The 114,090-nt window shown below is 70.0% G+C and carries 105 protein-coding genes, 2 tRNA genes, 1 pseudogene and 2 riboswitches (1 of these 110 only partly in view); of the genes and pseudogenes, 37 read left to right on the top strand and 71 right to left on the bottom strand.

All coding sequences use genetic code 11. The features are described 5' to 3' along the window. The 7 genes from R2N01_RS00005 to R2N01_RS00035 all read left to right on the top strand — a co-directional run. Positions 1-488, top strand: a 488-nt coding sequence (locus R2N01_RS00005) for a Gfo/Idh/MocA family oxidoreductase (RefSeq protein ID WP_316667187.1), incomplete at its 5' end; no start/stop codon positions are given. Between the two features lie 290 nt (positions 489-778). After that, positions 779-2,422: an MFS transporter gene (locus R2N01_RS00010; RefSeq protein ID WP_316667189.1), complete on the top strand. Its 1,644-nt coding sequence runs from the start codon at positions 779-781 to the stop codon at positions 2,420-2,422. A 98-nt stretch (positions 2,423-2,520) separates the two neighbouring features. After that, positions 2,521-3,555, top strand: a complete 1,035-nt coding sequence (locus tag R2N01_RS00015; protein WP_316667191.1) for a LacI family DNA-binding transcriptional regulator — start codon at positions 2,521-2,523, stop codon at positions 3,553-3,555. Between the two features lie 148 nt (positions 3,556-3,703). After that, positions 3,704-4,903 carry a Gfo/Idh/MocA family oxidoreductase gene (locus R2N01_RS00020; RefSeq protein ID WP_316667193.1) on the top strand — a complete coding sequence of 400 codons (1,200 nt, stop codon included), beginning with the start codon at positions 3,704-3,706 and terminating at the stop codon, positions 4,901-4,903. A gap of 150 nt (positions 4,904-5,053) precedes the next feature. After that, positions 5,054-6,052 (top strand): sugar phosphate isomerase/epimerase, encoded by a 999-nt coding sequence (locus R2N01_RS00025; protein ID WP_316667195.1) that lies wholly within the window; start codon positions 5,054-5,056, stop codon positions 6,050-6,052. An 82-nt stretch (positions 6,053-6,134) separates the two neighbouring features. Continuing rightward, complete coding sequence (locus tag R2N01_RS00030; RefSeq protein ID WP_316667198.1) at positions 6,135-6,905, top strand: sulfite exporter TauE/SafE family protein; 771 nt, start codon at positions 6,135-6,137, stop codon at positions 6,903-6,905. A 174-nt stretch (positions 6,906-7,079) separates the two neighbouring features. Next, on the top strand, positions 7,080-8,387 hold the full coding sequence (locus R2N01_RS00035; protein ID WP_316667200.1) for a dicarboxylate/amino acid:cation symporter: 1,308 nt from the start codon (positions 7,080-7,082) through the stop codon (positions 8,385-8,387). Between the two features lie 281 nt (positions 8,388-8,668). Here the strand turns inward: R2N01_RS00035 and R2N01_RS00040 are convergent, their stop codons facing one another. Then, entirely contained in the window at positions 8,669-9,700 is a 1,032-nt protein-coding gene (locus tag R2N01_RS00040; protein WP_316667201.1) for an IS110 family transposase, read from the bottom strand. A gap of 178 nt (positions 9,701-9,878) precedes the next feature. Here R2N01_RS00040 and R2N01_RS00045 point away from each other — a divergent pair, with 178 nt between their 5' ends. Continuing rightward, positions 9,879-10,925 (top strand): D-cysteine desulfhydrase, encoded by a 1,047-nt coding sequence (locus R2N01_RS00045; RefSeq protein ID WP_316667203.1) that lies wholly within the window; start codon positions 9,879-9,881, stop codon positions 10,923-10,925. On the opposite strand, the gene R2N01_RS00050 is transcribed toward R2N01_RS00045, so the two are convergent. Both R2N01_RS00050 and R2N01_RS00055 read right to left on the bottom strand, forming a co-directional pair. Further along, the gene (locus R2N01_RS00050; protein WP_316667205.1) at positions 10,922-12,634 is read right to left on the bottom strand and encodes a glutamine--tRNA ligase/YqeY domain fusion protein; all 1,713 of its coding nucleotides are present in this window, start codon (positions 12,632-12,634) and stop codon (positions 10,922-10,924) included. The two genes, R2N01_RS00045 and R2N01_RS00050, sit on opposite strands and share 4 nt — an antisense overlap. Before the next feature lie 20 nt (positions 12,635-12,654). Beyond that, a complete protein-coding gene (locus R2N01_RS00055; protein WP_316667206.1) occupies positions 12,655-13,275 on the bottom strand; it encodes a histidine phosphatase family protein in 621 nt (206 codons plus the stop codon). A gap of 238 nt (positions 13,276-13,513) precedes the next feature. On the opposite strand from R2N01_RS00055, the gene R2N01_RS00060 reads away from it, so the two are divergent. Both R2N01_RS00060 and R2N01_RS00065 read left to right on the top strand, forming a co-directional pair. After that, positions 13,514-14,485 (top strand): ABC transporter substrate-binding protein, encoded by a 972-nt coding sequence (locus R2N01_RS00060; RefSeq protein WP_316667208.1) that lies wholly within the window; start codon positions 13,514-13,516, stop codon positions 14,483-14,485. A 347-nt stretch (positions 14,486-14,832) separates the two neighbouring features. Next, positions 14,833-15,876 carry a PAC2 family protein gene (locus tag R2N01_RS00065; RefSeq protein WP_316667210.1) on the top strand — a complete coding sequence of 348 codons (1,044 nt, stop codon included), beginning with the start codon at positions 14,833-14,835 and terminating at the stop codon, positions 15,874-15,876. Positions 15,877-15,953: 77 nt separating this feature from the next. On the opposite strand, the gene R2N01_RS00070 is transcribed toward R2N01_RS00065, so the two are convergent. Then, positions 15,954-16,754 carry a PIG-L family deacetylase gene (locus R2N01_RS00070; RefSeq protein ID WP_316667212.1) on the bottom strand — a complete coding sequence of 267 codons (801 nt, stop codon included), beginning with the start codon at positions 16,752-16,754 and terminating at the stop codon, positions 15,954-15,956. A gap of 166 nt (positions 16,755-16,920) precedes the next feature. Here R2N01_RS00070 and R2N01_RS00075 point away from each other — a divergent pair, with 166 nt between their 5' ends. Then, positions 16,921-17,868 carry a rhomboid family intramembrane serine protease gene (locus tag R2N01_RS00075; RefSeq protein WP_316667214.1) on the top strand — a complete coding sequence of 316 codons (948 nt, stop codon included), beginning with the start codon at positions 16,921-16,923 and terminating at the stop codon, positions 17,866-17,868. Positions 17,869-17,892: 24 nt separating this feature from the next. On the opposite strand, the gene R2N01_RS00080 is transcribed toward R2N01_RS00075, so the two are convergent. Next, on the bottom strand, positions 17,893-18,513 hold the full coding sequence (locus R2N01_RS00080; RefSeq protein ID WP_316667216.1) for an L-threonylcarbamoyladenylate synthase: 621 nt from the start codon (positions 18,511-18,513) through the stop codon (positions 17,893-17,895). Positions 18,514-18,536: 23 nt separating this feature from the next. Continuing rightward, complete coding sequence (locus R2N01_RS00085) at positions 18,537-18,908, bottom strand: hypothetical protein (RefSeq protein ID WP_316667218.1); 372 nt, start codon at positions 18,906-18,908, stop codon at positions 18,537-18,539. Between the two features lie 260 nt (positions 18,909-19,168). Here R2N01_RS00085 and R2N01_RS00090 point away from each other — a divergent pair, with 260 nt between their 5' ends. From R2N01_RS00090 to R2N01_RS00105, 4 genes are all read left to right on the top strand, one after another. Further along, positions 19,169-20,383: a pyrophosphate--fructose-6-phosphate 1-phosphotransferase gene (locus R2N01_RS00090; protein WP_316667220.1), complete on the top strand. Its 1,215-nt coding sequence runs from the start codon at positions 19,169-19,171 to the stop codon at positions 20,381-20,383. Positions 20,384-20,451: 68 nt separating this feature from the next. Continuing rightward, a complete protein-coding gene (locus tag R2N01_RS00095) occupies positions 20,452-21,477 on the top strand; it encodes a DUF2891 family protein (RefSeq protein ID WP_316667221.1) in 1,026 nt (341 codons plus the stop codon). Then, entirely contained in the window at positions 21,374-22,453 is a 1,080-nt protein-coding gene (locus tag R2N01_RS00100) for a mandelate racemase/muconate lactonizing enzyme family protein (RefSeq protein ID WP_316667511.1), read from the top strand. The genes R2N01_RS00095 and R2N01_RS00100 overlap by 104 nt, the downstream gene beginning before the upstream one ends. 60 nt (positions 22,454-22,513) lie before the next feature. Then, a complete protein-coding gene (locus tag R2N01_RS00105) occupies positions 22,514-23,314 on the top strand; it encodes a FadR/GntR family transcriptional regulator (protein WP_316667223.1) in 801 nt (266 codons plus the stop codon). Here R2N01_RS00105 and R2N01_RS00110 read toward each other — a convergent pair. The 5 genes and pseudogenes from R2N01_RS00110 to R2N01_RS00130 form a co-directional block, all read right to left on the bottom strand. After that, positions 23,264-24,397 (bottom strand): glycerate kinase, encoded by a 1,134-nt coding sequence (locus tag R2N01_RS00110; protein WP_316667226.1) that lies wholly within the window; start codon positions 24,395-24,397, stop codon positions 23,264-23,266. The two genes, R2N01_RS00105 and R2N01_RS00110, sit on opposite strands and share 51 nt — an antisense overlap. 53 nt (positions 24,398-24,450) lie before the next feature. Further along, the gene (locus R2N01_RS00115) at positions 24,451-24,927 is read right to left on the bottom strand and encodes an NAD-binding protein (RefSeq protein ID WP_316667228.1); all 477 of its coding nucleotides are present in this window, start codon (positions 24,925-24,927) and stop codon (positions 24,451-24,453) included. Between the two features lie 61 nt (positions 24,928-24,988). Then, a pseudogene (locus R2N01_RS11360) lies at positions 24,989-25,393 on the bottom strand (NAD(P)-binding domain-containing protein); the annotation flags it as partial. 95 nt (positions 25,394-25,488) lie between these two features. Next, positions 25,489-26,817: an enolase C-terminal domain-like protein gene (locus R2N01_RS00125; protein ID WP_316667230.1), complete on the bottom strand. Its 1,329-nt coding sequence runs from the start codon at positions 26,815-26,817 to the stop codon at positions 25,489-25,491. Positions 26,818-26,854: 37 nt separating this feature from the next. Further along, positions 26,855-27,553 (bottom strand): Na+/H+ antiporter NhaC family protein, encoded by a 699-nt coding sequence (locus R2N01_RS00130; protein WP_316667231.1) that lies wholly within the window; start codon positions 27,551-27,553, stop codon positions 26,855-26,857. A 53-nt stretch (positions 27,554-27,606) separates the two neighbouring features. Here R2N01_RS00130 and R2N01_RS00135 point away from each other — a divergent pair, with 53 nt between their 5' ends. Then, entirely contained in the window at positions 27,607-28,374 is a 768-nt protein-coding gene (locus R2N01_RS00135) for an IclR family transcriptional regulator (RefSeq protein ID WP_316667232.1), read from the top strand. 83 nt (positions 28,375-28,457) lie between these two features. On the opposite strand, the gene R2N01_RS00140 is transcribed toward R2N01_RS00135, so the two are convergent. The 8 genes from R2N01_RS00140 to ribD all read right to left on the bottom strand — a co-directional run bounded on the left by R2N01_RS00140 (position 28,458) and on the right by ribD (position 34,784). After that, positions 28,458-28,530 (bottom strand) — tRNA-Asn (locus tag R2N01_RS00140). Positions 28,531-28,632: 102 nt separating this feature from the next. Next, complete coding sequence (locus tag R2N01_RS00145) at positions 28,633-29,142, bottom strand: hypothetical protein (protein WP_316667233.1); 510 nt, start codon at positions 29,140-29,142, stop codon at positions 28,633-28,635. Between the two features lie 23 nt (positions 29,143-29,165). Continuing rightward, a complete protein-coding gene (locus R2N01_RS00150) occupies positions 29,166-29,906 on the bottom strand; it encodes a sigma factor-like helix-turn-helix DNA-binding protein (RefSeq protein WP_316667235.1) in 741 nt (246 codons plus the stop codon). A gap of 112 nt (positions 29,907-30,018) precedes the next feature. Continuing rightward, positions 30,019-31,893: a DNA primase gene (gene dnaG, locus R2N01_RS00155; RefSeq protein WP_316667236.1), complete on the bottom strand. Its 1,875-nt coding sequence runs from the start codon at positions 31,891-31,893 to the stop codon at positions 30,019-30,021. A 68-nt stretch (positions 31,894-31,961) separates the two neighbouring features. Continuing rightward, the gene (gene ribH, locus R2N01_RS00160; RefSeq protein ID WP_316667238.1) at positions 31,962-32,468 is read right to left on the bottom strand and encodes a 6,7-dimethyl-8-ribityllumazine synthase; all 507 of its coding nucleotides are present in this window, start codon (positions 32,466-32,468) and stop codon (positions 31,962-31,964) included. An 11-nt stretch (positions 32,469-32,479) separates the two neighbouring features. Then, positions 32,480-33,121: a GTP cyclohydrolase II gene (locus tag R2N01_RS00165; protein ID WP_316667240.1), complete on the bottom strand. Its 642-nt coding sequence runs from the start codon at positions 33,119-33,121 to the stop codon at positions 32,480-32,482. After that, a complete protein-coding gene (locus tag R2N01_RS00170) occupies positions 33,118-33,753 on the bottom strand; it encodes a riboflavin synthase (protein WP_316667241.1) in 636 nt (211 codons plus the stop codon). The genes R2N01_RS00165 and R2N01_RS00170 overlap by 4 nt, the downstream gene beginning before the upstream one ends. Beyond that, on the bottom strand, positions 33,735-34,784 hold the full coding sequence (gene ribD, locus R2N01_RS00175) for a bifunctional diaminohydroxyphosphoribosylaminopyrimidine deaminase/5-amino-6-(5-phosphoribosylamino)uracil reductase RibD (protein WP_399553205.1): 1,050 nt from the start codon (positions 34,782-34,784) through the stop codon (positions 33,735-33,737). Before ribD ends, R2N01_RS00170 begins: the two co-directional genes overlap by 19 nt. A 155-nt stretch (positions 34,785-34,939) precedes the next feature. Next, a riboswitch (FMN riboswitch) is annotated at positions 34,940-35,062 on the bottom strand. A gap of 121 nt (positions 35,063-35,183) precedes the next feature. On the opposite strand from ribD, the gene R2N01_RS00180 reads away from it, so the two are divergent. Continuing rightward, the gene (locus R2N01_RS00180; protein WP_316667245.1) at positions 35,184-35,759 is read left to right on the top strand and encodes a GNAT family protein; all 576 of its coding nucleotides are present in this window, start codon (positions 35,184-35,186) and stop codon (positions 35,757-35,759) included. Between the two features lie 62 nt (positions 35,760-35,821). Here R2N01_RS00180 and R2N01_RS00185 read toward each other — a convergent pair whose 3' ends face one another. Continuing rightward, positions 35,822-36,574, bottom strand: a complete 753-nt coding sequence (locus R2N01_RS00185) for a Rossmann-like domain-containing protein (RefSeq protein WP_316667247.1) — start codon at positions 36,572-36,574, stop codon at positions 35,822-35,824. Between the two features lie 68 nt (positions 36,575-36,642). On the opposite strand from R2N01_RS00185, the gene R2N01_RS00190 reads away from it, so the two are divergent. Continuing rightward, positions 36,643-37,401, top strand: coding sequence for an ABC transporter permease (locus R2N01_RS00190; RefSeq protein WP_316667248.1), 759 nt, complete (start codon positions 36,643-36,645; stop codon positions 37,399-37,401). Positions 37,402-37,444: 43 nt separating this feature from the next. On the opposite strand, the gene R2N01_RS00195 is transcribed toward R2N01_RS00190, so the two are convergent. The 8 genes from R2N01_RS00195 to R2N01_RS00230 all read right to left on the bottom strand — a co-directional run bounded on the left by R2N01_RS00195 (position 37,445) and on the right by R2N01_RS00230 (position 47,537). Next, positions 37,445-38,527 (bottom strand): HD domain-containing protein, encoded by a 1,083-nt coding sequence (locus R2N01_RS00195; protein ID WP_399553206.1) that lies wholly within the window; start codon positions 38,525-38,527, stop codon positions 37,445-37,447. 128 nt (positions 38,528-38,655) lie between these two features. Then, positions 38,656-39,825 (bottom strand): tRNA dihydrouridine synthase DusB, encoded by a 1,170-nt coding sequence (gene dusB, locus R2N01_RS00200; RefSeq protein WP_316667250.1) that lies wholly within the window; start codon positions 39,823-39,825, stop codon positions 38,656-38,658. Positions 39,826-39,921: 96 nt separating this feature from the next. Further along, the gene (locus R2N01_RS00205) at positions 39,922-40,977 is read right to left on the bottom strand and encodes an NAD(P)-dependent alcohol dehydrogenase (protein ID WP_316667253.1); all 1,056 of its coding nucleotides are present in this window, start codon (positions 40,975-40,977) and stop codon (positions 39,922-39,924) included. A gap of 239 nt (positions 40,978-41,216) precedes the next feature. Further along, positions 41,217-42,971: a sodium:proton antiporter gene (locus tag R2N01_RS00210; protein ID WP_316667513.1), complete on the bottom strand. Its 1,755-nt coding sequence runs from the start codon at positions 42,969-42,971 to the stop codon at positions 41,217-41,219. 117 nt (positions 42,972-43,088) lie between these two features. Continuing rightward, complete coding sequence (locus R2N01_RS00215) at positions 43,089-43,847, bottom strand: succinate dehydrogenase/fumarate reductase iron-sulfur subunit (RefSeq protein WP_316667255.1); 759 nt, start codon at positions 43,845-43,847, stop codon at positions 43,089-43,091. Then, positions 43,844-45,952 carry a fumarate reductase/succinate dehydrogenase flavoprotein subunit gene (locus tag R2N01_RS00220; RefSeq protein WP_316667257.1) on the bottom strand — a complete coding sequence of 703 codons (2,109 nt, stop codon included), beginning with the start codon at positions 45,950-45,952 and terminating at the stop codon, positions 43,844-43,846. The genes R2N01_RS00215 and R2N01_RS00220 overlap by 4 nt, the downstream gene beginning before the upstream one ends. Then, positions 45,949-46,710, bottom strand: a complete 762-nt coding sequence (locus tag R2N01_RS00225) for a succinate dehydrogenase cytochrome b subunit (RefSeq protein WP_316667259.1) — start codon at positions 46,708-46,710, stop codon at positions 45,949-45,951. The genes R2N01_RS00220 and R2N01_RS00225 overlap by 4 nt, the downstream gene beginning before the upstream one ends. Positions 46,711-46,805: 95 nt before the next feature. Then, positions 46,806-47,537: an NrtR DNA-binding winged helix domain-containing protein gene (locus tag R2N01_RS00230; RefSeq protein WP_316667261.1), complete on the bottom strand. Its 732-nt coding sequence runs from the start codon at positions 47,535-47,537 to the stop codon at positions 46,806-46,808. Between the two features lie 113 nt (positions 47,538-47,650). On the opposite strand from R2N01_RS00230, the gene nadA reads away from it, so the two are divergent. From nadA to nadC, 3 genes are read left to right on the top strand one after another with little or no spacing between them, the layout of a single operon-like run. Next, a complete protein-coding gene (gene nadA, locus R2N01_RS00235) occupies positions 47,651-48,631 on the top strand; it encodes a quinolinate synthase NadA (RefSeq protein ID WP_316667262.1) in 981 nt (326 codons plus the stop codon). Further along, complete coding sequence (locus tag R2N01_RS00240) at positions 48,628-50,283, top strand: FAD-binding protein (protein ID WP_316667264.1); 1,656 nt, start codon at positions 48,628-48,630, stop codon at positions 50,281-50,283. The genes nadA and R2N01_RS00240 overlap by 4 nt, the downstream gene beginning before the upstream one ends. After that, on the top strand, positions 50,280-51,191 hold the full coding sequence (nadC, locus tag R2N01_RS00245; protein WP_316667266.1) for a carboxylating nicotinate-nucleotide diphosphorylase: 912 nt from the start codon (positions 50,280-50,282) through the stop codon (positions 51,189-51,191). Before R2N01_RS00240 ends, nadC begins: the two co-directional genes overlap by 4 nt. Positions 51,192-51,233: 42 nt before the next feature. Here nadC and R2N01_RS00250 read toward each other — a convergent pair whose 3' ends face one another. Continuing rightward, a complete protein-coding gene (locus R2N01_RS00250; protein WP_399553200.1) occupies positions 51,234-52,622 on the bottom strand; it encodes a glycine--tRNA ligase in 1,389 nt (462 codons plus the stop codon). A 206-nt stretch (positions 52,623-52,828) separates the two neighbouring features. On the opposite strand from R2N01_RS00250, the gene R2N01_RS00255 reads away from it, so the two are divergent. The 7 genes from R2N01_RS00255 (at position 52,829) to R2N01_RS00285 (ending at position 61,119) form a co-directional block, all read left to right on the top strand. After that, a complete protein-coding gene (locus R2N01_RS00255; protein WP_316667269.1) occupies positions 52,829-53,800 on the top strand; it encodes a metal ABC transporter substrate-binding protein in 972 nt (323 codons plus the stop codon). Positions 53,801-53,994: 194 nt separating this feature from the next. Beyond that, positions 53,995-54,783: an ATP-binding cassette domain-containing protein gene (locus tag R2N01_RS00260; RefSeq protein WP_316667270.1), complete on the top strand. Its 789-nt coding sequence runs from the start codon at positions 53,995-53,997 to the stop codon at positions 54,781-54,783. 1 nt (position 54,784) lies between these two features. After that, the gene (locus R2N01_RS00265; RefSeq protein WP_316667272.1) at positions 54,785-55,765 is read left to right on the top strand and encodes a metal ABC transporter permease; all 981 of its coding nucleotides are present in this window, start codon (positions 54,785-54,787) and stop codon (positions 55,763-55,765) included. A 26-nt stretch (positions 55,766-55,791) separates the two neighbouring features. Continuing rightward, positions 55,792-56,229: a Fur family transcriptional regulator gene (locus R2N01_RS00270; protein WP_316667273.1), complete on the top strand. Its 438-nt coding sequence runs from the start codon at positions 55,792-55,794 to the stop codon at positions 56,227-56,229. Between the two features lie 50 nt (positions 56,230-56,279). Continuing rightward, positions 56,280-56,404, top strand: a riboswitch (cobalamin riboswitch). A 64-nt stretch (positions 56,405-56,468) separates the two neighbouring features. After that, on the top strand, positions 56,469-57,365 hold the full coding sequence (locus tag R2N01_RS00275) for a site-specific integrase (RefSeq protein WP_316667275.1): 897 nt from the start codon (positions 56,469-56,471) through the stop codon (positions 57,363-57,365). Between the two features lie 272 nt (positions 57,366-57,637). Then, positions 57,638-58,555 carry an ABC transporter ATP-binding protein gene (locus R2N01_RS00280; protein WP_316667276.1) on the top strand — a complete coding sequence of 306 codons (918 nt, stop codon included), beginning with the start codon at positions 57,638-57,640 and terminating at the stop codon, positions 58,553-58,555. Beyond that, on the top strand, positions 58,552-61,119 hold the full coding sequence (locus R2N01_RS00285; RefSeq protein ID WP_316667277.1) for an FtsX-like permease family protein: 2,568 nt from the start codon (positions 58,552-58,554) through the stop codon (positions 61,117-61,119). The genes R2N01_RS00280 and R2N01_RS00285 overlap by 4 nt, the downstream gene beginning before the upstream one ends. A 47-nt stretch (positions 61,120-61,166) precedes the next feature. On the opposite strand, the gene R2N01_RS00290 is transcribed toward R2N01_RS00285, so the two are convergent. From R2N01_RS00290 to pduA, 14 genes are read right to left on the bottom strand one after another with little or no spacing between them, the layout of a single operon-like run. Further along, the gene (locus tag R2N01_RS00290) at positions 61,167-62,570 is read right to left on the bottom strand and encodes an aldehyde dehydrogenase family protein (RefSeq protein WP_316667278.1); all 1,404 of its coding nucleotides are present in this window, start codon (positions 62,568-62,570) and stop codon (positions 61,167-61,169) included. Further along, positions 62,567-63,625 (bottom strand): cob(I)yrinic acid a,c-diamide adenosyltransferase, encoded by a 1,059-nt coding sequence (locus tag R2N01_RS00295; protein ID WP_316667279.1) that lies wholly within the window; start codon positions 63,623-63,625, stop codon positions 62,567-62,569. Before R2N01_RS00295 ends, R2N01_RS00290 begins: the two co-directional genes overlap by 4 nt. 2 nt (positions 63,626-63,627) lie before the next feature. Further along, positions 63,628-63,900 (bottom strand): EutN/CcmL family microcompartment protein, encoded by a 273-nt coding sequence (locus R2N01_RS00300; protein ID WP_316667281.1) that lies wholly within the window; start codon positions 63,898-63,900, stop codon positions 63,628-63,630. Positions 63,901-63,903: 3 nt separating this feature from the next. After that, a complete protein-coding gene (locus R2N01_RS00305; protein ID WP_316667283.1) occupies positions 63,904-64,749 on the bottom strand; it encodes a flavoprotein in 846 nt (281 codons plus the stop codon). Beyond that, complete coding sequence (gene eutJ, locus R2N01_RS00310; protein ID WP_316667284.1) at positions 64,746-65,591, bottom strand: ethanolamine utilization protein EutJ; 846 nt, start codon at positions 65,589-65,591, stop codon at positions 64,746-64,748. The genes R2N01_RS00305 and eutJ overlap by 4 nt, the downstream gene beginning before the upstream one ends. Positions 65,592-65,610: 19 nt before the next feature. Beyond that, the gene (locus R2N01_RS00315) at positions 65,611-65,889 is read right to left on the bottom strand and encodes a BMC domain-containing protein (protein ID WP_316667286.1); all 279 of its coding nucleotides are present in this window, start codon (positions 65,887-65,889) and stop codon (positions 65,611-65,613) included. Between the two features lie 21 nt (positions 65,890-65,910). Beyond that, on the bottom strand, positions 65,911-66,453 hold the full coding sequence (locus R2N01_RS00320; protein WP_316667287.1) for a BMC domain-containing protein: 543 nt from the start codon (positions 66,451-66,453) through the stop codon (positions 65,911-65,913). A 10-nt stretch (positions 66,454-66,463) separates the two neighbouring features. Beyond that, positions 66,464-66,823, bottom strand: a complete 360-nt coding sequence (locus R2N01_RS00325) for a glycerol dehydratase reactivase beta/small subunit family protein (RefSeq protein ID WP_316667289.1) — start codon at positions 66,821-66,823, stop codon at positions 66,464-66,466. Continuing rightward, a complete protein-coding gene (locus R2N01_RS00330) occupies positions 66,820-68,637 on the bottom strand; it encodes a diol dehydratase reactivase subunit alpha (protein ID WP_316667291.1) in 1,818 nt (605 codons plus the stop codon). The genes R2N01_RS00325 and R2N01_RS00330 overlap by 4 nt, the downstream gene beginning before the upstream one ends. Positions 68,638-68,686: 49 nt before the next feature. Further along, complete coding sequence (locus R2N01_RS00335) at positions 68,687-69,223, bottom strand: diol dehydratase small subunit (RefSeq protein WP_316667293.1); 537 nt, start codon at positions 69,221-69,223, stop codon at positions 68,687-68,689. An 8-nt stretch (positions 69,224-69,231) separates the two neighbouring features. After that, a complete protein-coding gene (locus R2N01_RS00340) occupies positions 69,232-69,918 on the bottom strand; it encodes a propanediol/glycerol family dehydratase medium subunit (protein WP_316667294.1) in 687 nt (228 codons plus the stop codon). A 10-nt stretch (positions 69,919-69,928) separates the two neighbouring features. Further along, complete coding sequence (locus tag R2N01_RS00345) at positions 69,929-71,590, bottom strand: propanediol/glycerol family dehydratase large subunit (RefSeq protein WP_316667296.1); 1,662 nt, start codon at positions 71,588-71,590, stop codon at positions 69,929-69,931. A gap of 16 nt (positions 71,591-71,606) precedes the next feature. Then, complete coding sequence (gene pduB, locus R2N01_RS00350; protein WP_316667298.1) at positions 71,607-72,407, bottom strand: propanediol utilization microcompartment protein PduB; 801 nt, start codon at positions 72,405-72,407, stop codon at positions 71,607-71,609. Between the two features lie 14 nt (positions 72,408-72,421). Beyond that, on the bottom strand, positions 72,422-72,703 hold the full coding sequence (gene pduA / locus R2N01_RS00355; protein ID WP_316667300.1) for a propanediol utilization microcompartment protein PduA: 282 nt from the start codon (positions 72,701-72,703) through the stop codon (positions 72,422-72,424). A 429-nt stretch (positions 72,704-73,132) separates the two neighbouring features. Between pduA and R2N01_RS00360 the strand changes: the two genes are divergently transcribed. Continuing rightward, positions 73,133-73,477: a BMC domain-containing protein gene (locus R2N01_RS00360; protein WP_316667302.1), complete on the top strand. Its 345-nt coding sequence runs from the start codon at positions 73,133-73,135 to the stop codon at positions 73,475-73,477. Then, the gene (locus tag R2N01_RS00365) at positions 73,474-73,899 is read left to right on the top strand and encodes a EutP/PduV family microcompartment system protein (protein WP_316667304.1); all 426 of its coding nucleotides are present in this window, start codon (positions 73,474-73,476) and stop codon (positions 73,897-73,899) included. The genes R2N01_RS00360 and R2N01_RS00365 overlap by 4 nt, the downstream gene beginning before the upstream one ends. Before the next feature lie 64 nt (positions 73,900-73,963). Here the strand turns inward: R2N01_RS00365 and R2N01_RS00370 are convergent, their stop codons facing one another. The 3 genes from R2N01_RS00370 to recO form a co-directional block, all read right to left on the bottom strand. Next, positions 73,964-75,097 (bottom strand): 1-propanol dehydrogenase PduQ, encoded by a 1,134-nt coding sequence (locus R2N01_RS00370; RefSeq protein ID WP_316667306.1) that lies wholly within the window; start codon positions 75,095-75,097, stop codon positions 73,964-73,966. Beyond that, entirely contained in the window at positions 75,048-76,364 is a 1,317-nt protein-coding gene (locus tag R2N01_RS00375; RefSeq protein ID WP_316667307.1) for a PocR ligand-binding domain-containing protein, read from the bottom strand. Before R2N01_RS00375 ends, R2N01_RS00370 begins: the two co-directional genes overlap by 50 nt. Before the next feature lie 531 nt (positions 76,365-76,895). Next, on the bottom strand, positions 76,896-77,639 hold the full coding sequence (recO, locus tag R2N01_RS00380) for a DNA repair protein RecO (RefSeq protein ID WP_316667309.1): 744 nt from the start codon (positions 77,637-77,639) through the stop codon (positions 76,896-76,898). A gap of 126 nt (positions 77,640-77,765) precedes the next feature. Here recO and R2N01_RS00385 point away from each other — a divergent pair, with 126 nt between their 5' ends. Together R2N01_RS00385 and R2N01_RS00390 are read left to right on the top strand one after the other, a co-directional pair. Beyond that, positions 77,766-78,548: an isoprenyl transferase gene (locus R2N01_RS00385; RefSeq protein ID WP_316667312.1), complete on the top strand. Its 783-nt coding sequence runs from the start codon at positions 77,766-77,768 to the stop codon at positions 78,546-78,548. Positions 78,549-78,610: 62 nt separating this feature from the next. Further along, positions 78,611-78,973: a DUF488 family protein gene (locus R2N01_RS00390; RefSeq protein ID WP_316667313.1), complete on the top strand. Its 363-nt coding sequence runs from the start codon at positions 78,611-78,613 to the stop codon at positions 78,971-78,973. A gap of 43 nt (positions 78,974-79,016) precedes the next feature. Here R2N01_RS00390 and leuA read toward each other — a convergent pair whose 3' ends face one another. Next, complete coding sequence (leuA, locus tag R2N01_RS00395; protein WP_316667315.1) at positions 79,017-80,765, bottom strand: 2-isopropylmalate synthase; 1,749 nt, start codon at positions 80,763-80,765, stop codon at positions 79,017-79,019. Positions 80,766-81,014: 249 nt separating this feature from the next. Here leuA and R2N01_RS00400 point away from each other — a divergent pair, with 249 nt between their 5' ends. Continuing rightward, a complete protein-coding gene (locus tag R2N01_RS00400; RefSeq protein ID WP_316667316.1) occupies positions 81,015-82,508 on the top strand; it encodes an amidohydrolase family protein in 1,494 nt (497 codons plus the stop codon). A gap of 52 nt (positions 82,509-82,560) precedes the next feature. Here the strand turns inward: R2N01_RS00400 and R2N01_RS00405 are convergent, their stop codons facing one another. The 8 genes from R2N01_RS00405 to tgt all read right to left on the bottom strand — a co-directional run bounded on the left by R2N01_RS00405 (position 82,561) and on the right by tgt (position 89,656). Next, positions 82,561-82,770, bottom strand: coding sequence for a hypothetical protein (locus tag R2N01_RS00405; RefSeq protein WP_316667319.1), 210 nt, complete (start codon positions 82,768-82,770; stop codon positions 82,561-82,563). 81 nt (positions 82,771-82,851) lie between these two features. Next, positions 82,852-83,457, bottom strand: a complete 606-nt coding sequence (locus tag R2N01_RS00410; RefSeq protein WP_316667321.1) for a hypothetical protein — start codon at positions 83,455-83,457, stop codon at positions 82,852-82,854. Between the two features lie 10 nt (positions 83,458-83,467). Further along, on the bottom strand, positions 83,468-84,388 hold the full coding sequence (gene era / locus R2N01_RS00415) for a GTPase Era (protein WP_316667515.1): 921 nt from the start codon (positions 84,386-84,388) through the stop codon (positions 83,468-83,470). Positions 84,389-84,392: 4 nt separating this feature from the next. Further along, complete coding sequence (locus R2N01_RS00420; protein ID WP_316667323.1) at positions 84,393-85,694, bottom strand: hemolysin family protein; 1,302 nt, start codon at positions 85,692-85,694, stop codon at positions 84,393-84,395. Next, positions 85,691-86,140, bottom strand: a complete 450-nt coding sequence (ybeY, locus tag R2N01_RS00425; RefSeq protein WP_316667326.1) for an rRNA maturation RNase YbeY — start codon at positions 86,138-86,140, stop codon at positions 85,691-85,693. Before ybeY ends, R2N01_RS00420 begins: the two co-directional genes overlap by 4 nt. Continuing rightward, positions 86,137-87,150, bottom strand: a complete 1,014-nt coding sequence (locus R2N01_RS00430; protein WP_316667517.1) for a PhoH family protein — start codon at positions 87,148-87,150, stop codon at positions 86,137-86,139. The genes ybeY and R2N01_RS00430 overlap by 4 nt, the downstream gene beginning before the upstream one ends. Positions 87,151-87,829: 679 nt before the next feature. Continuing rightward, positions 87,830-88,309 carry a DUF5709 domain-containing protein gene (locus R2N01_RS00435; protein WP_316667328.1) on the bottom strand — a complete coding sequence of 160 codons (480 nt, stop codon included), beginning with the start codon at positions 88,307-88,309 and terminating at the stop codon, positions 87,830-87,832. A 69-nt stretch (positions 88,310-88,378) separates the two neighbouring features. Then, complete coding sequence (gene tgt / locus R2N01_RS00440) at positions 88,379-89,656, bottom strand: tRNA guanosine(34) transglycosylase Tgt (RefSeq protein ID WP_316667330.1); 1,278 nt, start codon at positions 89,654-89,656, stop codon at positions 88,379-88,381. Between the two features lie 340 nt (positions 89,657-89,996). Here tgt and R2N01_RS00445 point away from each other — a divergent pair, with 340 nt between their 5' ends. Beyond that, positions 89,997-91,304, top strand: coding sequence for a metallophosphoesterase family protein (locus tag R2N01_RS00445; protein WP_316667332.1), 1,308 nt, complete (start codon positions 89,997-89,999; stop codon positions 91,302-91,304). A 21-nt stretch (positions 91,305-91,325) separates the two neighbouring features. Here the strand turns inward: R2N01_RS00445 and R2N01_RS00450 are convergent, their stop codons facing one another. The 7 genes from R2N01_RS00450 to lepA all read right to left on the bottom strand — a co-directional run bounded on the left by R2N01_RS00450 (position 91,326) and on the right by lepA (position 99,262). Continuing rightward, entirely contained in the window at positions 91,326-92,060 is a 735-nt protein-coding gene (locus tag R2N01_RS00450; RefSeq protein ID WP_316667334.1) for a 16S rRNA (uracil(1498)-N(3))-methyltransferase, read from the bottom strand. After that, positions 92,057-93,271 carry a molecular chaperone DnaJ gene (gene dnaJ, locus R2N01_RS00455; RefSeq protein ID WP_316667336.1) on the bottom strand — a complete coding sequence of 405 codons (1,215 nt, stop codon included), beginning with the start codon at positions 93,269-93,271 and terminating at the stop codon, positions 92,057-92,059. The genes R2N01_RS00450 and dnaJ overlap by 4 nt, the downstream gene beginning before the upstream one ends. Positions 93,272-93,283: 12 nt before the next feature. After that, on the bottom strand, positions 93,284-94,294 hold the full coding sequence (gene hrcA / locus R2N01_RS00460) for a heat-inducible transcriptional repressor HrcA (protein WP_316667338.1): 1,011 nt from the start codon (positions 94,292-94,294) through the stop codon (positions 93,284-93,286). Between the two features lie 178 nt (positions 94,295-94,472). Further along, positions 94,473-95,258 (bottom strand): inositol monophosphatase, encoded by a 786-nt coding sequence (locus R2N01_RS00465; protein ID WP_316667340.1) that lies wholly within the window; start codon positions 95,256-95,258, stop codon positions 94,473-94,475. 17 nt (positions 95,259-95,275) lie between these two features. Then, positions 95,276-96,163, bottom strand: a complete 888-nt coding sequence (locus R2N01_RS00470) for a DUF3097 family protein (RefSeq protein ID WP_316667341.1) — start codon at positions 96,161-96,163, stop codon at positions 95,276-95,278. 67 nt (positions 96,164-96,230) lie between these two features. Then, on the bottom strand, positions 96,231-97,388 hold the full coding sequence (gene hemW / locus R2N01_RS00475; protein ID WP_316667519.1) for a radical SAM family heme chaperone HemW: 1,158 nt from the start codon (positions 97,386-97,388) through the stop codon (positions 96,231-96,233). Between the two features lie 41 nt (positions 97,389-97,429). After that, positions 97,430-99,262, bottom strand: a complete 1,833-nt coding sequence (gene lepA / locus R2N01_RS00480; RefSeq protein WP_316667343.1) for a translation elongation factor 4 — start codon at positions 99,260-99,262, stop codon at positions 97,430-97,432. 271 nt (positions 99,263-99,533) lie between these two features. On the opposite strand from lepA, the gene rpsT reads away from it, so the two are divergent. After that, positions 99,534-99,794 carry a 30S ribosomal protein S20 gene (gene rpsT, locus R2N01_RS00485; RefSeq protein WP_316667345.1) on the top strand — a complete coding sequence of 87 codons (261 nt, stop codon included), beginning with the start codon at positions 99,534-99,536 and terminating at the stop codon, positions 99,792-99,794. 245 nt (positions 99,795-100,039) lie between these two features. Here the strand turns inward: rpsT and holA are convergent, their stop codons facing one another. From holA to R2N01_RS00520, 7 genes are all read right to left on the bottom strand, one after another. Then, entirely contained in the window at positions 100,040-101,017 is a 978-nt protein-coding gene (gene holA, locus R2N01_RS00490; RefSeq protein ID WP_316667347.1) for a DNA polymerase III subunit delta, read from the bottom strand. A 70-nt stretch (positions 101,018-101,087) separates the two neighbouring features. Then, positions 101,088-103,523, bottom strand: a complete 2,436-nt coding sequence (locus R2N01_RS00495; protein WP_316667349.1) for a DNA internalization-related competence protein ComEC/Rec2 — start codon at positions 103,521-103,523, stop codon at positions 101,088-101,090. Beyond that, complete coding sequence (locus R2N01_RS00500) at positions 103,510-104,490, bottom strand: helix-hairpin-helix domain-containing protein (protein ID WP_316667351.1); 981 nt, start codon at positions 104,488-104,490, stop codon at positions 103,510-103,512. Before R2N01_RS00500 ends, R2N01_RS00495 begins: the two co-directional genes overlap by 14 nt. Positions 104,491-104,575: 85 nt before the next feature. Continuing rightward, positions 104,576-106,288 carry an NAD-dependent malic enzyme gene (locus tag R2N01_RS00505; RefSeq protein WP_316667353.1) on the bottom strand — a complete coding sequence of 571 codons (1,713 nt, stop codon included), beginning with the start codon at positions 106,286-106,288 and terminating at the stop codon, positions 104,576-104,578. Positions 106,289-106,332: 44 nt separating this feature from the next. Beyond that, on the bottom strand, positions 106,333-107,616 hold the full coding sequence (locus R2N01_RS00510) for a dihydroorotase (RefSeq protein ID WP_316667356.1): 1,284 nt from the start codon (positions 107,614-107,616) through the stop codon (positions 106,333-106,335). A gap of 122 nt (positions 107,617-107,738) precedes the next feature. Continuing rightward, positions 107,739-110,225 (bottom strand): leucine--tRNA ligase, encoded by a 2,487-nt coding sequence (leuS, locus tag R2N01_RS00515; protein WP_316667521.1) that lies wholly within the window; start codon positions 110,223-110,225, stop codon positions 107,739-107,741. 346 nt (positions 110,226-110,571) lie between these two features. Beyond that, the gene (locus R2N01_RS00520; RefSeq protein WP_316667358.1) at positions 110,572-111,528 is read right to left on the bottom strand and encodes a DUF4192 domain-containing protein; all 957 of its coding nucleotides are present in this window, start codon (positions 111,526-111,528) and stop codon (positions 110,572-110,574) included. Between the two features lie 136 nt (positions 111,529-111,664). On the opposite strand from R2N01_RS00520, the gene R2N01_RS00525 reads away from it, so the two are divergent. Together R2N01_RS00525 and R2N01_RS00530 are read left to right on the top strand one after the other, a co-directional pair. Continuing rightward, positions 111,665-112,423: a hypothetical protein gene (locus R2N01_RS00525; RefSeq protein ID WP_316667360.1), complete on the top strand. Its 759-nt coding sequence runs from the start codon at positions 111,665-111,667 to the stop codon at positions 112,421-112,423. Positions 112,424-112,542: 119 nt separating this feature from the next. Next, positions 112,543-112,615: transfer RNA gene (locus R2N01_RS00530), tRNA-Ala, on the top strand. Positions 112,616-113,413: 798 nt separating this feature from the next. On the opposite strand, the gene R2N01_RS00535 is transcribed toward R2N01_RS00530, so the two are convergent. Beyond that, positions 113,414-113,971 carry an NAD(P)H-dependent oxidoreductase gene (locus tag R2N01_RS00535; protein ID WP_316667362.1) on the bottom strand — a complete coding sequence of 186 codons (558 nt, stop codon included), beginning with the start codon at positions 113,969-113,971 and terminating at the stop codon, positions 113,414-113,416. 52 nt (positions 113,972-114,023) lie between these two features. Then, on the bottom strand, positions 114,024-114,090 hold the 3' portion of the coding sequence (locus R2N01_RS11365; protein WP_399553201.1) for a LysR family transcriptional regulator. Its footprint extends 593 nt past the window's final position; the window shows 67 of its 660 coding nt (coding positions 594-660); its start codon lies off the right edge, out of view; it ends in the stop codon at positions 114,024-114,026.

Consider the following 114,090-nt stretch of genomic DNA (forward strand, 5'->3'; position numbering starts at 1 on the left):
TCTTCCGCGACATGACCATCCACGACTTCGACACCGCCCGCTTCTTCCTGGGCGACATCGCCGAGGTCCACGCGGTCGGCCAGAACCTCGACCCGGCCATCGAGGAGGCCGACGACTTCGACGCCGCCGTCATCATCCTGCGGGCCGCCTCCGGCGCCGTGGCCACGATCGTCAACAACCGCCACTGCGCCTCCGGGTACGACCAGCGGCTCGAGGCCTCCGGCCGCGACGGCGCCCTCTTCGCCGAGAACATCCGGGCCAGCACGGTCCGGCTGTCCAATTCCGAGGTCACCGACGCCCAGGAGCCGTACCTCGACTTCTTCCTCGAACGGTACGCGGACGCCTACCGCTTGGAGCTGTCCGCCTTCATCGGGGCCGTCGAGGCCGGAACCGCACCGCCCACGGGCATCGACGACGCCATCGAGGCCCTGCGCCTGGCCGAGGCGGCCACGATCTCCGCCCGCACGGGCGAGGTCGTCCGGCTCTGATCCCGAGCCGGTCCCCGGATCCCCGCCGACGGCCCACGGCGATGATCGTGCCGTGGGCCGCCGGCGGGGTGTCCTCGGTCCACGACCGGGCGACGGCCCGACGGGAATACCGGGCGATGCCCCGCCAATCCCCCTGACCAAAAGTCCTGACAAAGATTCCGCAGAGTCTTGACAAGTTGTTTTGACGCGCGTGAACTGGATAGTGGCACGTACCCCGTCGGCGCACCGGCGATCCGGGTACGTCGGGATCCGCTCGTCACCGCAGACGGGCGCGAGCAGAAGGACCACTCATGACTCACCCACTGCAGGAATCCGAGCTGACGCGAGCACAGATCGACGAGCTCGTCGAGAAGGCCCCTCTTGCGGGGAAGCGGCGCTCGGTCGGCTTCGTCGCCGTCGTCGCGACCCTGGGCTCCCTCCTCTTCGGCTACGACACCGGCGTCATCTCCGGCGCCCTGCCCTACATGTACATGCCCCACGCCGCCGGCGGACTCGACCTCAACTCCTTCGAAGAGGGCCTGGTCGGCGGCATCCTGCTTCTGGGATGCGCCTTCGGGGCCTTCTTCGGCGGACGCCTGTCCGACCGCTACGGACGCCGGCACAACATCCTCATGCTCGCCGTCATCTTCTTCATCGGCGCGATGGCCTGCACCTTCTCCCCCAACCTCTGGGTGCTCTACCCCGCCCGCCTCGTTCTCGGCTTCGCAGTCGGCGGCGCCAGCGCCACCGTGCCCGTCTACCTGGCCGAGACCGCGCCCAAGCGCATCCGGGGCACCCTGGTCGGCGTCGACCAGCTCATGATCGTCACCGGCCAATTCCTGGCCTTCGCGATGAATGCGATCATCGCGCGGGGTATCACCGGCGGCCCCGAGGCCAGGGTCGTCGCCGTGGATCCCGGCACCACGGTGACCATCGACGGCGTCCGGACAGCGGTCGAGGCGGGGCGCACCTACACCTGGGACGTTCTCAAGCAGGTCTCGGACGCCGTCACCATCGACGGGGGCAATGGCGACACGTGGCGCTACATGCTCGTCATCTGCTCCATTCCGGCCATCGCCCTGTGGATCGGCATGCGCATGATGCCGGAGTCCTCCCGCTGGTACGCCGTCAACCGGCGCATTCCAGAGGCCATCGGCGTCCTCAAGCGCGTGCGCGACGACTCCAAGGGCGACGACGTCGCCGACGAGGTCAACGAGATGATCGAGATCAACCGCCGCGAGTCCGCCATCGCCAAGTGGAGTCTCGGACAGATCTTCCGCATCCCGTGGACCAGGCGCGTCCTCATCATCGGATGCCTCATCGGGATCTTCAACCAGACCACCGGCGTCAACACGATGATGTACTACGCCCCCAAGGTCCTCCAGGCGGCCGGTTTCGCCACCGAGGACGCCATCGCCCTCGACGTTCTCACCGGTCTCGCCTCCGTCATCGGATCGGCCCTCGGCCTGTGGCTCCTGGCGCGCTTCAACCGCCGCCAGGTCATCATCGGCGGCACTGTCGGGCTGACCGTCATGCTGTGGGCCATGACCGCCGTCTTCCTCTTCGGCATCAGCCCGCACCTCGACGCCGACGGCAACGTCCTGTCCGGCATGCCCGTCCCGGTGCCCTATCTCGTGGTGGCCGTCATCGTCATCTACATGCTCTTCATGCAGGCCGGCAACGCCCCCGGCACGTGGGTCATCATGTCGGAGCTCTTCCCGGCGCGCATGCGCGGCGCCGCCATGGGCTTCGCCGTCCTGTGCATCTGGGTGTCCAATGCGATCATCACCTTCGCGTTCCCATCGATGATGAGCCGCCTCGGCCCGGTGCCCACCTACCTCATCTTCGCGATCGTCAACGTCATCGCGGTGATCTACATGTACCGCAGGATCCCCGAGACGAAGCACTTCTCGTTGGAGGAGCTCGAGGAGGAATTCCAGCGCCGCTACGCATGACGGACCGACCTCGCCGCGACGAGGAGGGCCCGCCCCCGAGCCCCACCGTGTAATCTGCGCATGGGCCGCGCCAGCCGGTCCGACCGGAGGAGGGGCCCGTGGTGGTGAGCGGACAGGACGTCACTCAGAGCGATGTGGCACGCGCCGCCGGGGTCTCCCGCAGCCTGGTCTCCCTCGCGCTGAACGGCTCCCCCAAGGTCGCCGAGGCGACACGGCACCGCATCGCGGAGACCGCCGCCAGTCTCGGCTACCGGGTCAATGCGACTGCGGCGTCCCTGGCCCGCCAGCGCTCCAGCATCATCGGTCTGGTTCTGCCGAATCTGCGCAACGCCTTCCTGGAGCAGATCGCGCACACCCTGGGCGAGGCGACGAGCGCCCGTGGCCTCGCCCTCTTCGTGACGGTCGGGTCCGACCGGCCCGAGATGCTCCACCGGGCCATCGAGAGCCTCCTGGGCGTGCGCGTCACAGGACTCATACTCGTCTCGCCCTGGCTGCCCGACGAGGACATCACCGCCATCGGCGAAGAGGCGCCCGTCTGCCTCATCGGGCGGCGCAGCCCCGGGGGGCGGGTCGACTCGGTGCGCGTGGACGAGGACGCGGCGGCCCGTCTGCTCATCGGGCATCTCGCAGAACTCGGCACGCACTCGATCGGGTACGTCGGACCGCATGTCGTGAACGACACCTCCCCCTTCGAGCGGGAGACGTCGCTGCGGCGCGCGGCCCTGGCCGCCGGTCTGCCCGTGGATGCGCGCGAGTGCGGGGAGGACGCCGGACCGGCCGTGCGCGAGATGCTGCAGGCCCATCCCGAGCCCCTCGGCCTGGTCATTCACAGCGACACCCTCGCCATCGATGCCGTTCCCGTGCTGCGCGAGACCCCCCGGAGGCCGGGTGCGGAAGTCGCCCTCGTCTCCTACGACAACACCTATCTGGCCAGACGCGGAGAGTTCTCCCTCACCAGCATCGACCAGCCGGAGGACGTCCTGGGGACGACGGCCGTACGCCTGCTGTGCGAGCGCGCCGGCGGCGACGCCGTTCCGCCCGAGGAGCCCCGCGACGTCGTGCTCGAACCCGCACTCGTCATCCGCGACTCCTCCCGCCTCGCGACGATGCGCGAGGCGGCACCGCACCGCTGAGGGACCCGCAGGACAGGGAGCGGAATGGGGGCGGCGGGGCCTTGACACTCGCTGATCACGCTGCCCATACTTGACCCACACACGTTATTAACGCGCGTCAAATCCCTTGGACCAGCCCGTCAACGAGGACAACAGAGGTTATGAACCCATGAGCACCGAATCTCTCTCCGTCGCCGTCATCGGTGCCGGCATGGCAGGCACCACTCACGCCAACGCCTGGCGCCAGGTCGGCACCGTCTACGATCTCGGCCTGCCGAAGGTCCGTCTGGCCGTCATCGCCGACGCCTACGAGCCCTTCGCCGCGGACACCGCGGAGCGCTACGGCTACGAGAAGGCCGTCACCGACTGGCGCCGCGTCGCCGACGACCCCGGCATCGACATCGTCTCGATCGTCGTCGGCAACGCGCTGCACCGCGAGATCGCCGAGACCCTCATCAAGGCCGGAAAGCACGTCCTGTGCGAGAAGCCGTTGGCCGACACCCTCGAGAACGCCAAGGCCATGGCCGAGGCGGAGAGGACCGCCGGTGTCGTCACCGCCACCGGTTTCACCTTCCGCCGCAACGCCGCCGTCGCCCAGCTCGCCGAACTCGTGCACAGCGGTCACCTGGGCGAGATCAACCACTTCGACGCCCGCTACTGGTGCGACTACGGCGCCGACCCGTCCACCCCGATGGCCTGGCGCTACAAGGGCCCGATGGGCTCCGGTGCCCTGGGGGATGTCGGCAGTCACCTCATCGACACGGCCGAGACCATCTGCGGCCCGCTCGTCTCCGTCTCCGGCGCGGCGATGACCACGGCCATCGAGGAGCGCCCGGTCGCCAAGGGCCACGTCACCCGCGGCACCGCTCTCGACACCGCCGACGCCAGCTACGAGCCGGTGGAGAACGACGACGTCGCCACCTTCACCGCTCGCTTCGCCAATGGCGCCGTCGGCACCTTCTCCTGCTCCCGTGTCGCCTGGGGCCTGCCCAACTCCCTCATGGTGGACGTGCTCGGTTCCAGGGGCCGCGCATCCTGGGATCTCTCCCGCTGCGGCGAGATCAAGATCGACGACACCGACTCGCCCGCCGGACTGGGTGGCGCCCGCCGGGTCCTCGTCAACCCCGGCTTCCCCTACTACGGCCGCGGTTCCTCCATGGCGGTCGCCGGCGTCGGGCTCACCCAGATCGAGCAGTTCACCTACCAGGCCCACGCCTTCCTCCAGCAGGTGGCCGGCGTCACCGACGGCGCGCTGCCGCCCTGCGCCACCTTCGCCGACGGCTACCGCGAGATGCTCATCGCCGACGCCGTCGCCCGGTCCGCCGCGAACGGCGGCACCGCGATCGACGTCTCCAGCATCACCGAGTAGGGCCCGCTGGTGGGCCCGTCGAGCGCACGGGCCCACCGATCCCATCGATCGGATCCTCAACGACAACCCACCACAAGCCCGGCGGCGATCGCCGGGAACCGACGACACCGGCACCGGGCGGCCCCGGTGCCGGCACGAAGGAGCACCATCATGGCACTCACCTACGGCGCCTACACCGCCTGCCTCCAGGACCGCCCGCTCGGTGCGGCCCTCGACATCCTCAAGGACGCCGGCCTGACCGGCGCGGAGGTCAACGTCGGCGGCTTCATCCCCTCCCCGCACTGCCCCGTCGATGCCCTGCTCGCCTCGGAGGCGGCGCGCGATGACTACCTGGGCATCTTCGCGGACAGGGGCATGACCCTGTCGGGCCTCAACACCTCCGGCAACCCGGTCTCGCCCCTGCCCAACGAGGGCCTCAAGCATGCCGAGGACATCCGCAACGCCATCAGGCTGGCCGGGCTGCTCGGCGTCAAGGAGATCGTGACGATGTCCGGCACCCCCGGCACCGATCCGACCGCCAAGTACGCATCCTGGGTCGTCAACCCGTGGAACGGCATCGACCTGGAGATCCTCGACTACCAGTGGTCCGTCGTCGTGCCCTTCTTCAAGGAGGTCGACGCCCTGGCCCGGGACAACGACGTCAAGGTCTGTCTGGAGCTGCATCCGCGCAACCTGGTTTTCAACATCCCGACCTTCGAGCGCCTCGTCGAGGAGACCGGCGCCACGAACCTGCGCGTGAACATGGACCCATCCCACCTCTTCTGGCAGCAGATGGACCCGATCGCCGCCACCAAGCGCCTGGGGGGCCTCGTCGGCCACGTCCACGCCAAGGACACGAAGATCCTCCCGGGCGTCGCCTACCGCGGCGTCCTGGACACCGACTTCGGCCACGTCCCGGTGGACTCCGCGGGCAAGGTCCCGGTGGCCTACGGCTACTGGTGCTCCGCCTGGCCCCAGGACCCGGCCTGGCGCTTCGTCGCCTTCGGCCTGGGCCATGACACCGACTACTGGGCCGAGTTCCTGCGCGCGATCCAGGCCGCGGATCCCGACACGAACGTCAACATCGAGCACGAGGACGCCGAGTACGGCAATGTCGAGGGCCTGCGGGTCTCCGCCGCCAATCTGCTGGCCGCCGTCGCCAAGGTGTGAGACGGCACCGGTCCCACCCGCGGAGGGCCCCGGGCGCCCGGGGCCCTCCGCCTTTCCCCGACTGGCCCAAGGATCACGCCCCGTGCCCGCTCCACTCGACCTGACGACGGCGCAATGGACCGTCCTCGCGGTGTCCGCGTTCCTCGTCGGCATCGCCAAGACCGCCCTGCCGGGCCTCGCCACCCTGTCCGTCGCCCTGTTCGCGGCCGTCCTGCCGGCCCGGGAGTCCACCGCGGCAATGGTCCCCCTCCTGCTCGCGGGCGATCTGTACGCGATATGGAAATACCGTCACGACGTCGACTGGCCGGCGCTGCGCCGGCTCGCGCCGGCGATCCTGGTCGGACTCGGTGCTGGAACGCTCGTCCTGCGGCAGATCGACGACGCGGGCATGAAGCGGATGATCGGCGTCATCCTCCTCCTGCTCACCGCGGTGACGCTGTGGATGATGTGGAACCGCACCCGCCCCGGCCACCGCGGCGGGACGGCCCGCACGTTCTCCACGAACCCGGTCGCACGCTGGGCCTACGGCTCCATGGGCGGGTTCACCACCATGGTCGCCAACGCCGGCGGCCCGCCGATGACGATGTACTTCGTGGCCTCCGGTTTCGACGTACTGCGCTTCATGGGAACGCAGGCCTACTTCTTCTTCTTCGTCAATTTGGCGAAGGTCCCCTTCCAGGCGGGTCTCGGGCTGTTCTCGGCGCGCTCGCTGAGCGCCGATGCCGCCCTGCTGGTACCGCTGGCCCTGGGCGCCCTCTTCGGGGGATTCGTCATCGAACGGATCAACGCCGCCGTCTTCGACGCCCTCGTCATCGCCCTGACGATCGGCTCCTCGATCTTCCTCCTCATCTGATCCGTCCGAGAAGGCGGCAGCACGCCCGTCCCGCTCCCCGGTCGGCGCCAGCCCCCGAGACCGCTCCGCTGCTCCCCGACGGTCTGTGGCATGGTGTGGCGGTGCCCCGCCGGGGCGCATCCGCAGGACGAGAACAGAGAGGGCCGCATCGCAATGCGGCGGTCGGGGTATGTCATGACAACGAGCACACCGCGGGGAGCCTCCCGCCCCGCAGTACCCACCGCGCTCAGGGGCGGCTGGCGGAACTACCGCTTCCCGCTGCTGATCATCGCCGGCGTCCTCACCGGCGCCGTCGCCGGACTGGTCCTGGGCGAGAGGGCCGCCGTCCTCAGGCCCTTCGGCACGGTCTTCATCAACATGATGTTCACGCTCGTGGTCCCGCTGGTCTTCTTCTCGATCTCCTCCGCCGTCGCGGCGATGGACTCGGCCAAACGGCTGGGCCGGATCATGGTCGCGATGATGTGCGTCTTCATCGTCACCGGCATCGTCGCCTCCGTCCTGATGATCGCCGCACTCGGCGTCTTCAGCCCGCTGCAGAGCCTCACCATCGAGCTCACCGATCCCGGCAGCACCGATTCGACCGGCTCCATCGGCGACCAGATCATCCGGGCCATCACGGTCGACGACTTCTCCGGCCTGCTCAGCGCCAAGTCGATGCTGCCACTGATCATCTTCGCCGTCCTGGTCGGCTTCGCCGCGACCGGCGCCGGCGAGAGGGGGAGGCCCTTCAGGGACCTCCTGGCCTCGGCCAGCGAGGTCTTCATGAGACTGACGTCGATCGTCATGTATTACGCGCCGATCGGCCTGGGCGCCTACTTCGCGGCCCTCATCGGCCAGCTCGGCGCCCAGCTCGTCGGCGGCTACGCGAGGGCCTTCGTCGTCTACTTCCCCGTCGCCACCGTCTACTTCCTGGGGGCGTTCACCCTGTACGGTTTCATCTCCGGCGGCCGCGAAGGCGTCAGACGCTTCTGGCGCAACATCCTGGAACCGACTGCCGTGGCCTTCGGCACGGGCTCCTCGGTGGCGTCCATACCGGCGAACCTGCGCGCGGCCAACAGGACCGGCGTTCCGGCCGACATCTCCGAGACGATCATTCCGATCGGCGCAACGATCCACATGGAGGGCTCCTGCCTGAGCGCCATCTTGAAGATCGCCTTCCTCTTCGCCCTCTTCGACCAGAACCTGTTCACGCCGAGGAATGTGCTCATCGCCGTGGGCGTCGCACTGCTGTCGGGCATGGTCATGTCCGGCATCCCCTCCGGCGGTTTCATCGGCGAGATGATGATCGTGACGCTCTACGGCTTCCCGGCCTCGTCCCTGCCCGTCATCTCCCTGATAGGCACGGTCATCGACGCCCCGGCGACCACCATCAACGCCGTGGGCGACAACTCATCGAGCATGCTGGTGGCGCGCATCCTGGATGGCAGGGACTGGATGGCCAGGGGACGCGCCGCCAACGAGGCCGCGGGCCTCCTCGACTGATATGTGACCCTTTGTTGTCAAGGGGGCGCGGCGAAGTGGTGTCCCCGGTTTTTGGGGACACCACTTCGCGTTCGTGCACGTTGCCGGCGGCGTTCGGCGTGGTCGTCGACGCGATGGTCAGACTGACATGCGCGGGCTGGTTACCGCTTGACGGGTTGTTCGGCAGAGGCGGAGCCGCTGGTCTGAGGACGAACCCGCGGCGGGGTTCGCAGTCGAAACACGGGTCACCCCGATACGCGTGCCAACCGGCGCCGTGAACGTTCCGTGTGGCCTGCGGGAGTTCACATGGTGGCCAGCGTCCAGCACCAGCCGGCGAGCTCGCGGGCGATCACGGGCCGCTTGTGGCGGGCGTCGAAATCGGGCCAGTGTTCGTGGAGGCGTTCGTTGCCCTGGCGAGCCTTCGCGACGACGGGTCCCGACGCCTTGCTCCACCTCGCGAACATCGTGTTCCCGGACCGGTAGGCGGGCTTGCGGTGCCATGCTGCCTCCACCGGGAGCCGGCGGGCGTGGGTGTTGCCGGCCTTCGTGATCGACGTCACCGCCCGCTTGTCCCCGGTGGATGCCTCGCCCGGTGTCAGACCGAGGAACGCGCCGATCCCGTTGCCGTCGAACCGGGTCCAGTCACCGACCTCGACCGCCAGCCCGAACCCGGTCAACGTGGCGATCCCTCTCAGGCAACGGAGTCGGTTCACGATCGGGGTGAACAGGCTGTCAGCTGCCATGGCTTCGATCTGCCGGTCCAGCTGCGCGCGGCGGGCGGCGGTGAAGATCACGTCCTCATAAGAGCTGTCGAACGCGGCCCGAGCGCCGGACTGGTCGAATCGGATGCCACGCAGCCACCGCTCGTGGTCAGGGGTCCACGCGCGGCCGCCGCTGTATATGTGCCCGTGCCGCAGCAACAGCTTCGACAACCGATGCCGAGACGCCATCAGATCGATGCGGGCGTCCTCGCGGGCCCGGACCACGCCGCGAGCCGTGTCCTCGACGATGCTGGGAACCCGCACCGCGGTGACCTCATCCATCCGCAGCAACCGCGCCAACGGCATCGCGTCCTTGGCGTCGGTCTTCACCCGATCCCCAACCGGACGCACGGTCTTCGACGGCGCCGCCACAACACACCTCGTTCCCGCGCTGGTGAAAGCTCGCGCCAACCCGTAGCCAGTGGGCCCGGCCTCATGGGTGACCGCGACCGGACCCGGCAAAGCGTGGACCCACTCCAGACGACGGCGCCAGCCGGGCCGTCCTCGTAGCACCAGTCTTCGTGTCAATCGCCGCCGCAACCACGCTGCGCGCGTGCACGTCCGGCCCAACACTCGTACGCTCTGTAAACACCGGGGCCTCTACGACTGTGGACAGACCGACCAGGACCCGCTCCCGCTCGGTAACCCACGAACATGCGCAGCGCGAGGCCCCGGCCCGTCAACCCCCAACCCATCAGGGGCCACTCATACCGTCTGAGCGGGCTCCCCGCGGACAGAACGAAGGAAGAACATGGATCTGGCACGTTTCCCCCGCCGCCACTACACGGACGGCCCCACGCCGTTCGAGCCGCTGCGCGCCCTGAGCCGGGTGCTCGGCGGACCGCGGGTCTGGATCAAGCGCGACGACCAGCTCGGTCTGACCGCCGGCGGCAACAAGACCCGCAAGCTCGAATTCCTCGTGGCCGACGCCCTGGCCAAGGGCGCGGACACGCTCATCACGGCCGGCGGCGTCCAATCGAACCACGCCCGTCTGACACTGGCCGCCGCTGTGCGCGAGCACTTGGCCTGCCGGCTCGTCCTCGAAGAGGACCTGGCCCCGGGCGGCAGTCCGGCGCCCGGGGGCAATCCCCCGGCATACGACGGCAACTACCTGCTGTTCGACCTGCTGGGCGCCGAGAGGGTCGAGACGCATCCCAACGGGGCGGATCTCGACGGCCTCATGGAGGAGATGGCTCAGGGCGCCAGAGCCGAGGGCCGCACGCCGTATCTCATCCCGGTCGGCGGTTCCAGCCCGAGGGGTGCGCTCGGGTACGTCGCAGCGGCCCAGGAGATCATCGCCCAGAGCTCTCAGCTGGACGCCCCCCTGTCGGCCATCGTCGTCCCCAGCGGTTCGGCCGGCATGCACGTCGGTCTGGTGGTCGGTCTGCACGCGGCCAACACGAACGTCCCGGTCATCGGCATCAACGTGAGCCGCACCGCGACCGACCAGGAGCCGCGGATCGCCGGACTCGCCGATGAGACGACCGGATTCCTCGACCTGCCCGCCGTGCCGCACGAGACCATCATCAGCCTGGGCGAGTACTTCGCCCCCGGATACGCGCTCCCGAACGATGCCATGGTCGAGGCCGTGCGCCTGTTCGCCCGCACCGAGGGCATCCTGCTCGACCCGGTGTACACCGGAAAGGCGGCTGCGGGCCTCATCGACCTGATCCGCAGGGGAACCTGGGGTCCGGACGAGAACGTGCTGCTCGTCCACTCCGGCGGTGTGCCGGGCCTGTGGCCGCGCGCGGGATTCTTCGCAGCCACGAGCTCGCTGGGCCGATCGGACCAGTCCTAGGTCCTGCGACCGGCCCTGGCGGCCTTGCGCTGCAGAGCCGCCCACTCGTCGCGCAGGCCCACCGTGCGATGGAACAGGCCCTTCGTGTACGGGTCCGCGGCGAAGTAGCCCAGACGCTCGAACTGGATGACCTGACCGGGCTCGACATCGGCGATCGCGGCCTCGCCCTTGGCGTCGGGCAGCAGTTCGCGGGAATCGGGGTTGAGGTCGTCGAGCGGCTCACCGGTGGCCTCGCCGGGATTCGGCGCGGCGAACAGGCGGCCGTAGAGGGCCACCTCGACGTCGACGGCGTGTGAGGCGCTGACCCAGTGCATCGTCGACTTCACCTTGCGGCCATCGGGGGCGTCGCCGCCGCGCGTGGCCGGATCGTAGGCGGCGTGCACCTCGACCAGATCGCCGTTCTCGTCCTTGACCACGCCGGTGGCGGTGATGAAGTAGGCGCCGCGCAGCCGGACCTCGCGGCCGGGCGCCAAGCGGAAGAACTTCGGCGGGGGCACCTCGGCGAAGTCCTCCTGCTCGATGTACAGGTCCCCGGTGAAGGCCACCTCGCGCGCGCCGTCGTCCGGGTTCTCCGGGTTGTTCGTCAGCCTGAAGTGCTCGACAACGGGCGCGCCGTTCTCGTCCGCCGGCCAGTTGTCGATGATCAGGTGCAGCGGACGCGTGACGACCATGCGGCGCTGACTCGCCGTGTTGAGCTCGCGGCGGACGAAGGACTCGAGCTCCTCGATGTTGTGACGCGAGTTGGTGCGCGTCGTGCCGATGTAGGTGCAGAAGTCGCGCACCGCCCGGGCCGGGTAGCCGCGACGGCGCAGACCGCGCAGCGTGGGCATGCGCGGGTCGTCCCAGCCGTCGACGACGCCGTCGGCGACGAGCCCGGCCAGGCGCCGCTTGGAGGTGATCGTGTGGGTGAGTTCCAGGCGGGCGAACTCGATCTGGCGCGGCTGGCCGGCCGGCAGCGGGAGGTGGCTGAGATACCAGTCGTACAGCGGGCGGTGAGTGTCGAACTCCAGGGTGCACAGCGAGTGGGTGACCCCTTCGATGGCGTCGGACTGACCGTGCGCCCAGTCGTAGGTCGGGTAGATGGGCCATTGCGTACCGGTCTGGTGGTGCTCGGCGTGGCGGATGCGGTACATCACCGGATCGCGCAGGAGCATCGTGTCGGAGGCCATGTCTATCCTGGCGCGCAGTACGCGGGAGCCGTCGGGGAACTCACCGGCGCGCATGCGGGCGAACAGGCCGAGGTTCTCCTCGACCGAGCGGTCCCGATAGGGGCTCTCGACGCCGGGCCTGCCGAATCCGCCGCGCTGGGCGGAGATCGTCTCGTTGTCCTGGTCGTCGACGTAGGCCAGACCGCGCCTGATCAGATGACACGCCCACTGGTAGAGCTGCTCGAAGTAGCCGGAGGCGTGCCGGACAGCGGCCGGCTCGTACCCGAGCCAGGCGATGTCGTCGAGGATCGACTGGACGAACTCGGGGTCCTCCGCCACCGGGTTGGTGTCGTCGAGGCGCACATTGCACACGCCTCCGAATCTCTCGGCGGTGCCGAAGTCGACGGTGATGGCCTTGGCATGGCCGATGTGCAGATACCCGTTCGGTTCAGGCGGGAAGCGCGTCTGGACGCGCCCTCCGTACCTGCCGTCCTCGATGTCGTGCTCGATCGCGTCGCCGATGAAATCGCCGGCGCCGCCGCTCGTCCCCGCGTTCGCCATGGCGGTCAAGTTAGCACGCGTCACGCACCCTGCCCCCACTGCGGCGAGGCGTTGAAGTGGTCCAGGCGCCACCCCGCGCTCGTGGGCGTCAGGCCGGTCGAGCAGCAGTTGTCCATGGAGTCGAGACGCCACACGGCCTCGATGCCCCAGCCGAACATGGCCGCGGTGCCCATCCGGATGGCGGTGCCGTGCGAGAAGACGAGCACGGCACCGGCGGGCGAGGACTCGTGGATCTGCGCGAGCACCCGGCTCATGCGCCGCTGGACGAGAACGCCGGACTCGCCGCCGGGCCATAGGAAATCCTGTCCGACGCGCCAGCCGGCTATCTCCGGGTCCAGGGCCAGCGCCTCCTCCCAGACGTGTCCTTCGGCTCTGCCGAAGTCCATCTCCTTGAGGCGGTCGTCGGTGCGGATGTCGAGCCCGGTCACGGCGGCCACCTCGGCCGCCGTGTCGTGGGCCCGGCTCAGCGGGGAGCTCCAGATCGCAACCGGATCGAGCGATGCGTAGTGGCCGGCGGCGGCCCGGGCCTGCCGCCGCCCTGTCTCGTCCAGGGGGATGTCCGTGGCACCCTGCCAGCGCCGCTGAGCGTTCCATTCGGTCTGACCATGACGAACCAGGATCAGACGGGGTCTGACCGGCATCGTTCCCCCTCTCTGCGGACCGGCTCACCCCGGTCGGCCGTACAAGCCTATTAGTGCTCATCAACGCGGACGGATTCCCCTCGGGAGCCGTCGGTGCCGCACGATCTTCCGTCCGGGGCCGCCGGCCGCGACCGGAAACGAGAAAATGTTCAGCGAACGGCTACGAGAGGACAACACTTCCGGCGGGCACTAGCGTAGGCCCTCCGAAGAATCTTCTCCCACTGGCGAAGGATAAACCATGAATCGTCGCGCTCTGCTCTCCGCCGCAGGCCTCGCCGCGCTGGCCGGTCCCCTGGCCGCCTGTTCCTCCGACTCCGGCGACTCGGGTTCCTCCCCCAGCTATTCGATCGGCATCATGCAGGTCCTCACCCACGGTTCGCTGGACGCCGCACGCGAGGGCTTCGAGGCCGCCTTCGCCGATGCCGGCATCGCCTGCCGGTTCGACGAGAAGAACGCCCAGGGAGACCAGGGCACTGCGACGAGCATCGCCTCGGAGTTCTCCTCCCAGGGCCTCGATCTGGTTCTGGCCATCGGCACCCCGGCGGCCCAGGCGGCCGCCCAGGCCATCACCCAGGTGCCCGTCCTGTTCACCGCCGTCACCGACCCGGTCAGCGCTCAGCTCGTCGCCTCCTCGGAGGCCCCCGGCGGCAATGTCACCGGCACGAGCGACATGAACCCGGTCGCCGAGCAGATCGGCCTCATCAAGCAGATCAAGCCCGAGGCCTCCTCTGTCGGCCTCCTCCACTCCGCCGGCGAGGTCAACTCGCAGGTCCAGATCGACCTGGCCCGTACCGCCGCCGAGGACCAGGACCTGTCGGTCCGGGAGAGAACGATCACCAACGCCGCCGAGCTTCAGCAGGCCGCCGAGGCCCTCGACGTCGACGCCATCTACGTGCCGACCGACAACAACGTGGTCTCCGGCCTGGCCACGATCGTGGCGCTCTGCGAGAACCGCAGGATCCCGCTCGTCGTCGCCGAGGGCGACTCGGTGCGCAACGGCGGCGTCATCACCTATGGCATCGACTACACCAGGCTCGGCCGGCAGACCGGCGAGATGGCCATCAGGATCCTGCGCGACGGCGCCGATCCGGCTACCGTGCCCGTCCAGACCCAGTCCGACCTGACCGTCTACGTCAACGAGACCGCCGCGGCCGCCATGGGCGTCACGATCCCCGCAGACCTGCTCGACGGCGCGGAGAGGGTCGGCTGATCGGGCGCCCGGAGCCATCGAACCGGGCCTGCTCGCGGGCTCACGGCCCTGTGGTTCCGCCTCATTCTCCGGGTCCTCGACTTCACGGACCCGATGGTCGACGGCGGCTCCACCGCGGACGCGCGGGTCTGCGCTCCGATCATCACCCGCGGCGGCAATCCATCCGGACGCCGCGCGTCTGGGATCCGGCCGCCCCCGGAGCGAACGCGCCCGGAATTCCTGCCCAACCCACCGGGTAAAGTTGAGTCAGGTTCGCTGAAGTTTCGGGAATGAATCGTGCCCCCTAAGCGTTGCACCGGTATGCGTCGAGCGCAGGAATGCACGCGATGCGAGTGCAGGAGGAAAACATGTTCGAGCCCACACCGCTGTTCCACTACGAGAGCTCCATCGATCAGCGCACGGTCCACGACCGCGTCCTGGTGATCACCCTGGGCAGCTACGGAGACGCAGGTTCGGCCCAGGCCCAGCTCGACAGGCACCTGTTCAATACTCTCGTCCATCGCAAGCTCGGCTCCTTCGACGTCGATCAGATCATGGACTACCGCGAGCACCGTCCCATGATCGACCTGGACCTCGACCACTACGCCAACTACGAGGCGCCCGCGATGGAGTTGCATGAGCTCATCGACAAGTCCGGAGCGCCCTTCCTGCTGCTGACCGGTCCCGAGCCGTCGTTGCAGTGGGAACGCATCGCGAGCTCGATCGAGCGCATCGTCGACGAGCTCGACGTGCAGCTCGTGGTGACCGCCCAGGGCATTCCCATGCCGGTGCCGCACACCCGCCCGGTCACACTGACCAGGCTGGCCACGCGCCGAGAGCTGCTGCCCGGGAACCAGGGCATCGGCTCGTTCCGCATGAGCGCATCCTTCTCCTCGATGATGACCCAGCGGCTCGGCGAGAAGGAACTGGACGTCATCAACCTGGCCGCCCACGTGCCGCAGTACCTGGCGGAGAACGAGTACCCGCAGGCGGTGATCGCCCTGGTGCACGGATTGAACCTCAACGCCGGCCTCGAGGTGCCGATGGGAGACCTGGAGCAGTCGGCCCGGCTGGTGCGCGGCCAGATCGACGCCCAGGTGAACGTCTCCGAGCAGCTGCAACAGGTCATCGCCCAGCTCGAGGGCCAGTACGATCGTTTCATGGCCGACCGCTCCCTGCCGGTGAACGGCGAGAGCCTGCCTGATGCCGACGAGATCGGCCAAGCGGTCGAGGACTTCCTCGCGAGCCTGGACAACGGAGGCGCACAGGGCGCCGGCCCCCACGTCCCGAACGAGCAGGAGGGCCAGTCCCCTGCCGGACCTGCGGGCGGCCCGGAGGACCCCGGCGGCGGGTCCGACGGCACCGGACAGCAGGACGGCCCCGACCCCGAGCAGGGTCAGGACCGGCAGTAGCACTCGTCGATGGGCGGGACCGCGCGGACACACGCGGGCCGGGCCGTCCGGGTTCTCGCCGAGGTGCGCCCGGCGGTTCAGCCCCGGGCGGGCCAGGCGTGCTCCATCTGGCCCGGGTCGGCGGGTTCGCGGTAGTACTCGGTGCCGAACATGAGGGCGAAGACCTCGGCGGACAGCGACAAGAAGACGCCGACGTCGCTGGACTGGCTGGCGTGGGCCTCCAGGGCGCGGTGCTTGGTTGCGATGACGCGCTCAGGCAGGTCGATCGCCCAGCGGATCTGCGACTGGGGCGAGCCCATCGGCTCGCCGTCGTCGCCGACCGCTTCCGGGCCCCACAGGCCGCCGTCCTCAGCGCCCATGGCCCTGGCCCTCTCGTAGCGCTCGGCGACGGCTTCCTGGTTCATCGTCCCCTCGAGCACGCGCAGCCCCGTGCCGAGCAGCGCCGCGGGGGCGGCGCCGGCCCGATGGACCATCAGATGATCCGGGTGCCCGTACCCGCCGTGCGGATCGTAGTGGACGAGTACATCGGCGTTCTCCTCGCGCAGGACCCGGGCGATCCGCCCGGCGACCAGCACCGGATCCGCGTTGCAGAAGGCCCTCGGGTTGGCGTTGGAGTCCCAGCCGGTCATCCCGGAGTCGGCGAACCCCAGACGGACGATCCGGTCGATGCCGATGACCTCGGCGGCGCGTTCGTGCTCGGCGCGGCGGTGGTCGGCCAGGTCGGCGGGATCGAGGCCGCCGGGCACGACGCCGAGGGCGCCGTCGGTCGCGAGGATCTCGACGACGCGATCACCGCGCTCGTGGGCCATGACCATGGTCCCGGAGGTCTGGCTGGCCTCGTCGTCCGGATGCGCGTGCAGGAAGACCCAGTTCGTCATGCGGCAATCATTCCACGCCGGTCTCGGCCCCCGGCCGTCCCCCATGCCCTGGACCGAACGCCGGAGCCCGCGCCCCGGGCCCTGTCACAGGGTGGTCTCGCAAAGTTTCCGGTCGTGCACGATCAGGCGACCGGAGCGGTTCTCGGGCGCCTCGTAGACTGATCGGGTGAGCGACGAGACGAACACCGGCGGCACCGAGCCGACTCCCCCTCCCGGAACGCCCGATTTCGCCGCGCCCGATTCCCCGTGGCCCTCGCTGGACCCGCAGGACTCCGGCAAGACGGCTTCGGGGCCCGCACCGGACCAGTCCTGGCAGGCGCCACCGGCCACACCGCAGCGGCCGGATCAGCCGGCCCCCGGGCCGTCCACTCCGGAGGCGTTCGACGCGATGCCGGCCTGGGGCCATCAGCCAGCCCGCATGCCGGGCGCCCCGCAGTACGGGCAGACGGCCTCTGGTGGCTACGTCCCGGCCGGGTGGGGCGCGTCCGGGGACGGCAGGCCGCTCGTCACGTACACGATGATGGGGATCTGCGCCGCCCTGTGGCTGCTCTCGACGGTCGCCCCTCAACTGTCGGGCGTCCTCGAGCTGGTCCCCGACCTGGCCTTCGGCCAGCCGTGGCGCCTGCTCACCGGCGGTTTCCTGTACCTCGGCGGCAGTTTCATCAGCATCGGCCTCGGCGTCCTGACGATCTGGATCGTCGGACAGGCGATCGAGCCGCGCATGGGGCACAAGAACTTCCTCATGCTGTACCTGCTGAGCCTGATCGGCGGCTCGGCCGCCCTCGTACTGTGGTGCCGGGCCTTCGACACCTACCAGCTCGCCAATGGTGCGTCCGCGGCGGTCTGGGGCATGTTCGGCGTCCTGGCGACCATACGCCCGCAGGGCTCCGGGCAGACCAACAGCGGCCTGTGGGTGCTCATCGGGCTGAACGTCGCCTACGTCTTCCTGTTCCCGACGATCGCCTGGCAGGCCAAGCTCGGTGGGTTCCTCGTCGGCCTGGCCGCCGGCTGGCTCGTCAAGAACCGCAGCAGAACGGGCCAGGACCATACGTACGCCCTGTGGCTGCTGCTCATTCCGATCGCCGTGGCCCTGGGCATCGCGGCGCTGCTGTAGATCCCCGCCGCGGTGGCACGAGGCTTATTCGAACAGCTCCGTGCTCCCGCCCCCACGGCGCACGATCCCGGGCTCGTCACCGGTCAGGTCGATGACGGTGGTCGGCAGTCCGCCGGCATCACCGGAGTCGATGACCGCATCGATGTCGTTGTCGAGCGCCTCCTTGATCCGCCAGCCATCGGCCAGGGGCTCCTCCTGCCCGGGCATGATCAGGGTGGAGGAGACGATGGGTTCGTCGAGGGCCTCGACGAGGGCCAGCGCGGTCACATGATCGGGCACGCGCACGCCCACCGTGCGGTGGCTCGGGTGCAGCATGGCGCGCGGCACGTCGCGGCTGGCGCGCAGGATGAACGTGTACGGCCCCGGTGTCGCGGCCTTGACGGCGCGGAACTGGCGATTGCCCATCTCGACGTACGTGCCGAGCTGGGCGAAGTCGCTGACGACGACCGACAGGTGGTGCTTCTCGTCGAGTTCGCGGATACGGCGGATGCGCTCGATGCCGGCCTTGTTCCCGTAGGCCGTGCCCAGTGCGAAGCCCGAGTCCGTCGGGTAGGCGATGACCGCTCCCCCGCGGAGCAGGTCCGCCGTCTGGTCGACCGAGCGCTGCTGCGGGTTCACCGGGTGCACGGGGTAGTAACGAGCCATGGGACAAGCCTAGGCCGGCCGCCTCAGCCCTGGCGCAGATCGGCCTCGGCCCTGCCCGTAACGGTGAACTGGTCGATGCCGATGACGCCCAGGAAGACCGTGCCGCATCCGGCGGTGGTGCTCACCCGCACCCGTCGGTCCGGACCGACGGACACCCGGACGTCGGTGATGTCGTAGCCGCGCGCCGTGTCCGTGGCGGCACGGACCGCCTGGGCGTCGCCCGAGGCCCCCTGGAGCCGGGAGGCCGCGGCGGCGTCGGTGGCGGCCCGGGCTCCGGCCGCGGCGGCCACCTGGGCCTCCCGTTGGGCGGTCAGGCGCGCGGCGCCGTCGACCGCCAGCCCCGCCACGAGGACGAGCGCGGGCATGACGGCGGCGAAGAGCGTGCTGACGCTCATGCCGCGCTCGTCTCGCGCCGGTCCGAGGGATGGTGGCGCGGAGCCGGCTGCCGAGTCGCGCCGGGTGTTCTCGGAGAGAGGATCTGGCCTCATCGCGTGCTCCCAGGGGTGGGTGCCTTCAGTGTGGCACGCGACGCATGCGGGGCAACAGGGTTGTGGACATCGCTCCTGGGAGAGTCCCATTCCGGCGTCTCCGTGGCCTAGGCTTGAAGCGATGGGTCCGCACAAGGGCGGGCCCTGCTCAAGGGAAAGGCTTCCACATGGTGAAGAAGGTGGCCCTGCTCACTGCCGGCGGTTTCGCTCCGTGTCTGTCCTCGGCCATCGCCGGTCTGGTGCGCCGCTACACCGAGGTGTCCCCCCAGACCACGATCATCGGCTACCGCTACGGCTACGAGGGCCTGCTCAAAGGCGACTCGATCGAGTTCTCCCCCGAGGTCCGCGCCCACTACGACCGCCTCTTCGCCTTCGGCGGCTCGCCCATCGGGAACTCGCGCGTCAAGCTGACGAATGCCGCCGACCTCGTCAAGCGCGGACTGGTGCCCGAGGGCTCCGACCCGCTGAAGATCGCCGCCGACCAACTGGCCGCCGACGGCGTCGACGTCCTGCACACCATCGGCGGTGACGACACCAACACCACCGCCGCGGACCTGGCCTCCTTCCTGGCCAGGAACGATTACCCGCTCACCGTCGTCGGCCTGCCCAAGACCATCGACAACGACATCGTCCCGGTGCGTCAGTCCCTCGGCGCGTGGACCGCAGCCGATCAGGGCGCCAGATTCGCCGCCAATGTCATCGGCGAGCACAACGCCGCCCCGCGCGAACTGATCATCCACGAGGTCATGGGGCGCAACTGCGGCTATCTCACCGCCGAGACCGCCCGCCGCTACCGTGCCTGGCTCGATCAGCAGGAGTGGCTGCCCGAAGCCGGCCTGGAGCGCGAGGCCTGGGAGGTCCACGCCGTGTACGTGCCCGAGGCCCAGATCGATCTCGATGCCGAGGCCGAGCGCCTGTCCGGGGTCATGGACGAGGTCGGCAATGTGAACATCTTCCTGTCCGAGGGCGCCGGCGTGAACGACATCGTCGCCCAGCTGCGGGCGACCGGCCAGGAGGTCCCGCTGGACGCCTTCGGTCACGTCCAGCTCGACAAGGTGAACCCCGGCGAGTGGTTCGCCAAACAGTTCGCTCCGCGCATCAAGGCGGCCAAGACCATGGTCCAGAAGTCCGGTTACTTCAGCCGCTCGGCCAAGTCGAATGACGAGGACCTGGAGCTCATCGCGGCCACCTGCGACATGGCCGTCGACGCCGCGCTGGCCGGCGACTCCGGCGTCGTCGGCCAGGACGAGGAGGCCGGCGACGAGCTGTCGGTCATCGCCTTCCCCCGTATCGCCGGGCACAAGCCCTTCGACATCGACCAGGACTGGTACACGCAGATGCTGTCCGAGATCGGCCAGCCGGCTCCGGTCAGGACCGAGTGATCCGCTGTTCCCCGGCGGGGCGCCCCACGTGCCTTCCCGGTCCGATCCCCTGCGAGGCCCCTCCCCTGATGAGCAGTACGTCCCAGTGCCCGGACTGGCGCGCCCGGTGGGCCGTCGGCTGGGCGCAGTCGCTGCTCCGGTCGCTGGAGACCCCCACGCCGTGGGTTCCTTTCCGCTCGTCCACGGCCGCCGGGACCAGCCCTGATGCGCAGAGCCTGCATCCGCGCGCGGACGACGACTGGCACTCGTCCGCGCACATGCAGTGGGCCGCGCTGGTCCTGCTGCGCACGGCTCCAGGAGAACTCGGCCCGGAGCTGCGCCGGACATTGACCGGCGCGCTGCGCAGGCGCTGGCGCGGCGGGGCGATCGGCGTCGAGGCCGATCACCTGCGCACGCACCGGGATGCCGGACGCCCGCTCGGCTGGGCGTGGACGGCCATGCTGGCCGCCGAGGCCAGGCGCAACGAGGTCGCCGTCCGGTACGGGTGGGATGAGCAGCTCGACGGTCTGGCCCGTGCGGTGTCGATGAACCTGGCGCGTGCGCTGGCGCGCGTGGGGACGCCGGTGCGGCTCGGCACGGACAGGAACACCGCGTTCAGCATGGGGCTGCTGCTCGACGCCTTCCGGGCCCTCGAGATGGCAGGGCCGGTCAGTGCCCTCGGCGATCGGGCCCGCTCATGGTTCTGCGGGCGGGATCGCTCCTCCTCCGCGGTCGATCCCTGCCCGAACGACATCTGCTCCCCGGCTCTGGCACAGGCCGATCTGGTCCGCCGAGTGCTGCCGGGCGGCGTCTTCGACGGCTGGCTGGCCGGTTTCCTGCCGCGCCTGGGTTCGGCGGGAGACACGACCCTGCGATTCCCCGTTCTCCACGGAGAACCGGGCGGCGGGGGCCGGATGCTGCCGCCCCTGGCTCTGACGCGCGCGCTGCACCTGCGCCATCTGGCCCCGCACCTGCCCCGGGCCCGCGGTGCTCTGGCATCGGGATCAGCCGATCGGCTGGTCCACGAGGCGGCCCCGCTCATCACCACCGCGGGGGTGTCCACTGCGCATCTGCTCGTCCCCCTGGCCGTGCTGGCCGTGCGACCGCCGGCATGACGGCATCGGCTTCGCGTACTCCAAGCGCGCCGGGGGACCCGCGCAGTTCGCCCACGCCCGCGAGATCGCCGACGACCTCATCGGTGAGGACCCCAGCGACATCGATCGTCTGCGCGTCAAACTCCTGTGGGCCGGCGCACCGGTCGGCCGCTCCGGCGTCGCCGTCCAAGCGATAGCCGCCATCGACGTCGCCCTGTGGGACCTCAAGTCGAAGCGCGCCGGGCTGCCGCTGGCCAAGCTCATCGGCGCCCACCGCGACTCCATCCGCTGCTACAACACCTCCGGCGGCTTTCTCAACGCCCCGCTCGGGGCCGTCCTGGAGAACGCCACCAGGTCGCTCGAGACCGGCATCGGCGGCATCAAGATCAAGGTCGGCCACCCGGATCCTCACGTGGACCTCGAACGGTTGACGGCCATGCGCGAGCACCTGGGCGACGACTTCCCCCTCATGGTGGACGCCAACCAGCAGTGGGACCGGCCCACCGCCATGCGCATGTGCAGAACCCTCGAGCAGTTCGACCTCGTATGGATCGAGGAGCCCCTGGACGCCTGCGACTACGAGGGCCATGCGGAGCTCACCCGCCAGATCCTCACCCCCATCGCCACCGGTGAGATGCTGACCTCGGTCGCCGAGCACATCGGGCTCATCGAGAATAGGGCGTGCGACTTCATCCAGCCCGACGCCCCGCGCATCGGCGGCATCTCGGAGTTCCTCAGGCTCTCGGCCCTGGCGTACACGGCCGGGCTCATGCTGGCCCCGCACTTCTCGATGGAGATCCACTCGCACCTGGCGACGACCTATCCCCTCGAGCCCTGGGTCGAGCACTTCGACTGGCTCGACCCCCTCTTCAACGAGCACATGGAGATCAGGGACGGCCGCATGATCGTCTCCGACCGCCCGGGGCTGGGCGTGACACCGTCGGACCAGCTGCGCGCCTGGACGATCGACGCCTTCGAGACCGGCGCCCGGCGGTGAGGCCGGGGCCGGTCCGAACCCGGTAGCCTGCGGGTGCACGCGGGTACCCGGAGGCCCCGTATGACAGCACTGCACCGCAACGACCCGCCGGGGCTGAGGCACGCCTTGGCCGACCAGCTGAAGCGACGCATCGCCCAGGGCGATCTCGGCGCCGGGGACCGGGTCCCCTCGGAGGCTGAACTGTGCCATGACTTCGCGGTGTCCCGTACGGTCGTCAGGGAGGCGGTCGCCCAGTTGCGCGCCGAGGGTCTGGTGGAGACCTTCCGGGGCCGCGGCTGCTCCTACGTCATCGCGCCGAACGGCGGCCAGGGGGCCGGCGCAGGGCTCTCCCCGGCCGGTAGTCCCCGCCAGATCATGGAGCTGCGTCTCGCGCTCGAGTGCGAGGCCTCCTCCCTGGCGGCCTCGAGGCGCTCCGCGGTGGACCTGGCCGCCATCGGCCGGGCGATGACGGACCTGCGCGAGGTCCTGTCCCGCCGGGAGCCGGCCATCGCGCAGGACTTCGCCGTTCACCTGGCCATAGCCGTCGCCGCAGGCAATCCGCCCATCACCGGAGTCCTGCGGGAACTCGGCCCCCAGGCCATTCTCCGTCACCGGACCGGCATCGACGGCTCCGTAGTGATGGCGCCGGGGCATGCCGAACTTCTCGTGCACGAGCACCAGCAGATCTGCGACGCGATCGCCCGGGGCGACCCCGAGACGGCGAGAGCCGCGATGCGCACGCACCTGTCCCGCTCGCTCGCGGCCCTCGACACCGGCCCCTCCGCTCCCCCGCGGCAGCGCCCGCGGGCCGGAAGCAGTCCCGGGGTCCGTTCATCCGCTCATCGACCGCCCGGCCACGACGAGCCGGACCGCCCGCTCTGAGGCGTCCGCGAGCGCCCGACGTCCGTTCCGCAGGGAGTCCTCGAGGGTCGTGACGCCGGCCACGATGGGGACGAGCCCGACGAAGCCGTGGTCGTACAGTTCCTCGACCCCCTCCCCGAGCCTGCCGGCGAAGGCCACGACGGGCACGCCGGCGGGCCGGGCCACTCGGGCGATCCCCGAGAGGGTCTTGCCCATGAGCGTCTGACGGTCCATGGCGCCCTCGCCGGTGAAGACGAGATCAGCGCCCTCGATCGCCCGGGCGAGCCCGACCGTCTCGACGACGAGGTCCGCGCCGGACTGCAGCACTCCGCCGAGGAAGGCGCAGAACGCATAGCCCAGCCCACCTGCCGCGCCCGCGCCCTCCTGGGCCGCGACGGAGTTCACGTGCCCGCTCACCGTCGCGAGGCGTCTCAGGGCGCCGTCGAGGAATTCGACGTCCTGCGGGGAGGCGCCCTTCTGCGGCCCGAAGACCGCGGAGGCGCCGTGGCCGCCGAGCAGGGGGTTGTCGACGTCGCAGGCGATCTTGAAGACGGAGTCCCGGATCCTCGGGTCGAGGGTCGAGACGTCGACCGCGGCAAGGCGCATGAGAGAGGCAGGGCTCCCGTCCAGCTCATCGCCCCCGGCGTCGGTGAAGCGCACGCCGAGGGCGCGCAGCATGCCTGCGCCGCCGTCGTTCGTCGCGGACCCCCCGATCCCGACGAGGAACTCGCGTGCGCCCCGATCGAGTGCGGCCGCGATCATCTGACCGACACCGTAGGTGGTGGCCTCGCGGATGCGGCGCCGCTGCGGGGGGATCATGCCCAGCCCGATCGCCTGGGCGCACTCCATGACGGCCCTGCCGCCGGCGAGCGCCATCCTCGCCGATGCGGAGTCGCCGTACGCGTCGAGGACCGGGACCTCGACCATCTCCAGCCCGAGCGCATCGGCGAGGGACTCGGTGAACCCCTCACCGCCGTCGGCCATGGGGATCTGCGGGCAGTCGGCATCGGGGAGCACCCGGTGCACGCCCTCGGCGAGGGCCGCGGCCGCCTCGGCCGCGCTCATCGACTCCTTGAAACTGTCGGGTGCGCAGACGATCTTCATGTCGACTCCTCGGTGAAGGGTGCCCGCAGGGTCCCTGCGGGCACCGCACGGTATCAGTCCTGCGGATGACCGGGCCTGAGCTCGACGCCGGCGAGCTTCTCGTACACCTTGACGAGCGAGGAATGGTCCTCGGCGGCGAGGCCGTCACCGTCCAGGGCACTCATCATCTCACGGACCAGGGACGTCAGAGGGAGCGGTGCATCGACGCCGTGACCCGTGTCCAGGACGTTCGCCAGATCCTTGATGTGCAGATTGATGCGGAATCCCGGGGCGAAATCGCGGGCGAGCATCATCGGGACCTTCGCGTCCATGACCGTCGAGCCGGCCAGGCCCCCGCGGATGGCCCGGTACACGGCCTCGGGGTCGACCCCGGCCTTCTGCGCTAGGGTGAAGGCCTCGGCACAGACGGCGATGTTGACCGCGACGATGGCCTGGTTCGCGAGCTTGGCGATATTGCCGGCGCCGATGCCGCCGACGTAGGTGACGTCGCCCGCCATCGCGTCGATGACCGGCGCGACCCTGTCGAACACCGCCCCGGTCGCCGCCGACCATGACCGACATCGTCCCGTCGATCGCTTTCGGCTCGCCGCCGGAGACCGGCGCGTCGAGCATGGCGATGCCCGCCCTGGCCATTCCGTCGTGCACCTCGCGGGACACGAGCGGGGCGATGGAGGACATGTCGACGTAGACGAGCCCTTCATGGGCCCCCTCGACGATGCCGCCCCTCCCCAGGGCGGCCTCCTTCACCTGCGGGGAATTCGGGAGCATCGTGATGACGAGCTCGGCCGCGGCCGCGGCCTGCCCGGCGTTCGCGACGGGGACGGCCCCGAGCGATGCGAGATCATCGATCGACTCCTGGTGATGGTCGTTCACATAGAGCTCATGGCCTGCCTCGACGAGGTTCCTGGCCATCGGGCGGCCCATGATGCCCAGTCCGATGAAACCGATCTTCATAGAGTTCTCTCCTTGAATTGTCTTGAATCGATCTTCAGCCATCCGAATCCGCCTGGTCCACCGGCCCCGCGAGGAACTCGCGCAATGGGCCGGTCGGACCGGGCCTCACCGGCAAGACGCCTCTTCACCCGATCACCTCACCGGACGAGGGCCGGTTTCTTCGGGTCGAAGGCCCAGCCGGGGATGAGGTACTGCATGCCGATGGAGTCGTCGCGGGCCCCGGGCCCCGCCACCTTCTCCCGGTACAGCTCGTGGGCGGCGCCGATCCGCTCCATGTCCGGCTCGACGCCCAGACCGGGGGTTCCGGGGAGGTGCACCGTGCCGTTCTCGATGAGTGGGGGCGCGAGCGTCAGGCGCTCGACACCCTCCTGCCAGATCCAGTGGGTGTCGAAGGCGTTGTACTCGCCCGGGGCCGCAGCGCCGCACTGGACGGCCATGGCCAGGGAGATGTCGAAGTGGTTGTTGGAGTGGCAGCCCCAGGTGAGCCCCATGTCGTGGCACAGCTGGGCAACCCGCACCGAGCCCTGCATCGTCCAGAAGTGCGGATCGGCCAGCGGTATCGAGACCGCCTGAAGCGCTATCGAGTGGGTCATCTGGCGCCAGTCGGTGTCGACCATGTTCGTGGCAGTGGGCAGCCCGGTCGCCCGGCGGAACTCCGCGAGTACCTCGCGTCCGGAGAACCCGTCCTCGGCCCCGCAGGGGTCCTCGGCGTAGGCGAGCACCCCGAGGAGCGGCTTGCACAGCCGTACCGATTCATCCAGGGACCAGCAGCCGTTGGGGTCGAGGGTGATGCGCGCGGACGGGAAGCGCTCCTTGAGCGCGAGGACCGCCCCGATCTCCTCCTCGGGCCTGAGCACCCCGCCCTTGAGCTTGAAGTCCTGGAAACCGTACTTCTCCTGGGCGGCCTCCCCCTGCCGGACGATCGCCTCGGGCGTCAGCGCCTCCTCGTGGCGGATCCGGTACCACGGGCAGCCGCTGTCGTCCTCGCGCAGATAGCCGAGGTCCGCCCGGCCGGAATCGGCGACGTAGAAGAGGTAGCCGAGGACCCGGACCTCGTCGCGCTGTTGCCCGTCGCCGAGGAGCTCGGCCACGGGCAGACCCGTGAACTGGCCGAACAGGTCCAGCAGAGCCGCCTCGATCGCCGTCACGGCATGGACCGCGGTGCGCTCGAAGGTCCAGAAGATGTCGGCGCCGTCGCGTCCGGTCACGATCTGCGCGACGCTGCGCAGGATCCGCTTGTATCCCGTGACGGGTTCGCCGAGAACGGCCTCGAAGCCGTCGCGGATCGCCGCCGTGATGCGCTCGGCGCCCGGGACCTCGCCGAGGCCGAGGCGGCCCTCCGAGTCGGTGAGGACTACGACGTTGCGGGTGAAGAGGGGCTGGTGGACGCCGGCGAGGTTGAGGAGCATCGAGTCGCGGCCGGCAACCGGGTAGACATCGGCCCTGACGATGGTGGGAGTCTTCACTGGTCATCCTCTCCGGGATAATTGACGGGCGCCCGGGTCACGCGGTGATGAAGAGACCCAGGAGCAGGCAGCCGCCGAGGCCGAGAAGGGCGAGCACCGTCGTATAGGTGGTGCGCACCTTGAGCGTGTCCTTGACCGAGAGGTTGAGGAACTCCTTGAACATCCAGAATCCCGGGTCGTTGAGGTGGGAGGCGATGACGGAGCCGCATGCGGTGGCGAGGACCATGAGCTCCGGGCTGGCAGCGCCGCTCGCCACCAGGGGCTGGGCTATGCCCGCGGCGGCGACCACGGCCGCCGACGCCGATCCGAGAGCGACGCGCATGAGGGCCGCGATGGCCCAGGCGAGAATGATCGGGGAGACGTTCCATCCCCCCGTCATCTCGACGATGTAGTCGGAGATGCCGCCCGCTTGGAGGACCTGCTTGAAGGCGCCACCCGCGCCGATGATGAAGATGATCATCGCGATGGACTTGATGGAGGCGCTGCACGAGCCCATGAGCGTGTCCAGTGGCACCTTGCGCACCAGGGCGAAATAACAGACGGCGACGACGAGGCCGATGAGGAGGGCGACGGGGGCGTCGCCGATCGCGGCGAACACCTTCGTGACGACGTGGTCCTCGCCGAGCCACAGCTCGAAGATCGCCGAGCCCGCGATGAGGACGACGGGCAGGGCCGTGATGCCGAGCGAGACCCCGAATCCCGGCATGGTCTCGTCCGTGAACTCCTTCTCGCTCACGAGGCCCTCGGGGCCGCTGCGGCAACGGATTCTCACCGGTGAAAGGACTTCCCATGACGAGCACCCCCGACGCAGCGGGCGGCGTTCGTGACGTGAAGTCCGCAGGCCGGACGATCGAGCTCCTCGAGTTCCTCGCGGGCCGTCAGGCGCGCCCGCCACGGCTCAACGAGATAGCCCAGGCTCTGGACGCGCCCCGGTCCTCCGTGTATGCGATCATCAGGACGCTGCAGGCGCGGGGATGGGTCCAGGCAAGCCCTCCGGAGGGGTACTCCCTGGGCATCCGCGCCCTCACCGCGGGCACCTCGTACATCGACGCCGACCCTCACGTGAGGATCGTCCGCCCGCTCCTGACCGATCTCGCCACCCGCTTCGACGAGACCTTCCACCTCGGGCGCATCGATTCCCACCACGTCGTCTATCTCGTCACCCAGGAGTCTCGCCAGGACATCCGGACGTACTCCCGCGTCGGGCGCCGGATGCCCGCCACCGCAACGGGGCTCGGCAAAGCGCTTCTCGCCGAACGCCCCGAGCTCATCCCGGTCTCGTTCGAACGGCTTACCCCGCGGTCCATCACGGATGCCCGGGAGTTCGCGCAGGAGATGAGGAGGACCCGCTCGCGCGGATACGCCGTCGACGACGAGGAGAGCACGATCGGCCTGCGGTGCATCGCATTCGCTCTGCCCTATGCCGCGCCCGTGACCGACGCGATCTCCTGCTCCCTGCCCGTCTCACGCGCAACCCAGGAGCGTCAGGCCGAGATCGTTGCGGCGATGCGCATGGCCGTCGAGCGAGCCGTCAGCCAGGCTCCACTGCGCCCGTAGACCCGTAGGCCGCTGTGGCACCGCCCCGGTCCGAGACGCGAGAAGACCCCACCCGAATGGGCAGGGGCCTGATGGGACCGCGGCTCCCCCGACTGGACTCGAACCAGTAACCCTCTGATTAACAGTCAGATGCTCTGCCAATTGAGCTACAGGGGACCGGCCGCGCGCTTGGTGCCTGACCGCGTCGAGCGCTTGGCGCGTGGAAGAACGCTACCAGCTTCGGGGCAGAAAGAAAAATCGGGCCCGGCCGGCGCTCCTCTACAGGCCGAACTCATCGGCCAAGCGCCCGCTCTGGTTGACGATGAACTCCCGCACTGCCGGATCGGTCATGTCCACGCGGGCCGACGGCTCGGCCATCCACATGATCTCGCCGGTACCGGCCGGGTTGCGCCGCCCGCTGAGCACCACCGATCCCCCTCCGGGCGCCTCGATCCTCTCCTGGACGAGGATCGAGGCCTGCACGCGCTCCATGAAGGCCCCGGGCAGCCGACCCGCGTCGGTCAGCACTGCGGAGTCCTGTGCACCGTCGACGAGCGTCCATGACAGACGGCCGTCGCCCCCGTCCCAGGAGCCGTGCTGGATGTCCTGCCAGCCCACCTGGCTCCAGTGCCCCTCGCGCCGGAGGGCGAAGGCATCGCGGAGGACCACCGCGACGATCCCCTCGCCCCGCCCGGAGGCGATGACGTGAGGGGTCCTCCCCCGCAGTCCGCGCAGGCCCCTGAGCTCCTCGCGCGAGGGCGAGGCGGCATCGCGTCTGATCATTCGCATGCACCCATTGTGGCCGGAGGGGTTCATGCGGCCAGGGCCTGTACGGCGAGTCGCCTCCCCCGTTCCAGAGCCCGCCGCTTGGTGCGCGCCACACTGGCCACGCTGACACCCATGCTGCGGCTCATCTGGGCGAGTGTCCGGGGCTCACGACCGTCCAGGCCGAAGGCCATGACGAGCACGCGCCTCTCGTCGCCCGGCAGCGCGTCGAGCCAGTCGACGCCGGCGCCCTGCTCGTCGCGACGGTCGGCGGCGAGGTTCTCACCGGTGTCGGGCCTGCTCGTCCACAGGGAGCTCAGACGCACCGCCTCGCCGCCGGGGGCGGCGGCCAGCCGCCTGACGAGCGAACGCCCGCCCATGCCCGCGCTGTGCTGCTGGGCGCCGATGGAACCGACGCGCTGGGAGACGATCAGCCAGGCCAGTGTGCTGAACCGGGCGCCGCGGCGCCAGTCCCAGCGGTGGATGGCCTCGACCAGGGCAGCGCCGCCTTCGGCGACGAGCTCCTCGAGCTCGGCCACGCCGGGCTTGTCCCACTTGCGCGCGATGCGCCGCACCATGGCCGTGTTCGCCCGCCAGAAGACGAGAAGGGCACGCTCGCCCTGTTCGGCGATCAACTCCAGCTCGGCAGTAGTGGCGCCCGCCGCCCACAGGCCCCCGGCCAGGCAGTGCCGGGCGTAGAGCCCGGCCTCGATGGCCTTCGCCAGGGCGATCTCCTGGTCGGCTGTGAGCCGGTTCGGTTCGTCCGTGATGATTTCGATGGCATCCATGGCCCAAGCCTGGCGGCACGGCGCGACCGCCTCCAGCGCTGTGGACACCGGGGAACGGACAACACCGGTTCCTGTGGAGAGCCCCGCAGGAGCGCCCGGCCGTGCTAACGGCTCACTCGAGGAAGCCGATACTGGCCTCGGCGAGCTGCTTGCGGTCGATCTCGAGGGCCAGCATCCGGGCGAACATCTCGTCGTATCCGGCCTGGTCGCTCACGGGATTGGTGCGCTGCAGGCGCGACTTCAGGTCGGCTATGCGCCGCATCGTGGTGAGCATGCGCAGCTTCGAGGTGTACGCGGCGGCATAGCGCTCAGTGGGTTCCTCGCTCAGCAGCGGTTCCACGAGCAGGGCGACCTCGAGCTGGCGGGCCGTGGGATCGGGCGTGGCCGCCTGGACCTGCTCGGCCCAGCCCTGCGGTTGGTAGCCGGTCTCCGCGATGGCCTCGAAGACCGCGCGCATGGCCGGGTGGGTGAAGTCCTCGGCGCTCACGCCGTTCCAGGCGCTGTCGAACAGGGTCGGGCGCTGCAGCATGAGCTGGAGCGTGCCGCGCTCGACGTCCAGACGGTGGTCCTGCGGATCCGGCCAGGGCAGGCCGACCGGCATGGGCGTGTCCGGCTCGGGCTCGACGATGCGGGCCGGTGCGCGCTCGGGCTCGGGTCTGCGGGGCCCGCGGCCGCGCTCGCGGCTGACGATCCGGCGCACCTCGTCGGGGTCCATGCCCACCAAGCGCGAGAGGTCGTGGATGTACTCCTCGACCAGCGAGGAGTCGCGGATCGAGGCGACCATGCCGACCGCTGCGCGTACGGCGCCGACCCGGCCGTCGGCGCGATCGAGGTCGTAGCCGTCGATCGTGCGGGCCATGACGTACCGGTACAGGGGTTCGCGACGCCCGATGAGCTCGCGCACGGCCGCATCGCCTTGGGCCATGCGCAGATCGCACGGGTCCAGACCGCTCGGCTCGACCGCCACGTAGGTCTGCGCGGTGAAGGAACGGTCGAGCCTGTAGACCTTCAGGGCGGCGGCCTGGCCGGCCCGGTCCCCGTCGAAGGTGAAGACGATCTCGCCACGGGTGACGTCGGAGTTGCCCATGAGGCGCTGCAGCAGGCGGGCGTGGTCCTCGCCGAAGGCGGTGCCGCAGACGGCCACCGCCGTGTCGACGCCGGCCAGGTGGGCGCTCATCACGTCGGTGTAGCCCTCCATGACGACGGCCTGCAGCTTCTTGCCGATGTTCTGGCGGGCCAGGTCGAGCCCGTACAGGACGTGGGACTTCTTGTAGACGGGCGTCTCGGGCGTGTTGATGTACTTGGCGGGCAGGCGGTCGTCTTCGTACAGGCGGCGGGCGCCGAAACCGAGCACGGAGCGTCCGGAGTCCTTGATGGGCCAGATGACGCGGCCCTGGAAGTAGTCCCAGCCCCCGTGCTCGCGGATGAGGCCGGCGCGGACGAGCTCGTCATCGCGGAAACCGGCCCTGTTCAGGTGCCGGTGCAGGACCCGGCCGTCCTTGGGCGCGTAGCCGACGCCGAACAGCTGGGCCGCGGCGCGGTCGAAGCCACGGCCGTCGAGCATGCGGCGGGCCTCGATGGCCTCGGGGGCGGCCAGCTGGGCCGCGAAGAAGTCGGCGGCGATCCGATTGGCCTCCATGATGCGCACGCGCTGGCCGGGCGGCATCGAGGGCCGGCCGTCGTCGACGACGCGCAACTGAACGCCGGTCTTGTCGGCCAGGACCTGGACGGCCTCGGTGAAGGAGAGATTGTCGACCTTCTGCATGAAGGTGATGACATCGCCGCCCTCGCCGCAGCCGAAGCAGTAGAACAGGCCGCGTGCAGGAGTCACCTGGAAGCTCGGGGTCTTCTCGTCGTGGAAGGGGCACAGGCCCTTGAGCGAGCCCCCGCCGGCGTTGCGCAGCGCCACATAGGACCCGACGACGTCATCGATCCGGGCGCGTTCCCTGACCAGGGCGATGTCTTCGTCGTTGATGCGTCCGGCCATGCCCGAATTCTATGCGTCCGGCGAGTCCGGCCGAACCGGCCGAGGCCGCGTACGGGCCCGCAATCGTCTCAACCGCGTCCCTCGGTGACGACGACCATGCGCAGCGCCGCGACGGCGGCCTCGTAGCCGTGGTCCTTCGCCGACCCGGGCAGTCCGGCGCGATCGCGCGCCTGTTCGACGCTCGCGCAGGTCAGCAGGCCGAAGCCGACGGGCTTGCCGGCGTCCAGCCCGACCCTGGTGAGACCGGCCGTGGCGGCGTCGCAGACGTAGTCGAAGTGCGGGGTGCCGCCGCGCACGACGACACCGAGGGCGACGGCGGCGTCGTGGTCGCGCAGGGCCGCCTGGGTGCCGAGCGGCAGCTCGAAGCTGCCGGGCACCCGTACCAGGTCGGGCGTGATCCCGGCGTCGGCGCAGGCCCGGATGGCGCCTCCGATGAGGCCGTCCATGATCTCGCCGTACCAGCTGGCGGCGACGATGGCGACGCTCACGGGTCGTCCGTCTCCGTGCCGGCCGGCGTCGGCGGTGAGGGCGGGAAGGTCGATGGCGTTGGCCGGGGCCCCGTCGGTGCGGGTCATGGGTTCCTCCTTCAGTCCAGGTCCAGCAGATGGTTCATGCGGTCGCGTTTGGTACGCAGATAGCCGATGTTCTCGGGCCGGGCCCGCACCTGGTCGGGCTCCAGGGCGACCACCTCGATGCCCGCGGCGCGCAGGCCGACGGCCTTCGCGGGATTGTTGGTGAGCAGCCTGATGCTCGTCATGCCGATCCCCCGCAGGATCGTGGCGGCCGACTCGTAGCTGCGCGCCTCGGCGGGCAGCCCGAGCAGCTCGTTGGCCGCCACGGTGTCGGCTCCCTGCTCCTGGAGCCGGTAGGCGCGGAGCTTGTTGAACAGGCCGACGCCCCGTCCTTCCTGATCGCGCAGGTAGACGATGGCGCCTCCCCGGTCGGCGACCATGCCCATGGCGGCGTGGAGCTGTTCGCCGCAGTCGCAACGGTGCGAGCCGAATACGTCGCCGGTAAGGCATTCGGAGTGCACGCGCACGAGCGGGACGCCCCCGTCGGGCACCGGGACGACCAGGCTCATGTGCTCGATGCCGTCGATGCGCCAGCACCGGACGGTGAAGGGGCCCCACCGGGTGGGCAGCGTGACGGGGTCGGTGCACTCCACCCCCGGTTCGATCTCATGGACGGCGGCCTCGTCGAGCGCTCGATCCATCCCCTGGGCGCTCACTCGTGGCCCCCGGCGGCCGCGAAGGCCATGAGGCGGTCCACGTACTTGGCGAGGACGTCGGTCTCGATGTTCACCAGGTCACCCGCGCGCAGCCCGCCGAGGCGGGTCCCGGTGAGGGTGCTGGGGATGAGACCGACCTCGAACCAGCCGTCCTCGTCGCCGGGGGCGCTGACCGCGGTGACGGTGAGCGAGACGCCGTCCACGGCGATTGCGCCCTTCTCCGCGATCTGCGGGCTCAGGCGCGCCGGGACGCCGACGCGCAGCGCCGTCCAGGCGCCCTGCTGGACGATCGACAGCACACGGCCGGCGCCATCCACGTGCCCCTGGACGACGTGGCCGTCCAAGCGCCCGTCGGCGGGCACGCAGCGCTCCAGATCGACGACATCGCCGGGGCCCAGCCGGCCCAGGTTGGTGCGGTTCATGGTCTCGCCCATGAGCTCGGCGACGAACATACCGGGATGGGCGGGGTCGGCGATCGAGGTCAGGCAGGCGCCGTTGACGGCCAGCGAGCCGCCGGCGGGCAGGTCGTCGGCGACGCCGTGGGCGTCGACGACCAGGCGCGCGATGCCGGGGGCCGCGCCGGGGTCGAGCTCGGCGACGGTTCCCAGTCCAGTCACGATTCCGGTGAACATGCTCCTCCTTGCGGGTCGGTGGTCCTCCGGCCATCCGCTGAGCGGCGGGACGCGGGTCGGAGGGTGATCTCGAGGTCCTCCCCGAGGGTGCGGACGGGCCCGTCCAGCCGCCACCGGACGGCCTCGCCGAGCGTGCCGACACGCAGGGCTCCGGCGGCCCTGGCCCCGGGGCCGAGCATGAGCGGCGCCTGGTGGACGACGAGGGTGTCCACCAGGTCGGCGCCGATGAAGGCACTGGTGATCGACGGGCCGCCCTCGACCAGGACGTGCCCGATCCCCGTGCCGGCGAGTTCGGCGAGCACCCCGACCGGGTCATGGCCGGCGATCTGCACCCAGCGGCCCTCGCGCAGCGCGGCACCGGCGGGGACGGGGCGCATGCCCATGACGACGTGCAAGGGCTGGCGCTCGAGCAGCGCGCCGTCATCGTCGCGAGCGGTGAGTCTGGGGTCGTCGGCGAGTACCGTTCCGGTGCCGACGAGGATCGCATCCGCCCGGGCGCGCAGGTCGTGGCCGGACCGACGGGCCGTCTCACCGGTGATCCACCGGCTCGTGCCGTCCGCCGCGGCGATGCACCCGTCGAGGCTCTGGGCGATCTTGGCCGTCACGTACGGCCGTCCCTGGGCCGTGGCGAGCAGCCAGCGCTCGTTGAGTTCGCGGGAGGACTCGGCCATGAGCCCCTCGACGGTCTCCACGCCCGCGCCGCGGAGCCTGGCCGCCCCGCCCGCGGCGACCGCATGCGGATCGGCCATGGCGTAGACGACCCGGGATACCCCGGCGTCGATGAGCGCCTGGGAGCAGGGTCCGGTGAGCCCGGTGTGATTGCACGGTTCGAGGGTGACGACGGCGGTGGCGCCACGCACGTCCTGCCCCGCCCTGCGCGCGGCGGCCAGGGCGTCGATCTCGGCGTGCGGGGTGCCCGCCCCCCGGTGGTGGCCGACGGCGACGACGCGCCCGTGACTGACGACGGCCGCTCCGACGAGGGGATTGGCGCCGCGGACGCCCTCGGCGGCGGCCTGCAGCGCCAGATCCATGGCCTGCGCCTCGAGCGGCGTCACGGTGGGACGCGCCTGCCCGGCACCCCGGTCCGTCTGCGGGCTCATCGGTCCCCCTCCCAGGCTTCCTCGCCCGGGGCCGTGGGATGTCGACGGGAGGTGATCGGCGGCCGGCGATCGCGCGCCGCGCCGGCGTCATGCGCCTCCCCTCCAGACTCTGACTGTCGGTCCTGGAGTTCCACCAGGTCGGCCGGCCCACTGGCCGGTTCGCGGACTCTCACCGCCGGTACGGAGTTCCACCGTCCCCGGGACATGACAAGGGCCAGTATGCCACCACCGTCGTCGGGCCGGGCACGGACCGCCCGGCGGGCGGCACGGCCACGACCGGGCGCCGCCGCCCTGGCCTAGGGTTGGTCCGACCGGGACGGAGGAGGCGCTGTGCAGCACGACATCCACATGGAGCTGGGCGAGGTGCGTCTGCGCCCGGCGCGGGCGCGGGACGGCGCGGACCTCCAGCCGCTGCTCGACGAGCGGATGTGGGCCGGCATGGCCACGCCCTTCCCCGCGAGCCCGCAGGATTTCGCCCGCGCCTACGAGGAGAAGATCGCCGACCCCGCCACGGTGGTCTTCAGCGTCGAGCACCGGGGCGAGCTCGTGGGCCGCACCTGCTTCTACGACATGCGCCTGCCGCTGCGCCTGGAGCTCGGCTCGACGTTCTATCTCCCGGCGGCCCAGGGCACGGCGGTGAATCCGTCGTGCAAGTACCTGCTGCTCGAGTACGCCTTCACGGTCCACGGCGTGCAGCGCGTGGGCCTGCGCTGCGATGCGCGCAATGCGCGCTCCGCGCGGGCGATCGCCGCGCTCGGCGCGACCGAGGAGGGGGTGGCGCGGGCATTCCGGCGCGGCCCGCACGGCGAGCCCGTCGACACCCGGGTCTTCTCGATCACCGATGACGACTGGCCGCGCGTGCGCGGCGGGCTCCGTGCGCGCCTGGGCCTGCCGCCAGACGGCTGAGCCCGGGCGTCAGGAGCCGGGGCGGTCCCGGTGGACGCGGTGGCCGACCTCGACCATGGCCTTCATGACGACGCCCGCCAGAGCCCGATCGAGCAGGTGCGGGTCGGTGACGACAAAGCCGGTAATGGTGTTGACGCCGCGCTCGAAGAGCATCGGAGCAGGGGCGTGGAGGGGCCGACGAGCACGGTGCGAGCCCGGCGCGACGGCTCCAGCAGCCGCGGCGCGGTCTTGTTGACGAAGCTCGACCCCGAGATGAACACGTAGTCGCACTCGGGCAGGATGTACTCGCAGGCGGCGTCGGGGTGGTCGCCCGGCTGGGGGACGCGTTCCAGGCAGTAGTACTCGCCGGCCCGTCCCAGCGCCTTCCGGGCGAAACCGAAGTGCCCGACGACGGCCACCCGCCCGCCGTCGACAGCCCGCGCGAAGGGGTCGAAGACCCGCCGCCGGACGAGGCCCTCCCCCGTCGCGGCGAAGCCCTTCTCGGCGGCCGACTCGGGATGCGAGTACCAGGAGTTGATGGCGGCCTGGCCGATCGAGGCCTCGGCGAGGTTCCAGCTGCGGACGAGACCGGCCGCGGTGCGCAGCGGCAGCCCGTCGAGCACGGCCCCCTCGAAGACCTCTGGCCGGGATCGCTGGTTCATCGTCCAGGCCACCCCGCCGCCCCCGGCGGAGTTCACCACCCGGGTCCGCCGGACGCCGACGTCCGCCGTCTCGACCATCGCGTCCCGAGGGATCTCGGCGATGAGGTCCTCGTGGACACGCCATGCGCCAGGCATCGTCAACGCGTCCTCGTCCCGTCCATCCAGGCGCCCCATAGTGAAGGAGGCTATCCTGATCGAACGCGGCGCCGTCGCCCGGGGCCGTGCGGGCGGACAATGCAGACATGTCCATCAACCCGAGCCTGCAGCTGGCCGTCGCGCTGGTCCTGCTCGTCGCCCTCACGATGCTGGCCGCCTGGGCGGGCCACTTCAGCTTCCTCAGATCGGTGCCGCTGGCAGCTGTGCGCGCCGCCGTCCAGCTGTTCATCGTCTCGTTCGTCGTCGTGGCGGCCGTCACCAGGCTGTGGGCGGCTGCGCTGTTCGTCATCGCCATGTTCGCCATCGCCGTATGGACGACGACGGGCCGCGTCGGCGCCAGACGGGCCTGGGCCTGGTCGACGCTGTCGATCGCGGCGGGAGTGCTTCCCGTGCTGGCGGTCGTCTTCGCAACCGGCGCCGCCCCGCTCAACGGGGCCTCGCTCGTGCCGATCGGCTCGATCATCATCGGCAATGTGATGAGTGCCCACACGCTGAACGGGCGGCGGGTCTTCGCCGCCCTGCGCGAGAATCACGAGATCTTCGAGGCTGCCCTCGCCCTCGGGTTCGCCCGGACCGACGCGATCGGGATGGTCGTGCGCTCCATCGCGGGCGAGTCCCTGATGCCGACACTCGACAGGACGCGCACGGCGGGCCTGGTGACGCTGCCGGGCGCCTTCATCGGCGTCATGCTCGGCGGTGGCACGGCGCTTCAGGCCGGTGCCGCGCAGGTGCTCGTGATCATCGGCATCCTCGCCGGCGAGTCCACGACGGTGCTCGTGATGAACATGCTGATCACCGGGGCGAAGCTGCTGCCGGGGGACCTGGCCGGGGCGCTGCACCCCTGAGGGGCCGGGCGCCGGCTCGACCCGTCGGAGCGGGACGGCCCTCTCAGGCCCCGTGCCCGATGCCTCGCGGCAACCGGGCCGCCTCCCAGCCGAGCAGGCGCTCGGCGCAGTCGAAGGCGAAGCGATCGGTCATGCCCGCGACATAGGTGACGGCGCTGCGCGTCGGGTCATCGCGGTCGCAGTGCTCGGGCGGCAGCTCGGCCGGGTGCTCGGCGTAGTAGGAGACGAGCTGCTGCAGCACCTCGACCATCGTGTGCGACTGGGCCAGCGACTCGGAACGCGTGTAGATCTGCTCGTAGTTGAACCTGCGCAGGGCGGTAAGCGCTCCGGCCGTGCGGGCGTCCATGCCGACGGCACCGGTACGGCAGGTGGTGGAGATCACGGAGCCGATGAGCGTCGACAGCTGGTCGCGCAGCGACAGGCCGATGACGTCGACGATCCGGTCGGGCACCTCCCCGGGGGCCACGATGCCGGCGCGGATGGCGTCCTCCAGGTCGTGAGCGCAGTAGCCGATGCGATCGGCCCAGCTGACGATCTCGCCCTCAACGGTGGACGGGGCGGGACTCGACCACGAGTGGTTCGCGATGCCGTCGAGGGTCTCGGCGCACAGGTTGAGCCCGGACAGGGCGACCCGGGCGCCCCATGGACCATGATCGAAGCCCCCGGGCAGGAAGGCGTCGAAGGCCTCCTCGGAGGCATGCCCGCCGGGACCGTGCCCGCAGTCGTGGCCCAGGGCGATGGCGTCGGCCAGCGTCACATTCGCCCCGACGCCGCGGGCGATGGACGTGGCCACCTGGGCGACCTCGATCGCGTGGGTCAGGCGGGTGCGCTGATGATCGGTGGGGTAGACGACGACCTGCGTCTTGCCGGCCAGGCGCCGGAAACTGGTGGAGTGGACGATGCGATCGTGGTCGCGCTCGAAGCAGGTGCGTTCGACGTCGGGCTCCTCGGGGCGGGCCCTGTCGCCCGCCCCGTGGGAGCGGGCCGCCCCCTCGCGCAGCGTAGCGGCCTCGAGTTCCTCGCGGGCCAGCCGCCCTACGGGTTCACCGCGGCCGATGAGCAGATGGGAGTCCCGGTGCGGGCGTACGAGGCCATCACCGTCGATCCGGTGCTCATGACCGCTCATGGTCCGCGCCCAGGCCCTGGACCGCGCGGTGGGGCCCAACCCGCGACCGTCGGGACCGGTGCGTTCACTGCTGCTCGTCATGGTCTCCAGTATGGCGGTGGCCGCCGCCCACCAGGCGCGCGGAGGACTCAGGCCGCCCTCCCGGAGTACCCGAGCTCGGCGTCGGACAGGTCGAGGTCGCGCCCGTCGCGGTCGTCCAGCCAGCCTACCGGCATGACCACCTTGCGACGCGGCGAGCCCTGGCGTCCGCGAGGCCGGCCCAGTTCCCGGATCGGGTAGGGGCAGTCGGCACCGGCCTTGTCGACGAGGACGGCCAGCAGCTCGTCGAGGCGCTCGAAGGAGTCGATCATGCCGAGCGCGTGGCGCAGCTCGCCGCCGACGGGGAAGCCCTTGAAGTACCAGGTCATGTGCTTGCGCAGATCGGTGAGGCCGTGCCGCTCGCCCATCTGGCGGGCCAGCAGTTCGCCGTGGCGGCGCACGATCCGGCAGATCTCGCCGAGCGCGGGCAGGGTCAGGCGCCGGCCACCGGACATCGCCGCGGCCAGGTCGGCGAACAACCAGGGGCGCCCGAGGCAGCCGCGGCCGACCTCGACGCCGGCGCAACCGGTCCGTTCCATCATGTCCAGTGCGTCCCCGGCCTCCCAGACGTCGCCGTTGCCGAGCACCGGGATGTCGACCTGCCCCACCACCTCGGCGATGACCTCCCAGTGAGCATGGCCGGAGTAGGCCTCCTCGACGGTGCGCGCGTGCAGGCAGATCGCAGCCGCCCCCGCCTCCTGGGCGATCTGGGCGACATCGCGCCAGGTGGTGTGGTCCGCGTCGATGCCGATGCGGGTCTTGACGGTCACCGGCACGCCGTGGCGATCGGCGGCCCGGACCGCGGCGACGATGATCTCGCGCACGAGCCCGGTCTTCCAGGCCAGGACTCCCCCACCGCCCTTGCGGGTGACCTTGGGAACCGGGCAGCCGAAGTTCAGATCGACATGATCAGCACCGTAACGGGTGCACAGCAGTTCGACGGCCCGCGCGACGGCCGACGGGTTCGTGCCGTAGGTCTGGACGCTGCGGGTCTGCTCCTCGTCGAAGAAGGTGAGCATGGCGTCGGTCCGGCGGTCGCCGCACACCAGGCCGCGACTGGTGATCATCTCGCAGATGCAGAGCCCGGCCCCCTGCTCCCGGCACAGCGTGCGGAAGGCGGCGTTCGTGACACCGGCCATCGGCGCGAGGACGACAGGGGTCGCGATCTCGACGCGGCCGCCCGAGGGCGAGGCGAGAAGGAGGGGCTCGGCGTGCGGCACCAGTCAAGCCTAGACGGGGACGGCGCACTGGCGATCGGCGCCCGCCGACCTGTGACCCGGTCGCACGGCCCACCGCCCGGCAGGCGGGTGCACCGGTCAGACGGTGACGACCGGCTTGATCAGGTCACGTGGCTTCCTGCGCATGAGCTCGACGCCCTCCTCGATGTGCTCCAGGCCCCTGAACCGGTGGGTGATCATCTTCTCAGGGTGGATGCGCCCGGCGAGCACCAGGTTGGCCATCCGCTCCATACGCCGGCGCCCGCCCGGGGTCAACCCACCGACCAAGTGCTTGTGGCCCATGCCCACCAGGCTCGACCGCCGGCTGATCTTGATGTTGTCGCCCTCGCCGAGGTAATTGACGTTGCCGACCCAGCCGCCCGGCTTGAGAATGTCGAAGGCCTGCTGGAAGGTCCCGAGATCCCCGCCGGCGACGACGACCCGGTCGACGCCTTCGCCCTTGGTGCCCTCCATGACCTGCTCGACGATGTCGCCCTCGCGGTAGTTGACGATGTCGGTGGCACCGAACTCCTTGGCGACCTCGATGCAGTTGGGGCGCGACCCAACCGCGAACAGCCGGCCGGCGCCCAGAATGGCGGCACTGGCGACCGACATCAGACCGACCGGGCCGATGCCGATCACGACGGTCGCGTCGCCGGGCCGAATGCGAGCCAGTTCGGCGCCGTGCAGACCCGTGGTGGCCATGTCCGACAGCATCACGCCGGCCTCGGGGGAGATCTCGTCGGGCAGGATCGCCAGATTGCCGTCCGCGTCATTGACGTGAATGAGCTCGGCGAACACGCCGTCCTTGGTGTTCGAGAACTTCCAGCCGCCCAGCGGGGCACCGGAGTGCATGGGATAGCCGTCCTGGGCTGCGACCGATGACCAGTCGGGGGTGATCGCGGGGATGATGACCCGGTCGCCCACCTTGAAGTCCCCGACCAGGGCACCGACCTCAACGACCTCACCGACGCCTTCGTGCCCAAGCGTCATGTCATGGCGCTCACCTATGCCGCCTTCGTAGACGGTGTGGATGTCGGACGAGCACGGCGCCAACGCGATCGGACGGCAAATGGCGTCGAGCGGCCCGCACCGGGGGTCCTCCTTCTCGATCCAGCCGGCCTCGCCGATCCGGAGCATGGCATAACTCTTCACGATGCCTCCTTGCATGCAGTGGTCGAAGAGCAGTTCCTAATTTGTACTCACAATAAGTGGTATCGTTTTTCACGGCGGAGTGCGGTGACGGCTCGCTCCGAGTCAGCGACGACCTGCCAGGAGACCTCGGCCCGACGGCCTGACCCGCAGCCGACGGGATCACCATACCGACCGGAGCGCGTCGGCGGGTATGGTTTCAGGGAAGTCGGATCGCGCGCACTTGGACGACGACTGGTCCATCAGCCTGTGCGCTCGCCCGTATGCGTCCGCATGCGCAGTTCCAAGCTCGTCTGGTCGGCGTCGAGCACGCGCAGCAGGCTCGCCAGGACGGTCGGACTGTACTTGCCAGACTGGTTCACCGTCAGCAGCGCCTTGCGCTGGGCGTCGATGACCTTGAGGGCATGTTCGCCGGACAGCTCGGCCAGATGACGATCCGTGGGGATCGACGGGCCGGCATCGGCCCGGCCCAGCAGGCCCAGGGCCTGCAGAACCAGCTCGGACTCGTCACTCTCGTCGTCCTCTCCGAGTTCGGAGACCGCCGCACGCAGGCGGGCGCGGGCCTCGCGCAGCTCACCGGGCACCGGCACGCGCCCAGCGGCCCTGCGCATGACCCGTCGCAGTTCCGCACTCTCCTCGGCGGAGGGCGGAGCGTACCCGGCCGGACGCACGAGTCCGACGAAAACGCTCAGGGTGCCTCCCTGGACCACGAGAGAGATCGCCGCGACGCAGAAGGCAGTGAGGATCATCGTCGAACGACCGGGAAGACCGCTCGGCAGGGTCTGGGCGGCTGCGACGGTCACGGCACCGCGCATGCCGGCCCAGACGATCGTCGCGCCCTCGCGGACCCCCAGCCGTTCCTGCACGTAGTAGTCGATGTCCGACAGCGTGCGCTCCATGCGGCTGATGAGCCGCACGACCCGGCGCCGGCTCTTCCGCGGAGCGTGGTGCTCGCGCTGGTTGTGCCAGACGATCAGCAGCGCGCGTTCGATGGCGGGCTTGCGTCTGGCGCGCCTGGACGAGCGATGCCTGGCCGCCGCGAGCATGGGGCCGACGATGAGCGCTCTGATGGCCAGTAGCAGTGCGAGGATGGCCGCCGACAGGACGATGATCCTCCCCAGCGGCGCCTCCTGCTCATCGGCCAGCGCCGCCGGCAGCTGAAGGCCCATGAGGAGGAAGACGCTCGACTCGAGCACGAGCGAGATCTCGGCCCAAGTGGTCCGATTCGTCGACCGCTGAGCGGGAGTCAGCACCAGGGGCGAGCGGTAGCTCTCGACCAGTCCGCATACGACGGCGGCGATGAGCCCCGAACCCCCCAACTGCTCGACTACGAGGAATGCGGCATAGGGCGTGGCCAGTGACATGAGCATGTCGGTCGTCACCAAGGAGCTGCGAGCCCGCAACCAGAGCGCCCCATTGCCGGCGAGCAGGCCGACCGCTACTGCCGAGATCACCGCCCAGAGGAATCTGCCGACGACCTGACCGGTCGTGACCGGTCCCGAGGTCGCGGCCAGGGCCGAGGCCATGAGGACGAGGGCCGACGCGTCATTGACCAGGCCCTCGCCCTCGAGCACGGAGACGATGCGCTGGCTGACACCGGCCCTCCGGACGATCGACGTGGCCACGGCGTCGGTCGGGCTGACGATGGCGCCCAGGGCGATCGCCGCGGCGAGCCCCGGGCCGGGGACCACCGCATGCAGGAAGAGCCCGACGGTCAACGCCGACAGCCCCACGAGCAGCACCGACAATGTCGCGATGGGGCCCAGATTGCGCCGGAACTCCAGCATCGGCATCTTGACCGCGGAGGCGTACAGGAGCCCGGGCAGGACGACCTCGAGGATGATGTCGGGATCGGCGTGCATGGCCGGCACCGCGGGGATCGCCGCGACACCGGTTCCGAGCACCAGGAGCAGCACGGGCGCGACCAGCCCGGCCCGCTCTGCCAGCCGCTCGCTCAGCGCGATGACGAACAGGGCGACGACGCCGATCAGAACCATGACAGCCACGCCGCTCAGTATCCCGTGCGGTGGCGGGCCGGAGACGGATCCGTCCACCCCTGGGGACGGCGGAGGGCCCGGCGTCGAGGCGCCGGGCCCTCCGCGATGACCAGCAGCTCAGGTCTCGCGTGAATGACGGCCGCGCAGGACGGAGCGCCAGCGCTCCTTGTTCACCGTGGCGATGGCCGACAGGGAGATGCCCGCCGGGCAAGACACGGCGCACTCGCCGTACAGCGAGCAGGGCCCGAAGTTCTCGTCGAGCATGGAGACCATTTTTCGGGCGCGGCGGCTGCGCTCCTGCCTGCCCTGGGGCATCTTGGCCAGGTGGGCGAGCTTGGCGCCGGCGAACAGCATCGCCGCGCCGTTCGGACAGGCTGCGACGCAGGCGCCGCAGCCGATGCAGATGGCGTAGTCCATGGCCTGCTCGGCCGTCAGATGATCCTGCGGAACGGTGTCGGCGTCAGGAGCCGTGCCGGTCATGACGTTGACATGGCCGGCGGCCTGGACGAGTTCGTCCAGGGCCGAACGGTCGATCGCGAGATCGCGGATGACCGGGAAGGCCGCCGAGCGGAAGGGCTCGATCGTGAAGTGCGTGACCTCGGGGAACGAACGCAGATGCTGGCGACAGGCCGGCGTATTGGCCAGCGGGCCGTGCGGCTTGCCGTTGACGAGGAAACCGCAGCAGCCGCAGACGCCCTCGCGGCAGTCCGATTCGAAGACGACCGGCTCGCCCCCGGCCTCGACGATCTCGTCGTTGAGCTGATCGAGCATCTCGAGGAGGCTGAGCTCGGGCTCCACGTCCTCCATGACATGGGTCTCGAAGCGACCCTCGGCGTCGGGTCCGTCCTGACGCCAGATATCGAGTGTGACCTTCATCGGTAATCCCTCACCTGCAGATCGATCAGCGAGAAGTTGAGCGGTTCGCTGTGGCGGACATGGGTGCCGTCGGGGCGGGTCTCCCACGCGGAGACGGCGCACCACTCGTCGTCGTTCCGCTTGGCCTCACCCTCCGGCGTGGCGTACTCGGTGCGGAAGTGCGCACCGGCCGACTCGCGACGATCCAGGGCGTCGAGGACCATGACCTCGGCCAGCTCCAGGAAGTCGGCCACCCGGCCGGCCTTCTCGAGCTCCTGGTTGAGGCGGCCGTCGGAGCCGACGACCTTGACATCGCGCCAGAACTCCTCGCGCAGCTCGCGGATCTCGCCGAGGGCCTTGGTCAGGCCCGCCTCGCCGCGGCTCACGCCGCAGCCCTCGTAGAGGATGTCGCCCAGCCGGCGATGGAACCACTCGGGGCGGCGGGTGCCATCGTTGTTCGTCAGCTTGTCGATGCGCCCCTCGACGTAGGCGATCGACTCGCGCACCTCGGGGGCCTCGGTGGACAGGACGGGCTTGCCGACGAACCCGGCGAGGTAGTTCGGCACCGACAGCGGCAGGGTGAACCAGCCATCGACGCTGGCCGACAGGAGCGAGTTGGCGCCCAGACGGTTCGCACCGTGGTAGTTGTTCGACGCCTCACCGCCCACGAACAGGCCGGGGATGTTGCTCATCTGGTCGTAGTCGACCCACAGACCGCCCATCGAGAAGTGGGCGCCCGGGGCGATGCGCATCGGGACCTCGTACGGGTTCTCGCCCGTGCAGTCGAGGTACATGTCGAACAGGTTGCCGTAGCGCTCCTTGATCGTCTCCTTGCCGAGACGCTTGATGGCGTCCTTGAAGTCCAGGTACACCGAGTTGTGCAACGGCCCGACGCCGTGCCCGGAGTCGATCTGGGTGCGAGCGTTGCGGGAGGCCACGTCACGGGGGGTCAGATTGCCGAACGACGGGTACTTGCGCTCCAAGTAGTAGTCGCGCTCATTCTCAGGGATGTCATTGGCCGGGCGGTCGTCGCCCGGTTTCTTCGGCACCCAGATGCGGCCGTCGTTGCGCAGCGACTCGCTCATCAGCGTGGTCTTGGACTGCCAGTGCTGGCTGACCGGCAGGGCGGTCGGGTGGAACTGCAGGAAGCAGGGGCTGGCGAAGTAGGCGCCGTGGCGGTGCGCGCGCCAGGTGGCGGTCGCATTCGAGCCCTTGGCCAGCGTCGACCAATGGTAGACCGAGCCGTAGCCGCCGGTGCACAGCACGACGACGTGGGCGGTCCAGCCGCGGATCTCGCCCGTGAGGAGATCACGGGTGACGATGCCCTGGGCGCGGCCGTCGGCCACGACCAGATCGAGCATCTCCATGCGGTTGTGCATCTTCACCGTGCCGGCGTCGACCTGCTCCTGGAGGGCCTGCGAGCAGGCCACCTCGAGCTGCTGGCCGGTCTCGCCGCGCGTGTAGTAGGTGCGGGAGACCTGCACACCGCCGAACGAGCGGGTGGCCAGTTGGCCGCCGTACTCGCGGGCGAACGGGGCGCCGATGGCGTACATGTGGTCGATCACGCGCACCGACTCGATGCCGAGGCGGACGGCGTCGGCCTCACGGCCCCGGTAGTCACCGCCCTTGACGGTGTCCTTGACGAAGCGCTTGAGCGAGTCGCCGTCGATCTTGCGGGCGCGGGCCGAGTTGATGCCGCCCTGAGCGGCCACGGAGTGGGCGCGGCGGGGGGAGTCGTGGAAGCAGAAGCAGTCGACGTCGTAGCCGAGCTGGCCGAGCGTGGCGGCGGCGCCGGAGCCGGACAGGCCGGTGCCGACGACGATGATCTTCATCTTGCGGCGGTTGGCGGGGTTGACCAGCCTGTAGTCGTCCTGGCGGCGGGTCCAGGCGGTCAACGGGTCGCCCTCGGGCACGCGGGCGTCGAGTTCGGCACCGACCTCGTAGCCGGCGGCCTTCTGGGCCGGGCCGAGGACATCGCGCGTGCGGGGAGCGTCGTTCGGGCGGACGAAGGGGCGACCCGGCCCATGACCGGCCTCGGCGGCGGACGGGGCAGCGGCGCCGTCCGGCACCGTGACGTCGAGTTTGTCGGCCACGGCGCCGATGACGTTCTTGATGATGTTGGTCATGAGATCACCCCAGACAGGACGAGCATGGGCAGGGCGCCATTGCAGACCATGATGATGAACGCAATGAGCAGGAAGGCGAGGAACCAGATCCTGCGCAGGCGCGGACCGGTCCCGCCGAAGTCGTTGACGGCGTTCCAGCCGCCCTGCCCGATGTGCAGGGCCACGACGAGCATCAGGGTCGTGTAGAGGATCGCCATCCACGGGCGGGAGAAGCTGGCGACGAGGTTCTCGTAGGCGTGGGCGTGGACCACCATCTCGTTGCCGACCATCTCGTGCGTGGCCTCCTGGAACTGGCTGGTGGCGACACCGCGGCCGATGGTCAGGTCGAGCAGGTGGACGACGATGAAGGCGAAGAGCAGGACGCCCTCGACGATCATGTACTTGGCGAACCACGCCCTCTTCTTCATGCCCCTTCGCCCGAACCTGCCGCGGGCCCTGCGCCCGCGGATGTAGATCAGCGTGCCGGCCCAGATGTGCAGGACCAGGCCGACGCCGAGCGCCAGGCGCATGATCATCAGCAGGCCCTCGTAGGGCAGGAAGGGGAAGAGGAAGGTGCGCAGGAAGGCCGCATACGCGTTGTAGTCCTCAGCACCGAGGAACAGCTTGAGGTTGCCGACCATGTGGACAAAGACGAAGAGAACGAAGATCGTGCCGGTGACGGCCATGATCAGCTTCAGGGTCACGTTCGACGGCTGCTGACCGAGCTTCTGCCGGACGACCGTGTCCCCCTGCCCCCGCGCCTTCTCGGTGACGCTCATGAGTTACTCCAATCGGGTGACGAATTGGTCCTACCATATGCCCTGTCCCCGGAGGCCCGCAGCATCGGGGCACGCTTTTGGGACGATTTGCAGACCTATTTTGCCGCAGTGGCCGGATTTACGGGCCTGAGAACCGCAAACGGGTCCGTCACGCGGTAACCGGATGACCCAAATCTATAGGTTCGCGCAGGGCGCCCCCCACCGGCCCCCGGCATCGCGAGGCGGCCCGTCTCGACGACCTCGCCGCGCCGGCTCAGCACCCGTCCGAGGTTGGTCGCATCGACGTCGTGGCCGAGCACCTCGATGTACAGGTCGCGCAGTTGCGCGAGCGTGAACTCGGCCGGGGCCAGCGCGTAGGCGATGTTGGTGTAGGACATCTTCGCCCGGACGCGGTCCAGGGCGGCGCCGACGATACGGCGATGATCGAACGCCATGCCGTCCAGCCCCACGAACGGCGTCCACTCCCCGACGGAGCCCCCACCGGGCTCGACGTCCGGACCGACGAGCCCGACATAGGCGGTCGCAATGGTGCGCTCGAAGGGGTCGCGCCCGGGATCGGACAGCGTCATGAGCTGCTCGCAGTGCCCCAGATCGGTCAGGTCAAGCTTCGCGGCCAAGTGCCGCCCGAGGGCCTGGTCTATCGTCTCACCGGCATCGACCGGACCGCTCGGCAGGGCCGGCTCCCCGGTGAACGGCTCCCGGGCCCGGCGCCAGATCAGCACCTGCAGTTGTGCGCCCCCGACCGGTACCACCCGGAAGATCACGGCGACGACCTCATGACGGAACTTCGCCACCCCGCGATCGTCCCTGAACGGCTCGTTCGACACGGCACGATGGTATCGCGACGATGTTCATCGACTCTGAGACGATATTAAGCTAAGTTTTCGTCTTAGAGTCATAAACGCAAACCCGCTGGGGCATTCCCGTTGAGGAGGACTCCATGACCATCACCGCAACAGCCACGCGCACTTGGGCCCGCGCCGTGCGCGATCAGGCCGCCAGGCTCGGCGCCGTCATCCTGGCGCACAACTACCAGGCCCCGCAGATCCAGGACGTCGCCGATCACGTGGGCGACTCGCTCGCACTGTCGCGCATCGCGGCGAGCTGCGACGCCGGCACCATCGTCTTCGCCGGCGTGCACTTCATGGCCGAGACGGCCAAACTGCTCTCCCCCGACAAGCGCGTACTGATCCCGGACGCGAGCGCGGGCTGCTCCCTCGCAGATTCCATCACCGCCGACCAGTTGCGCGCCTGGAAGCGGAAGCACCCCGGTGCGGTGACGGTGAGCTATGTGAACACCACGGCCGAGGTGAAGGCGGAGACCGACATCTGCTGCACCTCGTCGAACGCCGTCGACGTGGTGAGATCGATACCGCCCGACAGGCCCGTCCTGTTCTGCCCCGACCAGTTCCTCGGCGCGCACGTGCGGCGCGTGACCGGGCGCGGCGACATCCACGTGTGGATGGGCGAGTGCCACGTGCACGCGGAGATCTCCCCCACCGAGCTCATGGCCCAGGTGCACAGCCACCACGACGCCGAGCTGTTCATCCATCCCGAGTGCGGGTGCACGACGGCCGCGCTGTGGCTGACCGGTCGCGGGGAACTGCCCGCCGAGCGCATCAGGGTGCTGTCCACCGGCGGCATGCTCGAGGCGGCCAGGACCACCGGGACGGGCGAGGTGCTCGTGGCCACGGAGGTGGGCATGCTCCACCAGCTCCGGCAGGCGAACCCCTCCGTCCGGTTCACCGCGGTGAACCCCCGCGCCGCATGCCCCTTCATGAGGATGACGACCCCCGACAGGCTGCTGGCCTGCCTGCGCGAGGGCCGCGACGAGGTCCGCGTAGACGCGTCGATCGCACCGCCTGCACGTGCCGCCGTGGAGCGCATGATCGCCATCGGGCGCAGCGGAGGGGGCGAATGACGATGACCGTTGCCCAGGGATGCCAACTGGCCCACGGGCCCGCCGACTGGCACTGGCGCACCCGCGTCCTCGTCGTCGGCTCGGGCGTGGCGGGGCTCACCGCCGCACGGGATCTGTGCCGGGCGGACGTACCCACGATGGTCATCACGCGGGGTTCGCCGACCGAATCCAGCACCGACTGGGCCCAGGGCGGGCTCGCGGCAGTGTGGTCCGACGAGGACTCGTTCCGGCTCCACGCCGACGACACCATGGCCGCCGGCGCCGGGCTCTGCGCGCCCGGTCCGGTGCACGACCTCGTCGTCCACGCACCCGGGGCCCTGCACCGGCTCATCACAGCGGGGGCACGGTTCGACTCGGGCCCGGACGGGCGCATCGACCTCCATCTGGAGGGCGGCCACCACGCCAGGCGCATTCTGCACGCCGGTGGGGACCGGTCGGGCCGCGAGGTGCACCGCGTCCTGCTGGCCTCGCTCCCGAGCGGCGGGGCGGAGGTGCGCGGATCGGTGCGCGTCGTCGACGTCCTCACCGACGTCGACGGCGCCGTCTGCGGCGTCCGGGCCCTCGACGGACGGGGACGGAGCGGAGTCATCCGAGCCCGGATCATCGTACTGGCAACCGGCGGCATCGCGGCGCTGTGGCCCACTTCGACCAATCCCCCGGTCTGCGCGGGGGATGGCCTCGCCGCAGCGCTGCGGGCCGGTGCGACGGCGCGCGACGTCGAATTCCTGCAGTTCCACCCCACCGTCCTCGTTCCGCCGCGGCGGCGCCCGGGCGACCGCGGCGTGCTCGTCTCGGAGGCGGTGCGCGGAGACGGCGCAGTCCTCGTCGACCACGAAGGCGTGCGGGTCATGCAGGGAGCCCACCCCCTCGCCGATCTGGCGCCGCGCGACGTGGTCTCGGCCGCCGAGCACGCCCACATGAGACGCACCGGTGAGTCCCACCTGTTCCTCGACGCGACCCGCCTGGGCGCCGCCGGCTGGCGGGAACGATTCCCCTCGATCCTGCGGATGTGCCGCGAGCGCGGCGTCGACCCGGTCACCGAGCCCATCCCCGTGCGCCCGGGTGCGCATTACCACTGCGGCGGGATCCGCGCGGACATGACGGGACGGACCGGCGTGCCGGGGCTCTACGTGATCGGCGAGGCGGCCTGCACGGGGGTGCAGGGCGCCAACCGCCTCGCCTCGAACTCCCTCATCGAGGGACTCATCATGGGCGAGCGCGCGGCACGGGAGATCAGCGGTCTGCCGCTCGGGGAGGCCGGCGACGAGTGCCCGCGCCCCACGACCGGCCTCGTCCCCGGCCCGTGGCTGGAGAAGATCCGGAGCGGGCTGGCGGACTGCTGCGGCGTGGTGCGCTCCGAACCGCGGCTGACCCGGATGCGGGCCGTACTGGACGACTGCCCCCGGTCCGCCGCACGGCTCACCCACGAGTCGTTGAGCGCCACGAACGCCGCCCTCGTCGCCGGCGTGCTGACGGCGGCCGCCCGAACCCGCACGGAGTCGCGGGGCGCGCACAGGCGCGAGGACTTCCCCTGTGCATCTCCTCAGTGGCGCCATCACCTGGACTGGCACCTGAACGAGAACGGGAGTCCCCGCTGCCGTGCCGCCGACCGCACCCCCGCCGAGGTCCTGCCGGCAGGCGAACAGGCATGAGCGGGGCGCTGCATCCGTCCTGGGCACCCGGCTGGACCGCCACGGCCCTGCGCGGGGCCGGGCTCGAGCCAGAACCTCTCATGCGATTCATCGACGCGACGCTCGACGAGGACCTGCGCTGGGGCGGCGACGTCACCACCGAATCCGTCCTGGGGCCCGGCTTGGAAGTCGTCGCATGCGTCGTGACCCGCTCCCCCGGCACCCTGGCCGGCGTCCCGGTGAGCGCGCTCGTACCCTGCAGACTGGCCGCGCGGAGCGGCAGGAGGGTCCGGGTGGAGCCCATGGCCCATGACGGGCAAGAGGTGGGCGAGGGCGCGCAGGTGCTGCGCATGGCGGGGCCGGCGCGGGAGATCCTCACCGCCGAGCGCGCCATGCTCAACCTGCTCGGCCAGCTGTCGGGGGTGGCCACGGCCACCGCCGCGTGGGTGCGCGCGCTCCGGGGCCACCGCGCATCGGTCCGCGACACCCGCAAGACGGTTCCGGGCATGAGGGTCCTGCAGAAGTACGCGGTGCGGTGCGGCGGCGGGCTCAACCACCGGATGGGCCTCGGCGACGCGGCACTGATCAAGGACAATCACATCGCAGCAGCGGGAGGCATCGCAGCGGCCCTGCGAGCGGTCCGGCAGCACGCTGGCGGCATCGACTGCGAGGTCGAGTGCGACACGCCGGCCCAGGTGCGCGAGGCGGTGGCGGCCGGGGCCCGGCTGGTCCTGCTCGACAACATGAGCGTCCAGCAACTGGCCGCGTCCGTCGCGGTCTGCCGGCCCGCGGGAGTGCGTACCGAGGCGAGCGGTACCCTGCGCCTGCCCGAGGCGCCCGCGGTGGCCTCCACCGGCGTCGACTACGTCTCGGTGGGAGCGCTCACCCACTCGGCCCCGGTGCTCGACGTGGGTCTGGACCTGCGCTGAGCCCAGGGCGGGCGCACCGACCGGCCACCGGACGGTCCGCGCTCAGCAACCGACCAGGCGGACCGCCAGGTAGTCGCCCACCTGCGGGAGCGCGACGCGCTCCTGCCGCATGGTGTCGCGCTCGCGGACCGTCACCGCATCGTCGTCGAGGGTGTCGAAGTCGACGGTGACGCAGTACGGCGTACCGATCTCGTCCTGACGGCGGTAGCGCTTGCCGATGGCCTGGGCGTCGTCGAAGTCGATGTTCCAGGCCCCGCGCAGCTCCTCGGCCAGGGAGCGGGCCTTGGGCGAGAGCCTCTCGTTGCGACTCAGCGGCAGCACGGCCGCCTTGACCGGCGCCAGGCGCGGGTCGAGCTTGAGGACGGTGCGCTTGTCGACGCCGCCCTTCGTATTCGGGGCCTCGTCCTCGGCGTAGGCATCGATCAGGAAGGCCATGAGCGAGCGGGTCAGGCCGGCCGAGGGCTCGATGACGTACGGCAGGTAGTGCTCGTTCCTGGCCTGGTCGAAGAAGGTCAGGTCGGCGCCCGAGTGCCTGGCATGGGTCCCCAGGTCGAAGTCGGTGCGGTTCGCGATGCCCTCGAGCTCGCCCCACTCGCCGCCCGCGAAGCCGAACCTGTACTCGATGTCGACGGTCCGCTTGGAGTAGTGCGAGAGCTTCTCGGTCGGGTGCTCGTAGAGGCGCAGATTCTCCTCGGCGATGCCCAGGCCGGTGTACCAGTCCTTGCGGTGGTCGATCCAGTACTGGTGCCACTGCTCATCGGTGCCCGGCTCGACGAAGAACTCCAACTCCATCTGCTCGAACTCGCGAGTGCGGAAGATGAAGTTGCCGGGCGTGATCTCGTTGCGGAAGCTCTTGCCGGTCTGCGCGACGCCGAACGGGGGCTTCATGCGCGTGGTGGTGAGGATGTTCTTGAAGTTGATGAAGATGCCCTGGGCCGTCTCGGGGCGCAGATAGTGCAGACCGGATTCGTCCTGGACCGGACCCAGGTACGTCTTGAGCATCATGTTGAAGTCGCGGGGCTCGGTGTACCGGCCGCGGTTGCCGCAGTTGGGGCAGGGGACCTCGGCCAGGCCGACCGAGTCGGGATCGGCGATGCCCTTGCGGTTGGCGTACTCCTCGGCCAGCTGGTCGGCGCGGAACCGCTTGTGGCAGGCCAGGCACTCGACGAGCGGATCGTTGAAGACGGCGACGTGGCCGGAGGCGACCCACACATCGGACGGCAGGATGACCGAGGAGTCCAGGCCGACGACGTCACCGCGACCGGTGACCGTGCAGCGCCACCACTGCCGTTTGACGTTCTCCTTGAGCTCGACGCCGAGCGGGCCGTAGTCCCACGCCGCACGCGTTCCGCCGTAGATCTCCCCGCACGGGAAGACGAATCCGCGTCGCTTGCACAGGCCGATGACCCTGTCGAGTTTGCTCTCTGCCACTGATGGCTCCTTCGTCACGCCGAATGACCGGCTACGGGCCGGTACCTGGCTGGCACCGGCTGCGGACCCGCGGGCCCCGGCCAATCATGCCCGACATGCTCTCTCGCGCCGTGCACCGCACGCGGCGCGGACGCGCGGCGGTGCGCCGCACATCCGATTTTTGCGAACGATTTGCATTTGAGAGTGTTTTGGACCACACTGGCCCCATGAGACTCCGATCCGCCACCGCATCCTCACGCGCCATCGCCGCAGTACTGGCGGGCGTCCTCGCTCTGAGCGGGTGCTCATCGTCGAGTGGGCGATCGGGCGGTGCCGACGGCACCGACAAGGTGGACGTCGTCGCGGCCTTCTACCCGTTCCAGTTCATCGCCGAGCAGGTCGGCGGCGACCACGTGCAGGTCTCCGACCTCACCCAGCCCGGTTCCGAGCCGCACGAGTTGGAGCTCACCGCTCAGCAGACCGCCTCCCTGGGCGAAGCCGACTTGGTGCTCTACCAGACCGGGTTCCAGGCCGCCGTCGATGAGGCCGTGGCCCAGAACACGCCCAAGAACTCGATCGACGTCGCCTCGATCGTCACCCTCCAGGACCCGGTCGAGTCCGTCGACCTGGCGGAGGACGAGGAGAGCGCCACCGACGAGGAGGATGAGGAGGGGAGTTTCACCAAGGACCCCCACGAATGGCTGGACCCGCAGAACATGATCACGATCACGAATGCGGTGCGCGACAAGCTCAGCGAGCTGGACGGCGACCACGCCGACCAGTACAGGGCGAACGCGGATGCGCTCGTCGGCCGGCTCGCCCGACTCGACTCCGACTACACAGTGCTCGGCAGCTGCCAGCAGAAGAGCTTCGTGACGACCCACGCGGCCTTCGGCTACCTGGCGAAGCGCTACGACCTGAACCAGATCGGCATCTCGGGCCTGTCCCCCGATGAGGAGCCCTCGCCGGCGCGCATCGCCAAGGTCCAGCAGCTGGCCCGGGACAACGGCGTGACGACGATCTTCTACGAGACCCTCGTCTCGGACAAGGTCGCCACCTCGATCGCCGGCGACCTCGGCCTGTCGACCGATGTGCTCGATCCGCTCGAGGGCATCACCGACGAGTCCAGGGGCGGCGACTACATCGAGGTCATGCAGTCCAACCTGACCGCTCTCAAGACCGCCAATCAGTGCGGCTGAGCCGCCTCCCCACCGCCCTGGCGCCCGTCCCCAGCGGACGCCGGGGCTCTTCCCCGTGACCGACCGCCGGGCGCATCGTCCCCGCCACGTGCGTCGTCAAGGCGGCGCCGCGCCGGCTTCGGCGGGCGTGGACACTTGATGACGGGCCGTCGGAGGCGAGCGGCCCACCGGCCCGAACCGAAGGAGGCATCCGTGTGAACGCCGAAGCCGAACCCGTCCTGGCCTGCCGCGGACTGTGCGCGAGCCTCGGCGGTCATCAGATCCTCGTCGACATCGATGCGCAGGTGCACCGCGCGGAGACCGTCGCACTGCTCGGGGCGAACGGCTCGGGCAAGTCGACCCTGGTCAGGGCGCTGCTCGGGCTGATCCCGGCCAGCGCCGGCAGCATCCGGCTCTTCGGCGAGCCCCTGACGCGTTTCCGGCAGTGGCAGCGCATCGGATACGTGCCCCAGCGCGGCGAGTCCTCGGTGGCCAACGCCACGGTTCGCGAGATCGTCGCAACCGGCCGGCTGGCCCACCGCAGGACGTTCCGCCCGCTCGGCGCCGTCGACCGGGCCGTCATCGACGAATCGCTCGAACGTGTCGGGCTGTCCGGCCGCGCCGGCGATCCGCTGGGCATCCTGTCGGGTGGCCAGCAGCAGCGCTGCCTCATCGCCCGTGCGCTGGCCAGCCAGGCAGAGCTCCTGGTCATGGACGAGCCCCTGGCCGCCGTCGACCTGACCGCCCAGGAGAGCCTGACCGAGCTGTTCGGCGCGCTCAAGGCCGACGGCCTGTCGATCCTGGTGATCCTGCACGAGCTCGGGCCCATGGCCGGTCTCATCGACCGCTCGATCATGATTCGCGCCGGCCACAAGATCTACGACGGGCCGCTCGAACCTGGCAGCGGCACCGGCGGCGATCACCACCCCGCGCCCGAGCGCCCGAGCGCGTTCCTGCCCGATCCCGGGCTCGTCCGTCCGATCGGGGCCGGGGAGGCGCGCTGACATGTCGGTCCTCGCCCTGGCATTCATGCAGCGCGCACTCGTCGCGGCACTGCTGTCCGGCCTCATGAGTCCGGCGGTGGGCACTTACGTCGTCCAGCGCAGGCTCTCGCTGCTCGGAGATGGCCTGGGCCATGTCGCGATCGCCGGTGTCGGGCTGGCCCTCGTCACCGGCTGGGCGCCCACCCCGGTGGCCATCATCATCTGCGTCATCGGCGCAGTGGCCATCGAATTGGCCCGTCAGAGCGGCAAGGCCCCGGCTGACGTGGGCCTGGCGATCCTCTTCTACGGAGGCCTGGCCACCGGCGTGCTCATGGCCGGCATCTCAGGCAGGGGCACCGGCGTGCTCTCCCAGTACCTCTTCGGCTCGTTGACGACGGTGAACTTCTCGGACGTCATCGTCGTCGCGGTCATGGCGGTCGTCATCGTGGCCCTCTGTCTCGGCCTGGCGCCCCAGCTCTTCGCGGTCTGCGCGGACGAGGACTACGCCCGCAGCCAGGGCCTGCCGGTACGGGCGCTCGAGCTGTGCATCGTCGTCATGGCCTCGGTCACCGTCGGGGTGTCGATGCGCACCGTCGGCCTGCTGCTGGTGAGCGCCATGATGGTGGTCCCGGCAGCCGCCGCGAACAACCTGGTGACCGGCTTCCACCGCTCGCTGCTCACCTCGATGGGCATCGGCCTGGCGGTCAGCGCGGTCGGCGTCATCGGTTCGTACTACTGGAACACGGCTTCGGGCGCGACGATCGTCGTGAGCGCCATCGTCGTGTTCATGGTCAGCGCACCCGTCGGGTCGTGGTTGAACCGCAGAAGGTCGCTGATGAGCGCCGATGACCCTATAGTGAGAGCAGCAAGTGGGCACGACCCCTGTGGGCGCACCCGCGTCGCCGCCGGTGCGCGCGGGGTGCGCCACGTGCAGCACGGCGACCATGTGGATCATCTGCCCACGACCGACTCGGGCGTCCCGGCGGAGGTGCCCGACCCCTGATGGCATCGCGGACGGAGGCATGGCCGATGAGCACCGAGAAGTCCACCACGCGGGACAGGATCCCCCCGCGCAATACGCGCCAGCGCCGGCTCATCAAGCAGACCCTCGGCGAGGGCCGCGACTTCCGCACCGCTCAGCAGCTGCATGCCGACCTGGTCAGGGCCGGGGAGCGCGCCTCGCTGGCCACCGTCTACCGCGTCCTGAACTCGCTGGCCGACAACGACGAGGCGGACACCTGGCGTACGCCCGAGGGCGAGATGGCCTACCGGCGCTGCTCGACGGCGCGCCATCACCACCATCTGATCTGCCGCGACTGCGGTCGCACCGTCGAGATCAGCGGAGGCCCGGCCGAGAGATGGTCCGAGTCGATCGCGGCCGAGCACGGTTTCATCAGACCTGAGCACCACGTCGAGATCTTCGGCACCTGCCCCGAGTGCGCCGCCCGAGAACCCGCCGACGACTGAAACCGCCCGGGGAACGCCCCGCCCACCCCGTGCGGAGCCCAAGGGGATAGGATTCAGCCCAACAACGAAGTCGCCTTTGCGAGGGAAGCCGGTGGGAAACCGGCACTGACGCGCAGCCGTGAGCCGGGCATGGACCCGACGAGTCGGAATGCTCGCTCTGGTGATCCGACCCTCTACCGCTGTCGCGAATGCATCGGTGACCGTGATGTCACCCTGCTCTGCAGCGAAAGGATGACATCATGAGCGCCACGACCTGGCCACTCGAACAGCCCCACGGGGACGAGCCGAGTCCCGTGCCTCCCCTGCACCTCCTGCCCCCCGGGCGGATGGCCCCGCGCCTGGACACCTACCTCCACGCATGGCTCGCCACCCGTGCCGGCGCCGTCGCCGACAAGACGCTGCGCACCGACCAGGATCTGCTCCGCCTGATCCCCCAGTCCTGCCTGAGCCAGGATCCGCGTGCCCTCACGCAGGCCGACGTGGACCGGCTTCTCGGGCACTTCCGGTCACGCGGTCTCAGCGAGCTCTCGGTGCGCCGTCATCGCGCCAGCCTGTCGTCCTTCTTCGGTTGGTTGCGCGATCAGGGCCTCATCGACGAGTCCCCCGTGCCCCGGCCCGCCCACCGGCCCGCCGAGCAGGCCACATCGGCGCTGCCGTTCACCGCGTCCGAACTGCACACGGCCTTCCGCCTGTGGCAGGCCCGGGACCGCCGCCTGGCGCTGGTCATGCTCGTCCTGGCCCATACCGGTCTGCGCTGGGCCGAGGCACGCGCCCTGCTCGTCGGGGACGTGCACCTGCGCGAGGGCCGTCTCACCGTCCGCAGGTCCACGCCCGAAGGCGTGAGCACCCGCGAGTTCAGCCCCGAGCTGGTCCGCCGCGTGCCGCTGTCCAGGTGCGCCATCCTGGCGCTGACCGAGCTCACCGCCGGGGCCCGCCCCGATCAGCTGGCCATGACCACGGACCGCGGCTGCCAGTTGCACCGCACCTCGGTGCTGCGGACGCTCGACTGGCCGCGCACCGGCCAGGGCCGCCGCCTCGTCGACCTGCGGCACACCGCGGCCCGGCTGTGGCTCGACTGCGGTCGCTCCCCCGCCCAGGTACGCGCCTGGATGGGTCACAGCCTGATCACGAACTGACCCCCTGGACCCGTCCCCCGAGCCGGAGGGGCCGCAGCCGCACGGTCAGCCCGCGAGGCGGAGGCCCCGGTGGCGGTTGGCCGCGGCATGGAGCTCATGGCGCCGGTGCGGCCCCGCGCTCCGGCGGGCCTCGTCTTCCCCGGCGGGCGACCGGGAGGCCGGACCCACGGGTATCCGTCCCGGTCCGTGAAACATCCATGATCAACCGGATCGGTCCTCCGAGAGCGTTGCGGAGCTGTCCTGTCCGGGAGTCGACCGATAGGGTTCAACCCATGACAGGATACAGCTCGGACGAGAGCGGCGATTCCCTCGAACACCGGCCCGACGTGCCCGGGGCGGCAGGGCCGGCCCCCGCCGACGCCGTCCCTGCCGCCCCGCACGACCCGGACGGCGGCCCCGTTGTCCTCACCCATGCCCTCACCAAGACCTTCGGCTACGGGGACAACAGCGTGACCGCGCTGGACGCGGTGGACGTGCGCATCGCCCGCGCGCACTTCACCGCCATCATGGGCCCCTCGGGCTCGGGCAAGTCGACGCTCATGCACTGCCTGGCCGGTCTGGAGAAGGCCACCTCGGGCACGATCGTCCTCGACGGCGAGGAGATCTCCTCGCTGAGCCAGCGGCGCCTGACCAGGCTGCGCCGCGAACGCATCGGCTTCATCTTCCAGTCCTTCAACCTCGTGCCCTCCCTGACAGCCGAGGAGAACATCACCCTGCCCCTCGACATCGCCCGCCGGAGGGTCGACCGCGCCCGTTTCGAGCGCATCATCGAGGCGGTCGGGCTCCAGGACCGTCTCCGCCATCGGCCGGCCGAGCTCTCGGGCGGCCAGATCCAGCGGGTGGCCTGCGCGCGGGCGCTCATCGGCAGCCCGGCGGTCGTCTTCGCCGACGAGCCCACCGGGAATCTCGATTCCCGCGCCACGGAGCAGGTCCTGAGGGTCCTGCGCTCGAGCGTCGACGAGTTGGAGCAGAGCGTGGTCATGGTGACTCACGAACCCGATGCCGCGGCCTGGGCCGACACCGTCTTCTTCCTCAGGGACGGCCGCGTCGTCGCCGAGATGGACCGGCCCGACCGCACCCGGGTCCTGGAGGCTCTGGACGAGTTCGGCTCACCGGGCAGACGGCGCGCCGACGAAGGCGACGAGGACGGCGCCCGCCGACCGGGCGCGGCCCGGGGGTCGGAGCGGTGAGGCGCGTCGCTTGGCGCTCCGTGCGCACCCACGCCGGGCAGTTCCTCCTGACGGCCCTCGCCGTGGTCCTGGGAGTGACCTTCCTGTCCGGCACGCTCGCCCTGCGCGGTGTCCTCTCCGAGACCTTCTCCGCCCTGACGTCCTCCACCATGACGGCGGACCTGTACGTCACCGGCCCCCGCGTGGACGGGTCCGGCTCCGGTTCCGGGATCACGACGGAACCGGTCGACGCCGCCTTGGCGGACCAGATCGCCCGGCTCGACGGCGTCCAGGCCGCGCACCCCGTCTCCTCGGTCCCCGTGACCCTCGTCGGCGCGGACAACACCCCCGTGGCCTCCACCGGAGCCCCGTCGATGGCCCTGCCGATCTTCCCGGACGGTCTGGGGGAGAAGATGGTCGCGGGCTCCCGGCCCGTCGGTCAGAACCAGATCGCCCTGGAGTCCGACGCTCTGAGGCGCTCGGGCCTGGCGCTGGGACAGACCACCCACCTCGTCGTCAACGGAGTGCCGATGGAGGTCGAGGTCGTCGGCGAGTTCAGCTTCGGGGCCTCCATGGCGGGGGCCACCGTCGTCGGCATGGACTCGTCCTGGCTCGTACCGGCGGCCGCGCCGAACGGCCAGGTCTCCTCCATCTCGGTGTACCTGGACCAAGGGGCCTCCGCGACGGAGGTCTCCCAGGAGATCGCCCCCCTGCTGCCCGACGGCGTCCGCCTCCAGACCAGGGCCGAGAGCATCGACGAGCAGAACGACTCCATCGAGCGGATCCTCGGCTACGTCCAGACCTTCCTGATGGTCTTCGTGATCCTGGCGATGTTCGTGGGATCGTTCATCATCATGAACACGTTCGCCATGAGCGTGCGCCAGCGCGTGAAGGAGTTCGCCCTCCTGCGCGCGATCGGCGCCTCCCCGGCGTCGGTCTTCGCCACAGTGCTCCTCCAAGCCGTCATCATCGGCGCCATCGGCTCCGCCCTGGGCGTTCTGGGCGGAACCGGCCTGACCCGTCTGCTCGTGGCGGGGCTGGAGGCCATGGGTATGCCGCTGCCGGACAGCGGCGTCCCCATGACGCCGGGCATCATCGTCGCCTCCCTCCTCACGGGCCTGCTCGTCACCGTCCTCGGAGCCCTCCTGCCCGCTCGGGACGCCGCCCTGACCGCGCCCGTCGAGGCCATGAGATCGACCTCCGGGTCCCGGGAGAAACCGTTGACACTGCGCGGCGTCCTGGGGGCGCTACTGACCGCGGCCGGGGCGGCCGGCGTCATCGCCGCCTGGACGGCCGGGGGCATGCCGCACCGCTCGGCGGTCCTCGGCGCGGGTGCGGGCGCCCTCATCGTGGGGCTGCTCGTCGTCTCCCCCGTCCTGGCGCGCCCCGTCGTCACCGTCCTGGGGCTCCCCCTGCGGCTCGTGCGCCCGGGGGGCCGCCTGGCGGCGCGCAACCTGGCGGCCAGCACACGGCGCACGGCGGCCACCTCCGCCGCCCTCGTCATCGGCATGGCGCTGGTGTGCGCGGGTTCCACGGTCACGGCCTCGATGCGGGCGTCGATCTCCACGATCGTCAATGACTCGATGCGCGCCGACCTCATGGTGCGCTCGGCGGCCACCAACCAGACATCCCCGCTGCCCGCCGGGATGGCCCAGAGGATCGAGGCCCTCGACGGTGTCGCCGCGACCACCGGCTACTCCGGCGCCCTGACCACCGTGACGGCCCCGGACGGCCAGAAGCTGACCGGCTACATCGACACCATCGATCCCCGGACCTACGCCGACTTCTACGATCCGGGCATCACCAGCGGCTCGCTGGACTCGCTGGACTCCACGCACGTCGCGGCCTTCGCATCCACCGGCCTGGCGATCGGCGACGAGGTGACCATCTCGGGGTCCACCGGCAGCATCACGGCCACGGTCAGCGCCCTCGCCGACCCGAAGGGCATCACCGGGACGCTCTACGTCCCCCCCGAGGTGACCGCGGCGGTCGGCTCGTGGTCCGAGGCCGTGCCGACCGACCCGGGGCAGGTCCTGGCCAGCCCGATGGGCCTGTTCGTCAGGCTCGCGGCGGGGGCCGACCCGGAGTCGGTGCGCGGCCAGATCCAGGAGATCGTCTCGCCGACCTACGTCTTCGAGGTCCTGGACGCCGATCAGCTCTCGGACCAGGTCGGCCAGCAGGCCAACCAGATGCTCGCCGTCCTGTACGCGCTCCTGGGGCTGTCGATGGTCATCGCCGTTCTCGGCATCGTCAACACCCTGGTCCTGTCCGTCTCCGAGCGCACCCGGGAGATCGGCCTCATGCGGGCCGTCGGTCTGGGGAGGACGCAGCTGGCCGGCGAGATAGTCTGCGAGTCCGTGCTCATCGCCGTCTACGGGACCGTACTGGGCGGCGCCACCGGGGTCCTACTGGCCGGCGCCCTGCGCGCGGTGCTGGCCGATCAGGGCCTGACCGAACTGGTCATCCCCTGGACCCAGCTGGTGATGATGCTGGTGATCGCCTGCCTGGTCGGCGTCATCGCGGCGCTGTGGCCTGCCCTGCGGGCCGCCCGCCTGCCGGTGCTGGAGGCCATAGCGACCGAGTGAGACGGCCGGGCCCTCCCCTCCCACCGGGGCAGGGCCCGGCGCACCCGTCAGCGCACCGACAGGCCGCCCTTGAGAACGCAGCGGCGGCGGCGCGCGAAATTGCGGGCCGAGGTCAGGCCCTCCCCCGTCGGACCGGCGATGGTGAAGGTCGGGTAGCCCTCCCCGCCGATGCCGATGCCGTTGTAGGACGGGCCGTTCTTCACGAAGATCGTGGTCTGGATCCTCTTGCCCATCTTGGTCAGGGCCTTGACATCCAGCGAGTGCATGACCGCCGTGTGGCGGTTGCCGTGCTCGGCCTCGACGGCCCTGTCGATGGCCTCGTCGATGTTCTTGACGCGCACGACGCCGAGGATCGGCATCATGAGCTCGGTCTGGACGAAGGTGTGTTCGAAGGGGACCTCCGCGATGAGCAGCCGGGTGTCCTCGGGGACCGTCAGGCCCGCCTCCGCGGCCAGCACGGCCGCCGGCCTGCCGACCCACTTCGGGACGGCGCGGCCGTCCTCGGCCACGAACGAGGCCAGCCTGTCGACGACCGCCCGGTCCCTGATCTCGACGGCGCCGTGCTTGAGCATCTCGAACTTGAGCAGGTCGACGATCGAGTCGACCGCGATGACCTCCTTCTCGGCGGTGCAGGGCAGGTTGTTGTCGAAGCTGGCGCCGTCGACGATGTCCTTGGCCGCCTGCGGGATGTCGGCGGTGGCGTCGACGACGGCCGGCGGGTTGCCGGCACCGGCGCCGATGGCCTTCTTGCCGCTGGACAGGACCGATCTCACGATGCCCGGGCCGCCGGTGGCGACGAGCATGCGCACCTTCGGGTGGGCCATCATGGCGTTGGTGTTCTCGATCGAGGGACTCTCGACGGTGGTGATCAGGTCGGCGGGGGCACCGACCTCGGCCAGGGCCTTGTTGATCCGGCGGATCAGCCAGTGGGTGATCCCGGTGGCGCGCGGGTGGGGACTGAAGACCACGGCGTTGCCGGCGGCGAGCATGCCGATCGAGTTGTTGATGACGGTCTCGGTCGGGTTCGTCGTCGGGGTGATCGCGCCGATGACGCCGAAGGGCGAGAACTCGATGGTGGTCAGGCCATCGTCGCCGCTCCAGGCCTCGGTCACGATGTCCTCGGTGCCGGGGGTGTCCAGGGCCGCGTAGCGGTTCTTGAGGAATTTGTCGTGCGCGTTGCCCATGCCGGTCTCCTCGACGGCGGCCTCGGCCATGTGCCTCAGGGCGGACTCCTCGGAGCAGACGTCGCGGATCACCTGGACGTAGCACCTGCGATCGCGCATCGAGCAGTCGAGGTACCGGCTCCACGCCCTGTCGGCCGCCTCGACGGCGTCATTCATGTCGGCGAAGATGCCGTCACCGCAGGGGCTCGCCGCACCGGCCCGACGCGCGACGACCTCCTGCACGGTCTCGCGGACGACCTTTTGAATGAGTTCGGGGCTGATGCTCATGGACGGCTCTCCTTCTGGGCTGTTGACAATGCGTATGCGACGATCGACTCGTCCTGGGCGGCCGCTCCGCCGGAGACGCCGATGCCCCCGGCCAGCCTGCCGTCGACGAAGACCGGGAGTCCTCCCCCGAAGACGACCACGTGGCCGGCGTTCGACTGCTGGATCCCGTGGAGCTCTCCGGCCGGGCCCGAGGCGTCCTTGAGCTCGGCCGTGGGCCGTTGGAAGGCGGCCGCGGTGAACGCCTTGCCCTGGGCGATGTCGAGACTGCCCAGGAGAGAACCCGCCATGCGCTCCAGGAGCACCAGGTTTCCGCCGTCGTCGACCCCGGCGAAGACGCAGGGGACGCCGATCTCGACGGCTCTGGCCTGCGCCGCCTCGGCCATGAGCCGCAGCACGGCCAGGTCGTACCGGGGGAGCTCGTAGGGGCCCGGCGCCCCGGGTCCCGTCCCGTCCGCGCCGGCGAGGGCCGCGGCGGCGCCCGGGTCGGACAACGCGCGCGCGACCGCCCCGCGCACCACCTGCTCGATGCGGGCGATGTCGTGGCGGTGCTCGGCCAGACGGGCCAGCGCGTAGAGCGCGTCGGACAGGCGGTTGAGGTAGGTGATGACCTCGGGACGGATCGTCTCGGAGCCGACGGCGGTCAGCACCCGGCGCTCGGCGCGGCGCACGACCGTGCGGGCGCGGTGGAGGACCGCGGAGAGCGCGTCGCGACCGGGGACGACGAAGTTGCGCTGCGGACCGGTGACGGCCAAGCACTCGTCGATCAGGCGTTCCAGATCGGTGACGTCATCGGTGCCGATCTTGTCGTCGAGAATCTCGCGGCCCCGGGGATCGCTGGCCAGTTCGGCGGCCAGCGTGAACATGCGCTGCTGGATGTGGTGCAGGGCGGCGCGGACATGCGGGTCGTCCGTGGCGGCCTTGGCCTCGCCGATCGTCACGTTGGCCTCGTCGACCGTGCCGTAGGCCTCGACCAGGGACGACTGCTTGGGCACGCGCGAGCCGCCGAACAGGCCGGTCGTGCCGCCGTCGCCGCTGCGGGTGTATATGTTCGGCACGGTCAGGCCCCCCCGAGCTCGATCGAGTCGACGATGCCGACGATCGTGGAGTCGATCGGCGAGTCCTTGCGGGACGCCGCGAAGCGGGCCGAGGAGCCCTTGGTGATGATGACCGTGGCGCCGGTGCCGGCGCCCACGGTGTCGACGGCGATCTCGGGCCGGTCGACGGGCTCCTCGTCGGCGTCGAGCGGCTGGACCAGGAGCAGCTTGAAGCCGATCAGTCGCTCGTCCTTGCTGGTCGAGACGACGGTGCCGCGCACCTTGGCGAGGAACATCTTTCAGGCCTCCTTGACGATCGTGACGGCGCGGCTCGCCGCAACGTCTCCGGCCATCGCGGTGATCTTCGCGTCGGCGGGCACTTGCAGCAGCGTGCCGGGGGGCAGCCGCTGGACGACGCGCTGGCTGATGAGTCTCTGTTGGCACACGACCGTGCCGGGTCCGGGCGCGGCGGCCGACGAGGCCGTGGTCCGGGCCATCGGGGTGACCGCCGGGGTCGCGCCGAGCATGCGCAGCAACTCGGTACGGCTTGCACCCAGGGCCGTCGTGATCGGGCGGATCCTGGCGCGCTCGCTGCGCTCGTAGGCGGCCAGTACGGTCCGGGCCAGGGAGCCGGCGCGCGAGGTCCGCACGCCGAAGGTGCGCAGCGTCGCGAGATTGGCGCGCATCATCTGCGCGTAGCCCTCGGGGATGGCGCCGAACCAGCGCCGCTTGTCGGGATCATCCGGATCGCAGCCGGAAACGGCTGCGACGACGGGTTTGCCGGCCAGCAGGTAGTCGTTGACCAGATTGCTCGCCAGGCAGTCGGCCACGCCGTGGGCGGCCTTGGCGGCGATGTTCTGGGTGAGCGTCGGGATGATCAGCATGTCGTGGCTGCCGGTCAGCTGCCTGGTGGCCGGGGTCATGCCCAAGGCGCCGATGAGCTCCTGGTCGAGGATGCGCTCGGCGCTCGGGGTCTGCACGACCTCGAGCCCGACGCCCTCGCCGATCAGCATGGCCAACTCGGGAACCGTCTTCTCGAAGCCGATCAGCGCGCCGGTGAACAGGACCAGGGCGCGCCGGGGGGCCGGGGCCACCAGCTCGGCAAGAGCACTGTGCACGAGACCGCGCACGTCATCGGCATTCATCGGTGAATCTCCTTCGCCGTCATCGGGACGCCCAGCGGGGTCACGAACAGGGGCTCGGCCGGCCGGACAACCGGCCGGTGCAGGCGCGCGGCGAACGCGTCGGGTGCGTTGGGGAAGGCGCTGGATCCGCCTACCAGGTAGACGACCGGCACGTCGACGTCCTGGAGCGAGCGCTCGGCGATCGAGGCCATCTTGTCGAGCGTGGGGCGGATGAGACCGATCACGTCGGCGCGGCGGGCCGGATCCTTCTTCATGGCCTCGGCCTCCGCATAGGGCAGGCGGTGGGCGCCGGCCAGGACGAGTGTCATGTGGTGACCACCGGTGGCCTCATCGACCGACAGCCTCACCCGGCCTCTCTCCAAGACCGAGACCCCGGTGGTGCCGTGGCCGATGTCGATCACGCAGCCGTCGGCGATGCCGAGCGCGCGGGCCGCCGCAACCGGCTCGTCCACCACCTCGGCGACGTCCAGGCCGCAGGCGACCACCACGTTCTCGAAGACCCTGACGTCGCCGGCGCCGATCGCCGGCGGGATCGACACCGAAGCCCGGTCGAACCGGTACCCGAGGCGGTCCTGGACGTCCCGGGTGAGCCTGCGCACCGCACCGGTCGCGCCGGCCCAGTCGACGACGACGCCGTCGCGCACGACCGTGGAGTGCATCCAGCCCCCGGCGACCGGGCGGTCGGCGGCATCGACCACGGACACGACGATGTTGGCGGTACCGAGGTCGACGCCGAGCCGCAGCTCGCCCTCGTACTCGGCGGTCTCGCCCGTGCTCACGAGCTCGGCGAACCGCCGGATCGCCCGTTCACGGTCGGGCGGTGCTGCCGTGTCCGCGGTCATCGATGCCTCACCCGATCCCTCAGGACTGCTTCGGCAGCAGCTTCTCCACGTCGTTGTGCGGACGCGGGATCACGTGGCGGGAGAGGACCTCCTCGCCGACATTCGTAGCGGCGACGTAGCCGGCGTCAACAGCGGCCTTGACCGCGCCGACGTCGCCGCGCACCATCACGGTCACCAGTCCGGCGCCGACCTTCTGGTAGCCGATCAGCGTCACATTGGCGGCCTTCGTCATGGCATCGGCGGCCTCCACAGCCCCGATGTAACCCTTGGTCTCGATGAGACCGAGCGCTTCACCCATGGTTTCTTCCCTCCTCTGATTTCATTTCTTCTCGGCCTGCGGCCCATCGCCGCCGGCGCTGGAAGTCTTGCGGACCGGCGAACCGCCCGGGCTCGCAGCCCCGGCGCCGACTGCCCTGCTCTTGGCCGGCGCCCTCTTCCCGGTGTCGCCGGTCCTCGCCGCGGCCTCCGTTCCCGGCGCGGTCCCGGCGCCCGTCTCAGCGGGCCCCTCCACGGGCCGGGGATTCTCGGCCGCGGCCTTCTCGACGGCCCGGCCCGCACGGGCAGGTGCTCCGGGGCCAACGGTCGCCGGGGACAGGACGACGTCGTCGAGCTGCGCGCTGGGACGGGGGATCACCGAGACCGCGAAGACCCTGCTCACCCGCTCCGCTGAGGTCCGGGCCGCCGCGATGGCCGACTGCACCGCCGAGACCTGGCCCTCGACCTTGACGGTGACCATGCCGGCGCCATCGGTGGTCTCGTAACCGATGAGTCTGACGTCCGCGGACTTCACTGCGACGTCGGCGGCCTCGATGGCCGCCGGAAGACCGAGGACCTCGATCTCGCCCAGGGCGTTCGTGAGCATTGTGTCTCCTTCACTCATTGGTGACCCCGATCAGCGGCATGCGCTTGACGAGTCGCGCGGCATTGGCGCCCATGTCGCGGGCGCGCGTCCATGCCGGGTCGACGTCGAGCGTGATGTAGGGGCTGTCGGCGTCGAGTTTCTCGGTGGTGATGACGATCCGTCCGGAGCAGACGCCCACGCCGACGCCCAAGCGCGAGGCCAGCGCGGCCTCGTGCGCCAGCACGGCGGCATCGGAGGACCCGCTGCGCGTCACCGACCACGGGACGCCCTCCTCCTCCATGCCGTAACCGATCTGGTCGATGTGCTCGGCGCTCACCGTCGGGGACGCCCTGACGCCGATGGTCGGCCTGTCCTGTTCGCCGGCTCTCATGAGCGGTCCTGCCAGGACAGCACCAGACCGGTGGCGACGGCGTTGCGCGGGCCCTCGGTGCCGCGGATGTTGGCACGGCCGGCGACGACGCGGTACTCGCCGAGTGCCTTGGTGACCAGCTGCGGTATCTCGAAGTCGAGGGCCGAGCCGCCGACCAGGACGACATGGGCGATGTCGCGCACATTGCGCGTGGGGCTGACGGCGGCGAGGGCGCGGATCGCGTTCGTGACGAAGACGCGCTCCTTGGCCCGGATGCGCACCTGACGGATGACCTCCAGCGGCTGGCGCAGGGGAAGCGGGACCATGCCCTCGGGGTGGAGAATGACCGTACGCGCGTACAGCTCGGGAGCCAGCGGCTCGTCGAAGAACTGAACGGTGCCGTCCTCGTGGCGGATGTTGAACAGCGTCTCGACGCGGGCCAGCGGGTAGCGTTTGATGTCCTCGGCGAGGTCGGTGCCCTCCAGGCCGAGCTCGGAGGCGATGAGCAGGGTCACCATATTGCCGGCGCCGGCCAGATGGATCGAGGTCGCCCTGCTGTCCTCGCCGCGCAGGACCGAGGCGTCGGTCGAGCCGGCGCCCATGTCGAGGATGGCGATCGGCCTGGAGGTGCCGGGGGTGGTCAGCGCGCCGCGGATGGCCATGTCGGCCTCGACGCCGCCGACCTCGACGCGGATGCCGAACTGCTCTGTCATGTCCTCGGCGATGCGCTGCATCTGCAGGCGGTCGGCCCTGACCATGACGGCGATGCCGACTGCCGCCTCGAGCGAGAACTCGCCGGCGAGCCCACCGGTGACGGACTGGGGAACCTGGGTGTCGACGGCGAGCAGATCGGTGATCTGGACGCCCGACGGATCGCGGTCGGTGAGCCGGCCCATCGTGACGCGGACCTTCTCCATCATGCCGCCGATGTTCGTGCCGGGCTCGCCCTTGATGTCCTGGAGGGAGCCGGCCTGGGCGCCGACGCGCATGATCTCGTCGGCGCCGGCCTCGACGTCGACGTCGGCGCTGCGCTCGCCGATGAAGCGCAAGGTCCCCGCCGGAATGCGCCGCTCGGTGACGTCGCCGGCCGGGGTCTTGATGACCACGGCGGAGCGGTTGCCCACCAGAGCGCGCGCCATCGGGACGACCGAAGCGGTCTCGGCCGGGGACAGGTCGAAGAGCGTGGCGATGCCGTAGGGGTTCGACAGCGTCTCGATCACGCGGCCGGCCCGGGCCACCTCGATCGCCGCCGGCATGCCCACGGGCACCTTGTCGATGAGCCTGACCTCATCGATGATGGGCATCTTGCGCTCGAGACGGTTGTTGACGAGCACGCCGTCGTCGAGCTGCAGGATCGCGCCGGTGATCCTCGCGCGGTCGGCGGCCGCGTTGATCCGCTCGGCCACGGTCTGGAAGCCGTGGGTGCGGTCGGCGATGACGATGTACTGCTCCCCCGCCCGGGCGAGTCCGAGGTCGTCGATCGAGATCGTCGTGCCGACCGCGACACCGAGCCCGCCGGGGGTCGCCGGGTTGTGCCCGATCATCGTGGACTCGGTGATGACGGTCTCGGAGATCGTCTCCATGGCCACGTCGCCGATGACCGGCGCTGCCTCGTTGATGCGGATCAGGTCGAGCTGACTGAGCTCGCGACCGGCCCGTTCGAGGGCGACGGTGAGGGCCTGGAACACGCCCTGGGTGTTCTGGGGCGTGCCCTTGACACCCGTTGTGGGGATGGTCGACGCGGCCAGGAAGCTCGGGGGGGCACCGGCAGGGGCCTCTGCCAGTGCCACCTCCGTGGTGGCGTTGCCGATGTCGACACCGGCGATGAAGGCCATGGGGACGGATCTCCTCGTGATCAGCGACGGGACTTCAACGGGCGCGGGCTCACTCGCTGTCCTTGAGACGACCGCGCTTCTCGTAGACGTCGGCGCCTTCGCGGATGAAGGCCGCATTGATGGTGCAGCCGTAGTCCTTCTCCAGCTTGTCGGCGATGGCGTACAGCTCGGCCTTGGTCGAACGGTACGGGCGCAGCGCGTCGTAGACCTCGAGCAGCTCGTCGTCGGGGACGGCGATGAGTTCGGCGGCGCGGCGCATGTTGCGCGCCAGGGCGTCACGGCCGTCCGACTCGGCCACCTGGGCTTGGAGCTCGAGGGTCTGCGGCGCGATGCGGAAGTCATCGGCCTTGAGCTCGCCGCTCCTCAGCCTCTCGAAGGAGAAGTCCGAGAACGGGCGGCCGTTGGCGGCCCGGATCTTCTCGGGCGCCTTCTCGCTCAGCGGGTACTGGGACTTGTCGACGCGATCCGACGACGCCGGGGCGGCGCCGGCGGGGCCGGCGGCCCTCTTGGCGAAGGTCACGTTGTCCTGATTGAGGTTCGCCATGACCTCGCTCATGATCTGACGGATCAGTTCTTCCGAATCCATGGCATCTCCTATCGGTACTCGACCCGAAGGGCCTGGGGCTTCTTCTTCGGATCGCAGAGTCCGGCTTCCTTGATGTGGAACAGGGCGGCGATGGCCTGGTACTTGGGTCGGGCCATCTGGTCGTTGCGCACCGGTACGGGGTCCGGGGACTCGCCCTTGGCGTAGCGGGCGGCGTTCTTGCCGATCGCGCGGAAGGTTTCCAGGTCGATCAGGGGCGCCTGGCTGAACAGCTCGAGGTTGGACAGCGGGGGCAGGTCCTTCTGGTGGATGACCGTGGTGCCGCGGGACTGGATGCCGAGGCCGACGCCCGAGCCGGAGTACTCGGCGGCGTCGTGGGCGATGAAGCCCACGTCGGCCGTGCGGAAGATCCGGATGAAGCGGTAGTTCAGGCCCTCCTCCTCGATGCCGGCGCAGACCTCACGGATCACGTCGGCGTGCGCCAGGTCGATGATCGTCCTGTCGATGACCCCGCCGAAGGCGGGAGCGAGCGCGATGACGACCTCACGGGGATCGGTGCCGCGCTGGGCGGGACCGTCCTCGGTGATGACCAGTTCCCGGTCCGAGCCGAACGGCTCAGGGGCCGCGGGCGCCGCGGCCGCGGGGGCCACCGGAACCGGGGCGGCCGCCGGTGTCCGGGCTCCGGCGAACTCGCTGACGACCTGCTCGATGATGCTGCGGAGCGTCTTCTCGTCCATGGTGCTCACCTCAGATGCTCTCAGGACTGATGGCCTGACGGATGTCCGACAGCCTGGCCCACTTCTCGTCACTGATCTGGTAGCCCGTGAGCGGACCGGCGTAGGTGTTGGGGTAGTTGACGGAGCTGATCACATGGAAGTTCTCGTCCAGGATGGCGGAGGTGTGCAGGTAGTCGCCGGCGACCCGCTGGGTCAGCATGTTGTAGACGTGCTCGGCGACGTCCTCGAAGCCCCCGCGGATGAGGGCGTGAACGATGTCGACGCCGGTCAGACCGCGCTTCATGAGATCCTCGGCGGCCTTGAGATCCTCCACCACGTTGCGGGCCGGCATGTCCTGCGAACCGCGGGCGTAGGTGGCGGCCTCGACCTCCTCGTCGGTGATCTCGGTCAGGCCGAGCTCGCGGAAGATGGCCTGCATGGCACGGGCGGCCTTGTTGCGGGCGCGGACGACCTCCTCCTCGGTGACGGGCACGAGGCCGCCATCGATCTTGAGGTCGCGCTGGATGACCAGCCAGTCGTCGAAATCGTCGGCGTCCCAGTTGGAGCCGGCGAACATGTTGTCGTAGTTCGGCGTGGCCGAGTAGCCCGAGCAGATGAAGTCCGTGCCGGGCACGAACTGCATGAGCGAGCGGGCGACACGACGCAGGTCCGAGTGGGTGAACGTCTGGTCGTTCGACGAGGCGCACTCCAGGTCGAGACTGACGGCGATCAGGTTCTCGGCCAGGACGGCGCGGATGCCGCCGGGAACGGCTGCGGGGACGCCGATGCAGGAGACCGAACCGTTCTGGATGCCCTGGGAGCCGGCGCCCTTGGTGAAGTAGAGGCAGCGGGCCTCCAGGTACAGCATGGACTTGCCCTCGGCGTAGCCCATCTGGACCTCGGAGCCGGTACCCGAGGTGAACCTCATCTTCAGGCCCCGGGACGCATAGCAGGAGGCCAGGAAGGCCTTCGACCACGGCGTGTCGTCGCCGTCCATGAACACCTGTTCGGTGCCGTAGACCGACACGGTCTCGGCATAGGCGGTGAAGCCGCGCATGCCGAGGGCGAGCTCGGTGGCCTCCTCGACGGAGCACTGGGTGAGGATGCCGGGACGGCCGACCTGGGCTCCGACCATGTTGGCGATGGCGTTGAACGGCGCGTAGCGCACGATACCGACCGTCGTCTCCTCCTCGGCGAAGCCGCGCAGGGAGCCCTCGGCGGCATCGGCCGCGATCTGCACCGGGTTGTCCTTGACGTTCGTCACGTGGGCCTGGTTGGCCGGGAACAGGCGTGAACGCATCTTGGTCACGGCCATCATCATCTCGAGCACGTTCATGCTGCCGACGACCTCGACCATCTTGGCCGGGGTCATGGCCGTCGTCAGCTTGACGACCTCGGAGCGCGGCACGTTGAAGTCGACCATCCTGCGGGCCAGCTCCAGCGACGGGGTCGTGTTGACCTCGACCGCATTGTCCAGGCGAATGCCGTAGTCGGCGATGAAGGTGTCGATCATGTCGAAATCTTCACGCTTCTTGCCGTCGAGCTCGACGACCACACCGTTCTCGATCTCGATCGAGGGGGTGGGGTCGGCCGGCGAGTTCATGGCGATGAGGCCCACCTCGGGCCATTCCTTCACATAACCGTCCTGGCTGACCGGACGCGCGTCCAGTGCCTCGAAACGCTTGCTTCTCACGAAGATGCCTCGTTCCTCAGATGTACGGGGTGGTGGTCGAGACGGGAGCCTCACCCATGGCGCCGAGCAGGCCGAGGCCGACCTCGCGGGCGGCGACGATGGCCTGGCGCACGGCGCCGGAGTCGCCGGAGAAGGCCGCGATGACCTCATTGGAGTAGCTCGTGCCCTTGCTGGGGCTGGAGTAGCCGATGACGTCGATCGTGGAGGCCTTGACCGCGGTGTCGGCCATGACGACGCCGATGGCGGCCGGGGCGCCGACCGTGATGCCGAAGGACTTGCCGAGCGGGGCCCCGAACGCCTTGTTCAGGGCGTGGGAGGCGCGGGCGGTGTACTGGAACTCCAGGTGGCCCGCGTCGCTGCCGTAGACATCGCCGAAGGTGCGCTCGAGTTCGCCGAGAGTCACCTCGACGGCACGGCGGGCGTCGGAGACGTCCTCGGCGCCGAAGACGATGAGGGAGCCGTGACCGGCGCCGCCCTTGGTGTCGCGCGGGAGCTCGATCGAGACGATGTCGGTGTTGGTGGCCTTCACGCCCTCATCGGCTGCGAAGATGTGCGGACCAGCGCCGGTACGGTCACCGACGATGCCGATCGAGCGGAACCCGGGGTCGATGTCCATCAGCTTGTGCAGCTGCGGGTCGACGTTCGGGATGACCAGGCCGATGGTGTCGCCGAGGGCGGTGGCCCCGACGAACTGGGTGGCCTCGGGGACGGTGACCTGCTGCTTGGCGGCGGGCGCAGGAGCGGGGGCGGGCCGGCCGGCGGCGATCTTGTCCATGACGGCCGACATGATCTGGTCGACGAGCTGATCGTTAGCCATTTTCGGTCAGCGCCTCACTTCTGGTCGATGGACGGGAGGATCTTCTCCACATCGGTGTGGGGGCGGGGAATGACGTGGACCGAGACGAGCTCGCCCACGTTCTGGGCGGCAACGGCGCCGGCGTCGGTGGCCGCCTTGACGGCGCCGACGTCGCCGCGGACGAGCACGGTCACCAGACCGGATCCGACGCGCTGGCTGCCGATGAGCACGACATTGGCCGACTTGACCATCGCATCCGCGGCCTCAACGGCGGGGACGAAACCCTTCGTCTCCACCATGCCAAGGGCTTCTTGCATTCTGAATTCCTCCGTTGGACTTGATACGAGCCGCCATTGACCACGCCGGCCACGGGCGGGAAGTAATCCCGACTCTAGGTCATGGATCCAGAGAGAAGGTCATCCCGAGCTCTACATTTTGGCCCGATTCCCGTCCTGGGACCGAGACCAAAAAATCGCCCGAGGAACCAAAAAATACAAATATTCAGCGCCGTTCTGCCATCGGGGAGATTTTCCGGGCGAGTCCCCGCCCCCTTCTTGACGCGCCCACGCACCGGTGACCCACAATGCATCCGCGGTGCCGCCCGGCGCACGGCTCCTCGCAGGGTTCCGACGGGTCACCGGGCCGGGAAACCGCGGCGGCTCCACCGGCCGCTGCGGAAGAGCGCCCGCACCGCACCACGATGGAGCCGGCCCCGCTGCCGGCGGGGCCGGCCAGGACGAGAGGCGATGATGGCCGACAAGCAGCGCATCATCCAGGAGTTCGTCCCGGGCAAGCAGGTCACGCTGGCGCATGTCCTGTCCAACCCGGACGAGGGCCTGTACCCCAAGATCGGTCTGCCGCCCGACGGCGGTTCGATCGGCATCATGACGATCACCCCGAGCGAGGCGGCCATCATCGCCGCGGACATCGCCACCAAGTCCTCGAGCGTCGAGCTGGGTTTCGTCGATCGGTTCTCGGGCTCCCTCGTCATCCTCGGGCGCTTGGCCGACGTCGAGTCCTCCATCAACTCGGCCGTGGACGTCCTGTGCGACGAGCTCGGTTTCGCCCGTCCTCCGCTGACCCTCACATGAAGCGCGTTCTCATGGTCGGTAGCGTGGGCTGCGGCAAGACGACGCTCATGCAGCGCCTGCACGGCCGGGACATCACCTACGAGAAGACCGAGACGATCAATACCGAGGACAATGTCGTGGACACCCCCGGAGAGTACCTCGAACTGCCCTTCTACAAGCACGCCCTGCGTCTGGCCTCCTTCGACCGGGACCTCGTGGTCATGCTGGCCTCGGCCACCGTCGCCGAGGCCAAGTACCCCCCGGGTTTCACCACCTTCTTCACCGTGCCAGCCATCGGCGTGGTCACCAAGAAGGACGCGGCCGGCCAGGACGCCGTCGACAGGGCCGCGGCGCACCTGCGCGAGGCCGGCGCCCAGGAGATCTACGTCGTGTCGGCCATGACCGGCGAGGGGATCCCCGAGCTCGAGGCGCGCCTGGCCTGAGCCCGCTCTTCCCCGCCCGCCAGCGCATGGCCCGGGAGCCCGTCGGGCCCGCAGGGTCGACGGATCAGACGAGTTCGCGCATGATCCGGACGATGTCGTCGTGGGTCGGTTCGACGGGATTGCCGCTGGTGCAGAAGTCCGCCAGGGCGGTGCTGGCCATGTCGGGGATCGCCTCGATGAACTCGTGCCCGTCGACGCCGGCCCCGGTGACGCTGGCGGGCATTTCGAGCGCATCGCGCAGCTTCTCGACACGCCGCGCCAGCTTGATGACGTAGTTCCGCTCGTTGGTGGCCTGCATGCCGGAGTGGTAGGCCAGCTTGCAGTAGCGCTGGGCCGTGTCGGACAGCGGCCGGCCGATCGACAGGTCGCCGGCGTTGTAGGCCATGACGCGGGGCATGATCATCGCGTTGAGCCGGCCGTGGGCGACATGGAAGCTGCCGCCGATCGAATGCGAGATGCCGTGGACGATGCCCAGGCCCGCGTTCTGGAAGGCGATGCCGGCCATCGTGGCGGCATTCTGCATGTGATCGCGCGCCTCGACGTCCTCGCCGTTCCGGTAGCTGCGGGGCAGGTAGCGGAAGATGATGCGCACGGCCTTCTCGGCCAGGGCATCGGACAGATCGTTGTGACCGACCGCGACGACGGCCTCGATGGCGTGGCTCAGGGCGTCCATGCCCGAGTCGACGGTGAGCCCGGGCGGGCAGGTGCGCACGGCCTCGGGGTCCAGGATCGCCACGTCGGCGATCATGTCGGGGTCCGTGAGCGGGATCTTGGTACGGGTCTGCGGATCGGTGACGACCGCGAAGGAGCTCACCTCGGAGCCCGTGCCGCTGGTGGTGGGGATGATGATGAAGCCCGCCGCCAGCTCTTCGCCCTGCTGCCTGGCCATGTGTCGTACGGCCTTGGCCGTGTCGATGGGGGAACCGCCGCCCAGACCGACGAGGGCCTCGGGGCCGAACTCGAGATACTCCTTGAGCCCGGCCGCTACGACACGGGTGTCCGGGTTCGGCTGGACATCGGAGAAGACCCGCACCTGGGCATCGCCCAGGCGCGCGCGCACCTGATCCATGAGAGGTGCGGTGGCCATGAGGCCATCGGTGACGATGAGGACACGACGGCCGGACAGGGCGCTCAGCGCGCTGAGCGCGTCAGGCCCGGAGACGACCCTTGTTGGAACCTGGAACTGCAGCACCGCCATGCCTTTCCTCGCGCGACAGACAATGACGCCGATATTCACTCGGAGACATTCCTGTACTTGCTCGGAAAACCCTGGAGAAATAATTCACCTGGCTGAAATCGAGCTCGGCAGAGATCTTCTGAACCGGCATCTGCGTTGACGCTAGCATCAGTTTCGCCCGCTCGACACGACGCGTGGTGACATATGACACAAAAGTGCAGCCGGTGACGGATTTGAACAACTTGGACAGGTGCCCGGAGGACCAGTGCAGGGAATTCGCGGCCTCGGTGAGCGAGATCGCCTGCCCGGGGTGGCGGGCGATGTCGTTGAGCAGGTCGTTGATCTCGCGATGGCGGCGCGGGCGCTGACGCTGGTACTCGTCGAGGACCATGCAGATGAAGCGCTCCGCGGCCAGCTGCGCCTCGAAGCGGTCGACGTCGCCGCGCCGGCGCTCGTGCATCATGAGTTGGCGCAGCCGGACCACGGTGCGCGGTGCGCACGCCATGGCCGCGGCCAGGATCATCTCGTCCAGGCGCAGGCGCCCCTCGCGGATCGCCTCGAGGACGCCGTTCGCGTATGCGCCATCCAGAACCGTGGCGGCCTCGAGGAAGGCCGAGCGCAGATCCTCGCGGCGGATCGCCGCGGTGATCATCTCGGTGGGATTGCGCTGCTGCGCCTCGGGGACGCGCTCATCGGACGCGGTGACGCGGGACGGGGGGACGAGGGACAGCGCCCGCCTGGAGGAGGCGTCGCCGTCATCGTGCCGATCGGTCTCGGCCTCGTTGCGCAGGGCCAGATCGACGATGTCGTGCAGGCCGAGGAGAGTCTCGGCCGCCGCCGCGATCCTACGGCGGCTCACCACAGACACCTTGTTGTAGAGCTCCTCGAGATGCGGATCGCCGTGCCAGTCGGACTGGGCCAGGAGCGGATCGGGCATCTCGGCCTCGGGCATCCGGACCTGACCGCAGAGGATCGCCCCGATGTAGGCGTCGCCATCGGTCAACGGGATCGAGAAGTCGACCAGCCCGGCATGACATCGGTAGATCTGCGGGGTGCCCTCGAGCAGCGCTTGAAGACCGCCGTGCGCATCGCAACCGTGACAGGCCTTGGAACGCAGCGGATCGGCGCGCATCGCCCTGCAGAACTCCGTGAAGGCGCACAGCTGCGTCACCGGGACACCCTGCGTGTCCACCGCAACCGTCGCCAGGCCCGTGGCCTCCGAGAAGTCCTCCAAAACCCTCTGAAGTTCCTCGGGATCGGGCCGTCTCGGCATCCTCGACTGGGACATCTGCGACCTCCGGGTCACAGAGTAGCCCAAGTGAGAAGGTCAGTAAAACAAGGGCGCCCCCGAGGGAATTCACCGCATCGCGCCTCCGGCCCGCCCCCTGGGGCACCTGCCCGGCCCCGGCCGGGGAGCACGCACCAGAAGCGGGGCGGCCGGGCCCTGATCGCGCGGGGCCGTCCCCGGCTCAGGCCTCGGGGTTGACGCCCGAGGCCTTCCGCCTGATCGTCTCGATAATCACGTCTGTCATGCGGACGCCCGCCTCGACGGCGTCGGCGCCGTCGTCGTGAACGTTCGACACGCGGGAGCGCTGGACCTCCGGCGCTCCGGCCCCGGCCTCGTGGGCGCTGCGCCGGGGTACGGTGCGTCCTCCGAGGTGCACTGCGTCCGAACGACGGACACGGGCCTGCCGAGCATCTCCTGCGACACGTCGGAGGCCACCGCATCCATCGCCGGGGCGTTGACCTCGCACCGGCGGGGACCGTGACGCTCGCCCACCCGGCGGCAACCGCCGGATGCCGGCGGCGGGGACCGCCCTCATGCCTGCGGGACCAGCTGCAGGGCCCTCAGGCCGTGGTCCATGTGCCAGGTGGCGAAGGCCGAGATCAAACCGACGGCCCGGCGCTCCACCTGGTCGCTGACGCCCCTCGTGGCGGGCCAGTCCCCCGTGATGAGAGCACTCATCAGGCCCCAGCAGGCCCGGTCCGGGCGGGCCGAGCCGGGAGGCCGGCAGGAGCTGCACACCATGCCACCTGCGGCGGGGGCGAACCACTCGTGCGGCCCCCCCAGGCCGCACCGCGCGCAGGAGTCCAGTACCGGCGCGTAACCGGCGATCGCCAGCGAGCGCAGCAGATAGGAGCCGAGGATCACCGGGGCCGGCCGGGGCCCGTCACTCGTCCCCCGGCCCAGAACGCGCAGAGCCCCCTGGAGCAGCAGGTACTGGCGCTGCGAGGGCTCGTTCTCGATGGCCATGAGCCGGTCCGCGACCTCCAGCATCGTCTCGCCGGTCGTGTAGAGCGCGTAGTCGCCGACGAGGAGGTCCCCGTAGTTGTGCAGGGACTCGGCCTGGGTGATGACGTCGAGACTGCGTCCGAGGGCCAGCTGCACGTCGACGTGGCTGAACGGCTCGAGACGCCCCCCGAACCTGCTGGAGGTGCGGCGCACCCCGCGGGCCACGGCGCGGACCTTGCCGCGGCCGCGGCACAGCAGCGTGATGATGCGGTCGGCCTCGCCCAGCTTGTGGGTTCGCAGCACGATGGCCTCGTCACGGTAAGTGGGCACCTCCCCATTGTGCCGCCGCAGGCGGGCCCTGGGCGGTACCGCCACGGCCCGGCCTGTCCGCTCACGGGCGAACGGATCCCCGCCGCAGGCGATCCATCCGGTCGCCGCAACGCTACTGTGGTGCTCGTGAACGCATCGTCCTCGCGCCCCGTGCGTCCGCCCGATCCGCACCCGAGCGGCGCCAGGGCCCCGCGGATCCCCGCCGAGCTCGTCCCGCATCATGTGGCGATCGTCATGGACGGCAACGGACGCTGGGCGAGGGCTCGCGGCATGGCGCGCACGAAGGGCCACGAGGTGGGCGAGAAGGTGCTCATCGAGGTGCTGCAGGGCGCCATCGAGATGGGCATCGGGACCTTGTCGATGTACGCCTTCAGCACCGAGAACTGGAGGCGCTCGCCCGACGAGGTCCGCTTCCTCATGGGCTTCAGCCGCCGCATGATCCACACCCACCGCGACTTCATGGATGATCTGGGGGTGCGCGTGATCTGGTCCGGACGCAGGCCGAAACTGTGGGCCAGCGTGCTGCACGAGTTGCAGGCGGCCGAGGAGCAGACCCGGGGCAACACCACGATCAATCTGCAGCTGTGCCTCAACTACGGCGGACGCGCGGAGATCGCCGACGCGATGGCGGTCATGGGCCGCGACGTGAGGGCCGGGAGGCTCAACCCCGACCGGATCGGCGAGAAGACGGTGCAGAGGTACCTGTACCACCCTGGCCTGGGCGACGTGGACCTGTTCATCCGCACCTCCGGAGAGCAGCGCACCAGTAATTTCCTGCTGTGGCAGAGCGCCTATGCCGAGCTGCTGTTCAGTGACAAGCTCTGGCCCGACTGGGACCGCCGCGATCTGTGGGCGGCCGTCGAGCAGTACGCCCGCCGCGACCGCCGGTTCGGCGGCGCGCAGGCCTGAGCCCGGGGAGGCGGACCGGGCCCGGGCGTTCTTCCGCCCCGGCCCGTTCCGTGCTAGACCGGATGACCATGGAGATAGTCATCAAGCGCGCCTACGAGCAGGCATCCGGCGAGGACGGCTATCGGGCGCTCGTCGACCGACTGTGGCCGCGCGGCGTCTCGAGGGCCCGAGCCGAACTCGACGAGTGGTGCAAGGACGTGGCCCCGAGCGCCGAGCTGCGCGTCTGGTTCGGGCATGAGCCCGAGCGCTTCGAGGAGTTCTCCGCCCGCTACACCGAGGAGCTGAAGGCCTCGGGGGCCCCGGCCGCACTGCTGGAGCGTGCGGAGGCCAGCGGGAACCAGCGGCTCACCCTCGTCTACGCGGCCAAGGACGCCCGGAACGACCACGTCACCGTTCTCGCGGACTACCTGGACCACCTGCTCTGAGGACCCTGCACAGCACAGGTGCCTCACAGACCACGAGCCGTCGTCAGCAGGCGCGATTCACGGCGCTGACGGCGGCCTTGAGGGTCGCCGTGGTGATGTCGGGGTCGATGCCCACTCCCCACAGCACCTGCGCGTCGCCGCCGCGGCCGATCTCGGCCTCGACGTAGGAGGCGGCGTAGGCGTCCCCGCCCTCGGTGAGCGCGTGCTCGGTGTAGTCGAGCACCTTGACCGCCAGGCCGACCTGGCCGAGCGCGTCGATGAAGGCGGACAGCGGGCCGTTGCCCTCGCCGTTGATGCGCTCGTCCTCGCCGTTGAACTCGATCGTCGCGTCGATGCTCGTCTGCCCCTTCGCGGCGCCAACCGTGAAGTCGAGGGCGCCGATCGGCCTGGCGCCCTCGAGGTACTCAGCGTTGAAGATCCGCCACAGGTCCTCGGAGCTGACCTCCCGGCCGCTCGCGTCGGCGTGATCCTGCACGACGCGGCTGAACTCCATCTGCAGGCGGCGCGGCAGGTCCAGGTGGTGGTCGCTCTTCATGAGGTAGGCCATACCGCCCTTGCCGGACTGGCTGTTGACGCGGATGACCGCCTCGTAGGTGCGGCCGACGTCATGCGGATCGATGGGCAGGTAGGGGGCGAGCCAGTCGATTTCGTGAATGCTCCTGCCCTGTTCCCTCCCCCTGGCCTCCAAATCCTCCAGGCCCTTCTTGATGGCGTCCTGGTGGGAGCCGGAGAAGGCGGTGTAGACCAGATCCCCCGCGTATGGCTGGCGGGCCGGAACGGGCATGCCGGTGCAGTACTCGACGGTGCGGCGGATGCGGTCCATGTCGGAGAAGTCGACCTGGGGATCGACGCCCTGGCTGTAGAGGTTCATCCCGAGGGTGACCAGGTCGACGTTGCCGGTGCGCTCGCCATGGCCGAACAGGCAGCCCTCGACGCGCTGGCCACCCGCCATCATGCCCAGTTCGGTGGCCGCGACGGCGCAGCCGCGGTCGTTGTGGCAGTGCATGGAGACGCAGACGTTGTCGCGGCGGGAGATGGTGCGGCTGAAGTACTCTATGCGATCGGCGTAGACATTCGGGGTGGAGACCTCGACCGTGGCCGGCAGGTTGAGGATGATCTCGCGCTCATCATCGGGCTGCCAGACGTCCATGACGGCGTTGCAGACCTCGACGGCGAAGTCGGTGGGCGCCTGCGTGAAGATCTCCGGGCTGTACTCGTAGCCGATGGGCGTGTTCGGCAGATGCTTCTCGATGGCGCCGACCACCCAGCCGGTGCCTCGCTGGGCCAGCTGGATCGTCTCGGCTTCGGTATTGCCGAAGACGACGCGGCGGAAGAGCTCGGCGATGGCGTTGTACATGTGGATGACCGCGTGGTGCGCGCCGATGAGCGACTGCGCCGTACGGTCGATGAGGTCCTCACGGGCCTGGGTGAGCACCGAGATGGTGACGTCCTCGGGGATGGCGTCGTCCTCGATGAGCGAGCGGACGAAGTCCCACTCGGTCTGCGAGGCAGATGGAAAACCGATCTCGATCTCCTTGTAGCCCATCTGGACGAGCAGATCGAACATTTTGCGCTTGCGGCCAGGGGTCATCGGGTCGATGAGGGCCTGGTTGCCGTCGCGCAGGTCGGTGGACAACCAGCGCGGAGCCCTGGTGATCCTCCGGTCGGGCCACGTGCGGTCCGGCAGCGGAAGCGTCTCGGCGGCCCGGTAGCGGCCGACGTTCATGCCGCTGGGCTGCTGAACCGGAATCGCCAGTGGGCACACTCGAGGGACGATGAAAGCGGTGGTCATGTAAAGATCCTTGTCCAGGAGAAGACTCCGGGGCTGGGCCCGGGCGCCGGCGCAACAGCACTCCGCAATGGGACTGGCCGACTACTTGGATCGGATCCCACTGCGGCACGGAAGTAGCAGCCCGAGACGGGCGAAGCTGTGGACGGCCACGGTTTTCATGCTAGCTCACGGTTCGCAGCAGTGCGACAGCGTGTCCGGGGAGCCCGGACAGCACGGCGAAGCGTCCCGGCAGAGAGTTTGATGGTCGTCATGAGACTTCGCAATGCCAGGACGGTCGATCTCGCGGCGGGCACGTCGGACCGGCCCCACGACATTGTGGTCAGCGGTTCCCGCATCTACCGCTCCGATGTGGTCACGACGGGCGCCGGCGACGACGGCGCCGAGATCGACCTGCAGGGCCGCTGGGTCATGCCGGGCCTGTGGGACGCGCACGTGCACTTCGACCTGTGGGCGATGGCCTGCCGGCGTCCGGACGCCGGCAGGGCCTGCAGCGCCGCCGAGTTGTGCGCGGACCTGGGCCGCATCATCGAGGCCGGCTCCGATGACCGGCCGATCATCGCGATGGGCGCCCGGCACTGGGACTGGGACGACGACCTGGACGGCGCGATGCTCGATGCGGTCGGCGGGACTCGACCTGTCGTCGTCGTGGCGGCGAACCTGCACATCGCCTGGGCCAACCGGGCCGCCCGGCGCCACTGGGGCATGGACCGCGAGGATCTCGCCGACGGCGTCCTGCGGGAGAAGGATGCCTTCCGGCTCGAGGACCGGTTCAGCACGGTCGACGAGGCCGTACTGGACGACTGGGTCGCCCAGGCGCAGGAGCAGGCGGCCTCCTGCGGCATCGTAGGCGTCACCGACATGCAGCACGGCCCCGGTCGCATCCGCACCTGGCGACGCCGCGCCGCACGCCCCGACCAGTTGCTGCGTGTCGCCATCGCCTGCTGGGCCGACAGCCTCGACGAGGCCGTCGAAGCCGGGATGCGCACCGGCTACCCCATCGACGAGGCGGGCTGGCTGCGCGGCGGTCCGCTCAAGATCATCGCCGACGGCTCGTTCACAGCTCAGACCGCCTGGTGCACCCACCCCTACGGCGAGCCGGGAACGGGCCTCGACCCGCATGGCGAGCCGAGCATCTCTCGTGCCGAACTCGCGAACCTGATGAGCCGCGGGGAGCTGAGCGGCCTGCAGATCGCGGTCCACGCCATCGGCGACGAGGCGATCGAGATGGCGCTGGACTGCTACGCCGAGACCGGGGCCACCGGCGGCATCGAGCACGCCGTGGTACCGGGGCCCGAGGGCGTGTCCCGGATGGCCGAGCTCGGTCTCCGCGCCAGTGTTCAGCCCGTGCACATGCTCGCCGACCGGGAGCTCATCCAGAACCGCTGGCCGACCGGGGCCGAGCACTTCTTCCCGCTGCGCTCGATGCTCGAGGCCGGGGTGCCGCTCGCCTTCGGCACCGACGCCCCGGTCGTACCGATAGCCCCATGGCTGGCGATCCAGACCGCCGTGCTGCGCTCCTACCCGGGGCAGGAGGCGTGGAACGCCTCCGAGTCGCTGAGCGTCCCCCAGGCTCTGCGCGCCTCGACCGCGCATATCGCCGCGCTGGTGCCCGGTGGCCACGCCGATCTCATCGCCCTCGACGAGGACCCGCTCCAGATGGATCCCGAGCGCATCGCCCGGACCGAGGTCTTCCTGACCATGTCCAACGGGAGACTCACCTGGTGGGCTGACGCCGCCTGCTAGGCGCTAGCCGCCCCAAGACGGAGGCCGGCGACCTTCGCCTCGGCGGGTCCAGTCAGGCGCCCTCGCCGTCGCCCGTGCCCGGACGGCCGAGATAGGCCACGACACCGATGACACCGGCGGCGACAACCGTGCAGATGAACAGCCTGCGCACGCAGCGACCGATGAACGAGCCCCTCTTGGCCTGGGCCCTCCCGGACCTCGCAGCGGCCTTGGCCGCCTTCCTCCTCGCCTTCCTGGCGGCGCGCCTCTCGCAAATCGCCATGATTGCCTCCTCTAGTGCGTTGTGCTCTTCAATCGTCTCATGACCGAGCCCCGCGTCCCGACACGGCACCACGGCCCGGGCTCATCGCCTGTTGGCGTCCCTCATGAAGTCAATGACACGGTAGCGGATGCCCGGGTCGATGTCCGACAGCAGGTCGTCCTCATCCGCTACGAGCATCGCGGTCAGGGCGCCCTGCTCGCTGGAGACGATCTGCCCGGAGTCGACCGTGTAGCGCCGGTGCAGTACCCCGTCGAGGGTCCATGTGATGGTCTCGGGCTCGGCCCAGGCGAAGACCGCCCGACGGCGCTCGCCGGTGATCTCGTCGATCATCGTGCACTCGATCGGATGGTGGCCCGACTTGTCGGCGAGATAGTTGGCGATGGCGTACTCGGCCCAGACGGGCACGCTGGGATCGGGCATGTCGGCAGTGCGCTCCAGGTCATGGAGCCTGTTGTCGACCCTGGTCAGGGCGTGCGTCCAGGTGAAGGGGTTGGCGTTCTCGCACTCGATGCGCGAACTCACCTCGACCAGGCCCCCCTCGACGGGCATGACCGAGAACGTCAGGACGTTGGTGGCACCGAGATCGTGCACGACCGCCCCTACCTTGGCACCTCGCGCATTGTCGAGACGCTCGAAGATCTGTCGCGTGCCGAATGCGGCACGGCGCTCACGCCCGAAAAGTGCCATTGCGTTCCTCTCAGAATCCCAGTCGGTTCAGTTGTTTGGCGTCGCGCTGCCAGTCCTTGACCACCTTGACCCGCAGGTCGAGGTGCACGGGAGTGCCGAGCAGCGACGACACCTGGCGGCGCGCGCGGGTCCCGATGCGTTTGATGCGCTCGCCGCCCCTGCCGACCATGATGCCCTTCTGCGAGTCCCGCTCGACGATGAGGCTCGCGTAGACGTCGAGCAGCCGGTGGCGCCCGCCGCGCAGGCCCATCTCGTCGATGGACACGGTGATGGAGTGCGGCAGCTCGTCGCGCACCTCCTCGAGGGCCGCCTCGCGGATGAGCTCGGCCGCCAGGGTCTCGTCGGGTTCATCGGTGATCTCGCCGTCGGGGTAGAACGCCGGTCCGGGCCCCATGAGCCCGAGCAGCGCATCGGCGACCTCCCCCACCTGGTCGCCGCTGAGCGCGGAGCACGGCACGATCTGTTCGAAGACGACGCCGGTCTCGGTCTGCAGAGCGTCGATGCGGGCCAGATGCTGCGCCAGGCGCGAGGCACTCACCAGGTCGGTCTTGGTGGCGATGGCCACGGACCTGGAGCCCGCCCGCAGGCCGGCCAGCTGCTCGGCCAGGTAGGTGTCGCCGGGCCCGACGCGCTCGTCGCTGGGCATCACCAGGGCGACGACGTCGACCTCGGCCCAGGTGTCGCGGACGAGGTCGTTGAGGCGCGATTGCAGCAGCGAGCGGGGCTTGCCGAGACCCGGCGTGTCGACGATGACCAGCTGACCGTCCTCGCGGTGGACGATGCCGCGCACCGCATGACGAGTGGTCTGGGGCTTCGAGCTGGTAATGGCGATCTTGCGTCCGACAAGGGCATTCGTCAACGTTGATTTACCGGCGTTGGGGCGTCCGGCGAAACAGACGAAACCGCTTCGGAATCCCTCGGGGAACTTCATGGACTCACTCAACGGCTGTTTCCTGTTCGTCTGTCGTCGGCTCGGGCAACCCGGAGACGACAATGGTGTCGATCTGGTGGCGCCGGCCGGTGGCCCGCTCGGCGGTGAACTCGAGGCCCTGCCACTCGACGCGCGAGCCGGGGATGGGGACGCGGTTGAGCAGTTTGGACATGAGACCGCCGGCGGTCTCGACGTCCTCGTCAGCGAGCTCGAGGCCGAACAGGTCGCCGACCTCGTCCAGCGGCATGCGGGCCGAGATGCGCCAGCGGCCGGGTCCGAGCTCCTCGGCCATGTCGGGCTCGGCATCGTACTCGTCGGTGATCTCTCCGACGATCTCCTCGACGAGGTCCTCGATGGTGGCCAGGCCGGACGAGCCGCCGAATTCGTCCACCACGACGACCATGTGGTTGCGGCTGGCCTGCATCTCGGCGAGCAACTCGTCGACCGGCTTGGAGTCCGGGCAGAAGGCGACCGGCCGCATGTGCTGATCGACGGTCTCTGCGCGTTCGGCGCCAGGGCTGTCGAAGACCCGCTGAGTGAGGTCCTTGATGTACATGACGCCGCGCACGTCGTCGAGGTTCTCGCCGATCACGGGGATCCGGCTGAAGCCCGAGCGCAGGGCCAGGCTCATGCCCTGGCGCAGCGTCTTGCCGGACTCGATGAAGACGACGTCGGTGCGGGGCACCATGACCTCGCGCACGAGCGTGTCGCCCAGCTCGAAGACCGAGTGGATCATTTCGCGCTCGCCGTGCTCGATGGCATCGTTCTGCTCGGCGATGTCGACCAGCTGGCGCAGCTCCTCCTCGGAGGCGAAGGGCCCGTCGGTGTAGCCGCGGCCCGGTGTGATCGCGTTTCCGACGAGGATGAGCGCGCTGGTCAGCCAGCCGAGGAGCGCAGTGCACAGGCGCAGCGGCCCGGACGCGCGCCCGGCGACGGTCTCGGCGTGTTGACGGCCGAGCGTGCGGGGCATGACACCCCAGAAGATGAAGGCGACGAGGGTGAGAATGAGTACCGGGACGGCGAAGCGCTCCCAGGTGAGGCCCAGATGTTCGAAGAGCACCCAGAAGACCGCGCAGGCGGCGATCATCTCGCAGATGATGCGCAGGAGCATCGCGGTGTTGATGGTCGGGGCCGGGTCGGCCTCGATCTCGGCGACGCGCACGGCGCCGGCGACACCGTCATCGACCATGTGCTGGGCGCGCGAGGGCGTGATCACCTGCAGTGCGGTCTCGCCGGCGGCGAGCAGACTGGCGCTGGCCGTCGCAGCGAGTGCGACGGCCAGCGCGATCCATTGACCGCTGGTCATCCGGTTCCCTGCCAGTCGGCGATGATGCGGTCGTTGAGGCCGAACATGACGGCCCTCTCCTCGGGCTCGGCGTGGTCATGGCCGAGCAGATGCAGCAGCCCGTGGACGAGCAGGTACTCCATCTCCTCCTGATTGGTGCGACCGTTGCCGCCGGCCTGGGCGCCGGTGAAGGCCGGGCAGATGACGATGTCGCCGAGCAGGCCCTGCGGCGGTTCCTCGTCGTCGGCCGGCGCGCGCATCTCGTCCATCGGGAAGCTCATGACGTCGGTCGGGCCATCCAGGTCCATGAACTGCTTGTGGTAAGCGGCCATGGTGTCCTCGTCCACCAGCAGGATCGACAGATCGGACTGGGGGTGGATGCGCAGCCGGTCGAGGGCGTAGCGCGCCAGGCGCACGAGCGCCCGGGTGTCGACCTGCCCACCGGACTCGTTGCTGATGTCGATCACTGCTGCTCCCATCGGCGCCCGGACTGGCGCACACGGCCGGGCTGGCGCGCGCGGGCGGTGTCATATCGGTCGTAGGCGGCGACGATGCGCCCCACGAGCCTGTGCCGGACGACGTCGTGGCCGGTCAGCCTGCAGAAGGCGATGTCCTCGATGCCATCGAGGACGCCCTCGACCTGGCGCAGGCCGCTCTGCGTGCCATCAGGCAGGTCCACCTGCGTGGTGTCTCCCGTGACGACGATCTTCGAGTTGAAACCCAGGCGGGTCAGGAACATCTTCATCTGCTCGGGACTCGTGTTCTGGGCCTCGTCGAGGACGATGAAGGCGTCGTTGAGCGTGCGACCGCGCATGTACGCCAGCGGCGCCACCTCGATGACGCCGCTGGTGATGAGCTTCGGCACGCGGTCGGGGTCGAGCATGTCGTGCAGGGCGTCGTACAGCGGGCGCAGGTACGGGTCGATCTTGTCCGAGAGCGTGCCGGGCAGGAAACCGAGCCTCTCCCCCGCCTCGATGGCCGGGCGGGTCAGGATCAGGCGGTTGACCTGCTTGGACTGCAGCGCCTGGACGGCCTTGGCCATGGCCAGGTAGGTCTTGCCGGTACCGGCCGGGCCGATGCCGAAAGTGAGCGTGTGGGCGTCGATCGCATCGACGTAGCGCTTCTGGTTGAGCGTCTTGGGGCGGATCGTACGTCCGCGGTTCGACAGGATGTTCTGGGTGAGGATCGCCGAGGGGTGCACACCGGAGTCATCCGATTCCATGGCGACGATGCGCTCGACGGCCTCGCCGGTCAGGCCCTGGCCGGTGCGGACGATGGTGACCATCTCGGTGAACACCTGCCAGGCCATCTCGACCGCATCGGCCGGCCCGGTCAGGGTGATGCGATTGCCGCGGACCATGATGTCCGCGTCGAGGCGCCCTTCGAGCAGGCGCAGGAACTCGTCACGGGGACCGAGCAGGTTCACCATGTCGAGCGAGGCCGGCACCAGGATGGTGCGCACGCCCTGGTTTTCCATGTCGTCGGCGCTGTCGTCACGCCGGATGTTCGTACTGGTCAAACAGGGCCTTTCGCAGGAGGACGATCCCGTCTGGTGGATGGTACCGCAGTCAATCCTACGCGGTGCGCGCCGCCGGGCCACTGCGGGCCGGGGCCTTGCCGGGCCGTCGGTCAGCCCCCGGCGGGCACCTCGTCGAGGCTCGTGGTGCCCGGGTCGATGCTCCTGGTCCCCTTCATGGCGACCGGCGAGGCGAGTGCGCACAGGGCCATGACGCTCGGGGGCCGACGGCGCCGGAGCCGAAGCGGTCGACGGCGGACCGGGCCGCGATGAGATCAGCGGCCCCCACGTCGTAGAACTCGACGGTCGTGCCGACCAGCGAGGAGACGACGATTCACCACTTCGAGTCGCCGCCCGCGGGGGCATCGTCCCGGAAACACCGTTCCGGGGGCGTCTGCGGCGCTTTTCACGAGATCAGTCGCTGTCGGCGCGCCCGACAAGATAAAAATCTGTCTCGTCGAACGAGATGATCATTTTTCGATCCGGGACATCAATCATGAGCTGAAACCCCTGCACCCGGCCGCCCCGGCGCGGGCCGGTCCGTACCCGGGTTGCAGCGCCACCCTGGTACGCAGCGGGCTCGGGTCATGGCCGGCAGCCACGTCGCCGGACCATGGTGCCGCCCGAGTACGCGGGGCTTTCAGCCCGTGACCCCGGCGGGTTCGCCGTCCTCGTCGTCATGACGGGCGAGGTCCTCCTCGTCGATGACGTGCATCGCGGCCTCCTCGGCGCTGGCCGCGCCCCCGGAGATCCCCACGTCCGAGGCGACGGCCTGGGGCTCGGTGTCCGCGCCCGTGCTGCCGCCGGGGGCCACCAGGCGCCCGGCTCGCGTCGAGCCGACCTGGCGTTTCTCGCCGTCGGGGTTCCAGTCCGGTTCGGGCCCGCCGTCGGGCTCGGGCTCCTCCTGGGCCACGCGCTGGTCGATGGTCTCGCCCTGCGCCATCTCCGCGGGAGTGTTTCCGAAACGCTGGGCCGCGGACCAGTGATCGGGGGCGACGAAGCCCTCGTCCAGGGGGTCCGCGACACCGCGGTCGATGAGCGAATCGGCCTGGGAAAGCTGGGCCAGGTCGCTGTTCTCCGCGCTCTCGCCGAGGGACAGATCCTCGTTGATCTCACTCATGCCATGATCCTGCCACGAATGGGGGCGTCAATGGTGGGATCATGGCCGATGATCCGGACCGGTGGAACGTCACGGCCGTCCGCCAGCAGGGCCTCGGCCCGCCCGTCCCCCGTTGGTGTTGTAGCGGCCCAGCCACTCGCTGCGGAAGTCCTCGAAGTCGCCGTCCTCCATGGACCGGCGGATCCGGTCGACGAGCCGGATGGTGAAACGCTCGTTGTGGATCGTGGCGAGGACCTTGCCGTCGATCTCGCGGGCCTTGAACAGGTGGTGCAGGTAGGCGCGCGTGCAGTGCGTGCAGGTGTAGCAGTCGCAGCCGTCCTCCAGCGGCGCGAAGGCGCGGCGGCTCGCCGCGGTCGTGACGTTGTAGCGCCCGTCGGCGGTGTAGATGGCGGCATTGCGCGCCACGCGGCTGGGGTTGACGCAGTCGAAGGTGTCCGCGCCGGCCTCGCAGGCGGCGAACAGGTCGTCCGGTTCGCTGATGCCGAGCAGATGGCGAGGCCTGCCGGTGGGCAGCTCGGCAGCGCACCAGCCGACGATCTCGCCCAGGCGGGCCTTCTCGATGGCGCCTCCGATGCCGTAGCCGTCGAAGGGCCGCCCGTCCGGGCCGGCCGAGCGCATCGCCGACAGGTCGCGGCAGGCCTTGCGGCGCAGGTCCTCGTACTGGGCTCCCTGGATGACGCCGAAGAGCGCCTGGTAGGGCCGGTGCGGACGCGCCCGCGTCAGGCGCGCGTGCTCGTCCAGGCAGCGCCGGGCCCAGCGACGGGTGCGCTCGAGGGCCTCGGCCTGGTACCCCCGGGTGTTGAACAGCGTCGTCAGCTCGTCGAAGGCGAATATGATGTCGGCGCCCAGCCGGTGCTGCACTCCCATGCTCACCTCGGGCGTGAAACGGTGCGCCGAGCCGTCCAGGGGGCTCTTGAAGTCCACGCCGTCCTCGTCGACATGGGCTCTGCGCTCGTGCCCGTCGGCGATGACGTCGTCGTCCTGCAGACCGGCGGTGTCCATGGCGAGGGTCTTCCTGAAACCGGAGCCGAGACTCATCACCTGGAAGCCGCCGGAGTCGGTGAAGGTGGGTCCGGACCAGCCCATGAAGGCGCCCAGGCCGCCCGCCTCGTCGACGATGCCGGGCCCGGGCTGGAGGTACAGGTGGAAGGCGTTGGCGAGCACGGCCTGGCCACCGGCGGCGGCGATCTGCTCGGGCAGCATGGCCTTGACGGCGGCTTTCGTGCCGACGACGATGAACGCCGGGGTCCGGATCGTCCCGTGCGGCGTGATGATGGTCCCCGTACGACCCAGCCCGTTGGGCAGGACCGTGTGCGGGGTGAAACCGAAGTCGTCCGGAGAGGCCATGGGGACGATTGTGGCAGAGCCTGACGACCGGTCGGCGTCGAGGAGAGATCGCTCCGCGAGGGACGCGACGGATGAGGCGCATGCAGAAACTGCCGAGCTTTCGCCCCCTCCTAGGGCCTTCGGGCCCGATTCGGGCCGACGTCCGCTGAAAACGCATGTCGCCCGAACTGCTCTGGGCAAGCGCCCGCCCCGCCCCGGGGCCGCACCACTGGCCGGGAGCTTGGGTTGCCGCAGCGGACACTGGCCCCGCAGGACGCCTCATCGCTTCCCTCCGATGAGCCCGAGCCCGAACAAACGGGCTGATGCACCGGCCGGGACGGGCCCGCAGTAGTCTCGGCCCGTGCCAAAGCCCTTCCTGGCGACCGACCTCGAGGTCCTCACCGTCACCCCCACCAGCGCGGTGGTCAGCTGGATCACCCGCCGTATCCGCCGCGGCAGGCTCGTCCCCGAGCCCTTCCCCACCGACGCACGGGTCTGGCTCGGCACCGCCAGCAGGCACCTGCGGCTCGTTCACGAGGACGCCAGGCCGACCGCCTTCCACCAGGTGACGATCACGGGCCTGGAGCCCGGGCGCGAGTACCACTTCCGCGCCATCTCAGGCGACCAGCAGCCCACGCCCGGCATGGCGATCACGAACCGCCGCCAGAGCCCGGAGCGCACCCACCGCTTCATCACGCTCACTCCCCCGCCCGGGCGCTACCTGGAGACGATCGCCCTGGCCAACGACTCGCACCTGGGCGAGAAGCGCCAAGGGATCGTCCTCGGCCCGCTGCCCACCTCGGTGAAGCCCGGGCCCGGCCAGAAGGACTACGCGCAGGTCATGTTCACGGCCATGCTCGACGAACTCGGCTCGCGCCGAGGGCACCCGTTCCTAGTGCTCGGCGGCGACGTGACCTCCAAGGGCACGGCTGAACAGGTCGCCTGTGCACGTGCCCTGCTGGACGGCTACGGCACCCGCCACGAATCGTGGCTGGCAGTGCGCGGCAACCACGACAGACCGCTGCGCGACGGAACCGACCCCTTCGCCGAGAGCTTCACCGAGTACCAGACGCTGTGCACGAGCAGGACCGCCTCTGGCCTGCGCGTCATCGGCCTGGACACCACGCGCGGCGCCGGCGGCGGCTGGATCCTGCCCGCGCAGATGAGCGACTTCAGGGCGCTCCTGGCCGAGGACCACGACTGGCCCACCATCGTCACCGCCCACCATCCGGCGACCAACGACGCCGCCATGACCTACCCGTCGGGTCCGCAGTTCATGCTGCGCCTGCGCGATCGCATCGAACTGCAGCACGCCGAGCGGAAGGCCCGCGGGCTGTTCCTGCATCATGCCGGGCACACGCACCGCATGAGGCGCGACCGCGCCGACGTGCAGGGGGCGAGCGCCGAGTACCTGGAGGTGGCGGCCTGCTCGTCCTACCCGGCAGGCTATGCGCTGCTGCACTTGTACGAGGGCGGCTACCTGGTGAACTTCTGGCGCATCGGCGGCGACGACGCGGCCGCCTGGCAGATGCGCAGCCGCTGGCAGTCCATGGGCCTGGGCCCCCTGTTCACCGTGGGCTCCACGAACGACCGCAACCACGTCGTCCTGAAGGACCTGTCCGACCTGCGCCCCTCCGGCACGCCGGTACCACCCGAACTACAGGTGTGAACCCTGCCAGCACCTTGCGGTTCAGCGACCGGCGAGAGCCCTCACCTGGGCGAGCGCCACGACACCGGCCGTCGAACTGCGCAGCACCGCATCGCTGACGAGGACGCTGGTGGCTCCGGCACGGGTGAACGCCTCGAGCTCGGCCGGGTCGATACCGCCCTCGGGGCCGATGACCACGACGACCCGGCCCGAGGCCGGGACGGTCAGGGCCCGCAACGGCTGCGCGGCCTCCTCGTGCAGAACCAGGGGCAGGTCCGCGCCGGCGAGCAGCTCGGCGACCCGACCGGTGTCGGCCAGCTCGACCTGGGGCACGCGCAGGCGGCGTGACTGCTTGGCGGCGTTGGCAGCGGCCGTCCGCCACTTGGCCAGGCCCTTGGCGGCCTTGGCGTCCCAGCGCACGATGCTCCGTGCCGCCTGCCAGGCGACGATACGGCCCACGCCCATCTCGGTCATGGCCTCGATCGCGATGTCGGAGCGGGCGCCCTTGGCGAGGGCCTGGACGGCGATGATCTCCAGGGGGTTGTCCGGGGCCCGCAGCAGCTCGGTGATCCGCACCCCGATCGCTGACTTGGCGACCGCGGTCACGGTTCCGCGCACGCCGCGGCCGGCGCCGTCGGCGAGCATGACGGACTCCCCCGCCCGCAGGCGCCGGACGGTGGCCGCGTGGCGGCCCTCGTCGCCGCCCACGGTGATGACGGTCCCAGATCGCGCCGCGGCGATGTCGGCGGGCTCGGCCCAGAAGAGCGGATCGGTCATCCGTTGAAGGCGTCGCGCAGGCGGTTGAAGAAGCCCTTGTCGGCGCCGGGCCTGACGCCGACGTTCTCGCCGTCCTCGCCGCGCAGTTGCGCCAGCCTGATCAGCAGCTCTCGCTGCTCGTCGTTCAACCTGGTCGGGGTCTCGATGACGACGGTGACGCCCAGCTCGCCGCGCCTGCCCCTGTCGCGCCCGCGAAGAGCCGGGATCCCCCGGTCCTTGATGATGAGCCGGGTGGCCGCCTGGGTACCGGCCGGGATCCTCAGGTCGACCGTCGAGTCCTCCTGCGAGGCGCCCTCCAGCTCGGCTTCGAGCGTGGTGATCGACACGGTGCAGCCGAGGGCCGCAGCCGTCATCGGGATGGTCAGGACCATTTCGAGGTTGTCACCGTCGCGGCGGAAGACCTCGTGCTCGGCCACCAAGACCTCGACGTACAAGTCGCCGGCGGGCCCGCCGCCGGTACCGACCTCGCCCTGACCGCGCAGGTGGATGCGGTTTCCGCTGCTGACACCGGCGGGGATCTTCACCGAGATCTCGCGGCGGGTGCGCACGCGGCCCTGGCCGGAGCACTCCGGGCAGGGATCGGGAATGATCGAGCCGTAACCGTCGCAGGTGGGGCAGACGGTGGTGGAGCGGATGTCGCCCAGGAAGGAGCGCTGCACCTGCGTCACCGAGCCGGAGCCGTGGCACTGGACGCAGGTGACCGGTTCGGAGCCGACGGCCGCGCCCCTTCCGGAGCAGGTCGGGCAGACGACGTAAGTGTCGAGGTTGAGTTTGCTGGTGGTGCCGAAGGCGGCTTCGGCCAGGTTCAGGCGCACGCGCAGCAGCTGGTCGGAGCCTTGGTGGACGCGCGAACGCGGGCCTCGGCCGCCGGCGGAACCGCCGCCGAACATGGCGCCGAGCAGATCGCCGACGTCGAAGCCGCCGGCGCTGGAGAAGCCGCTGAAGCCGCCCATGCCGCCGAAGGGGTCGCTGAAGCCTGCGCCGCCTCCGCTGCCGCGCATCGGATCGCCGCCGCGGTCGAAGACCGCCTTCTTCTGCGGGTCGGAGAGCACCTCGTAGGCCTCGTTGACGGCCTTGAACTTCTCCTCGGCGTCCGGGTCGTCGGTGACGTCCGGATGCACCTGCATGGCCTTCTTGCGATAGGCGCGCTTGATCTGCTCGGCGGTCGCATCACGGGAGACGCCGAGGACCTCGTAATAGTCAGTACTCATCAGTGGAGTTGATCAACCTTCTGCCAGGAACTGGCCGACATAGCGGGCGACGGCACGCACGGTGGCCATCGTGGACGGGTAGTCCATACGGGTAGGACCGACGATACCCAGCTGCGCCGGCGAATCGGAGGGACCGTAGTTGCTTGCCACGACCGAGGTCGTCTTGAGCGGCTCGTAGGGGTTCTCCCGGCCGATCCGCACGGCGACGTCGCCGGGCAGGTCGGTGGCGGCCGCGCCGAGCAGTTTGAGCAGGATGACCTGTTCCTCAAGGGCCTCGAGCATCGGCTTGACGGTGGTGTCGAACTCGGCGCCGAAGCGCGACAGGTTCGGCACACCGCCGACCGCGATGCGCGGGGCCTCATCGGCGGCGAGCATGTCGCCGATCGCCACGACGACGTCATCGGTGATGGCCGGCAGGGCGCACCGGTCGAGGGCGCGCAGCGTGGCTGCGGCGGCCGGCGTGGTCTGGGCGTCGACGGCGGAGTTGATCCGTTCGCGCAGCACGGTCAGGTCGTCAGCCGAATGCTCGGGCACCTGCAGACTGCGCTGGTGGATGCTGCCTGCCGAGGTGATGAGGATCACCATGATCGTCTGCGGCGCCAGCGTGACGAGTTCGACATGGCGCACCCGCACGGAGCTGACGGCCGGGTACTGCACGAGGGCGACCTGATGGGTGATCATGGCCAGCAGGCGCACGGTGCGCGAGACGATGTCATCCAGGTCTATGGCCCCGTCCAGGAAGGTCGAGATGGCGCGGCGCTCAGCCCCGGACAGCGGCTTGACCTGCGCGATCCGATCGACGAAGAGGCGGTAGCCCTTGTCCGTGGGGATGCGTCCGGCGCTGGTGTGCGGGTGGGTGAGGTAGCCCTCCTCCTCGAGTGCCGCCATGTCGTTGCGCACGGTGGCCGGTGAGACCTTCATGTGGTGGCGCTCGACGAGAGCCTTGGAGCCCACGGGCTCGCGACTGGAGACGTAGTCGGTGACGATGGCTCTGAGCACATCGAGTCTGCGGTCATCGATCACCGCTACCCCCTCCTGCTGGATCCGCTGGGCCGACGCGGGGCCGGCAGCGGCGCACTGGGAAAACCCTGGCGATGCTGCTCGCGTGTCAGGCCCTGGCACTCTCAACTGTCGAGTGCTAGCATAGCGCGGCGGCGGATGCTGCGCGGGCCGGCCCTCGGGGGTGCGGCGGATTGCGGGATCAGGGGCGTGGGGAGGACGGCGGCCACAGGGCGCCGACGCGTCTGGCGGTGCCGAGATCCCGACTGCTGATGATCGGGGCGTCCCGGTCGCCGGGTGCCCACGGGGAGCCGTCGGGGTGGACGATGCCGCCGCCCAGCTCGGTGAGCATGAGGCCGCCGGCCAGATGATCCCACGGCTTGGGATGGCGGTAGACGATGTAGTCGAGTCGTCCGGTGATGACGTGCGGGTAGTCGACGCCGGCGCAATGCGTGGACTCGCGCACCGGCGGGATGCGCCCGGCGGCGTCGAAGCCGCGCCACAGGCGTTGACCGGTCGCCCCGGTAGGACGCGGACGCGTGGGGCTCGGCACGATGGGCTCGCCGTCGCAGGTGACGCCCCCGCCGGCGGTCGCCTGGTAGGCGCGCCCGTACCGGGGCTGCCAGATCCATCCGGCCACGGTCCTGGGCCCGCGCATCTCGGCGACCATGATGGCGAAGTCGTCACCACCATGGACGAAGTTGCCCGTGCCGTCCACCGGGTCGATGACGAAGCAGTGCCCGGCGGTGCCGATGGCGCTCATCAGCGACGGGTCGGTGTAGCAGCTCTCCTCGCCGACGACGACGGCGTCGGGGAAGGCCCGTCCGAGCCGGGTGATGAACTCGGCCTCGGCCTCGCGGTCGGCGACGGTGACGAAGTCGCCCGGCCCCTTGGAGTGCACCTCGGAGCGTTCGAGCGCACCGAAGCGCGGCTCGATGATGCGGGCGCTGATGTCCTTGATCAGAACCATCACATCGTCGGGATTCATGGCGTCTCCTGTCGGGTTCACGGCGCTGCTCGGTCCAGTTCGTCCAAGTGGTCCTGGGTGACGAAGTCGATGAGTTTCTCGACCTCTCGGACGAAGTCGATGTCGAGGTCCTTGTAGGTGCTCACCCGCCGGAGCATCTGCTGCCAGGCCCTGCCGACATCGGCCTGGTCGATCTGCTCGTAGCGCTTGCCCCTGGGGACGCCCAGCCGCGCCAGGGCGCCCTTCTTCCAGTCCTGGTCGCGCGGCACCTGCGGCCAGGCCGTGAAGCCGAGCAGGCGCGGGTCGATGGTCTGCCAGATGTCGATGAAGCGGTGACCGGTGATCATGACGTAGTCGCCATGGCCGGCGTCGCGCACCTGGGCGGCGACGCGCGACTCCTTGGTGTCGGCGACCAGATGGTCGACGAGCACGCCGAGGCGGCGGCCCTCGGCGGGCCGGAACTCTGCGACGATACCGAGCAGGTCGTCCATGCCACCCATGTACTCGACGACGACGCCGACGTGGCGCAGATCGGCTCCCCAGATCTTCTCGACGAGTTCGGCGTCGTGGCGCCCTTCGACGTAGATGCGGCTGCCAAGCGCCCTCCTGGCGTCCTCGCGCGGACCGGCCAGCGAGCCGGAGGCCGTGTACCGGGTGGGGCCCCGGCGCAGCGGGATGCGCAACGCAACGGGACGGCCCTCGACCAGGTAGCCGTACTCGCCGACGGGGAAGGCCCGGCGGCGGCCGGCGCGATCCTCGAGGACGACCAGGCCGTTCTCCCAGCCCACGACCTCGCCGCAGTAGCCGTCGGGGCCGACCTCGACGACGAGTCCGGGCTCCAAGGGCAGATCGACCGTCTTCGGCCTGCTGCCCCGTCTCCGGCCGCCCAAGGACGCATCGGGGCCGTACCGATCCTGACCAGCCATGTCTCCAACCCTAGTGGCCGCCGCCGGTGGACCGTCCCGTCCCCTGCGGCAGGCGCCCCGCACCGGCTCAGCCGAGCACCTCGCGCGTGACGGCATCGCCGAACAGGCGCCCGGCCAGCGTCAAGCGCACCCTTTCACCGGTGATCTCGACCAGCCCGCGCCCGACCAGGCCGGCCAGTGGGGCGCGCTCCGCCCCGGTCAGCTCATCCAGCCCCAGCCCCTCGCGCAGGCGCAGGCGCAGCATGACCGTCTCCTCATGACCGATCGCCTCGTCGAGGATCTCGTGCCCGGCCCGTGGACTGACGTCCTCGGCAAGCATGGCCGCGTAGCGGCGCGGGTGCTTCACGTTCCACCAACGGACCACCCCGATGTGGCTGTGCGCCCCGGGTCCGATGCCCCACCAGTCGTCGCCGCGCCAGTAGGCCATGTTGTGGGCCGCCTCGCGGCCGGGCAGAGCCCAGTTGCTGATCTCGTAGTTGACCAGACCCGCGCCCCCCAACAGGCTCTCGGCGAGCAGGTACTTGTCGGCCTCGAGGTCCTCGTCGGGGGCGGGCAGCCGGCCGTGCTGGATGCGCCTGGCCATGGCGGTGCCCTCCTCGACGATGAGGCCGTATGCGCTGACGTGCTCGGGGGCGGCGCCCAGCGCCGCCTCGAGCGAGGCCCGCCACTGGCCCATCGTCTCGCCGGGCGCGCCGTAGATGAGATCGAGCGAGACGTTGTCGAAACCGGCCCGGTGCGCCCAGGACGCCACCTGCACGGCGCGACCGGGCGAGTGGCGGCGCTCCAGGGTGGCTAGCACCTGTTCGTCGCCGGACTGCATGCCCAGGCTGAGCCGGTTGAAGCCGGCTGCGCGCAGGTTCTCCAGGCGGCGCTCGTCGAGGGTCTCGGGATTCGCCTCCGTGGTGATCTCGGCGGCCGGCACGAGGCCGAAGGACTCCCGCAGGTGGGCCAGCAGCCCGCCGAGCTCGTCGTCGGCGGCCATCGTCGGGGTGCCGCCGCCGAAGAAGACGGTCGAGACGGTTCTGCCGTCACCGGACAGCGCACGCGCCGCCTGGTCGATCTCGCGGTGGGCAGCCTGCACGTAGTCACGGACGGACATGCCCGGCAGCTGGGCGGGCGCGTAGGTATTGAAGTCGCAGTATCCGCAGCGGGAGGCGCAGAAAGGCACGTGCACGTAGAACGACAGCACCCGCCCGGGCACCGCGGTGAGGGCTCCGGGCCCGATGGGCTCGTCGGCCGCGTCGGCGCGGATCGTCAGCGACACCGCTACCTCTTCTTCTCGACCGCGTCGGCGTTGGTCAGGGCGGCGACGAAGGCCTCCTGGGGCACCTCGACGTGCCCGACCGTCTTCATGCGTTTCTTGCCCCGCCTCTGTTTCTCGAGCAGCTTGCGCTTGCGCGTGATGTCGCCGCCGTAGCACTTCGCCAGGACGTCCTTGCGGACGGCACGAATGGTCTCGCGGGCGATGACGCGGGCACCGATGGCCGCCTGAACGGGCACCTCGAACTGCTGGCGCGGGATGAGCTTGCGCAGCTTGTTCGTCATCTCGACGCCGTAGCCGAAGGCCCTGTCGCGGTGGACGATCGCGCTGAAGGCGTCAACCGATTCGCCGCTCAGCAGGATGTCGACCTTGACCATGTCGGCACGCTGCTGACCGCCGGGCTCGTAGTCGAGACTGGCGTAGCCCCTGGTTCGGGACTTGAGGGCGTCGAAGAAGTCGAAGACGATCTCGCCGAGCGGCAGTTCGTAGCGCATCTCGACGCGGTCCTCGGACAGGTAGTCCATGCCGAGCTGGGTGCCTCGGCGACTCTGACACAGTTCCATGACGGGACCGATGAACTCGGCGGGGCACAGGATCGTGGCGCGCACGACCGGCTCGTAGACCGCCTCGACCTTGCCCTCGGGGAACTCGGAGGGGTTCTGCACCCAGTGTTCGGCGCCGTCCTCCATGACGACGCGGTAGCTCACGCTCGGTGCCGTGCTGATCAGATCGAGGCCGAACTCGCGTTCGAGGCGCTCCTGGATGATCTCCATGTGGAGCAGGCCGAGGAAACCGGCGCGGAAGCCGAGGCCGAGGGCGCCGGAGGTCTCGGGCTCGAAGGTCAGGGAGGCGTCGTTGAGCTGGAGCTTCCCGAGGGCCTCGCGCAGTTCGGGGAAGTCGCCGGCCTCGATCGGGTACAACCCCGCGAAGACCATCGGTCTCGGGTCCTTGTAGCCGGCCAAGGGCTCGGCGGCGGGGCTCTGGGCCAGGGTGACGGTGTCGCCGACGCGCGACTGGCGCACGTCCTTCACGCCGGTGATGAGGTATCCGACCTCGCCGACCGACAGGGCTCCGCAAGCGGACGGCTCGGGCGCATGGACGCCGATCTCGAGCACCTCGTGGGTCGCGCCCGTGGACATCATGCGGATGCGGTCACGATGGTTCAAGCGGCCGTCGACGACGCGCACGTAGGTGACGACGCCGCGGTAGACGTCGTAGACGGAGTCGAAGATGAGCGCGCGCGCCCGGCTGTCGGCATCGCCGGTGGGCGCGGGCACCTGCTCGACGATCGCGGTGAGCAGTTCGGGGACGCCCTCACCGGTCTTCGCCGAGACGCGCAGGACCTCTGAGGGCTCGCAGCCGATGATGCCGGCGATCTCTTCGGCGAACTTGTCGGGCTGGGCGCCGGGCAGGTCGATCTTGTTGAGCACCGGGATGATCACCAAGTCGGCCTCGAGCGCCAGGTAGAGGTTGGCCAGGGTCTGGGCCTCGATGCCCTGGGCCGCGTCGACGAGCAGGACGGCGCCCTCACAGGCCGCCAGCGAGCGACTCACCTCGTAGGTGAAATCGACGTGGCCAGGGGTGTCGATCATGTTGAGGACGAGCTCCCGACCATCGACGGTCCAGGGCATGCGCACCGCCTGGGACTTGATGGTGATACCGCGCTCACGCTCGATGTCCATCTTGTCGAGGTACTGGGCGCGCATCTCGCGCTCGTCGACGATGCCGGTCAGCTGCAGCATCCGGTCGGCCAGCGTCGACTTGCCGTGGTCGATGTGCGCGATGATACTGAAGTTGCGGATGATGGCCGGATCGGTGGCTCCGGGCTGAACGGTCAAACTGGTCGACTCCTCGATGTGATCGCGGTGATCATGCTCCTGCTCATGAGTCCGCCCATGACACCGGACGCGGGATCATCCGCGGCCGAGTCGCAGAACGCTCCCAATTGTCGCACGGACGCGAAGCGTTTCGAGGCGCGCGTCGCAGGTGCGGTTTGGAGCAGCGCACGCTCGGGTGATAAATTCATCGGATGTGTCCTGTGCGGCGGTGCCGGATCGCATCCGCACGGCGCGAACCACCCGGTAACGACTCCATTGAGGTTGAGCACACGTGGCGAACATCAAGTCGCAGAAGAAGCGCATCAAGACCAACGAGAAGGCCCGTCGGCGCAACAGGGCTGTGAAGTCCGCTCTGCGCACGCACGTACGCCACTTCCGCGAGGCCGCCGCCGCCGGCGACAAGGAGAGGGCCCTTGAGCTGGCCAAGGGCGCCAACCGCGCCCTCGACAAGGCTGCCTCCGCCGGCGTCATCCACGCCAACCAGGCCGCCAACCGCAAGTCGGCCATCTCCATCAGGGCGAATTCCCTCTGATCCCGTTCGCCTGGGCGAACGGACTGGGTCGGCTCTCGCAGCGCAAGCGCTCGGATCCTCGCCGGGGGGTCGGGGCGTTTGTTCGTGACCGGGGCGGTATCCCGCCCCGGAGCGTTCCGCCCGGCCCTGCGCGGGCACCGCATTGCTCTCCGGCGGACACTGCAATCTGCGCCGTGCTCACCCGGAAGCGCGGTATTCGCCGATCGACCGGTGGTGGACGCGGTCCGCCGAGGTCCGGCGACCGGTCACGCCTGGGCGCGGCGGGCCTGGTCAACGGACAGGAGCATCTGTTCGAGAGCGAAGTAGGGATCGGTGGCGGCGCCCTTGACGGCGGCGTCCGCGGTGGCGACTGCGACCAGCGCCTCGGCGACGCCCCCGGGCTGCCAGCCGCGCGCCTGACTGCGCAGGGTCTTGATCTTCCAGGGGCCGACACCGCAGATCCCCGCCATCTGGTTGTCGCGCATGTTCTGGCCCTGGACGCCCAGGTAGAGGCCCAGGGCCCGCAGGTCGGCCGCGAAGGCCGAGGTGACGGCGGCCGGGTGGACGCCGCACGACAACGCCCACCGCAGTTTCTCGAGCGCCTGGCCGAGGCGGCCGGCGAGCGCGTCAGTGCTCACGGCATAGCCGGTGACGTCGACCCGACCGGCGAAGTAGCGGTTGACGACCTCGGTGGTGAGGCGTTCACCGCGCCAGTCGGATGAGAGCTGGCCGATGGCGCCCGCCAGGGCCCGCAGATCCCTGCCGACGGCTTCGACAAGCCCCTGGGCCGCCCGGCCCTCGATGCTCATGCCCAGACTGCGTGCCTCGTTGACGACGAAGTCGGTGAGTTCCCAAGCTTTGAGGGACTCGGCCGGAACCTGGTTGATCCTCGTCCTGCGCAGCCTGGTGAGAAGACTCCGGCCCTTGTTGCCGCCGGCGTGCTCGGCGATGACGCAGACCGTCTCGCCGGGGGCCTTGGCGAACTCGAGGAGTCGGGAGCCCAGTCCGTCATCGGCACTGCCCAAGTCGTGGATGACGACCACGCAATAGCTGGCGAACAGCGACCCGCCCGTGGCCTCGAGGAAGTCGGCGGCCGTCGCCGAGGAGGCGTCGAGCTCGTCGACCTGGGCGTCGGGCTGCTCGGCGCGGGCCTGCTCGAGGATGGCGGCAGTGGCGCGCTCGGCCAGCAGGGACTCGGGGCCGTGGACCAGTGTCGTCGTACCGAAGACGGAATGCGAACTCACCCTGCAATCGTGCCACCGGGCGACGGCGTTCTCCCGCCGGGTGCGGCGGCGCCCCCCGATGGACGGCGCCTCATCGCCTGCTCACCACCTTCAATGCCCCCTTCTCACCGGGAGAGACGGCGATCGCACCGTTCTGGTCCGTACGCATCACCCGCATACCGAGCTGATTCAGGGTGCTCACCGTCTTGGCCGCGGGGTGCCCGTAGGTGTTCCCGGCCCCGACGCTGATGAGGGCCAGACGCGCCCCGATGGCCGCCAGGAACTCGGGATCCTGACGCGCGGAGCCGTGATGGGCGACCTTCAGGACGTCGGCCCGCAGGTCGAGGCCGCTCGAGACCGCCTGGCCCTGACCGCCCACCTCGAGATCGCCGGTGACGATGAGGCTGACCCCCTGCACCATGATCCTGCCCAGGATGCTCGAGTCGTTCTCGGCCGAGCTTTCCTGGCCGGTCCCCTCGCCGGGCGTCGCGCCGCTGGCCGCTACCTGCAGGGTCTGCCAGTGGATCTGGCCTATGTCGATGCGTTCCCCCGCCTTCGCTGTCCGGGTCCGAACGCCGGCTGCGTCCAGCAGGGCATGCACCTGCCGGGCGTTGGCGGCCGGGGACTCCAGGGGGTCCAGAAGAGCCAGGTCTATGCCCACGTGCCCGGCGATCTGCTGCAGGCCGCCGACGTGGTCGTCGTGGAAGTGGCTCAGGACGAGCATGCTCAGGTGCTCGATGTGCTGCTCGCGCAGACATCGAGCGGCGTCGTCCCCGGGCGGGCCGGTGTCGATGAGGACGGCCGAGCGATCGCCCGTACGCACCAGGGTGGCATCGCCCTGACCGACGTCGCAGCTGATGATCGCCCAGCCGGACGGCCAGCCCGGGGCGGCGGGACGCCACAGGCACCCGGTGACGGCGACCGCCGCCAGGGCGCAGCAGGCCGCCGGTCTGCGCGCCGCTCGCCCGATGAGCCAGGCCAGGGCCAGGCATGCGCAGGCCAGCACGACCAGCGACCAGCCGGAGGCAGGCCAGGTGAGCGTAGCGGCCGGCAGGCGCGCGCACAGCCGGGCGATGAGGATGATCGGTTCAGCGCACCAGCCCGCGCACCAGCCGAAAGCCGCGCCGAGCGGCGGGTACAGCACCCCGGTCAGGGCCGCCACGAGTCCTAGGACGGTGACCGGCGCGACGAACGGCCCCGCCGCCATGTTGGCCATGAGCCCCGTCATGGAGACGCTTCCCGACAGAGCGGTGATGATCGGCTGCGTCGCGAGCTGCGCGGCCGCTGGGACGCAGACGGACTCGGCGAACCAGGAGGGGGTCCAGGTCCTCATCGCGTGCTGCCAGCGGCCGGACCAGAACAGGATCCCGGCGGTGGCGGCGACGGACAGCGCGAAGCCCCAGCTGCGGGCCAGCCACGGGTCGATCAGGATGAGCAGCCATACGGCGCAGGCCAGCTGACGCAGACCGGCCGGACCGAGACCCCTGCGTCCGGTGGCCGCGAGGGCCACGACACCCATGGCGGCCGCGCGCACGACGCTGGGCTCGGCCCTGCACAGGACGACGAAGACCGCCACGACGAGCACGGCCAGTGCTCTCAGCCACCAGCCGCGGACGCCTCCTGCCCTGGCCACCGCCAGGAAGAAGACGAGCATCAGGGTCAGGTTAGTGCCGGAGACCGCCGTCAGGTGGGTGAGGCTGGACGCCCTGAAGTCGCCCTCGAGCGAAGCCCCGAGGCCGCTGGTGTCCCCTTCGACGAGCGAGGGCACCAGGCCGGCCTGGTCGTCCGGGCTCCACCGCATCGACTCTCGCAGGCGCGAGCGCACCGCGTTGACCGCCCTGTCGACCGGACCGGGGCCGGACACCTGATCGATGCCGCCCCGGGGCCTCAGCACTGCGACGAGGCCATCGTCATGGTCTTCAGGGGGCGTCGCACGGGCGAGCAGGCCGATCCGCTCACCCACTTGGAGCCGGGCGAGCCGGTCACCCGTCTCGCCGGAGGCGATGACCTCTGCCCCGCCGCGCGTGCGCCAGTCGGTTCCTCTGACGTCGACGGTCTCGACGACGACCGGTACGCGGGCGCCAGCCGGGAAGGAGCCCTTCTGGTCGAAGCGCTCCGGATCGCCCGCCACCCGGGCGGTGACCCTGGTGACCGCCCTGCCGGAGGCGGCATCGGCCAGCGGCCCGTGTTCGCACCAGTAGAGATGGCCCGCGCAGCAGGCGATGGCGCTGGCCGCGACGAGCGCCGCGCCCGCACTCGCCCACCGGCGGCGGGCGAGTGCGCAGGCTGTCGCCGCCAGGCAGAGCCCCAGCGCGGGCCAGCGCACCTGCGCCGGGGCGCAGAGCGCGAGAAGGGCGCCGCCCCATGCGCACAGGGCCGGGGCGGCGAGCCGCAGGTCGGAGGCGGATCCGGCCCGGTCCCCCGGATCGGCACCGGAGTCGCCTCCGGCGGCCCCCGGAAGCCCGGTGGCCGCTCGTGATCTCGCACCGCCCTGGCCGTGGCGCCCACCGCGATCAGACCCGGACATGGTCCTTGATCCTCGAGTAGAGCTTCTCGCCGATGCCGTTGACCTCCTGCAGTTCCTCGACCCTGTTGAAGCGGCCGTGCTGGGTACGCCATTCGACGATGCGCTCGGCGAGCACCGGGCCGATTCCGGGCAGTTCCTCGAGCTGAGCGGAACCGGCCGAGTTCAGGTCGATCAGATCGCCTTGGCCGCCTCCGGGCTGGCCTCCCGTCCCGGCGGCGCTCGCGCCGGCCCGCCCCGAGGCGCCCGGCTGGTTCATCTCTCCGCGTGGAGCGCCGATGGTGCCGACGACGATCTGACAGCCGTCGCAGACGGACTGGGCGAGATTGAGCTCGCCGGGATCGGCATCATCATTGAGGCCCCCGGCGGCGTCGATGACATCCGATACCCGGGCATCGGCCGGTACCCGGACAACGCCCGGAGAGCGGACCGCACCGATGATGTGCACGCGGATGGGCGCTGCTGACGACTGGTCGGCCGACGCCGGCTCTGCCGCCGAGGAGGCCGGGGATCCGGTTCCCTCGGCCTGCACGCTGGGGCTCGGCGCGTCGACCGTCGTCGCCCGGGCCCGCAGCACCTGAGTGATGCTGAACGCCAGGATGACGGCGCAGACGACGGCGATGACCGCGAAGTGCGCGCGGCCGAACTCGTGCAGACGATGGCCGAGCAGGATGCTGGCGGCGCTCCTCCCTCCGGGGGCCGGTTCACGCCCCGCCCCGCGCCGCTCGGGGAACGGCTCATCATCCGTCCAGTCCCGAGCGGCGTCCTCCCCCGCCGGCGACTCGTCGTGCTCGACAGGGCTCCGGTCGTCATCGGCGGCCGCGGACCGGGCGCCGGCTCGGTCATCGGGGTGCCGCCCGGCCTGGGCCCGCCGGGGCCCGCTGACCAGTGGGCCGGACCCGGCCATGACCTCGCGCAGGCGAATGGCCAGATCATCCCCGCCCGAATCGTGTCTGAATCCGTGTGCCATGCCCGCAGTGTGCGCGGGCACGGGCCGAGTTGATCAGACGGACAACACTCTGTGAGTCATCGGCCTGCGATGGGGCCCGGAGGGGTCACAACGAGTCGACGACCTCGACCTGCGGGTACTCGGCGCGCCACATGCGGTCGGCGATCGCCTGCACCGGGTCGTCGGGGATCACGCGGGCCAGCCCCTCGGCGATCGCCTGTCGCGCCACGGCCAGACCGACCCTGGCGCTGATGGCGCGCAGGCGGTGGATGGCGGGCAGCAGGGACGAACCCTCGGCGTCCCTGGCCCCGGCCCCGGCCAGGCACTCGGCCGCCGCCAGGATCATGCCGTCGCTGACGCGTGAGGCGTCGACGGTGATGGCCCCGAGTCCGATGCCGGGGAACACCAGCGCGTTGTTCGCCTGGGCGATCTGGTAGCCGGTGCCCTTGTAGGTGATCGGCTCGAAGGGTGAACCGGTGGCGATGAGCGCACGACCGCCGGTCCACTCGAGCAGGTCGTGCGGCAGGGCTTCCGCCTTCGACGTCGGGTTCGACAGCGGCATGATGATCGGCCGGTCCTGGTACGAGGCCATCTCGCGCACGAGCTGCTCGGTGAAGGCGCCGGTCTGGGCCGAGCACCCGATGAGCATCGTGGGATGCACCCGGTGGACGACCTCGGCCAGGCCGCGGCCGCGCGGCGCGGCGGGCCAGTCGCCGACATCGGACACGGGGCGCGCGTAGGGTTCCTGGAAGTCGCGCATGCGGTCGCCCTCGACGATCAGACCACGGCTGCCCATCGCCCAGAAGCGGCGACGCGCCTCGTCCTCGCTCAAGCCCCTGCCGACCATGAACTGCACGAGCAGGTCCGAGATGCCGACGCCGGCGGTGCCCGCGCCGAAGATGACGATCCGCTGCTCCTCGATCGGCAGGCCGGAGCGCCTGATGCCGGCGAGGGCCGCCGAGGCCACGACGGCGGCGGTTCCCTGGATGTCGTCGTTGAAGGTGCACAGCTCGGTCCGGTAGCGGTTCAGGATGCGGTGGGCGTTGGACGCGCCGAAGTCCTCCCAGTGGAGCATCGCGTGCGGGAAGAGCTGACCGACGGTCTCGGTGAACTGCTCTATGAAGTCGTCGTAGCGCTGGCCGCGCACGCGCGAGTGGCGCACGCCCAGATAGGTTTCGTCATTGAGCAGCTCGAGGTTGTTGGTGCCGGTGTCGAGCACGACGGGCAGTACGCGGTCGGGGCGGATGCCGGCCGCCGCCGTGTACACGGCGAGCTTGCCGACCGCGATGGAGACGCCGCCGACGCCCTGGTCGCCGATGCCGAGAATGCCCTCGGAGTCGGTGACGACGATGAGATCGACGTCGTCGGAGCCGTAGCCGTAGGCCTGGAGGGCCTCGGTCATGTCCTCGGGGTGGTCGATGTCGATGAAGACGCCGCGCGGGCGGTGGAACCAGTGGCTGTACTCCTCGATGGCCCGGCCGATGGTGGGCGTGTAGATGATGGGCAGCATCTGCTCGATGTGCTCGGAGACGAGCCGGTAGAACAGGATCTCGTTGCGCTCCTTGAGCGTGCTCAGGAAGATGTACCGCGCCATGTCGTTCGGCTCGGTCCGGTATTGGGAGTAGATGCGTTTGAGCTGGTCGTCGATCCCCACGACCCCGGGAGGCAGCAGGCCGACGAGGCCGAGCCGCTCGCGCTGGCCCCTGGTGAACGCGGTGCCGAAATTGGTCATCGGGTGGGTGAGCACATCGCGCCCGCGCGCGGCGATGCGCACGACGTCATGGCCGTTCTTGCGGATGTACTCGAAATTCTTGCTCACGTGATCCTCCATCGGTGCTGCAGCCGGCCGGGGACCGGCTCGGTTCAGGCGAAGGCACCGTCCAGGTCGAACGTGGGGCGTCCGCGCAGGACGGTGGCCACGACCCGGCTGTAGTAGGTGCGCTTCTTGTACGGGGTGTTGCGGGCGATCGACGACAGCCGGGCGGGCTCGACCGTCCAGGGGCGCTGCGGATCGACCAGGCACAGGTTCGCCGGGCGCCCGGCGGACAGGTCACCGCCGTACAGGTGATCGAGGCCGAGCAGGCGGGCGGGCCGGGTGGACATCCTGTCGGCCAGCAGGGCCCAGCTCATGCGCCCGGTGCGGACGAGCAGATCGGCCACGACCGACAGCGCGGTCTCCAGGCCGAGCATGCCGTTGGCCGCCCGGTCCCAGGAGCAGTCCTTGACCGCGTCGGGGTGCGGGGCGTGATCGGTGCCGACCATGTCGATGGTGCCGTCGAGGAGGGCCTCGCGCACCGCGGCCACGTCGGCGGTGCTGCGCAGCGGCGGGTTGACCTTGAAGTCGGGATCGCCGGAGGCGGTGGCGCCCGAGTCGAGCGACAGGTGATGCGGGGTGGCCTCGGCGGTCACCTGGAAACCCTGCGCCTTGGCCCAGCGCACGACCTCGGTCCCCGAGGCGGTGGAGATGTGGCAGACGTGCAGGCGAGCGCCGAGGTAGCCGGCCATGATCGAGTCACGGGCGATGATCGTCGACTCGGCCATCGCCGGCCAGCCGGTCCTGCCGAGTGCACGGGACAGCTCGCCCTCGTCGAGCTGGGCGCCGGCCGTCAGCGCCGGGTCCTGGCTGTGCTGGGCGAGCACGCCCCCGACGGCGCCGATCCGTTCGAGGGCCTCGCGCATGAGGTCGGAGCGCGACACGCACTTGCCGTCATCGCTGAACATGCGCACGGCGGCGCGGCTGGCGGCCATCTCCTCGATGCCGGCGAGTTCCTGCCCGGCGAGGTTCTTCGTGATCGCGCCGATCGGGTACAGATCGCACAGGCCGAGGTCCTCGGCGGTGTCGCGCTCGTACTCGACGACGGCCGCCGTGTCGGCCACGGGGTCGGTGTTGGCCATGACGAAGACGGCGCCGAAACCACCGGCTGCGGCGGCGGTCAGGCCAGTGGCGATCGTCTCGGCGTCGCCCTCGCCCGGGTCGCGCAAATGCGTGTGGGGGTCGACGAGGGCCGGCAGCGCGACCAAGCCGGCGCAGTCGAGGGACCGCGCACCGGGTCCGACGGCGCCGGGATCCACGATGGTGTCGTCGTCGATGACCAGGTCGCGCGGCCCGTGGCCGAGGACGTCGACATTGTGCAGAATCAGCTGCATGGGTCCCTCCTGCTCATCGGGCCGCGGGCCGGGTGAACCGCTCGTTCCGGATGGGGCGCACGCAGGCGCGCCACCCCGGGCCGGTTCGGCGCACCTGCGGCATGTCGATCGCTGCTCCCCCGTCACGCGCCGGGAACGATGCTCACCATGCGTGGCAGCTTGGTGATCGTCTTCACGACCGGGCGGCCGTCCAGCGCGCGCTGGACCTTCGGGTCGGCGAGCGCCATCTCGACGGCGGCATCCTGATCGATGCCGGGGCTGACCTGCAACTTGGCGCGGACCCTGCCCTGCACCTGGACGACCATCGTGACCTCGTCGGCGACGAGCAGGGCGGGGTCGGCGGTGGGCCAGGTGGAGTTGGCGATGGACGGGGCGCCGCCGAGCAGCTCCCACATCTCCTCGGCGGCGTAGGGGGCGAACAGGCTCAGGGTCTGGGCGATGAACTCGGCCGCCTCGCGTACGGCCGGGTCGCCGGCGCCGGAGTCGGCGGCCTTGCGGGCCGCGTTGACGAGCTCCATGATACGGGCGACCGCCACGTTGAAGCGGCCTGAGCCGACCAGCTCGGTGATCTCGGCGATGGCCCTGTGGGTCGCCTTGCGCAGTCCCTCGTCGCCGGTGGCCGGATCGGCGCCGTGCGGGGCCCGGACGTCCCGGGCGAGGCGGTAGGCGCGCTGCAGGAAGCGCAGCGAACTGGCCGGGGAGACGTCGGCCCAGTCGATGTCGTCGGCCGGCGGGCCGGCGAAGACGACGGTCAGGCGCACCGCGTCGACGCCGTACTCGTCGAGCTGGGCACCGAGATCGACACCGTTGCCGAGGGACTTGCTCATGGCCTTGCCCCCGTTGATGACCTGGCCCTGGTTGAGCAGGCGGGTGAAGGGCTCGTCGAAGTCGAGCAGGCCCATATCGCGCAGCACCTTGGTGAAGAAGCGCGAGTACAGCAGGTGCATCGTGGCGTGCTCGACGCCGCCGACGTACTGGTCGACCGGGGACCAGAGCCCGACCTGCTCAGGACGGAAGGCGCCGTCGGCGCACCGGGGGGAGCAGTAGCGGAGAAAGTACCAGGACGAGTCGACGAAGGTGTCCATTGTGTCGGTGTCGCGCTCGGCGTCGCCGCCGCACCTGGGGCAGGCCACCTGCTTCCACTCGCTGGCGCCCAGGGGCGAGACGCCTCTGGGCGCCAGCGCCTCGCCGCGCAGATCGGGCAGTCGGACCGGCAACTGGTCGGCGGGGACGGGGACGTCGCCGCAGGTCGGGCAGTGGATGATCGGGATCGGGCAGCCCCAGAAGCGCTGGCGGCTGAGCAGCCAGTCGCGCAGGCGGTAGGTGATGGTGGCCTCGCCGGTGCCGTCGGACTCGAGCTTGGCGATGATCCGGTCCTTGGCCGAGGCCACGTCGGACAGGCCGTCGAGCGGGCCGGAGTTCACATAGACGCCGTTCCCGGTGGTGGCGACGCCGGACACGGCGGGATCGGGATCGCCGGTGTCGATGACCATGCGAACGGGCAGCCCGTACGTCGTGGCGAAGTCGAGGTCGCGCTGGTCGTGGGCGGGGACGGCCATGATGGCGCCCGAGCCGTACTCGGACAGCACGTAGTCGCCGGCCCAGACCGGGATCTTCTCGCCGTTGACGGGATTGGTGGCGTTGACGCCCAACGGCACGCCGGTCTTGACGTGCTTGGTGGACTGGCGCTCGATGTCGTTCGTCTTCTTGACCCGATCGAGGTATTCCTCGAAGGCCGGGCGGCACTCGTCCGAGACGACCTCGGAGGCCAGGGGGGCGTCGGGGGCGACGACCATGAAGCTGGCCCCGTAGAGCGTGTCGGGGCGGGTGGTGAAGACGGTGACGGGCTCGGTGCGGCCCTCGATGACGAACTCGACCCAGGCGCCCTCGGACCGGCCGATCCAGTTGCGCTGCATCGCGAGCACGCGATCGGGCCACTTGCCCTCGAGCTGGCCCATGTCATCGAGCAGTTCCTGGGCGTAGTCGGTGATGCGGAAGTACCACTGGTTGAGCTCGCGCTTCGTGACGGCCGAGCCGCACCTGTCGCACAGGCCCTCCTTGACCTGTTCGTTGGCGAGCACGGTCTGGTCGGTCGGGCACCAGTTGACGTAGCCGTTCCTGCGGTAGGCCAGACCCCTCTCGAAGAACTGCAGGAACAGCCACTGGGTCCAGCGGTAGTACTCCTCGTCGCAGGTGTGGAGTTCGCGGGTCCAGTCCAGGCTCAGCCCGTAGCGTTTGAAGGACCTCTTCTGCGTCTCGATGTTCTCGTAGGTCCAGCGGGCCGGATGCTCGTTGTTGCGGATGGCCGCGTTCTCGGCGGGCAGGCCGAAGGCGTCCCAGCCGATCGGGTGCATGACGTTGTAGCCCTGCATGCGCCAGATGCGGGCGAGAACATCGCCCATCGCGTAGGCCTCGGCATGGCCCATGTGGAGGTCGCCGGAGGGGTACGGGAACATGTCGAGCACGTAGCGGCGCTCGCGGGGGTCGTCGTCATGGGCGACGAATGTCCCGTCCTCGGCCCAGAACTTCTGCCACTTCGCCTCGGCGGCAGCGGCGTCGTAGCCGCCGCGCTCCGCGCGCGGCTGATCCGCGTCCCGGTTCGTCCCCACCTGGCTCACTTCGAGTGCCTCCTGTGACTCGCTCTGGGCTCTGCCGGATGCCGCTCGCGCCGACGCCGACAGACAAAAACCCCTGTACCCGACGGGCATCAGGGGCGCCGCGAGACCGATCGCACCAGAGGGCCGGGGCCCCGGTGCCGGCGGCAGCGGCTGGCCGAGCAGCGCGGCACGAACGCGCACGCGCACAGCATATCGCTCTCTTCCCCTGGCACTCGTGCGCGCCCGGGTGCCGGCGCCTCGACCGGCCGTACGGTGGCCCGCGGGGACGGCACCCGCGTCAACGGTTCGCCCGGGCGCGCACGGCCGCCGCAAGACCCGCTGCCGCGTTCCAAGCCTCTCAGCGGTTCTCCGGGACCACGGCCCGTCCGGCCAGACGTGCGGCCGGGGGACGGCGGGTTCGCAGGTCGTTGAGGATGAGGAGCATGCCCGATGCCGGATCGATCGTCTCGAGGCGGGCGATCGTCTCGTTGAGCAGCGCTCCCCCGCCGTGCCGCCAGCACGAGACGCCGAGCAGGCCGAGGACAGGGGGCGCCCACTGGTCGGGGGCGATCGCCACCGCATCGGCCCACAACTGCTCGTACGCCGCGGGATCTCCTTCGCCGAGCCCTGTCCTGGCCAAGGCGTGACGGTACGCCGCCTTCTCTACGAGCACGCACAGGCTTCGCAGGCGCTCACGATCCAGACGCCGACCCCCATCGACGGCCTCGGCCAGGCAGTCGTCGACGAACGCCAGCTGGCGCCCCGGCGCCCAGCCCAGGCATTCGCGGGCCCGGTCCCAGGCCACGGCCTCTTCGGGCGTGACCGGGCCCGGCCCGGCGACGATGCCGGCGATCTCGTCACGGCTGGCATAGGCCGACAGGCCCGAGGCGACCGCCTGTGCGGCGAGCGGCGAGCTGACCGGGTCGAAGGCGTGGCCGGGGTCCAGTCCGGGCACGTCGCCGCCGGTGGCGTCCCAGTACCGGCTGCCGGCGACGACGAGGCACAGCAGCGTCTCCTGCGGTCTCAGATGCTCGCGAGCGGCCATGACGGCCGCATCGGCCCAGTCCGCGGGCCCGTAGCCGACCACGATGAACTCGGCGCCGGGGCTCGCCGCCCGCATCGAGCCGACGACGGGCTCCAGCGCGCCCGGCTCCTCGCACAGAACCTTGGAGACGCACGAGGACTGCACGATGACGCCGTCGCAGTGGGTCATGATCAGCAGCGCCTCGTCGGGCCGGTAACCGATGAGATAGGGGATGAGTGCGAGCAGGTCCTCGCGCGAACCGACGGTGAAGCGTTCCGGAATGGTTGTCATACCCTGAATGTGCGCAGGAGAGCCCGGATTTCTCACCGCCGACGGAAGCTGTGGACAACCCCCGCCAGCGCTCGGTCGGGCGCGGCCGTGTCCATCCCGTCGCGGCGGTACCGGGCTGGCCTAGGCTAAGGCCATCATGAGCGAGCAGAACAACGACGGCGTCCGGCCCGGCGACTGGTCGGCACCGCAGACCGGTCCCGACCAGTGGGTTCCCGGCGCCGAGTTGCCGGGCTTCGACATGGCCGTGCCGGGGGATGGCCCGAGTCCCGCCTCGGCCCCCAGGGCCGACCCGTACGGCGACCGCAGCAGCAGCTCGGCGGGGGGGCCGGCCCCGACGCAGGACCAACGGGTACCGGCCGAGCGCCCCGCCGACCCGGCTGCGCCGAGTGCTGCGATCGAGCAGTACCAAGTGCGCCGTAGCCGCGGCCCGCTCATCGCCGTCATAGGCCTGATGGCCGTGATCCTGACGACCATGGCGATTTTCGCCCTGCGCAGGCCCCAGCAGGGCCGGAACGAGCAGAGCACCCCGCCGCCCGCCACCAGCACGGCGCCGAGCAGTCCCGGCCCGTCCACGAGCACCGCCAGCGCGATACCCGTCGAGTCGGGCTCCTTCTCCGGCACCTGGCAGATCAACAGTTCGAACTGGGACTCGACCGGGCTCGTGGTCGACATGACGATCACGAGCACGAGTGGATCGCTGTCGTTCACCATGTTCACCATCGACAACGTCAACACCGAGCAGACCAAGGGCACGGGCGAGATGGCTTCCGGCACGGTCGGCGACGGGCGGACGATGCAGGGCCAGGCGCGCTTCGACAAGGACCGCAACGACACGACCGTCGTCCTGGCGGACGCCAGCGGCCACCAGATCACCGCTCTGACCGTGTCCGCCTGATGGTCCCGTCGTGGGGCATCGCGCACCGACAACGCTCCGATTTTGCATCGTGCCCGCAGCGCGCTAACCTGTGTCAGGCCGCCGCGGCCGGGGTTCCGGCCTCAGGCAGCGCCCGTCTCGGGGCTATGGCGCAGTTGGTAGCGCGCTTCCATGGCATGGAAGAGGTCAGGGGTTCGAATCCCCTTAGCTCCACATAAAGTTGAGAAAATCGGAACTCACCCCGTCTCTTGGCGGAACGGGTTCGTTTCTGCGGCCACCTCGGGTGAGACGTCGTCGCGGACATGATCAGGGGCGGTATGGCCGTCATGAAACAGAACCGTCTCCAGTTTCACGGGGTCCGGTCGGTGCTCCGGCGTGGGTGTGGCCGGTGTCGTCCGGGACGACCGAGGTCTTCTCGCGGGTCATCCCCGCGCCGGATCCGGCGCGGGGATGATCCGCCCGGTGTCCCGATTCGGTTCGATCGGGTACGGCCTCACCGTCTCACGAGCGACGAGAGGGCCCCGGGGAACGACCGGGCCGCCCTCCGGGCGGCCTAGCGCGGCGGGTCCCGGTCTCGCGTCCGGGCGCGGGCCTCGTCGGCGGTGTTACGCCTCCCGGCCGTCCTCCACCAGCCGCCTGACTCGGGTCTTCGCCTCCGCCATCCGCGTGGTGGCGCTCGGCCCGTCGCGGCGCCCGTCGAACCGGTCCGGGGACCCGTCCCGCAGAACTTCAAAAGCCGCTGATACGAACAGTCCGCTCGGCGGCGCCTTCGTCTGTCATGCAGCCGCCCGGCCCGACGACGAGCGGACCCGCAGGAATCAGGAATCGCGAACATGACCGCCGGCCCCAAGCACCTGCTCATCGATCAGACGCATACGGAAACCGGGTCTCGACCGGTCCTCCGGTGACGTCCTCTCGAACGGTGCGATGAAAACGTGCCGGATCTTGCTCTGAGCCCTCCTTCCGGACGGGTGCCCCTGGCCAGGGTCGGGAGCTCGTACCGTGGTGCGATCACAGGGACTCGAGGAGCTCGACCAGGCGCCGGGCGTGCTCGACGGAACGGGTCCTCATGCCGACGAGCGCACCGGCGTCGGTGCGACTCTGGTAGGACACGCCGCCGGTGTGAACCGTGCCGGCCCATTCCATCCCGCACAGGGCAGCAGTCGCCCGCAGACTCGCCAGGAACTCCTCGATCTCGTAGCCTATGGCACCGTCGTGGCGGTACAGCTCGGCCGGGGCCCCCGTAGTGAAGGAGACGACGAGCTTCTTGCCCCTCAGCTTGTCGCCCGTGCTGCCGTGCGAGAAGCCGTGCTGGAAGGTCTGCTCGATCCAACGGTGCAGCAGTGAGGGGGCGCTGTACCAGAAGACGGGGTACTGCAGCACGATGATGTCAGCGGCCACCAGCTTGCGCTGCTCGGCCTCGACATTGATCCTGTAGTCGGGGTACAGGCGGTCCAGGTAGTCGATCTCGGCCGCGGGCAGGCGTTTCCCCAGTTCCTCCAGAATGGTCGCATTGGCCACTGAGTCGTTCAGATCGGTGTGGCCCGAGACGACCAGGACGTTCTTCATGATGGTGTCCTCTCCTTCTTGATGGTGGTCGATCACTCGCGAGCCCCTTGGCTCAGGACTCCGTCAAGGCGCTCGGGGCGGCGTCGAACTCGTCCATGGCCACCTGTTCCGGTGGAGGG

Origin of the sequence: uncultured Propionibacterium sp., assembly GCF_963539965.1 — a bacterium.
Taxonomy (GTDB): domain Bacteria; phylum Actinomycetota; class Actinomycetes; order Propionibacteriales; family Propionibacteriaceae; genus Propionibacterium.

Excerpts from the sequence above, each read along its gene's own strand:
- R2N01_RS00010 (WP_316667189.1), top strand. The coding sequence starts at position 779 with ATGACTCACCCACTGCAGGAATCCGAGCTGACGCGAGCACAGATCGAC.
- R2N01_RS00020 (WP_316667193.1), top strand. The coding sequence starts at position 3,704 with ATGAGCACCGAATCTCTCTCCGTCGCCGTCATCGGTGCCGGCATGGCA.
- R2N01_RS00025 (WP_316667195.1), top strand. The coding sequence starts at position 5,054 with ATGGCACTCACCTACGGCGCCTACACCGCCTGCCTCCAGGACCGCCCG.
- R2N01_RS00035 (WP_316667200.1), top strand. The coding sequence starts at position 7,080 with ATGACAACGAGCACACCGCGGGGAGCCTCCCGCCCCGCAGTACCCACC.
- R2N01_RS00045 (WP_316667203.1), top strand. The coding sequence starts at position 9,879 with ATGGATCTGGCACGTTTCCCCCGCCGCCACTACACGGACGGCCCCACG.
- R2N01_RS00050 (WP_316667205.1), bottom strand. The coding sequence starts at position 12,634 with ATGGCGAACGCGGGGACGAGCGGCGGCGCCGGCGATTTCATCGGCGAC.
- R2N01_RS00055 (WP_316667206.1), bottom strand. The coding sequence starts at position 13,275 with ATGCCGGTCAGACCCCGTCTGATCCTGGTTCGTCATGGTCAGACCGAA.
- R2N01_RS00060 (WP_316667208.1), top strand. The coding sequence starts at position 13,514 with ATGAATCGTCGCGCTCTGCTCTCCGCCGCAGGCCTCGCCGCGCTGGCC.
- R2N01_RS00065 (WP_316667210.1), top strand. The coding sequence starts at position 14,833 with ATGTTCGAGCCCACACCGCTGTTCCACTACGAGAGCTCCATCGATCAG.
- R2N01_RS00070 (WP_316667212.1), bottom strand. The coding sequence starts at position 16,754 with ATGACGAACTGGGTCTTCCTGCACGCGCATCCGGACGACGAGGCCAGC.
- R2N01_RS00080 (WP_316667216.1), bottom strand. The coding sequence starts at position 18,513 with ATGGCTCGTTACTACCCCGTGCACCCGGTGAACCCGCAGCAGCGCTCG.
- R2N01_RS00085 (WP_316667218.1), bottom strand. The coding sequence starts at position 18,908 with ATGAGCGTCAGCACGCTCTTCGCCGCCGTCATGCCCGCGCTCGTCCTC.
- R2N01_RS00090 (WP_316667220.1), top strand. The coding sequence starts at position 19,169 with ATGGTGAAGAAGGTGGCCCTGCTCACTGCCGGCGGTTTCGCTCCGTGT.
- R2N01_RS00095 (WP_316667221.1), top strand. The coding sequence starts at position 20,452 with ATGAGCAGTACGTCCCAGTGCCCGGACTGGCGCGCCCGGTGGGCCGTC.
- R2N01_RS00105 (WP_316667223.1), top strand. The coding sequence starts at position 22,514 with ATGACAGCACTGCACCGCAACGACCCGCCGGGGCTGAGGCACGCCTTG.
- R2N01_RS00110 (WP_316667226.1), bottom strand. The coding sequence starts at position 24,397 with ATGAAGATCGTCTGCGCACCCGACAGTTTCAAGGAGTCGATGAGCGCG.
- R2N01_RS00135 (WP_316667232.1), top strand. The coding sequence starts at position 27,607 with ATGACGAGCACCCCCGACGCAGCGGGCGGCGTTCGTGACGTGAAGTCC.
- R2N01_RS00145 (WP_316667233.1), bottom strand. The coding sequence starts at position 29,142 with ATGCGAATGATCAGACGCGATGCCGCCTCGCCCTCGCGCGAGGAGCTC.
- R2N01_RS00150 (WP_316667235.1), bottom strand. The coding sequence starts at position 29,906 with ATGGATGCCATCGAAATCATCACGGACGAACCGAACCGGCTCACAGCC.
- dnaG (WP_316667236.1), bottom strand. The coding sequence starts at position 31,893 with ATGGCCGGACGCATCAACGACGAAGACATCGCCCTGGTCAGGGAACGC.
- ribH (WP_316667238.1), bottom strand. The coding sequence starts at position 32,468 with ATGACCCGCACCGACGGGGCCCCGGCCAACGCCATCGACCTTCCCGCC.
- R2N01_RS00170 (WP_316667241.1), bottom strand. The coding sequence starts at position 33,753 with ATGTTCACCGGAATCGTGACTGGACTGGGAACCGTCGCCGAGCTCGAC.
- ribD (WP_399553205.1), bottom strand. The coding sequence starts at position 34,784 with ATGGATCTGGCGCTGCAGGCCGCCGCCGAGGGCGTCCGCGGCGCCAAT.
- R2N01_RS00185 (WP_316667247.1), bottom strand. The coding sequence starts at position 36,574 with ATGGGGCGCCTGGATGGACGGGACGAGGACGCGTTGACGATGCCTGGC.
- R2N01_RS00190 (WP_316667248.1), top strand. The coding sequence starts at position 36,643 with ATGTCCATCAACCCGAGCCTGCAGCTGGCCGTCGCGCTGGTCCTGCTC.
- R2N01_RS00195 (WP_399553206.1), bottom strand. The coding sequence starts at position 38,527 with ATGAGCGGTCATGAGCACCGGATCGACGGTGATGGCCTCGTACGCCCG.
- R2N01_RS00210 (WP_316667513.1), bottom strand. The coding sequence starts at position 42,971 with ATGGTTCTGATCGGCGTCGTCGCCCTGTTCGTCATCGCGCTGAGCGAG.
- R2N01_RS00215 (WP_316667255.1), bottom strand. The coding sequence starts at position 43,847 with ATGAAGGTCACACTCGATATCTGGCGTCAGGACGGACCCGACGCCGAG.
- R2N01_RS00220 (WP_316667257.1), bottom strand. The coding sequence starts at position 45,952 with ATGACCAACATCATCAAGAACGTCATCGGCGCCGTGGCCGACAAACTC.
- R2N01_RS00225 (WP_316667259.1), bottom strand. The coding sequence starts at position 46,710 with ATGAGCGTCACCGAGAAGGCGCGGGGGCAGGGGGACACGGTCGTCCGG.
- nadA (WP_316667262.1), top strand. The coding sequence starts at position 47,651 with ATGACCATCACCGCAACAGCCACGCGCACTTGGGCCCGCGCCGTGCGC.
- R2N01_RS00240 (WP_316667264.1), top strand. The coding sequence starts at position 48,628 with ATGACGATGACCGTTGCCCAGGGATGCCAACTGGCCCACGGGCCCGCC.
- nadC (WP_316667266.1), top strand. The coding sequence starts at position 50,280 with ATGAGCGGGGCGCTGCATCCGTCCTGGGCACCCGGCTGGACCGCCACG.
- R2N01_RS00255 (WP_316667269.1), top strand. The coding sequence starts at position 52,829 with ATGAGACTCCGATCCGCCACCGCATCCTCACGCGCCATCGCCGCAGTA.
- R2N01_RS00265 (WP_316667272.1), top strand. The coding sequence starts at position 54,785 with ATGTCGGTCCTCGCCCTGGCATTCATGCAGCGCGCACTCGTCGCGGCA.
- R2N01_RS00270 (WP_316667273.1), top strand. The coding sequence starts at position 55,792 with ATGAGCACCGAGAAGTCCACCACGCGGGACAGGATCCCCCCGCGCAAT.
- R2N01_RS00275 (WP_316667275.1), top strand. The coding sequence starts at position 56,469 with ATGAGCGCCACGACCTGGCCACTCGAACAGCCCCACGGGGACGAGCCG.
- R2N01_RS00280 (WP_316667276.1), top strand. The coding sequence starts at position 57,638 with ATGACAGGATACAGCTCGGACGAGAGCGGCGATTCCCTCGAACACCGG.
- R2N01_RS00290 (WP_316667278.1), bottom strand. The coding sequence starts at position 62,570 with ATGAGCATCAGCCCCGAACTCATTCAAAAGGTCGTCCGCGAGACCGTG.
- R2N01_RS00300 (WP_316667281.1), bottom strand. The coding sequence starts at position 63,900 with ATGTTCCTCGCCAAGGTGCGCGGCACCGTCGTCTCGACCAGCAAGGAC.
- R2N01_RS00305 (WP_316667283.1), bottom strand. The coding sequence starts at position 64,749 with ATGAATGCCGATGACGTGCGCGGTCTCGTGCACAGTGCTCTTGCCGAG.
- eutJ (WP_316667284.1), bottom strand. The coding sequence starts at position 65,591 with ATGACCGCGGACACGGCAGCACCGCCCGACCGTGAACGGGCGATCCGG.
- R2N01_RS00315 (WP_316667286.1), bottom strand. The coding sequence starts at position 65,889 with ATGGGTGAAGCGCTCGGTCTCATCGAGACCAAGGGTTACATCGGGGCT.
- R2N01_RS00320 (WP_316667287.1), bottom strand. The coding sequence starts at position 66,453 with ATGCTCACGAACGCCCTGGGCGAGATCGAGGTCCTCGGTCTTCCGGCG.
- R2N01_RS00325 (WP_316667289.1), bottom strand. The coding sequence starts at position 66,823 with ATGAGAGCCGGCGAACAGGACAGGCCGACCATCGGCGTCAGGGCGTCC.
- R2N01_RS00330 (WP_316667291.1), bottom strand. The coding sequence starts at position 68,637 with ATGGCCTTCATCGCCGGTGTCGACATCGGCAACGCCACCACGGAGGTG.
- R2N01_RS00335 (WP_316667293.1), bottom strand. The coding sequence starts at position 69,223 with ATGGATTCGGAAGAACTGATCCGTCAGATCATGAGCGAGGTCATGGCG.
- R2N01_RS00340 (WP_316667294.1), bottom strand. The coding sequence starts at position 69,918 with ATGGACGAGAAGACGCTCCGCAGCATCATCGAGCAGGTCGTCAGCGAG.
- pduB (WP_316667298.1), bottom strand. The coding sequence starts at position 72,407 with ATGGCTAACGATCAGCTCGTCGACCAGATCATGTCGGCCGTCATGGAC.
- pduA (WP_316667300.1), bottom strand. The coding sequence starts at position 72,703 with ATGCAAGAAGCCCTTGGCATGGTGGAGACGAAGGGTTTCGTCCCCGCC.
- R2N01_RS00360 (WP_316667302.1), top strand. The coding sequence starts at position 73,133 with ATGATGGCCGACAAGCAGCGCATCATCCAGGAGTTCGTCCCGGGCAAG.
- R2N01_RS00365 (WP_316667304.1), top strand. The coding sequence starts at position 73,474 with ATGAAGCGCGTTCTCATGGTCGGTAGCGTGGGCTGCGGCAAGACGACG.
- R2N01_RS00370 (WP_316667306.1), bottom strand. The coding sequence starts at position 75,097 with ATGGCGGTGCTGCAGTTCCAGGTTCCAACAAGGGTCGTCTCCGGGCCT.
- R2N01_RS00375 (WP_316667307.1), bottom strand. The coding sequence starts at position 76,364 with ATGTCCCAGTCGAGGATGCCGAGACGGCCCGATCCCGAGGAACTTCAG.
- R2N01_RS00390 (WP_316667313.1), top strand. The coding sequence starts at position 78,611 with ATGACCATGGAGATAGTCATCAAGCGCGCCTACGAGCAGGCATCCGGC.
- leuA (WP_316667315.1), bottom strand. The coding sequence starts at position 80,765 with ATGACCACCGCTTTCATCGTCCCTCGAGTGTGCCCACTGGCGATTCCG.
- R2N01_RS00400 (WP_316667316.1), top strand. The coding sequence starts at position 81,015 with ATGAGACTTCGCAATGCCAGGACGGTCGATCTCGCGGCGGGCACGTCG.
- R2N01_RS00405 (WP_316667319.1), bottom strand. The coding sequence starts at position 82,770 with ATGGCGATTTGCGAGAGGCGCGCCGCCAGGAAGGCGAGGAGGAAGGCG.
- R2N01_RS00410 (WP_316667321.1), bottom strand. The coding sequence starts at position 83,457 with ATGGCACTTTTCGGGCGTGAGCGCCGTGCCGCATTCGGCACGCGACAG.
- era (WP_316667515.1), bottom strand. The coding sequence starts at position 84,388 with ATGAAGTTCCCCGAGGGATTCCGAAGCGGTTTCGTCTGTTTCGCCGGA.
- R2N01_RS00420 (WP_316667323.1), bottom strand. The coding sequence starts at position 85,694 with ATGACCAGCGGTCAATGGATCGCGCTGGCCGTCGCACTCGCTGCGACG.
- R2N01_RS00430 (WP_316667517.1), bottom strand. The coding sequence starts at position 87,150 with ATGGAAAACCAGGGCGTGCGCACCATCCTGGTGCCGGCCTCGCTCGAC.
- R2N01_RS00435 (WP_316667328.1), bottom strand. The coding sequence starts at position 88,309 with ATGAGTGAGATCAACGAGGATCTGTCCCTCGGCGAGAGCGCGGAGAAC.
- tgt (WP_316667330.1), bottom strand. The coding sequence starts at position 89,656 with ATGGCCTCTCCGGACGACTTCGGTTTCACCCCGCACACGGTCCTGCCC.
- R2N01_RS00450 (WP_316667334.1), bottom strand. The coding sequence starts at position 92,060 with ATGACCGATCCGCTCTTCTGGGCCGAGCCCGCCGACATCGCCGCGGCG.
- dnaJ (WP_316667336.1), bottom strand. The coding sequence starts at position 93,271 with ATGAGTACTGACTATTACGAGGTCCTCGGCGTCTCCCGTGATGCGACC.
- R2N01_RS00465 (WP_316667340.1), bottom strand. The coding sequence starts at position 95,258 with ATGAATCCCGACGATGTGATGGTTCTGATCAAGGACATCAGCGCCCGC.
- R2N01_RS00470 (WP_316667341.1), bottom strand. The coding sequence starts at position 96,163 with ATGGCTGGTCAGGATCGGTACGGCCCCGATGCGTCCTTGGGCGGCCGG.
- R2N01_RS00495 (WP_316667349.1), bottom strand. The coding sequence starts at position 103,523 with ATGTCCGGGTCTGATCGCGGTGGGCGCCACGGCCAGGGCGGTGCGAGA.
- R2N01_RS00500 (WP_316667351.1), bottom strand. The coding sequence starts at position 104,490 with ATGGCACACGGATTCAGACACGATTCGGGCGGGGATGATCTGGCCATT.
- R2N01_RS00510 (WP_316667356.1), bottom strand. The coding sequence starts at position 107,616 with ATGCAGCTGATTCTGCACAATGTCGACGTCCTCGGCCACGGGCCGCGC.
- R2N01_RS00520 (WP_316667358.1), bottom strand. The coding sequence starts at position 111,528 with ATGACAACCATTCCGGAACGCTTCACCGTCGGTTCGCGCGAGGACCTG.
- R2N01_RS00525 (WP_316667360.1), top strand. The coding sequence starts at position 111,665 with ATGAGCGAGCAGAACAACGACGGCGTCCGGCCCGGCGACTGGTCGGCA.
- R2N01_RS00535 (WP_316667362.1), bottom strand. The coding sequence starts at position 113,971 with ATGAAGAACGTCCTGGTCGTCTCGGGCCACACCGATCTGAACGACTCA.